Genomic DNA, 89,890 nt, shown 5'->3' with positions numbered 1-89,890 from the left:
CAGCGGTCCCGGCAGGTCGTCAGCGCCCCCCTCACGGTTCCCCCGCCCCGCCGTCCTGAGTGACCAAGACCGCGGAGGGTTTGTTCTTTGCCCCCCCCCCCCCCCCCCCCCGGGTCCGAGCCGATCTCGATCAGCTGGTTCTGCGCGTTGACGTGCGCGACGCGCGGCACGTAGTCGGCCCGCTCGCGCTCGTCGACCTGCTTGAACGACATGATGATGATCAGGTCGCCGACCGAGACGAGCCGGGCGGCCGCGCCGTTGATGCCGATCACGCCGGAGCCGGCCGGACCCTCGATGACGTACGTCACCAGCCGCGCCCCGTTGTCGATGTCGACCACTTGGACCTGCTCGCCCTCGACCAGGTCGGCCGCGTCCATCAGGGTCTTGTCGATCGTGATCGAACCCACGTAGTGCAGGTCAGCCTGGGTCACGGTGGCGCGGTGGATCTTGCCGCCGAGCAGGGTCCGCTGCATGTGTCGTCCTCCTGGGGTGGATGAGGCCCGCGAGGGGGTCGTCGCGGAAGCAAAGTTAGCCTAGCCTAACCTCATCATTGATCCAACGCCCCCTCAGCTAGGAGCCACATAGATGAACCGCCGCCTGGGCGGCTGGCGACGCGCCCTCACCGCCGTCGCCGCCGGTCTGCTCGCCGCCACCACCATCACCGCCTGCGGGTCCGAGGAGGACGGTGCCGCCGCGCCCGCCGCTTCGGGCTCGGCCGCCGCCGCTTTCCCGGTCAGCATCGAGCACAAGTTCGGTTCCACCACGATCGAGAAGCAGCCGGAACGGGTCGTCACCGTCGGCTGGAACGACCAGGACCCGGTGCTGGCGCTCGGCGTGGTCCCGGTGAGCACCCGCGAATGGTTCACCGAGTACCCGACGTACCCGTGGGTCAAGGAGGCGCTGGCCGGCAAGCAGCTGACCACGTTCTCGGCCGAGATCAACTTCGAGGCGATCATCAAGCAGCAGCCGGACCTGATCCTGGCGATCTACGAGACGATCAACAAGGAGACGTACGACAAGCTCTCCCAGATCGCCCCCACGGTGATCCAGTCCAAGGACTACGCGGACGAGCAGACCCCGTGGGACGTGCAGACGCTGACGACCGGCAAGGCGCTGGGCAAGTCGGGCGAGGCGCAGGCGCTGGTGGCCAAGGTGAACGCGAAGATCGACGAGGCCAAGGCGGCGAACCCGCAGTTCGCGGGCAAGACCCTGGTGGTGGACTTCGGCCCGGAGAAGGGACAGCACTGGCTGATCCCGGCCAAGGACCCCCGGCGGGCTCTGTTCGACGCGCTCGGCTTCGCGGCGCAGAGCGAGTCGGAGGACGTCAGCGAGGAGCGGCTGGACCTGCTGGACCGGGACGTGCTCTTCGTGAACGGGGCGACGAAGAAGGACATGCTGGCCTCGCCGGCGTTCAGCCGGTTGAAGGTGGCCAGCGAGGACCGGGTGTTGTACACGTCGTTCTCGACGCCGCTGGGTGGGGCGTTGGCTTACAGCGGGCCCAATGCGTTGCTGTATGCGTTGGAGGTGCTGGTGCCGCAGCTGAAGAACGCTACGGACGGCGACCCGGCGACCAAGGTGGAGGATCTTTCCAACGCCGCTTGACCCCACGGAGATGCGACGGAGAGGGCGTCCGGGCAATCGGTCGCCCTACTCCTTACAATCATATAGCGGGATTGCAGCTATAACGCACCTTGCCAGTTGGCAGATCAAATAGGCCGTCACGGCAATTCACCGCTCACTGCTGGCGCCTCTTGCAACGGCAATGCATATTGAGAGCAGACAATATAAGAGAGCCGTCGCGGCTGTGCGATGATCTCTGCCGCCAATCCTCGAGGGTCGTGACGCCATGCAAGACTCATCGATCGGTATCGCACCGCGCAGCACTACCACGATCAGCCGCATCGCCACGTGGCTGACAATCATCTGCGGAGTCGTGGCCGTCACCCTGCTCGCGGGAGTCGGCGTCGCTGCCGTCCTGGCTCGCCAAGGCGCTACCGAGGAGTGGCGCACCTGGAGCGACGTGGGCCAGACCTTCGGCGCGCTCAGTTCGATCATCAGCAGTCTTGCTCTTCTCGCGGTAGTGATCACCGCCCGTCAGAACAGTGTGGAACTCGCGCGTCAGAGACAGTTCCTGACTCATAACCATGCTGAACTTCGGCGCACGTCACATGCCAACCTCGGCATCCTCCACCAGAATTTGCTGAAGATGAGCATTGACGACGAGGAGCTGGCCGCCGTCTGGCCCGACATTGATTCCGACCTTTCACCAAGTACCAAACGGCAGTTCCTGTACGCCAACTTGATTTTCTCGTTCGAAGTCAGAGCACTACAATCCGAAATCTACACCGAGGCAGGGATCATCAGGATGATGCGCCACCTGTTTTCCAGTCCGGTGATGCGCGCATATTGGCGGGCGACAGCAAAGGGCCGGAAGTATCTCGAACCCGAGGGCGCGGAGTTCTCCTACGCACAGCAGGTAGACAAGATCTGCGCCGAATACGAGGAAGTCATCGCCAGAAACGGTGGCACTCCGCCCGGAAGTTCCTCACGTTTTTCGAAACAGTCGGGCGCGACCGGAGCGGCGTAACGATCAATCGACAGGGATGTCACCCTGTGCGGCGATCAACGTCTCGCGCGTGATCACGACGATGCGCTCGTAGTCGGCCCGGCCGGCGTCCGCTGGCAGCGCGCCCTCGAGCTCCTTGGTCATATCCGTTCCGATCACCGCGAACGAGCCGTCGCTCAGCTCGAAGATGTCGGGGCAGGTGTCGTGGCTGATACTTCCGCGCTCCCGCGGGCTTTTGCCCAACCGTCGAACGAACTCCACCCGTCTGACCTCCTGTGTTTCTCGTGCGCCGATCGCACCTGGAGTAAATACCACAGAAGCCGGCCACGGATATCCGTGAGCGGTTTGAGGCACCTTCGCCGCAACCAACGTCTCCTTGGTGATGACGACGATGCGTTCATCCTGGGCACGAGACGCGTCCGCCGGCAGCAGCGCTTCCAGTTCCGCGGTGCGATCTGTTCCAATCAGGCGAACGAGCCGTCACTCAGCTCGAAGATGTCGGGGCATGTCGCGTTGTTCAAGCTGCCCCGCTAACGCGGACTCTTCCCCAGGCGTCGGACGAACACTGTGGCAACGACATCGACTACAACTTTGTGTAGCTGGCACACAACGGACAGTCGCGTTGTGCCCGACTCAGCGAGTCTCGTCGATGCGCCACTCTTTGCGACGATGAGCCCATGACGGGTGACGCGGTCGTGCAGGAGGTCGGCGGGCGGCCGACAATCTCGTGGTGGCAAGTGCTACGCGTCGTCCTGGTGCTCGGCTGGGTCGCCTGGGCGGCCATCACCTGGTGGGCCGCCCCACGCGAATCCACCCCCGAGCAAGTCCGCGCCGACATAGCCGCGCAGCGCCTCACCTACTACGAGTGGGGCGACGGCTGGAGGAACGACGGCGGTCTCGTCAGTCCCTTCCCCGCCGACCTGCAGCAGTCCGGCGGTCCCGGTCCGATCCTGCTGTGGCACACCACCGACGGCCGCCGTCACCACGCCACCGTGGAGGAGCCGACCGACGGCACCCCTGAAACGACTGCTCTTGACCAGCAGCTTCAGGCGTACGAGACCCGGCGCCCAGCCGACCCGCCTGTCGGGGCAATCCAGGCCGGCCTGCTCATCGCCGGCAGTCTGCTGTTTCTCTGGGCGCTGGTCTCCGCGCCCGACCCGGTCACCGGCACGAAGTGGTTCTGGTTCTGGCTCGTCTCCGGCGTGCCGCTCGGCCTCGGCCTGCTCTGGTGGCTGGCCCGGGAACGCCCGTGGCGACCACAGACCCAGCCCCGCTCCGGACCGCCCGGCCGGGACAACCGCCTCAAGTGGTGGGCCGGGATCGGCGTCTCCATCCTGCTCGGCTTCGCCATCAGCCTCGCCCTGATCGGTCTGCGCAGCCTGCTCGGCGAAGACGTGATTCCCCTCGTCCGGTGAGTCACCCCAGGCGTTCAGCCAGCAGCGGTCCGAGGCGTTCCAGCGTCGCCGGATCGAGCAGTTCCGAGTGCGCAACCGCCAGCGAGTGCACCTCCATGCCACCCAGCAGCGGACGCCAGGACGGCGCCGCCCGGCCGGTGAAGCCCTGTTCGGCCACGGTTGCCTCGACGAAGAAGACCTTGCCCGGGTACGCCGGATACTCCGCCGAAGCCATCAGCCGATCAGCGGCCAGATAGTTCTCGAGCACCGAAGCGATCTGCTCATCCGTCAACGTGGCCACACTCCCCCCAGCCGCACGCACGAAGCCCACCGCGTCAGCCAGAGACAGGTCGGGATCGCTCACGGCGTACCCCATCTCGGTGAGCAGGGCCGCGACCGTCGACGGCACCTCGGCCGTCTCCCGGCGTGCGTCCAGCATGCCGACGAATTCCACCTCGCGGCCGCGCGCGCTCAGCGCGGCCGCCACGCACAACGCCAGCGCCCCACCGAACGACCAGCCCAGCAGCCGCACCGGTCCGGTCGGCTGCCGGGCCGTGATCCGCGAAGCGTGCGCCGCGGCCAGCTCGGTCAGCGGCGACGGCAACGTCCCGCCGGACAACAGCGGACTCTGCAACCCGATCAGCGGGATGTCCGCCGGCAGATACCGCTTCAGCCCGGCGAACTGCCAGCTCAATCCACTCGCCGGAGCCAGGCAGAACAGCGGCGGCCGGTCACCGCCCGCGTGCAGCGTCAGCACCGGATCAAGAGCGTCCCCGGCGGGTGCGTCGTCGGCCAGCAGCCGGGCCACACCCGCGACGGTCGGCGCGGTGAAGAGCCGGGCCACCGGTACGTCCACAGCCAGCTCCCGGCGCAACGCGGTGGCGAGCCGCACCAGCAGCAGAGAGTGCGCCCCGAGCGCGAAGAAGTCGTCGTGGACGCCCACCTCGGAGACGCCCAGCACCTCCGCCACGATCCGGGCGACGGTTGCCTCGGCCCGCGACCGTGGCGACGTACCGGCGGCGGTGACGGCGATGTCCGGCAGCGCGGCCCGGTCCACCTTGCCGTTCGGCGTCAGCGGCAGCGCGTCCAGCACGTGACACACGGCCGGGATCATGTAGCCCGGCAGCGCGTCGTCCCACAGCCCGTTCGGCACCGTGCCGCTGGTCGTCGTGAGATAAGCCACCAGCCGGTCGTCGCGGGCCACCACGACGGCCCGGGTCACGTCCGGGTGCGCCAGCGCGACAGCCTCGATCTCGCCGAGCTCGATCCGGAAGCCACGCACCTTGACCTGGTGGTCGGTCCGGCCCAGATAAACCAACCGGCCATTCCGGTACGCGACCAGGTCACCCGTACGGTAAAGCCGCTCCCCGCCCTCAGCGGCGACGAAGCGGGACGCGGTCAGCGCCGGCCGCCCCAGATAGCCGCGGGTGACCTGGGCCCCGCCGAGGTACAGCTCCCCCACCACGCCCGGCGGCACCGGCTGGAGCCGTTCGTCGAGCACGTGCACCGAGGTCCCGGGCAGCGGGCGCCCGATGGTGCCGTCCCAGTTCGCGTCGACGTCATCGCGGGTGGCCCACACGGTGACCTCGGTCGGGCCGTACAGGTTGACCACCGCCGCCGTCCGCGCGACCAGATCCGCCGCCAGCGAGACCGGCAGGGCCTCGCCACCGACCAGCGCCCGCACTCCGGACAGGTCCACATCGGACGACTCCAGCAATGCCGCCCACAGTGACGGGGTCGCCTGCATCGTGGTGACGCGCTGCTCCCGCAGCAGTGCGGCCAGCAGCAGCGGGTCCCGGACCTGAGCCGGCGAGGCCAGCACGACGGTCCCGCCGGCGAGCAGCGGACCCATCAGCTCCAGCACGGAGATGTCGAAGGACAGCGTGGTGACCGCGAGCAGGCGGTCATCACCCCCCAGCGGTACGGCGGCCAGGAACGTCGCCAGGTCCCGGTGGGTGACGACAACGCCCTTGGGCCGCCCGGTCGAGCCGGAGGTGTAGATGACGTACGCGGCGTGCTCCGGCCGGATCCGCACCGGCGGCGCTGCGGCGGACACCGCCTCGGTCAGCTTGACGGTTGGCACACCGTCGAAAACCGTGTCACCGATGACGGCGGCCGGTCGCGCGTCCTCGACCATGAAAGCGAGTCGGGCGGCCGGGAACGCCGGGTCGAGCGGCAGGTATGCGGCGCCGGCCTTGGCCACGCCGAGCACGGCGACGACCAGGTCGGCCGAGCGGGGCAGATTGATCCCGACGATGCTCTCCGGACCGATCCCCCGCGCCACCAGCAGCGCGGCGACGGCGTCGGAGGCCCGGTCCAGCTCGGCGTAGCTCCAGCTCACCCCGTCGGCAACGAGCGCCTCGCCCTCATGCCGGGCAAGCGCGGCAAACCACGGCCGGTCCGCATCCACGTCGGCGGTCGGACGCTTCGCGCCCACAAGTCCAGCACCCGACGAGGCCAGGCCGGCGGAGGCCGCGGAAGCGGAGGCCACCAGGAAGCCGGTGTCCGACGAGGCGTTCAGGAGGCGCAGCTCCTGCCGGTCGTCGTCGGTCAGCAGGTCGGCCTCGGCGACCAGCTGCGCCGGATCGGCGGCGAAAGCGCCCAGCAGCCGCACCAACCGGTCGAGCAGACGCCGAGCGGTCTCCGGCCGGAACCGGCCCGCGTCGTACTCGCAGGTGACCTCGACCCCGTCGGCGCCGCCGTCGATGAACGTGACGTTCAGGTCGACCTTGGGGTCGGCCGCCACCTCCGGGGCCGGCAGCACCGGCAGCCCGAGCACCTCGCCGCCGTCCGCCGGCCGGTGGAAGTAGCCGATCATCGCCTGGAACAGCGGGTTGCGCCCGGCCGCCCGCGGCGGGTTGACCAGCTCCACGACCTGCTGGAACGGCACCGCCGCGTGCTCGAACGCGGCCAGGTCGGCGGCGCGCACCCGGCGCAGCAGCTCGGCGAAGGTGGGCTCGCCGGACAGGTCGGCGCGCAGCACGACGGTGTTGACGAAGAAGCCGATCAGATCGTCCAGGGCGGCGTCGCCGCGGCCGGAGGTGGGGCTGCCGATCGGCACGTCGGTGCCCGCACCGTGCCGGGAGAGCAGCGCGGCCAGGGTGGCGTGCAGGGCCATGAAGAGGCTGGCCGACTCGGCGCGGGCGATCTCCCGCAACGGATCGATCAGCTCGGCGGGCAGGGTGGCGCGGACCAGACCGGCCGTCCGGCGGCCCGGCCTGCGCGGGGCATCAGTGGGCAGGGTGATCTCGTCCGGCAACCCGCTCAGGGCCGTACGCCAGAAGTCCAGCTCGGCCGGGTCCTCCTGCAGGGACAGTGCGTAGTCGGCGTACTGCACCGGCAGCGGGGTGAAGGCCGGCGCGTGGCTTTCAACGCGGGCGAGGTACGCCGTGCTCAGGTCGCGCAGCAGCGGGCCGTCGGACCACTCGTCCATGGCGATGTGGTGCAGCACCAGCGCCAGCACCGAGCTGTCGCCCTCCTCGTTGACCCCGGCCCGGATCGGCAGGTCGGTGGCCAGGTCGAAGGGCCGGGCGACCAGTTCGTCGACCGGCACGCCGACCAGCACCGGGATGGTGGCGGGCGGGTCGGCGATGTGCTGGGCCGAGCCGGAGATCAGCGTGCGCAGCACCTCGTGCCGGGACACCACGTCGGCCAGGGCGAGCGACAGTGCGGGCACGTCGATCCGGCCGGCCAGGCGCAGCACCAGCGGATAGTTGTAGGCGCTGGAGCCGGGGTCGATCTGGTCGAGCAGCCAGAGCCGCTGCTGCGCCGGGGACAGCGGCAGCACGTCCGGCCGGGTCCGCGCGGCCAGGGCGGCCCGCGCCGGGCCGGCGGTGGCCCGGGCCAGGCGTTCGGGGGTACGGGCATCGAAGAGCACCCGCAGCGACAGGTCCCCGCCGAGCTCGGCGCGGATCCGGCCGAGCAGCCGCAGCGCGGTCAGCGAGTGCCCGCCCGCGTCGAAGAAGTCGTCCTCGACCCCGAACGACGGCAGGCCCAGCACTTCGGCGAAGAGTTCGCACAGCCGGCGCTCCCGGTCGTCGGCGGGCGGCCGGGACTCGGTGGTGACCGGGGTGGGTGCGGGCAGCGCGGCGGTGTCGAGTTTGCCGTTCACGGTCAGCGGCAGCACGTCCACGACGGCGTACAGCGACGGGACCATGTAGGACGGGAGGCGCTCGGCCAGGGCGGCCTTCACCTCGGCCGGGGTAGCCGTGCCGACCAGGTAGGCGTGCAGCGCCCCGTCGCGGGCGAGCACCGCGGACTGCCGGACGCCGGGCACCGCCGAGACAGCCGTCTCCACCTCGCCCAGTTCGATCCGGTAGCCGCGGATCTTCACCTGGTCGTCGGTGCGGCCGAGGAAGTCCAGGTTGCCGTCGGCGCGTTCGCGGACCAGGTCGCCGGTGCGGTAGAGGCGGGTGCCGTCCGGCCCGGCGACGAAGCGGGACGCGGTCAGGCCCGGCTGGTTCAGGTAGCCGCGGGCCAGGCCGGCGCCGGCGATGTAGAGCTCGCCCGCGACGCCGGGCGGGACCGGTCGCAGCCAGGCGTCCAGGACGTGGCCGGTGGTGTTCCAGATCGGCTTCCCGACGGTGGCGGTGACGCTGTCGTCCGTACCCCCGCCCAGGGTGTTGATCGTGTATTCGGTCGGGCCGTAGAGGTTGTAGCCGGCCACGCCCTCGGTGTCGCGCAGGACCGCCCAGAGCTTCTCGGAGACGGCCTCACCGCCGAGCAGCACCAGGCACGGCCGGTGGTCGCCGTCGAGCAGCCCCTCGTCCAGCAGTGCCTGCGCGTACGTCGGGGTCAGGTTGACCACGTCGACCCGGTGGGCCGCGCAGTAGGCGACCAGGGCCCGGCCGTCGCGGCGCAGTTCCTCGTCGGCGACGTGCACGTGGTGGCCCTCGACCAGCCAGAGCAGTTCCTCCCAGGACATGTCGAAGGAGAAGCTGACCGTGTGCGCGATGGTCAGCACCCGGTCGCCGGCCGCCGCCACGGTCGGCGCGAAGATCGCCTCGCGGTGGTTGAGCTGCATGTTCGTCAGCCCCCGGTACGGCGTCACGACCCCCTTCGGCCGCCCGGTGGACCCCGAGGTGTAGATGACGTACGCGGGCCGGTCCAGCCGTCCGGGCGTACCCGGGGCGAAGTCGGCCCGCCACGGCTCGCCGACCTCCTCATAGAGCCCGGCCAGCGACTCCAGCACGACCAGCGGCCGGGCGTCGTCGATCATGTCCTGGCGCCGCTCGGCCGGCAGGTCCAGGTCCAGCGGCAGGTACGCGGCCCCGGCGCGCAGCACCGCGAACAGCGCCACCACCATCTCGATGCCGCGCGGCAGGGCGAGCCCGACGATCGTCTCCGGGCCGGCCCCCAGCGACCGCAGTCCCCGGGCCACGGCACTGACCCGCCCGTCCAGCTCGGCGTAGCTCAGCGTCACGCCGTCGTGGGTCAGCGCGGCCCGGGCCGGGGTGTTCGCGGCCTGCTCGGCGAGCATCTCCGCGATGGTCAGGTCGGGGATCTCCGCGCTGTGCCCGAGCAGGGCCGGCGCACCGGACAGCGGCACGGCGGCCACCGGCGCGTCGGCGTCCAGGGTGTGCAGCACCTCGGCGAACCGGTCGAGCAGGGACCGGGCGTCGGCCTCGGCGACCACGTCGGAGCGGTACTCCAGGCGTACCCGTAGCTGCCGTCCCGGGGTGACCACCCAGGTCAGCGGGTAGTGGGTGGCGTCCACGGCCTCGATGTCGACGATGCCGTGCTCGGTCTCCAGGTCGGTGAACGTGTCGTCGTCGAGGAAGTTCTGCAGCACGTACAGGCTGTCGAAGAGCGGGCCGCGCCCGGCCGCGCGCTGGATGTCGCCCAGGCCCAGGTATTCGTGCGGCATCAGGTCGATGCGCTCGGCCTGCACGCGGCGCAGCACGTCGCGGACCGGCTCGGCGGCGGCGAAGGTGACCCGCTGCGGCACGGTGTTGAGGAAGACGCCGACGACCTCCTCGATGCCGTCGAGTTCGGTCGGGCGCCCGGCGACCGTGGTGCCGAAGGTGGCCTCCGTGCGGCCGGAGGCGTGCCCGAGCACGAGCCCGAGCGCGGTGCTCAGCACGGCGTTGAGGGTGACGCCCGCGGCCCGCGCCTGCTCGGTGAGCCGGGCGGTCTGGGCCTCGGTGAACTGCACGCCGAGGCTGGTCGCGAGCACCGGCTGGGTGCCGGCCGCCGCCGGGTAGAGGATCGTCGGCTCGCCCAGCCGCTCGGTCCAGGCCCGCTCGGACGCCTCGTTGTCCTGCCGGGCCAGCCAGGCCAGGTAGTCGGGGAAACCGGCGCGGGGCCCGGGCACCGGCCGGCCGGCGTACGCGCCGAACAGGTCCCGCAGCACCAGCTCGCGCGACCAGCCGTCCCAGAGCAGCAGGTGGTAGGTGAAGAGCAGCCGGTCCCGTCCGCCGGGCCGCCGCACCACGGTGAGCCGGGCCAGCGGCGGCCGGGCCAGGTCGAACGGCCGGGTCCGGTCGGCCGCCACGACCTCGGCCAGGCCGGCCTCGTCGGTTTCGACGACCGCGATCGTGGCCGGGACGTCGGTGCCGAGGATGGCCACCGGCTGCTCGCGGCCCTCGTCGGTGAAGGCCAGCCGGGTGGCCGGGTGTGCGCGCAGGACCGCCGCGAAGGCCCGTTCCAGGGCGGGCACGTCGATCCTGTAGTTCACGTCGAAGGCGTTCTGGGCCAGGTAGACGTCCGCGTCCCCGGCCAGCTTGGCCTGGAAGAACAGCCCGTCCTGCAACGGCGACAGCGGCCATTCCTGCTGCGCGGCGGCGAGCGAGGCCGCCCAGCCGTCGGCGATCGCCCGGGTGGCGTCCAGGCCGAGACCCTCGTCGGCGTAGGTGAAGACCGCGTGCAGCTCCCGGCCGCGGATCCAGACGTTCACTTCCAACAGGTACGGCGTGACGTCGTCGAGTCGTACCTTGATGTCCTCGTCCGCGGGCGACCAGTCCGTGGTGTCCTCGGTGAAGCGTCCCAGATAGTTGAAGAGCACCTGCGGAGTGCCGAGCCGGGCCAGCGCTGCCGCTGACCGCGGGTTGACGTACCGCAGAAGGCCGAAGCCCAGCCCGTCGCCGGCGGGTTCGGTGGCGGGCAGGCGCACCGGGGAGACGGAGGTGAACCAGCCGACCGTCCGGGACAGGTCGGCATCGCCGAGCGGCTCGCGGCCGTGGCGTTCCAGGTCGACCACGAGATCGGCCTCGGCACCTCGCCACTGGTTGACCGCGGTGTGCAGCGCGGCGAGCAGCTTGCCGGTGACATCGCCGCTGAGCAGGGCCGGGTCCACGGGGATGCGGACCTCGTGGTCGCGGGTCGGGCCGCCCGGAAGCGCTTCCGGTACGAGTTCGCCCCCCGGCGCGAGGGCACGCTGCCAGGCCGGGAACTCGGCCAGGCGAGACGCGCTACCCGCCTCCTCGGTGAGCAGTCGCGCATACGTGCGAAGCGACGTGCCGACCGGGTCGAGGGTGCGTCCCTCGTAGGCCTGGCGCAGGTCCTCGGTGATGATGTGCCAGGAGACGCCGTCCACCACCAAGTGGTGGGCGACCAGCAGCAGACGGCCCTGGGCGTCCGGTCCGCCGTCGAAGAAGACCGCTTCGAGGACCCGCCCGGCGTCCGGGTCGAGCCGGGCGACGGCGTCCTCGGCCGCCTGCTTGATGACGGCGGGGTCGATCCCGTCCACTGTGGTCAGCGTGACTCCGCCGGTCGCGGTGACCTCCTGGGACCAGAGCATCGGTGCCGGGCGGCGCAGCCGCAGGCGCAGCGCGTCGTGTCTTTCCACCACAGCGTCCAGCGCTTGCTGCAGGCGGGCCACGGTCGCGCCGGGCGGGGTGCGCAGCAGATCGGACTGGTGCACGCGGCTGACATCGCCGCCCAGCTCGGCCAACCGGTGCACGATCGGCAGCAGCGCCACCTCACCGACGCCGTCACTCGGCGCGGCCACCGGGGTGTGCTTCGCGTCGGTGGCGGCGAGCGCCGCGGGGGTGCGCTTGACGAACACGTCGCGCGGGGAGATCCGTACGCCGCTGCGCTTGGCCCGGTTCACCAGCTGGATGGCAACGATGCTGTCGCCGCCCAGGGCGAAGAAGTCACCGTCGGCCGGCACCGGCACGCCCAGCACCTCGGCGAACAGCTCCCGCAGCGTGGTGACCGCGGGCGGCTCGTCAGCGGCGGCCGGCACAGCCCGGGTCTCAGCGGCCGGCGCGGGCAGGGCCTCGCGGTCGAGCTTGCCGTTGACGGTCAGCGGCAGCGCGTCCAGCGTCACGAACGCCGCCGGGACCATGTAGTCGGGCAGGGTCGTGGCGAGGTGCGCGCGGATCGCGTCGGCGTCCGGCCGGGTGCCGGCGCGGGCGACCAGATAGGCGACCAGCCGGCCGTCCCGCACGATCACGGTCGCGTCGGAGACGCCGCCCAGCGCGAGCAGCGCCGCGATGATCTCACCCAGCTCGATCCGGTAACCGCGGATCTTCACCTGGTGGTCGGAACGGCCCAGGTAGACCAGCTCGCCGTTCTCCCAGCGGGCCAGGTCACCGGAGCGGTAGAGCCGGCCCGGCCCGAACGGGTTGGCCACGAACCGGGACGCGGTCAGCGCCGGCCGGTCCAGGTAGCCGCGGGCGAGCTGGTCACCGGCCACGTACATCTCGCCGGTCACGCCCTCGGGCACCGGCTGCAGGTACGCGTCCAGCACGTGCACGGTCAGGCCGGGCAGGGCGGTGCCGATGACGCTGGGCCGGCTCACGTCGTCCGGGTGCAGGGCGCGGAACGAGACGTGCACGGTGGTCTCGGTGATGCCGTACATGTTGATCAGCTGGGGGGTGGTGTTGCGGGCGTACCAGGCGACCAGGCGGGACAGGTCCAGCGCCTCGCCGCCGAAGACGACGTAGCGCAGCGGCAGCCGGTCCGGCTCGGCCGCGTCCGCCTCGATCAGCGGGTAGAACGCGGACGGCGTCTGGTTGAGGACCGTGACGCCCTCGTCGCGCAGCAGGGCCCGGAAGCGCTGCGGGTCGCGGGCCACGTCGTGCGGGACGACGACCAGCCGGCCGCCGTACAGCAGCGGGCCCCACAGCTCCCATACGGAGAAGTCGAAGGCGTACGAGTGGAACATCGTCCACACGTCGTCCGGGCCGAAGCTGAAGTGGCGCTCGGCCGCGGCGAACAGCGCCAGCACGTCGCGGTGGGTCACCACGACACCCTTGGGTTTGCCGGTCGAGCCGGAGGTGTAGATGACGTACGCCGCGTTCGCGCCGCTCAGGGCCACCTGCGGGCGGGTGTCCGGGCGGCCCGGCGCGTCGACCGGCACACCGCCGTCGCCGAGCAGGCAGACCGGTGCGGCGTCGCCGAGGATGTACTCCTGCCGGGCGGCCGGGGCGCCCAGGTCCACCGGCACGTAGCAGCCGCCGGCCTTGATCACGGCGAGCAGCGCCACGATCAGGTCGGCGCCCCGGGGCAGGGCGACGGCGACCCGGGACTCCGGGCCGACGCCGCGGGCGATCAGCTCATGGGCCAGCCGGTTCGAGCGGACCTCCAGCTCGGCGTAGGTCAGGGTGCTGTCGCCGGCTGTCACCGCGACGGCGTCCGGGCGGTCCAGGCACAGGTGGAGGGTGGTGTCACGAACCTCGATGGTCTCGCCACCGGTCGCTGCCGCACCCAGGTCCAGGGTGGACACCGGCTGGTCGAGCCCGTCGGTGAACTGGTCCAGGATGCGGTGCACGAGACCCGCCAGCCGTTCCGCGGTCGCCGCCCCGATCGCGACGTCGTACTTGATCTCCAGCGTCAGGTGGTCGCCGGGGAAGGCGACCAGCGACACCGGGTAGTGCGGGGAGTCCGTACCCGTGAAGCCGCGCACGCCGAGGCCCTCGGCGTCGCCGCCCTCGACGGCCGGGAAGTTCTCCACCACCACCATCGAGTCGAACAGCTCCCGCACCCCGGCCAGCCGGTTGAGCTCGGCCAGGCCGACCTGCTGCACGTCGAGCACGTCGGTCTGCTGCTCCTGCAGCCGGCGCAGCACGTCACCCAGCGGCTCGTCCGGACGCCAGGCCATCGGCACCGGCACGGTGTTGATGAGCAGCCCCACGATGGTCTCCACGCCGCTGAGGTCGCCGCCGCGGCCGGAGACCGTGGAGCCGAAGACCACGCGATCGCGGCCGAGCAAGCGGCCGAGCAGCAGACCCCAGGCGCCGTGCACGAGCGTGCTGACGGTGACGCCGTTGGCCCGGGCGACCTCGGCCAGCTCGCGGCTGCGGGCGAAGACGGCGAAGGCGCTGTCGTGGTGCGACACCGTGGTGAGGTCCGGGTACAGGGCGGTCGGCTCCACGCCGGCCAGCGCGGTGGCCCAGGCAGCGCGGGCGGCCTCGCGGTCGCGGGTGACGACGGACTCCACGTGGTCGCGGAAGGTCGCGGCCGGGGCGGGCAGCTCCCGCCCGTGGTACGCCGCCACCACGTCCGAGAACACCAGCGGGTACGACCAGCCGTCGGCCAGGATGTGGTGCATCGTCTCGATCAGCCGGTGCTCGGTGGCGTCGAGCGAGACCAGCGCGTACCGCAGCACCGGGGCCTGGGCCAGGTCGAACGGCTGGGCCAGCTCGGCCGCGGCGATCTCGGCCAGGCGCTCGGGGCTGTCGGCGACGTACTCCCGCCACGGCACCTGCACGTCGGCGGCGATCACCTGCACGATGCGCCCGTCGCGCAGCTCCCGGAACGAGGCCCGCAGCGCGTCGTGGCGGCGGACGGCGGCCTCGACCGCACGGCGCAGGCGGGCCGGGTCGACCGCGCCGGTCAGCTCGGCGATCTGCTGCACCGCGTACGTGTCCACCTCGGCGGTCACCGAGTGGAAGTACATGCCCTCCTGCAACGGCAGCAGCGGCAGCACGTCGGTGGCGCCGGCGAACGCGTCCACGTCGTCCTGGGTCAGCGTGACCAGCGGGAAGTCCGACGGCGTGTGCCCGCTGACGTCGGCGGCGGCCAGCTCGCGCAACGCTGCCATCCACTGCTCGCCCAGGGCGATGACCCGGTCCTCGCCGAGGATGCCGGCCGGCCAGGACAGCGTCGCGGTGAACACGTCGCCGGTGGCGTGCGCGTTGATCTCCAGCGGCATCGCCGGGTTGGCCGGGTCGACGCCCTCGCGCAGCGGCGCGGCGGGACTCCAGTCGCCACCGCCCTCGGCGCCGAAGCGGCCCAGGTAGTTGAAGAGGATCTGCGGCGCCGGGCCGAAGTCCTCGTCGTGCAGCCAGCGCAGGTGGCCGTACCCGATGCCGTCGGCCGGCACCGCCCGCAGCTGCTCCTTGATCGCGCGGGCCGCGGCGGCGACGTCGCCGTCCGGCCCGGGGTCGAGCCGCACCGGGTGGATGGCGGTGAACCAGCCGACCGTGCGGGACAGGTCGAGGTCGCCGGTACGGCCGTGGCCCTCCAGGCTGACCAGCACCGGCGCGTTCCGGCCACGCCAGCGGTTGACCGCGACGGCGAGGCCGGTGAGCAGCACGTCGTTGACGCCGCCGTACAGGGCGGCCGGGACGGTCGACAGCAGCGGGACGGTCACGTCGGCGGGCAGGCTCACCGTGATCGAGCGGACCGTGGCGGCGGTGTCGACGGCCGGGTCCACGGGCCGGTCACCCAGGTCCGGGCCCGGGTCAGCCAGGGTCGCGCGCCAGAAACCGGCCTGATCGGAGTAGTCGGCCCCGGTGGCGGCGAAGGTGCGGAACGACGCACCGACCTCGTCCAGCGCGACCGGCCGGCCGGCCCGGACATCGGCCCAGGCGCGGGCCAGGTCGCCGGTGATGATCCGCCAGGAGACGCCGTCGATGACCAGGTGGTGGATGACCAGCGTCAGCTTGCGGCCGGTCCAGACCGCTTGCAGCATGATCCCGCGGGCGGGGTCCAGCCGCCGGATCGCCTCGTCCTCGTCGGGGGCGAAAAGGTCGCCGGCCCGCAGGCCGGGCGGCGGCACGTGCAGGGTGCCGTCGAAAGTGGCCCGCAGCAGGTCGTGCCGGTCCAGCAGCGCCTGCAGGATGGTCTCCAGCTGCGCGCGGGTCATTGCGGCCGGGGTGTGCCAGGCCATCGACTGGTAGAAGTGGCCCAGCGGGGTCGCCGACTTCACCGTCTCGGCCAGCATCGGGGTCAGCGCGATGTCGCCCAGACCGCTGTCGGTGCGGACCTCCACGGTCGCCGCGGGCAGCGCGGCGGCGAGCGCCCGCACGGTACGGCGGCGGAACACGTCCCGCGGCGTGACGTGCAGCCCGGCCTTGCGGGCCCGGCCGGCGACCGCGATCGAGGAGATGCTGTCGCCGCCGATGGCGAAGAAGTCGTCGTCGATACCGACCTGCGGCAGGCCCAGCACGTCCGCGTAGATGCCGCAGAGCAGGCTCTCCCGCTCGTCGCGCGGGCCCCGGGCAGCCGACATGACCGGGGTGCCCGGGGGCAGCGCGGCGGTGTCGAGCTTGCCGTTCACGGTCAGCGGCAGCACGTCCACGACGGCGTACAGCGACGGGACCATGTAGGACGGCAGGCGTTCGGTGAGCGCGGCCCGGACCTCGGCCGGCTCGACCGGGCCGACCAGGTAGGCGACCAGCTTGCCGTCGCGGGCCAGCACGGCGGCCTGGCGGACGCCCGGTACGGCGGCGACCGCACTCTCCACGTCACCCAGCTCGATCCGGTAACCGCGGATCTTCACCTGGTCGTCGCTGCGGCCGAGGAAGTCCAGGTTGCCGTCGGCGCGTTCGCGGACCAGGTCGCCGGTGCGGTAGAGGCGGCTGCCGTCCGGCCCGGCGACGAAGCGGGACGCGGTCAGGCCGGGTGCGTGCAGGTAGCCCCGGGCCAGGCCGGCGCCGGCGATGTACAGCTCGCCGACCACGCCGGGCGGAACGGGACGCAGCCAGTTGTCCAGCACGTGGCCGCGGGTGTTGAAGATGGGCTTGCCGACCGTGGGGGTGGTGCTGTCGGCCGTACCCGCGCCCAGGGTGTTGATCGTGTATTCGGTGGGGCCGTACAGGTTGTAGCCGGTCGGGCCGTCCGGGTCGCTGAGCCGGGACCAGACCGCCTCGGTGACGGCCTCGCCGCCCAGCAGCACCAGCCACATCCGGTGCCCGTCGAGCAGGCCCTCGGCGAAGAGGTGGTGCGCGTACGTCGGGGTCACGTTGATGACGTCGATCCCGCGCGAGTGGCAGTACGCGACCAGCGCCGTCGCGTCCCGCCGCAGCTCCTCGTCGCAGACGTGCACCTCATGCCCCTCGACCAGCCAGAGCAGCTCCTCCCAGGACATGTCGAAGGAGAAGCTCACCGTGTGCGCGATCCGCAGCCGCTCGACGCCGGCCGCCCGGGCCCGCGCCACGGTCGGGTCGAAGATCTCGGCCCGGTGGTTGAGCTGCATGTTCGTCAGCCCCCGGTACGGCGTGACGACACCCTTGGGCTTGCCGGTGGAACCGGAGGTGTAGATGACGTACGCCGGCCGGTCGAGCCGGTCGCCGGTGAAACCGGGGTGGGTCACCGGTCCCTCGTCGCGGGCCAGGCCGTCCAGCGCGGTCAGGACCAGCAGCGGCCGGGCGTCGTCGATCATCTGCTGGCGCCGCTCGGCCGGCAGGTCCAGATCCAGCGGCAGGTACGCCGCCCCGGCCCGCAGCACGGCGAACAGCGCGACGACCATGTCGACGCCGCGCGGCAGGGCCAGCGCGACGATCTGCTCCGGCCCGGCACCCCGGGCGACCAGCCCACGGGCGACAGCGTCGATCCGGGCGTCCAGCTCGGCGTAGGTGAGCTGCTGCTCGCCCGCTACGAGCGCGACCGCGGCAGGGGTGCGCCGGGCCTGCGCCGCCAGCATCTCCGCGATGGTGATGTCCGGAACATCCTCGTCTCTTCCCCGCAACGAGGAGGCTGCCAACGGGATCGCGCCGGCCGCGACGTCCAGGCCGTCGGCCAGCGTCCGCAGCACGGTGACCAGGTCGTCCACCATGGACCGGGCGGTCGCCGCGGTGATGACGTCCGGGCGGTACTCGAGCTTGATCCGCAGATTCGCGCCCGGGGTGAGGACCCAGGTCAGCGGGTAGTGGGTGGTGTCGGTGTACTCGACGTCGACGATGCCCTGGGCGGCCTCCAGGTCGGCGAAGGTGTCGTCGGCGAGGAAGTTCTGGAGCACGTACAGGGTGTCGAAGAGCTGGTCGTGGCCCGCCGCGCGCTGGATGTCGCCGAGGCCGAGGTACTCGTGCGGGGCCAGGTCGAGCCGGTCCTGCTGGGCCCGGCGGGCCAGCTCGACGACCGGCGTGCCACCGGTGGCGGTGACCCGGGCGGGCACGGTGTTGAGGAACAGCCCGATGACGTTCTCGACGCCGGGCAGGTCGGTCGGGCGCCCGGCGACGGTGGTGCCGAAGGTGACGTCGCCGCGGCCGGTGCGGTGGCCCAGCACCAGGCCCAGGGCAGCGGTGAGCACCGAGTTCAGCGTGACGCCGGCCCGGCGGGCCTGTTCGTTGAGCCGGGTGGTGACGCCGGTGGGCAGCGCGGCCAGGATGCGGTCGGAGAGCACCGGTTCGCGTCCGACGGCCTCCGGCACGACGATGGTCGGCTCGTCCAGCACTGCCTTCCAGGCGGCGGCCGAGGCGGTGGTGTCCTGCGCGGCGATCCAGGCCAGGTAGTCGGGGAAGCCGGGGCCGTCGAGCGGCAGGGCCCCGCGGGTGCCGCGCGAGTCGTACAGGGCGAACAGCTCGCGCAGCACCAGCTCGCGCGACCAGCCGTCCCAGAGCAGGAAGTGGCAGGTCAGCAGCAGCCGGTCGGTGCCGTCCGGCTTGCGGACGACGGTGAGCCGGACCAGCGGGGGCGCGGTCAGGTCGAACGGGCGCTCACGGTCCTCGGCGGCGATCAGCTCGGGGTCGCCGGCGAGCACCGTGACGACCGCGGGCACGCTCGGGCTGACGGTCTGCATCGGGCGTGGATCCCCGATGAAGCTCACCCGCAGCGTCGGATGCCGGTCGAGCAGCGCGGCGAAGGCCAGCTCCAGGGCCGGCACGTCGATGCGCCGGTCCAGGTCGAACACGTTCTGGGCGATGTAGGTGCTGGCACCGTCGGAGAACGTGGCCTGGTAGTAGACGCCCTGCTGCAGCGGCGAGAGCTCCCACACCTCGGCGGCCGGCGCGCTGTCCGGCTCGGTGACCGGCTCCTCGCCGGTGGCGGCGATCGCGGCGGCGGTCCGGGTGCGGAAGATGTCCTGGGTGGCGAGCACGATCCCGTCCCGGGCGAGCAGGTTGACCAGGCGGATGGCCGAGATGCTGTCCCCGCCGGCGGCGAAGAAGTCGTCGTGCACGCCGACGGAGCCGACGCCGAGCACGCTCGCCAGGCGCTCGCAGACCAGGGCCTCGCGCGGCGTGCGCGGCGGGGCGGCCACGGTGGCGGCCGGGTCGGGCAGCGCGCGCCTGTCCCGCTTGCCGTTGGGCAGCAGCGGTACGGCGTCCAGCACGGTCACCGTCGCCGGCACCAGATACCCCGGCAGCTCCTCGCGCAGAGTGGCGAGCAGGCCCTGCGGGTCGAGGTCCTCGCCGACCACATAGGCGTGCAGGCTCTTACGGCGGGCGACCGCGACCGCCTCGCGGACCCCGAGGCGGCGCAGCAGGGCCGCCTCCACCTCGGCCAGCTCCACCCGGTGCCCGTTGACCTTGACCTGGTCGTCGTTGCGCCCCAGGAACTCCACCGTGTCGCCGAGCCAGCGGCCCAGGTCGCCGGTGCGGTAGAGCCGCTCGCCGGGCGTGAACGGGTCGGCCACGAACCGGGCCGCCGTCGCACCGCCCTGGCCACGGTAGCCACGGGCCAGCTGGACACCGCCGACGTACAGCTCACCGACGGCACCCGGGGCGACCGGTTCGAGGGCGGCGTCGAGCAGGTGGATCCGTACCCCGGGCACGGGCCGGCCCAGGGTGACCGGCTCCCCCGCGGTGACCACTCCGGCCAGCACGTCGCCGGTGTTCTCCGAGGCGCCGTAGGAGTTGACGACCGTGGCACCCGGCGAGGCCGCCACCAGCGCGGCGACGGTGTCCGCGTCCAGGGCCTCACCGCTGGTGATCCACCGCTGCAGCCCGCGGACCTGGTCCGGGGCGGTCTCGGCCAGCGCGGCGGCCAGGCTCGGCACGGCGAGCAGCTGCGTCGCGCCGGACTCGGCGACGAGCCGGGCCAGAGCCGCGCCGTCGGCCGCCGCGGTCTCGTCCGCGACGACGACGGTGGCCCCGGCGACCAGCCCGCCGAGCAGTTCGGTGGTGCCGTCGATGAAGCTCATCGAGCTCTTGGCCACCCGCACCTCGCCGTCCCAGGCGTCGCGGGCCCAGGCCAGCCGGTTGGCCAGGCCGGCGTGGGTGCCGACGACGGCCTTGGGCCGGCCGGTGGAGCCCGAGGTGTAGACCACGGACGCGGCGTCATTTCCGTCCAGCGGCACCGCCGGCGCGGCCCCCCGAGCGGTCCGGACCCGGACGGCCGGCAGCTCGTGCGGGGGCAGCGTCCGCGCACTCGGGTCATCGACGAGCACGCAGACCGGTGCCGCGTCCTCGAGCATGAACTCGATGCGGGCGGCCGGATAGCCCGGGTCCACCGGCAGGTACGCGGCCCCGGCGCGCAGCACGCCGAGCAGCGCGACCGGCAGCTCGGCAGTACGCCGGGTGGCGACCGCGACGACGTCACCGCGCCGCACCCCGGCCGCGTGCAGTGCGCCGGCCACCTCGCCCGCACGGGACCACAATTCGGCGTAGGTGAGCTCCACCGCGCCGGCCCGCACGGCGGTCCGGGTGGGATCAACGGCGGCGATCATGTCCGGCACGGTTGCCGTGGCCGGCGCGGGAGCACCCGTCCCGAGAGCCAGCACGGCAGCCCGCTGCACCGCCGACAGCAGGTCGAGGGCGGCGACCGGGCGGGAGGCGTCGGCGGCGATCGCGGTCAGCACGCGGACGTACTGCTCCAGCAGCAGCTCGGCGGTCTCCGGGGCGAGCCGGTGGGTCAGGTCGACGGCGATGGTGTCGCCCGGCTTGACCATCAGCGTCACCGGGTAGTGCGGCGCCTCGACCACGCGCATCCCGGCGATCCGCAGGTCACCGCCGGCGGGTGCGGCGGCGGCCGGGTAGTTCTCGACCACGACCAGGGTGTCGAACAGCTCGGGCAGGCCCAGGCGGCGCTGGATCTCGGCCAGCGCGGTCTGCTCGTGTTCGACCACCTCGCGCTGGCCCGCCGCGAAGCCGCGCAGCACGTCGGCCAGGCTGTCGGCGCCGGTCCAGCGGACCCGGGCGGGCACGGTGTTGATGAGCAGGCCGGCGATCGCGTCGATGCCGGGCAGCTCGACGCCGCGGCCGGACACCGTCGAGCCGAACACCACGTCGGTGCGGCCGGTCACCCGGCCGACGAGCACACCCCAGGCGGCGGCGAGGACGTTGCTGACGGTGATCCCGTACGCGCGGGCGACCGCCTGCACACCGGCACCGTCGACGGTGGCGGAGAGACGGGCGGCGGGGGCATCCGCGCCGGGCGCCAGCAGGGTCGGCTCGTCCACGCCGTCGAGCAGGCGCGCGAAGGCCTCCGGGTCGCCGGTGCCGCGGTGGGCCAGGAAGTCACGGTAGGCGGGAGCGGGCGGCAGGGACTGGCCGGCGTACAGGGCGAGCAGGTCGTTGAGGATCAGCGGGACAGACCAGCCGTCGGCCACGATGTGGTGCACGGTCTGCACCAGCACGTGCCGGTCGGCGGCCACCCGGACCAGGGCGTAACGCATGCCGGGCGGACGGGCCAGGTCGAACGGCTCCGCCCGCTCCGCGGCGGCCACGGTGTCGACGTCATCGGTGACGACCAGCCGCCACCGCAGCTCGGGGCGGGCGCCGACGACGGCCACCACGTCGCCGTCGCCGACCGGGCGGAAGGCGGCGCCCAGGTTCGGGTACCGGTCGAGGAGCTCCCCGGCGGCGCGGCGCAGCCGTTCCCCGTCCAGCGGCCCGTCCAGTTCGATGAGCTGCTGCACCACGTACGGGTCGGCGCCCGGCGAGTAGGTGGCGTGGAAGTACAGCCCGGCCTGCAGCGGGGTCAGCGGCAGCACGTCGGTCACGTCCGCACCGAGCGCGTCCACATCGGCCTGGCTCAGGCTCACCAGCGGGAAGTCCGACGGCGTATGCCCGCTGATGCCGGGGTCAGCGGCGATCGCGGTGAGCAGCTCGACCCAGCGACCGGCGATCTCCTCGGCCCGAGCCCGGGTGAGCACGCCGCCGGCCCAGCTGAAGGTGGCGGAGAGCGCGGTGTCGACGGTGACGGCGTTGACCTCCAGCGCCCGCGGCAACGGCATGCGCGGATCCCGCCGCTCGACCACTTCCTCATCCGCGCCGAACCGGCCCAGGTAGTTGAAGAGCACCTGCGGCTGCACGGCGAGCTCCGGCCGGGGCGCCAGATACCGCAGAGCGCCGTAGGACAGGCCGTTCGCCGGCACCGCCCGCAGCTGCTCCTTGACCGCCTTCACCGCGGCCGTGAGGGAGCGCCCGGTGACGTCCAGCCGGACCGGGAAGAGCGTGGTGAACCAGCCGAAGGTGCGGGACAGGTCCAGGTCGACCACGTCCTCCTCACGGCCGTGCCCCTCCAGCTCCAGCAGCAGCGGCGCGTCCGGGGAGAGCGCCAGCGCCAGGGCGGCCACGAGGGCGTCGTTGACGCCGCCGTGGATGGCCGCGGGCACGGTGCTGAGCAGCCGCTCGGTGACGCCGGTCGGCAGCGTGACGGTCAGCGTCTCCTCGGTGGCCACGGTGTCCCGGGCCGGGTCCAGCGCCCGGCTGCCGAGCAGCGGCACCGGCTCGGCCGCGACCGTCGCCCAGTGCGCCTCGTCGGCACTGAAGTCCACTCCGGACAGAGCCGTGGCCCACTGCCGGTACGAGGTCGGCGCGGGCGCGATCGGCAGCCCGGTCCGCAGATCCTCGGCCAGCACGCGCAACGAGACCCCGTCCACGACGACGTGGTGCACGGCCACGATCAGCTGCCCGGCCTGCTCGTGGAAGGAGAAGGCGACCATCCGGTCGGTGCTCAGCCGCGCGGCGGTCGCGTCCAGGTCCTCGCCGGCCCGGACGACGTCACGGGCGGTGACCGACCCGACCGGGGCGACGGTGAGCACCGCGCCGTCGAGCGAGGCGCGCAGCACGTCGTGCGCGGCGAGCAGCCCGTCCACCAGCTCGTGCAGCTCCGGCAGCGTCAGGCCCTCCGGGGTGCGCAGCGTGACGGCCTGGAAGAAGCCGTCGGTCGCCGAACCCACTTCGTCCAGCCAGGCGACGATGGGCGTCGGCGGGACCGGCCCGGTCGGGTCCACCGAGGTGGTCTCGGGCTCGGCAGCGGACGCGACGACCAGGGCGAGCGCGGCGGGCGTGGGGTTGGCGAACAGGTCCCGGGCGCGCAGCGCGAAGCCGGCCCGGCGAGCCGCGCGGACAGCCCCGATGGCGACGATGCTGTCCCCGCCGAGTGCGAAGAAGTCGTCCTCGGCGCCGACGGTGTCCAGGCCCAGCACGGTGGCGAAGACCTGGCAGAGGGCGGCCTCGGTGGGCGTGCGCGGGGCCCGGGAAGCCGGTCCGGCCAGTACGGGCGCGGGCAGCGCGCGGCGGTCCACCTTGCCGTTGGGCGTCAGCGGGAACGCGTCCAGCAGCACGAACGCGGACGGGACCATGTACTCCGGGAGCCGGTCCGCGCACCAGCCGCGCAGCTCGTCCGGGCTGGTGGGGGTGGTCGTGACGGCGTACCCGACCAGGTGCCGGTCGTGCACGACCACGACGGCCTGGCGCACCGCCGGGTGGGTCGCGACGACCGCCTCGACCTCCTCCAGCTCCAGCCGCATGCCGCGGATCTTGACCTGGTTGTCGGCCCGGCCGACGAACTCCAGGGTGCCGTCACCGTGCCACCGGGCCAGGTCACCGGTGCGGTACATCCGCTCGCCCGCCGCACCGAAAGGGTTGGCGACGAACCGGGCGCCGGTCAGCGCGGGCGCGTTGACGTAGCCGCGGCCGAGCAGGAAGCCGGCGGCGTAGAGCTCGCCGGTGACGCCGACGCCGACCGGGTTCAACTCGTCGTCGAGGACGTAGAGCTGGGTGTGCGGGTTGGGCCGGCCGATCGAGGTGGCGATCCGCTCGGCCGAGTCGCGGTAGATCACGTGCGAGACGCCGATGGTCGCCTCGGCGGGCCCGTAACCGTGGTAGAGCGTGGTGCTGAGCTGGGCGCGGAACCGGTCGAACAGCTCCGGGGTGAGCACCTCGCCGCCGCACCAGACGTGCTTGAGGCCGTCCAGCAGGTGGGTGCCGCGGGCCAGCTGCAGCAGCACGTCCAGCATGGACGAGACCAGGTAGACGAAGGTCACACCCTCGGTGGCGATCAGGTCGAGCAGGTACTGCGGGTCCCGTTCGCCGCCGGGCTCGGCCACCACCACGTAGCCGCCGGAGACCAGCGGGAGCAGGATCTCGTTGACGCTGATGTCGAAGGACAGCGGCGCCTTGAACAGCGAGGCGTCGCCCGGGCCGAAGTGCAGCACGTGCTCGACCTGCCAGCGCAGCCGCTCGGCGATGGCCTCGTGCCGGATCATCGCGCCCTTCGGCGTGCCGGTCGAGCCGGAGGTGAAGATGACGTAGGCCAGTTGACCCGGCGCCACGGGGATCTCCGGGTCCTCGGCCACACCCGGCGGCAGCTCGGTCAGCACAAGCTCGGCCCGGGCCTCGGCCAGCACCTGCTCGCGGCGCTGGGCGGGCCAGGCCGGGTCGACGGGCACGAACGCGCCGCCGGCGGCCATGACCCCGAGGACGGCGATGACCATGTCGGCGGAGCGCGGCATCCCGATGCCGACCACGTCCTCGGCCTGGACGCCCTGCTCGCGCAGGTGCCACGCGACCGCATAGACCCGGCCGCTCAGCTCCCGGTAGGTGAGCCGGGTCTCCCCGGCCACCAGGGCCAGGGCATCGGGGGTACGCCGGGCCTGCGCGGCGAAGTCAGCGACCGCGGTCGAGGTGGTCGCCGGCCGCGTGTGGTTGTTCCACCGCGCGAGAAGCTCCTCGACACCCTGCAGCCCTGCCGTCATCTGATCTCGCCCTCCGATGTGGACGCCCTGCCGGGCGCGCGTCACCGACGCGAGATTAGGTTAGCCTAACCTCTGGCTTCGGTGGGTCGGGGCCGGGTGACGCCGGCCACCAGCAGGTCCAGCAGGGCGGCGAAGGGAATGCCGGCCCGCTGCCAGATCTGCGGGAACTGCGACTCGGCCGTCATGCCCGGGAACGTGTTGACCTCGTTGACCACCGGCTCGCCGGATCCGCCGGCCGGCAGGAAGAAGTCGACGCGCAGCAGACCGCGGCAGCCGAGCGCCCGGAAAGCCTGCACAGCGCGTTCCTGCAGCAGCTTCGTGGTCGCGGCGTCGAGGACAGCGGGGATCTCGAACGCGGCGCCGCCCCGGTACTTGGCGTCGTAGTCGAAGAAGGTCCGTTCCGTCACCGTGATCTCCAGCGGCGGGCCGGCCTCGACCCGGCCGTCGGGGTGCTCCAGGACGGCCACGTCGATCTCCCGCCCGGTGATCGCCCGCTCGGCCAGAACCTTGTCGTCGAAGCCGCGGGCCAGGCGCACGGCGGCCGGGAGGTGGTCCCAGTCGCGGACCTTCGTGACGCCGAGGCTGGACCCGGCGCGGGCCGGCTTGACGAACACCGGCAGCCCGATCCGGCGCAGCTCGGACAGCGGCAGGTCGTCACCGTCGATCGTCACGCTCTCGGCCACGCGCATCCCGTCCGCGGCGAGCAGCTTCTTCGTCACGATCTTGTCCATGCCCGCGGCGCCGGCGAAGACCCCGTTGCCGACGTACGGCACCCCCAGCCACTCCAGCAGGGCCTGAAGCCGGCCGTCCTCGCCGTACGGGCCGTGCAGGGCCGGGAACACCACGTCCTGATCGCGCATCACCCGCAACGCCTCGGGCAGAGCCACGGGCCGGCCGCCGACCTGCCATCGCCCGTCCTGCTCGATGAGGACCTCGGTGACCTCGTACCGGCCGGGGTCGAGGTGGGCCAGGATGCTCGCCGCCGAGCCGCGGGACACCGCATGTTCGCCGTTGCGTCCGCCGTAGACCAGTGCCATCCGGGTTCTCACAGTGCTGCCTCTCCGTACCGGTAGGTCCGTCTCACCCGGGCGCCGATGCCCGTCAAGATCTCGTGGGGGCTGGTGCCGGCCCAGCGGGCCCAGTCCGCGACCGTCGGCGCGGCGCCGGCGGGACCGAAGACGGCCACCGGGTCACCGACCGCCACCGGGAGGTCACCGGCGTCGATCACGCACTGGTCCATGGCGATACGGCCGACGACCGGGCACCTGCGGCCGTGTAGCTCCACCTCGGCCCTTCCCTGCGCCGCGCGGGGCACCCCGTCCGCAAAGCCGAGCGGCAGGAGCGCGAGGGTCGTCGGCCAGCTGGTGACGTGGTCCGGCCCGTACGAGACGCCGGTGCCTCGACCGACCCGCTTGACGTTGACCACGCGCGATCGCAGCGTCATCGCCGGGCGCAGACCGGCCGTTCCAGCGCCGAGCGGATCGATCCCGTAGAGCGCGATCCCGATCCGGCAGAGGTCGTATCGGGCGGCGGGTGCGGTGAGCGCCGCCGCGGAGTTCGCCAGGTGGGTCAGCTCAGGGTCGAGGCCGGCCGCGCGGGCGACCCGTAACGCTTCGTCGAAGGCCGAGACCTGCCGGGCGACGCTCACCGAGCCCGGCGTCTCGGCGTCAGCCAGGTGCGACCACACGCCACGGACCCGCAGGCTGCCCTCCCGCTCGTACTTGCGGGCCCAGCCGGTCAGTTCGGGCCAGTCGTGACCCGCGGCCCCGTTGCGGGAGAGTCCGGTGTCGGCCTTGAGCTGGACCACCGCCCGGACCCCGAGCCGCCGACCGGCCGCAGCCACCGCGTGCAGGTGCGGCACGGTCGAGACGCCGAGATCGACGCGGGCGGCGATCAGCCGGCCGAAGTCCTCGTCCGGGGCGTGCAGCCAGCTCAGGATCGGCGCGGTGAGCCCCGCCGAACGCAGCAACAGCGCCTCGGCCGAGGAGGTCACGCCCAGCCAGCCGGCGCCCGCGGCGACCGCGGCGCGCGCGACCGCAACCGCGCCGTGCCCGAAACCGTCGGCCTTCACCACCGCCATCAGGTCCGTGCCGGCGACCGCCGCCACCCTACGGACATTGGCCGCCACCGCCGCCAGGTCGACGACAGCCTCACCGAGGGAACTCATCGCCGGCGCCACCGCACCACGAGCACGACGGCCACCAGCGCGGCGAGAGCGCTCAGGCTGTAACCGACGAGGTGGCGGTCGCCTCCGCGGGTCGTCTCGGCGATCCAGTCGGCGAGATTGTCGGTCCGCGCGCTGAAGTCCGGCCCCGGGTGGGGGCACCGGGGCCCGCCGCTGACCACGGCCACCAGGACCGCGGTCCCGTCCCGCTGCTGCCGGAAGTACGGCCCGCCGGAGTCGTGCGGGCACGGGCTGGTGTCCGCGCGCGGCGCCTGGCCGGAGGTCTCGATCAGCGAGTCGCTCGTCCGGCCGACGACGAACTGCCCGGTCTGGAGCCGTTGCGCCGGCTCGGAGCCGTCACCGGCGGTCAGGCCGTACCCGGTGAGCCGGACGACCTCGCCCACCGTGGGCGGTGCCGTGCCGACCCGCAGCGGGGTGATGTCGGTGACCGCCGGGTCGATCTCGGCCAGCGCCACGTCGGCGCCCTCGGCCTGGCGTACGGCGACGACCTCGGCCTCGTGCCCCTCCCCGCTGCTCAGGTCCGCGCGCCCGATGGTGGCGGTGGTGCGGTCGGCCACGGTCCGGCTCACCCGGCGCCCGTCGGCCGTACGGAAGCAGTGCCCCGCGGTGACCACCCAGCGGGGCGCGACCAGAGCCCCGGAGCACGAGCTGTCCCGGGTGCCGGGGCCGTCGGTGGGCAGGCCGGTCATGGTCAGCAACACCGTGAACGGGTAGGTGCCGGCGTCCACGTCCTCTCCGTACGCGATGGCGGAAGCCGGCTGTGCGCTCACCGGTGCGGCGGTCAGCGCCACGACGATCAGGACCGCGGTGAGACATCGACGGACAGATCTCATGGGATGCCATGCTGCGTAAGCGCCCGTCCGGCGGACGTCAGCACGGTCCTTATGGAATCTTTATCCCTGCTGTGCCAGCCTGGCGGGCGGTCACGGACGGGCGAGGGGGCGCGGCGTTGCGGGTGCTGGTGGCGGACGACGAGCGGGTGCTCGCCGACATGGTGGCCGAGGGGCTGCGCCGGCTGTCCATGGCCGTCGACGTGGTCTACGACGGCGTCACCGCCTGGGAGAAGCTCGGCGTCAACCGCTACGACGTCGCCGTCCTGGACCGGGACATGCCCGGCAGCACCGGCGACGAGGTGTGCCGGCGGATCGCCGGGGCCGGGCTGGGCACCCGCGTGCTGCTGCTGACCGCCGCCGCCGGGATCCGCGACCGGGTCGAGGGCCTCGGGCTGGGCGCCGACGACTATCTGACCAAGCCGTTCGCGTTCGCCGAGCTGGTCGCGCGGCTGCAGGCACTGTCCCGGCGCTCGACCCCGGCGTTGCCCCCGGTGCTGGAGCAGGCCGGCATCGTCCTGGACGTGACCCGGCACACGGCGGCCCGCGATGGGCTGACCCTGTCACTCTCGCCCAAGGAGTACGCCGTCCTGCACGTGCTCATGCGCGCGGGCGGTCGCGTGGTCAGCGCCGAGGACCTGCTCGAGCAGGCGTGGGACGAGAACGCCGACCCGTTCACCAACACTGTCCGTACCACCGTCATGACCTTGCGCCGCAAGCTCGGCGACCCGCCGGTGATCCACACGGTGCCCAAGGTCGGCTACCGGCTCGCCCCATGAGGTCGCCCTCGCCGGTCCGCCGCATCCTCCTGGTCTGCGGGGTCGCCCTGGTCGCGGCGCAGTTCGCCCCGACGGTCGCCGACCAGGTGCTCACCCTGTCGCGGGAGTTCGGGGTGTCCTGGTGCGGGATGGGCGGGCCGCGGGCCCCCGACGCCGAAGCCTCGTTCTTCTGCGAGCAGGTTTTCCGGCGGCCCAGCGTCGTGACCGGACCCGTCCTGTTCCTGGTCCTCGCCGGCCTGCTGGCGCTGTGTGTCCCGGCGGCACGGTGGTGCCTGCGGCCGGTCCGGGATCTGGTGCCGGTGATCGCGAACGTCGGCCCGCAGAACCTGGGCCACCGGCTGCGCCCCGGCCCCGGCCAGGACGAAGTGGCGCTGCTCGGCCGCGCGATCGACGACATGATGGACCGCATCGCCGTCGGGTACGAGGCCCAGCGCCGGTTCGCCGCCGACGCCTCCCACGAGCTGCGCACCCCGCTCGCGGTGCAGCGGACGCTGATCGAGGTCGGCATGGCCCGGGCCCGCACCGAGGACCAGCTCGAACTGCTGACCGCGCAGCTGCTGGAGACCAACGAACGCAACGAGCAGCTGATCGAGGGCCTGCTGGTCCTGGCCGAGAGCGACCGCGGCCTGCTGTCCCGCACCCCGCTGCGACTGGACCTCATCACCGCGGAGGTGCTGGACGCCCACCGCGCCCGGGCCGCCGAGGCCGGCATCACGATCACCAGCACCCTGCGCCCGCGCCTGGTCCTAGGAGAGCAGGTGCTGCTGGAACGCCTGGTCAGCAACCTGGTGCAGAACGCCGTGAGCTACAACCGCCCGGACGGCACGATCGACGTCCAGGTCGGCGACGACCCGGCCCTGACCGTCACGAACACCGGCGACGACGTCCCGGCCGAGGCGGTGTCCGCCCTGTTCGAACCGTTCCGCCGGCTGTCGGCCGCCCGCATCCACCAGGGCGGCGGCGCGGGCCTCGGGCTGTCGATCGCCCGCTCGATCACCCGGGCCCACGACGGCGTCATCGCGGCCTCGTCCACCGGCCACGACGGCCTGCGGGTCCAGGTCTCGTTCCCCGAGACCGACGGACCCGCCTAGCTCCGCAGGTCAGCGCGACGCCGGAGCCGAGCTGCGCGTCTCCCACGCCGACCACAGCTGCGCATAGCGGCCGCCCGCGGCGACCAGCTCGGCGTGCGGCCCGGACTCCACGATCTCGCCGTGCTCCAGCACGACGACCCGGTCCGCCGACGCCGCCTGGGTGAGCCGGTGCGCCACGATCAGCACCGTCCGTCCCCGCGTCGCCGCCGCCGCGGCCTCTTCCAGCGCCCGGGCCCCCGCGCTACCGGCCTCAGCCGTCGCCTCGTCCAGCACGGCTACCGCGGGGTCCAGCAGCACCAGCCGGGCCAGCGCGAGCTGCTGCGCCTGCGCGGCGGTCAGCTCGTGGCTGCCGTCGCCGACGAGCGTGTCCAAGCCCTCGGGCAGCGCGAGCGCCCAGTGCAGGGCGCCTACGGTTTCCAGCGCGGCTGAGACGTCCTCGACGCTCGCCGAGGGGCGGGCCAGCCGCAGGTCCTCGATGAGCGGTCCGGCGAAGACGTGCGTCTCCTGGCTGATGATCGCCACGGTTTCGCCCGGCAGCTCCGCGACCGGCACCCCGCCGACCCGCGCCACGCCCTCGTCGGGGCGCAGCACACCGGCGGCAATCGATGCCACCGTGGTCTTGCCGGCCCCGGTCGAGCCGACCAGCGCCACCCGTTCCCCCGGCTCCAGCCGCAGGCTGACCTTGCGCAGCACCGGCGTGCGGCCGTCGTAGCTGAAGCTGACGTCGTCCAGGGTCAGTGCCGCGTCGGCCGGCGGGCGGCCTGCGCCGCGTTGCTCGACCGGCATCGTCTCGACCCCGACCAGCCGGGACAGGCTCGCGCCGGCCGCCTGGACCTCGTCGAAGGTGAACAGCAGCGTGGACACCGGGTTGAACAGCCGGTGGAACAGCAGCGCGGCGGCCGAGGCCTGGCCGACGGTCACCGAGCCGTCGCGGACCAGCCAGAAGCCGACCGTCAGGATCGCCGCCAGGCCGAAGAACTCGGCCCGGTTGACCCGGCCGACGAAGCGGGTGAACAGCGTGAAGACGCCGACGTCGATGTCGCGCGCCTTGGCCGACGCGGCGTCGATGTCCGCGAGGTGCCGCTGCTCCAGCCGGTACGCGTGCACGGTCCGCAGCCCCTGCATGCTCTCCACCAGCAGCTGCGACCGCTCGGCGACAGCCTTGCGCTCCGCGGCGTACCGGGGGGCCGAGCGCGGCAGGTACCAGCGCAGCGCGACCACGTAGAACGGCACGGCCACAGCGCCCGCCAGACCCAGCCGCCAGTCGATACCGGCCATGGCCACCAGGCTCAGCACCCCCAGCAGCAGCGCCGAGATCACGTTCGGCAGCACGTCGGAGACGGCCTTGCCGATCGCGGCGATGTCCGCACCGACCCGGGACAGCAGGTCGCCGCGCCCGGCCCGGTCCAGCACCAGAGCCGGCAGCCGCAACGCGGTCGCGACGGTGCTCTCGCGCAGGTCGGCGAGCATCCGGGCACCGAGCCGGCCGATCAGGTACGAGGACAGCCCGATCGCACCCCCGCCGATCAGCGCGGCGGTGACGATGACGACAGAGATCGACACGATCGCCCCCGTACCGGCTCTGTCGCGGACCCGGTCGACGAGCATGCCCAGGGCGTACACGGGGACGATGGAGGCCGCGGCCGCGAGCAGGCCGACCAGCAGCGTCCCGGTCACCTCGGCCCGGCGCCCGCGCAGCTCGGCCCACAGCCAGCCGCGGGTCTGCCGGGCGGTCGCGATGGGCAGGATCTGGGTCATCGCAGCACCAACTGTCGGTAGGTCTCGTCGCTCGCGCCCAGCTCCTCGTGCTCGCCCTCGGCCGCGACCACGCCGTCGCCGAGGACGACGATGCGGTCGGTGGCGGCGAGCAGGGCCGGGCTGCTGGTGATGACGACGGTGGCGAAGCCGGATTCCGGGCCGTGCCGCAGCGCGCGGATGCCCTGGGCGATGGCGTGCTCGGTGACCGCGTCGACGGCGGTGGTCGGGTCGTGCAGCACCAGCACCGGCGGCCGGGCCAGCAGCGCGCGGGCCAGGGCGATCCGCTGGCGCTGGCCGCCGGAGAGGCTGGCGCCGCGTTCGGCGACGAGCGCGTCGAGCCGCTCCGGCTGGGTGTCCAGCACCTCGTCAGCGGCGGCGGCGCTGAGCACGTCGGCCGGGATCTCTCTGTCGGCGTGCACGCCCACGTTGGCGGCGATCGTGCCGGTGAACAGGTCGGTGTGGTGCGGCTCGACCAGCAGCAGCCGGCGCGCGTGGGCGCGCTCGACCTGTTCCAGCGGTGAGCCGCCGAGCAGCACGCTGCCCTGGTAGTCGGCAGGAACGCTGAGCAGCTTGACCAGTGCCTCGGCGTCGCCGGGGCGGCGGGCCACCACGCCGACGAACTCGCCCGGCCGCACGTGCAGGTCGAGGCCGTCGAGCGGCCCGTGCCGTACGCCGGACAGATGCAGGTCGCACGGGTGCTCGGCGGGCCGGTCGGCGCCTTCCGGCAGCACCAGCCCGGCGTCGGTGACCAGTGCGACCCGGTCCGCGGACGCGCGCGCCTCGGCGATCCAGCTCGGCACCACGGCCAGCGTCCCGAACGGTTCGATGAGGAACTGGGCCAGCCCGATCACGGTGATGAACTGCCCGACCGTGATCCGGCCGGTGAGCGCGAACCAGCCCGCCAGGATGGCGATGCCGCAGGCCAGCAGCGTGCTCAGCACGGTCGAGGCGGCCAGGTAGCCGCCCTGGGTGCGCGACGCGCGCAGCGTCGCCGCCAGCGAGCGGCGGCTGACCGCCCGGTAGTTCCCGGCGGCCGCGTCCTGCGCGCCGATGCCGCGCAGCGGCCGCAGCCCGGTGACCAGATCGGTGGCCAGCGAGGTGGCCCGGCCGGCCTGCTCCTGCTGGTCGGCGACGCGCCGGGTGATCAGCGGCGAGCTGATCTGCAGCAGCACCAGCACCACCGGGGTGGCGACCAGGACGACCAGACCCAGCGGTACGGAGATCAGCAGCAGCACCACCGCACTGATCACCGTGGCGACGACGGCACCGACGATCCGGGGCACGTAGTCCAGCAGGTACGACGTGTTGTCGGCGTCGCTCGTGGACACCGTCAGCAGATCCCCGGCCCGCAGGTAGGTACGCACCCCGCGCGGGTGCAGGATCTTCGCCGACACCTCCAGGCGCAGCTGGTGCCCCTCCTCGGCGATGGCGGCCATGAGCTGCCGCGCGCCGAAGCGGTACGCCATGGTCAGCACCGTGAACTGCACGGCGAGCACGCCCACCCAGAGCAGCAGCTGACCGAGGTCGCCCGGCGTGACGGCCCGGTCGATGACCACGCCGATCAGGACCGGGACGAACGTCTCGCAGGCCTGGTGCACCGCGATGAGACCGGTGCCGAGCCACAGCCGCTTGGCGTTACGCGTGGTGGTGCGTAGGAGAATCCGAGCGCCCGATTTGCTCACTGGGCCATGCTGTCGCGCAGCGACTTGGGGCGCAGGTCGGTCCAGTTGGCGTCCACGTAGTCGATGGCCTGCTGCCGCGGCGCGGGCCCGAAGACGCTGCGCCAGCCCGACGGGATCTCCTTGAAGGACGGCCAGAGCGAGTGCTGCTCCTCGTCGTTCACAAGGACGTGGAAGGTGCCGTTCTCGTCGTCGAACGGGTTGCTGGACACGACGTCTCCCCACAGGTCGGCCGAAAAGTAAGGACAGCCTAACCTACGCGCTGGGTCACCTTCGAGCGCGGGATCACCAGCGGCGTACCGGTCTCCGGGTCGTCGATGATCCGGCAGCCCAGCGCGAAGACGTCCTCGACCAGCTCGGCCGTCATGACCTCGCGCGGGTCGCCCTGGGCCACGATCACCCCGGACTTCATCACCACCAGGTGGTCGGCGTACCGGGCGGCCTGGTTGAGGTCGTGCAGCACCGCGACCATCGTCGTGCCCTGCTCGCGGTTGAGCCGCACGCACAGCTCCAGCAGCTCGATCTGGTGGGCGATGTCCAGGAACGTGGTCGGCTCGTCCAGCAGCACGATCGGCGTCTGCTGGGCCAGCACCATGGCCACCCAGACCCGCTGCCGCTGCCCGCCGGACAACGTGTCGACGAGCTCACCGGAGAGGTCGGTCACTCCGGTGGCGGCCATCGCGGCGACCACGGCGGCCTCGTCCTCGGCCGACCACTGCCGGATCAGCTTCTGGTGCGGGAACCGGCCGCGGGCGACCAGCTCGGCAACCGTGATCCCGTCCGGGGCGATCGACGACTGCGGCAGCAACCCGAGCCGGCGGGCCACCTCCTTGGCCGGCCGCGAGTGGATGTCCCGGCCGTCCAGCAGCACCTCGCCGGCGCCGGGCTTGAGCAGCCGGGACAGCGCGCGCAGCAACGTGGACTTGCCGCAGGCGTTGGGCCCGATGATCGCGGTGAACCGGCTTTCCGGCACCGCCAGGTCGAGGTGCTCGCTGATCGTCTTCTTGTCGTAGCCGATGGTGATGTCGCGGGCGGCCAGGCTCATTTCAGGACCCCTGTCGTCGCGCCTGGCGGACCAGCAGCCAGACGAAGTAGATGCCGCCCACCGACACGGTCACGACGCCGACCGGCAGCTGGGTCGGGGCGAAGGCCCGCTGGGCCAGGAAGTCGCTGAGCATCAGCAGGAAGGCGCCCATCGCGGCCGAAGGCAGCAGCGCGATGCCGGGCGTGCGGGTGACGCGCTGGGCGAGCTGCGGGGCGGCCAGCGCCACGAAGGAGATCGGACCGGCGGCCGCTGTCGCGACCGCGGTGAGGGCGACCCCGATGACCAGGTACGCGAGCCGGGTCGGTTCCACCCGTACGCCCAGCGCGGCGGCCGCGTCCTCACCCATCTCCAGCAGGGACAGGCGGGGGCCGTACCCGATCAGGAGCAGGCACAGCACGCCGACGGTGACCGCCACCGGGGTGACCTGCGCCCAGCCCAGGCCGTTGAGGCTGCCCTGCCCCCACATCAGGGCGGCGAAGGCCGCCTGCAGGTCGACCTTGATGATGAACCACTGGTTGACCGAGGCCAGCATGGCGCTGATCGCGATGCCCACGATGATCAGCCGGAAGCCCTGCACGCCCCGCTTGAAGGCGAGCAGATAGACCGCGACGGCGGTGGCCAGCCCACCGGCCAGCGCACCGGCCGCCACCACGTAGTAGCCGTTGCCGAACAGGACGGTCACGAGCAGCACCCCGGTGTACGCGCCCGTGCTGAACCCGATGACGTCCGGGCTGCCCAGCGGGTTGCGGGTCAGCGCCTGGAAGACGGCCCCGGCCAGCCCCAGCGCGGCGCCGATGATCAGTGCGAGCAGCACCCTCGGCAGCCGCCATTCGACGACCACCAGCCGGGCGGCCCGGGTTCCCTCGCCGGACAGCGCCCGCAGTACCTCGGCCGGGGTGAGGGTGAACTCACCGGTGCCCAGGGCCAGCACCCCGAAGGCGAGCGCGGCCAGCACGAGCACCGCACAGACCAGCGCGGGACGCAGCGAGACCCGGGCGGAGGCGTTGCGGTGCGGGCGCAGCACCACCACCTTGCGGCCGAAGTCGACGCTCACAGGCCACTCACCCGGGCCCGGCGGACCCACCAGATTAGGACCGGCGCGCCGATGAAGGCGGTGACCACGCCGACGCGCAACTCACCCGGCCGCACCACGAGCCGGCCCACGATGTCGGCGAGCAGCAGCAGCACCGGACCGCACACCACGGTGTAGACGAAGATCCAGCGCTGGTCCGGGCCGACGACCCAGCGCACCACGTGCGGCACCATCAGCCCGACGAACCCGATCGGCCCGACCGCGGCGGTGGCCGCGCCGGCCAGCAGCATGACCGAGACGGTGGCCAGGATCCGGGTGCGGCCGATCCGGGCGCCGAGGGTACGGGCGAGATCGTCACCGAGCGCCACCGCGTTCAGCGACCGGGCGACGACCAGCGCGAGCACCGTCCCCGCCAGCAGGAACGGCAGGATCGTGGTGGCCACGTCCAGCGGCCGCCCGGCCAGCGAGCCGACGTCCCAGAACCGCAGGTAGTCGAAGGCGCGGGGGCGCACGAGCCGGATGCCGCCGGAGATGCCGTCCATGACCGCGCCCAGGGCGACCCCGGCCAGAGTGAGCCGGATCGGGGTGGCACCGCCGCGCCCGGTGGACCCGAGCAGGTAGACCAGGGTGAGCGCGAACGCGACCCCGGCGAACCCGAACCACATGTACTGCGTGAGGCTGGTCAGGCCGAGCACCCCGACCGCGAACACCACGAACAGCCCGGCGCCGGCGTTGATGCCCAGGATCTGGGTGTCGGCGAGCGGATTGCGGGTGACGGCCTGGATGACCGCGCCGGACAGTCCAAAGGCGACGCCGGCCAGCAGCCCGAGCACCGTGCGGGGCACCCGCAGGTCCCGCACGATCGACTGGTCGTCGGTGTCGGTGAAGTGGAAGAACGCGTCCCAGACGGCGCCCGGGGAGATGGTGCGGGTGCCGAGGGCGAGGCTCAGCAGGCAGACCAGGGCCAGCACGCCGAGACAGATCAGCAGGCCGAGGGTGCGGCGGGCCTGGGTCGCGGCGAGCCCGGCGGCGGCCGGCGCGGCCTTGGGCCCCGGTCGCGTCGCAGCGGCCGTCCGCGTCAGCACCATGCCGCGAAGCTTAGGCTAACCTTCCTTACCCGTCACCATCCGGTCGTCGCCGGCACTGCCGCGGTTGGCGGGTCCACGGCGATCGAGCGCGCCGCGTCGGCACTGCCGCCGGTGGGCGGGGTCCGCGGGCCGGCGATCCAACGCCCCGCGTCGGCACTACCGCGGCAGACGAAAGTGCCCGGCAGTCCCGCGCCGCTTTTGTCGGCCGTCACCAGCGCTCCAGGCGAGCGGACAGCACGGCGAGGGCGGCCATCCCGGCGGTGGAGGTGCGCAGCACGGAATCGCCCAGCCGCACCGGCTGCGCGCCGGCCGCGACGAACGAGCCCAGCTCCTGATCGCTGATCCCGCCCTCGGGCCCGACGACCAGTACGATCTCGCCGGCATCGGGCAGCTTCGCCTGACTGAGCCGGTCGGTGGCCTCCTCGTGCAGCACGAATGCGGCCGCCGCCGCGGAGAGCAGCCCGGAGACCTTCTTGGTGGAGACATCAGGGCTGCCCGAGACCACCGGAAGCCACGGACGCCGAGCCTGCTTGGCGGCCTCCCGGGCGGTGCTGACCCACTTCTCCCGGGCTTTGACGCCCCGGTCGCCGCGCCACTGGGCGACCGATCGGGAAGCGGCCCACGGCACGATCTCGTCGACGCCGATCTCCGTCATGGCCTGCACCGCCAGCTCACCGCGGTCACCCTTGGCGATGCCCTGCACCACCACCAGGCGTGGATCGGGGGCCGCGACAAAATCCCGGCCGGTGACCTCGACGTCGATGCTGCCCCGGCCGACCCCGGTCACCTCGGCGGCCGCTGTCCCGCCCCGGCCGTCCCCGAGCAGCAGCGCCTCACCGACCCGGAGCCGCTGCACGGTGGCGGCATGATGCCCCTCCGCACCGGCGAGCGTGAACCGCTTACCACCGGGCAGGTCGTCAACGAGGAAAAGAGGCGCAGACACCCGCTCACGCTAGCCGAACGCCGCCGGTCCCTCAGTGTCCGTTGAAGGCGTCCCGCATGCGGGAGAAGAATCCGCCCTGCTTGCTCAGCTCGGCGATGTCCTCACCCCGGGTCTTGGCGAAGTCGCGCAGCATCCGCTCCTGGTCGGCGGTCAGCTTGGTCGGCGTCTTGACGTCCAGGTGCACGAACAGCTCACCGCGGCCCTGCCCGCGCAGGTGCGGCACGCCCTTGCCCCGGATGCGCAGCGTCGAGGCCGGCTGGGTGCCCGGCTTGACCTCGATGTTCTCCTCGCTGTCCAGCGTCTTGATGGTCAGCCGGGTGCCGAGCGCGGCGGCCGTCATCGGCAGCGTCACCCGGCAGTGCAGGTCGTCACCCTTGCGGGAGTAGACGTCGTGCGGGCGTTCGTGGATCTCCACGTACAGGTCGCCGGCCGTGCCGCCACCCGGGCCGACCTCGCCCTGCTGGGCCAGGCGGATGCGCATGCCGTCCTCGACGCCGGCCGGGATCTTCACGGTCAGCGAGCGGCGGGTGCGGATCCGGCCGTCGCCGGCGCAGGTCGGGCAGGGCTGCGGGATGACCGTGCCGTGGCCCTGGCAGACCTGGCACGGGCGGGAGGAGACGACCTGACCCAGGAACGTGCGCTGCACCGACTGGACCTCACCGCGGCCACCACAGGTCTCACAGGTGGCCAGGTGGGTGCCGGGTGCGGTGCCCGCGCCGGAGCACTGGGTGCACAGGACCGCGGTGTCGACCGTGATCGGCGCCTCGACGCCGAAGGCCGTCTCGACCAGGTCCAGCTCCAGGCGCAGGATCGCGTCGGCGCCGGGCCGGGTGCGCGGCCGCGGTCCTCGGGAGCCACCGCCGGCGGCCGTGCCGAAGAAGGCATCCATGATGTCCTGGAAACCGACGAACGGGCCCGCCCCACCGGGGCCACCCGGTCCGCCCGCGCCGCCACCGCCCGGGGCCAGCGGGTCACCGCCGAGGTCGACGATCTGCCGCTTCTGGTCGTCCGAGAGCACCTCGTACGCCGCGTTGATGTCCTTGAACTTCTCGTGCGCCTCGGGGTCGGGATTGACGTCCGGGTGGTATTGACGGGCCAGCTTGCGGTAAGCGCGCTTGATCTCGTCGTCGGTGGCTTCCCGGCTGATCCCGAGAATTCCGTAATAGTCCTTGGCCACAGGGGTTCGAGTCCTCATGTCTGCCCAGCGCTGAGCGGTTCCGTCAGTTTTGTGCCAGCAAATCGCCAACGTAGCGTGCCACGGCTCGTACCGTGGCGATGGTGCCGGGGTAATCCATCCGGGTCGGCCCCAGCACGCCGAGCCCACCAACGATCGTCGTGCCGGGTCCGTAACCCGTGCTGACCACCGAGGCCGCCCGCAGGTTGTCGATCTCGTTCTCGTCGCCGATGCGGACCCGGGTGGTGCTCGGCTCCACCTCACCGATGAGCTTGAGGAGGATGACTTCCTCCTCCAGCGCCTCCAGGACCGGCCGCAGCGAGCCCTGGAAGTCCAGCACGCCGCCGCGGGTGAGGTTGGCCGTGCCCGCCAGAGCGAGGCGTTCCTCACTGCGCTCCACCAGTGTCTCCAGCAGCACCGAGGCGACGCAGGCCATCGTGGTGCGCTTCTCCGGGGCGCACTCGTCGACCAGCGTCTGCACCAGCGGCGGGGTGTCGGCCAGCTTCTGCCCGGTGAGCTTGGCGTTGATCACGCGGCGCATGTCGAGCACGTCGTCGCCGGGCATCGGCCCGGGCAGCTCCACCAGGCGCTGCTCGACCCGGCCGGTGTCGGCGATCATCACCAGCATGATCCGGGTGGTGGAGATCGGAACCAGCTCCAGATGGCGCACCGCGGAGCGGGCCAGGCTGGGATACTGCACGACGGCGACCTGGCGGGTGAGCTGCGCGAGCAGGCGCACCGTGCGGTGCACCACGTCGTCGAGGTCGACCGCGCCGACCAGGAAGCGCTCGATGGCCCGGCGCTCGGCCGGGCTCAGTGCCTTGACCCGGGAGAGCCGGTCGACGAAGAGCCGGTAGCCGGCGTCGGTGGGCACCCGGCCGGCACTGGTGTGCGGCTGCCGGATGTAGCCCTCCTCCTCCAGCACGGCCATGTCGTTGCGGACCGTAGCCGGTGAGACGCCCAGCTGGTGCCGCTCGACCAGGGCCTTGCTGCCCACCGGTTCCTGGGTGGCGACGTAGTCCTCGACGATGGCGCGGAGTACTTCGAGCTTGCGGTCGTCGAGACTCATGTCGTACCCCTCCACCTCTCAGCTGGCACTCCGCGAAGTCGAGTGCCAGTCTACGTCGCCCGCGCCCGCCGCGCGATGATCAGCCGTGCGGACCCGGGCCACTTAGCCGACTGTCTATTCTCCGACGTCACCCGGGTGTTGCTCTCGCCACGTTCGACGTGCGGTCCTACCGTGTGCGCATGACTGAACCGCCGCGTCCGCCCGGTGAGGGCAATCCCTCGGATCCCACCGCGCCGCTCAACCCATATCCGGGTAACGATCCGAATCCCGGATCGGCCCCGCCGCCGCCCCCGGCGTACGGCTCCCCGCAGCCGCCGAGCTACGGCACCCCGCCGCAGCAGCCGCCGACCTACGGCACCCCACCGCCCACCTCGGGTGCCGGCGGTTACGGCCCGCCGCCCAGCTCCGGCGCGGGTGGCTACGGCCCGCCGCCCAGCTCCGGCGCGGGCGGTTACGGCCCGCCGCCCGGCTCGGGTGCCGGTGGCTACGGCCCGCCGCCCGGCGGCACCCCGTACGGCGCTCCCGGCGCCTACGGCCAGCAGCCCGGTGGTTACCCGCCGGGTGGCTACGCGCCGGGCAACGACGACAAGACCTGGATCCTGGTCGCCCACTTCGGCGGCGCGGCCGGCGCGTTCCTCGGCGGCGGCTGCTCCGGCTGGATCGCGCCGCTGGTGGCGCTGCTGGCCAAGGGCAACCAGTCCCCGGTCGTGCGGGCCGAGGCGGTCAAGGCGCTGAACTTCCAGATCCTCTGGTCGATCATCGCCATCGTCGGCTGGGTGCTGACCTGCATCGTGATCGGCTTCTTCGTCGGTATCGCGGCCTGGGCGATCGCCACGATCTTCGGCATCGTCGCCGGCGTGAAGGCGAACAACAACGAGCCGTACAACTACCCGATGACGGTCTCGCTCATCAAGTAGCGCTTCGATGGCGCCGGGCCCCGGCCCGGCGCCATCGGCGTCATGGCAGCAGGTCGCGGATCACGGCGTCGGCCAGCAGCCGGCCGCGCAGGGTGAGAACCACCCGCCCGGCCTCGTACGCCGCCGGGTCCAGCAGGCCGTCGGCCAGGGCCCCGGCCGCGCCGGTCAGCCCGGCCGCGTCCAGCGCGGTCAGCGGCAGGCCGGCGCGCAGCCGTACGCGCAACATCACGTCCTCGACGTGGCGGTCCGCATCGGTCAGGATCTCCCGGCCCTGCCCGGGCGACAGACCCGCTTCCACCCGCTTCGCGTACGCGGCCGGGTGCTTGACGTTCCACCAGCGCACCCCGCCGACGTGGCTGTGCGCGCCCGGCCCGAGCCCCCACCAGTCCCCGCCGGACCAGTACAAGAGGTTGTGCCGGCAGCGGGCGTCCGGCGTCGTCGCCCAGTTCGACACCTCGTACCAGGAGAAACCCGCCCCGCCCAGCGCCGCTTCGGCGGCCAGGTAGCGGTCCGCGGCCACGTCGTCCTCCGGGTACGGCAGCTCGCCCCGGCGCATCCGGGCCGCCATCCGCGTCCCGTCCTCCACGATCAGCGAGTACGCGCTGACGTGATCCACCCCCGCGTCGAGCACCGCCGCCAGTGAACGGGCGAAGTCCTCGGGCGTCTCCCCCGGCGTCCCGTAGATCAGATCCAGGTTGACGTGGTCGAAGCCGGCCTCCCGGGCCTCGATCGCCGCCTGCGGCGCCCGCCCGGCGGTGTGCCGGCGCTCCAGGATGCGCAGCACGGCCGGGGCCGCGGACTGCATGCCCAGCGAGATCCGGGTGTAGCCGGCCTTGCGCAGCGCCTGCAGCGACTGCGGGGTGACCGACTCGGGATTGGCCTCGGTGGTGATCTCGGCGTCGGCGGCCAGCCCCCAGGTGCGGTCGATGCCCTCGAGGATCCGGCCCAGGTCGCCCGGGTCGAGCAGGGTCGGCGTGCCGCCGCCGACGAAGACGGTGTCGACGCGCGCGCCGGTGACCGAGGCGGCCAGCTTCAGCTCGGCCAGGACCGCGTCGGCGTAACCCTCCCGGCTGGCGCCCCCGCCCAGCTCGCTGGCCGTGTACGTGTTGAAGTCGCAGTACCCGCACCGGCTGGCGCAGAACGGGACGTGGACGTAGACCCCGAAACCCCGTCCGCCGACGTCGCGCAGGGCACTGTCGGGCAGCGAGCCGTCACTCGGTACGGGCTCGCCCTCGGGCGCTGGACCAGGCATCCGTCAAGTGTGCACGTACACCGTTAGGGTTCCGGCATGGAGTTGGTCCGTACCGTCACCGCAGCCGGGGTGACCACCGTGACGCTGGACAGCCCGGCGAACCGTAATGCGCTCTCCTCGCTGCTCATGCGCGAGCTGCTGGCAGCGCTCGGCGCCGCGCTCACCGACCCGGCGGTCCGGGCGGTGGTGATCTCGCACACCGGCCCGGTCTTCTGCTCGGGGGCCGACCTTAAGGAGACCGCCGAGGCCCGGGAGTCCGGCAAGATCCCGGCCGAACTGCTGGCCGACGTGCTCGCCGCGATCTGGGAGTTCCCGAAGCCGGTGCTGGCCCGGATCGCCGGTCCGGCGCGCGCGGGCGGGCTGGGCCTGATCGCGGCGGCCGACATCGCGGTCTGCGCCCGTACGGCGACGTTCGCGTTCTCCGAGGTACGCCTCGGCGTGATCCCGGCAGTGATCAGTGCCACCGTGCTCCCCCGGCTGGCTCCTCGGGCCGCGGCTGAGCTTTATCTCACGGGCGACGTCTTCGATGGGGCGCGCGCGGCTGAGATCGGGCTGGTCACGGCGGCTGTCGAGGCGGAGGCGCTGGACGCGGCCGTCACCGCGTACACGGAATCTCTGGTCCGGGGTGGCCCGCTGGCCCTGGCCGGCACCAAGCAGTTGCTGCGCCGCCGGCCGGCCGAGACCGTGCGCGCCGACCTGGCCGAGCTGTCGGAGCGCTCGGCCGGCTACTTCCGCTCGGCCGAGGGCCGCGAGGGTGTCGCGGCTTTCCGCGAGAAGCGCCCGGCCTCCTGGGTGCCGGCGACGCAGGAGACGGGCACTCGTTGATTACTCTTGTCCCCCGACGGAGGGAGTGTGCGTGCGGAGAAAGCCGGTAGTCGTGGTCGTTCTGCTCGCGCTCCTCGGCGCCCTCGGCGTGGTCGTGGCCGTCAACTCCGTCGGCGGCAAGATCAAACTGCCGCAGCTCGGCCCGGAATGCATCGTGCGCGCCGACGGCGAGGTCGCCCTCGACCTCGTGCAGATGGCCAACGCGGCCACGATCACCGCCGTCGGCCTGCGGCGCAAGATGCCCGAGCAGGCCGTGGTGATCGCCCTGGCGACCGCGTTCCAGGAGTCCAAGCTGGAAAATCTGGACACCGGCGACCGCGACTCGGTCGGGCTGTTCCAGCAGCGCCCCAGCCAGGGCTGGGGCACGCCGGAGAAGATCCAGGACCCGAGGTACGCGGCGGGCAAGTTCTACTCGGCCCTCAAGAAGGTCAAGGGCTGGCAGAAGATGCGGGTCACCGACGCGGCGCAGAAGGTGCAGCGATCGGCCTATCCGAACGCGTACGAGAAGTGGGCCGACGAGTCCACCGTGCTCGCCAAGGCCCTGACCGGCCGGGCCACCGGTGCGGTCGAGTGCACGGTGAGCGGCGAGCCCGCCCTGCGCGGGGCCACCGCCGCGGCCGCACTGGCCGAGGGCATGCGCCTCGACTGGGGCAAGGGCCTCAACACCATCGAGGCGACCCAGAGCGGCGGCCTGACCGTCGCGGTCAAGGACGTCAATGCCGGCTGGCGGTACGCCCACTGGCTCGTCTCGCACGCCAGCAGCACGGGCGTGGAGCGGGTCCGCTTCGCCGACCGGGAGTGGAACGCGCTCGACGGTAAGTGGCAGCCCGTAACCGGCGGCAAGGGCGCGGGCAACGACACCGTGATCGCCGAGGTCTTCAGCTAGGCGATCAGCCTTCATATTCACGTTTATTCATGCCCCGAAGAGTCACGATCACGATGTTGCCTGGTCATAGCGCTGCGTATACATCGACGTGGACAGACAGCGACCGGACTGGTACTAGTTAGTCGTGCTCCAAGCCATCGAGTGGATCCATCTGGGAGCCGTCGGCGTCGCCGCGATCATCTTCGGGATATGCCGGCACAAGCCCGCCCGGATCGGGCCCTGGCTGCTGCTGACGGCTTCCGTCGTCGCGGTGGCCATCGGCGACATCCTGCACGCCGTGCACGAGTACGCTGCCGCCGACGTCGCCTACCTGGCCATGTTCGCCCTGGTGGCGCTGTCACTGCTGCAGCTGACCCGGGCCGGCGCGATCCTGATGGACCGGGCCCGGGTGATCGACCTGGTGGCCTTCGCCTGCGCGGCGCTGCTGGTGATCTGGGTGTTCCTGATCGGTGGCAGCAGCTGGCTGGGCGCGATAGCACCCGAGGACATGCTCGGCGCCCTGCTGCTGGTCGGCATCTGCGCCCGGCTGATCGTGGCGGTCTGGTTCAACTGGTCGGCGGTGCTGCTGGGCGTCGGAGCGCTGGGCATCCTCGCCAGCGACATCGCCTACCCGCTGGCCCCGAGCCCGTGGACCGAGGCCGGCTACATGCTCCTCTACCTGGCCTGGGGCGGCGCGGCGCTGCACCCCTCGATGGTCCAGCTGACGACTCCCCTGCCACTGCGGCCGAAGCCGTGGCAGGGCCGCTGGGCGACCCTGCTGGGCCTGTCGGTGGCCACGCCGCCGCTGGTGCTGCTCATCGAGGCGCTCCAGGGCGAGGTCCGCGATGGTGTGGTGATCGCGGTGGCGGGCGCGCTGACGGTGGTGCTGGCCTTCACCAGGCTGGCCGACTCGGTGACGCAGAACAGCCAGGCCCTGATCCGCGAACGCGTGCTGCGTGAGGCGAGCGCGGCGCTGGTCGCGGCGGCCGACGAGGCCGCGGTCGACGAGGCGGTCCGCACGGCGGTGACCCAGCTGCTGCCACCGCACGACGTGCAGCGCATCGTCTTCGCCACCGACGACCGCCAGCTCACGTTGCAGGCCCTGCCGGCGGCGGCGACGAGCCCCCGCCCGCGCAGCTGGTGGCTGGACGACGAGAAGAAGCCCGGCACCGGCCCGGCGGACGGCACGCTGGTCTGTCCGCTGTGGCTGGAGCCGCTGGCCGTGGCCCGCCCGAGCGGCGGAGCGCTGGTCCTGTCGGGCCGCAAGGACATGCTGACGGTGAGCCGCGACGCCCTGGAGGTCCTGGCCGGCCAGGCGGCGCTGGCTCTGGACCGGATCTCCCTGGTGGAGGCGGTGGGCCGCCGCGACAGCGACCTCTACCTGCGGGCGGTGATCCGCAACACCGCGGACATCATGCTGGTGATCGACGAGGACCAGCAGATCCGGTACGCGAGCCCGGCGCTGCACGAACTGATCGGCGAGAAGGAACTCCCCCCGTTCGCCACCCTGCCGGATCTGGTGCACCCGGACGACCGGGGCCAGGTCCGCCGAGCCCTCCGCGACCAGGGCGACGGGGTGGTCTACTGCTCTCTGCAACGGGCCGACGAGACCCAGGTGATGGTGGAGGCGACGTACCGGGATCTCCGCGAGGACCGACTGGTCCAGGGCTACGTGGTGACGATGCGCAAGGTGACGAAGCCGCAGGACCCGGTGGAGCAGGTGCCACACCTGGAACACGTGGACGAACTCCCGGCCTGGGTGAACCGCCGCAGCGCACAACACAAGTTCCGCTACTGAACAAGCTCGCTCAGTGACGCGATCCACCGCGTGGCGGGCGGCTCTGCCTCGTCGAGCTCCCGAACCATCGTGACCCCTTGATAGCCGAGCCGGACGGCCGCGGCGACAAGCTCAGGATCGTCATCAACAAAGAGACAGCCGGCCGGCGAAAGCCCGAGCGCATCACTGCCGGCGCGGTACATCCGCGGATCGGGCTTGCGGCACCCGAGAACGGCCGAGATGACCAGGGTGACGAAGAAGTCCCGCAGCTCGAGCCGGCGGAAAAGGTCATCGAGGTCCGGCCAGGCATCCGAGACGACAGCCATCGGCACGCCGTCGGCATGCAGCCGGGCAAGCACGTCCCGGACCTCGGGGTAGGGCTCGACGGGCAGGCCGGCGGCGGGTTCCTCAAGCTCGGAAAGTAGCTCGGGGGTGGGGGCGGCGATGCCGAGGGCTTGGAGGATGGCCCGGTGGTAGTCGGTCCTGTCGGCGGTGCCTGAGGTGCTGTCGAGCAGCGCCTGGCCGGCTGCGAAGGCTGCCGGTAGGGCTGAGTCCGGGATTCCGGGAACATGCCGGGCCAGGACCTGCTCGAAGTCGTACCGGGGGTTCCACCGGCCGCCGACGGGTCCGATGAGTACGCCGCCGGCGTCCAGCAAGAGCCCCCGGACACCCATCGGCCCAACCTAGCGGCCCGGTCGCGGACCGCGCGGCCCGCAATCCAGCGAAGCCCGGCCCGAAAGGCGAGGTCTTCAGTAGAGCGTGGGCTTGGCCCCGGAAGCCCGGGGCTGAGGATGAAGACCGAGATGGAGGGCAGGCCAGCCGGACAATCAAGCCCGGCTGAGAAGGCAAGCCAACTGGGAGCGGGGCCGACCGGAAGCGGGGGCCGGCTGGAAGCGGGGGCCGGCCGAACCGCAGGGCCCGCCGGAAGCGGGGAGCCGGCTGGAAGGGCGGGGCCCGGCTGGAAGCGCGGGGCCCGACTGGAAGGGCAGGGCCCGACTGGAAGCGCGGGGCCCGACTGGAAGCGCGGGGCCCGACTGGAAGGGCAGGGCCCGACTGGAAGCGCGGGGCCCGACTGGAAGCGCGGGGCCCGACTGGAAGCGCGGGGCCCGACTGGAAGCGCGGGGCCCGACTGGAAGCGCGGGGCCCGACTGGAAGGTGAACCCAGGTGGGGGCGACCTCGACTCGGGCATGAGCCCGAGGTTGAGGGCCAAGCCGGGCCGAAGACCAAGTCTTAGTGCGCGCGAAGCGCGCGGAGGGTGCCCAAGCACGGACATGGCAGGGAGCGAAGCGACCGGTCTCGGCGTGAGCGACGATCAGCACCACGCACGGACCTACGACCGGAAATTGCCCTTGATCTGCTGGCTTGTGATCTGCATCGCTCCGAGCTGCACCGCCTCGCCCCCTGCACCGCCTCGCCCCTCTGGCGCTCGCGCTCACTGGTGCGAATCGCTTCCCGGAACTCTCGCCGGCCCCGGCTGGGCGGCTTGCTGAAGGACACGGAAATGCAGGAACGCCGGACCTCGCGGTCCGGCGTTCCTGTGGAGCTTTTCGGTTCAGCCTCAGCTGATCCGTGTTCAGCGGGTGACGCCGCGGCGGCCGCCGATGCCGACGACCAGCGCCACACCGATGGCGGCGAGCAGGACCTGGAACAGCAGCTCGATCCAGTCGATGCCGCCGGTCGAGTCGACGCCGAAGGCCCGGGCGATGACCGTGCCCAGCAGGGCGGCCACGACACCGATGACCATGGTCAGCCAGATCGGGATGTTCTGCTTGCCGGGTACGACCAGGCGGCCGAGGGCGCCGATGATCAGGCCGACGATGAGCGCGGTGATGATGCCGGTGACGGTCATTGAAGGTCTCCTTGGGGGGTAGAACAGTTGTTGCGTTCGTCTGACCCCAGAGTTCCCGACCGGCCGGAAAACCAAACCGCCCTATTTTTTGTTTGTTTTGCTGTCGACCGAGTCGGAGGTCGACAGCGCGGCGATGAAGGCCTCCTGGGGGACCTCGACGCGGCCGACCATCTTCATCCGCTTCTTGCCTTCCTTCTGCTTCTCGAGCAGCTTGCGCTTGCGGCTGATGTCACCGCCATAGCACTTGGCGAGCACGTCCTTGCGGATGGCGCGGATGGTCTCGCGGGCGATGATGCGGCTGCCGATAGCGGCCTGGATGGGGACCTCGAACTGCTGCCGCGGGATGAGTTTCTGCAGCTTGGCCGCGATCGTGACGCCGTAGTTGTAGGCCTTGTCCTTGTGCACGATCGCGCTGAACGCGTCCACCGGCTCGCCGTGCAGCAGGATGTCGACCTTGACCAGCTCCGCCGCCTGCTCGCCCGAGGGCTCGTAGTCCAGCGACGCGTAGCCCTTGGTCTTGGACTTCAGCTGGTCGAAGAAGTCGAAGATGATCTCGCCCAACGGCAGGGTGTAGCGCAGCTCGACCCGTTCGGTGGACAGGTACTCCATGCCGAGCAGCTGGCCGCGGCGGCTCTGGCAGAGCTCCATGACGGCGCCGACGTAGTCGTTGGGGACCAGGACGGTTGCCCGGACCACCGGCTCGTGGATCTCGGCGATCTTGCCGTCCGGGAACTCGCTCGGGTTGGTGACGACGAACTCGGCGGCGTCCTCGGTGAAGACGCGGTAGACCACGTTCGGCGCGGTGGAGATCAGGTCGAGGTTGAACTCGCGTTCGAGCCGCTCACCGATGATCTCCAGGTGCAGCAGGCCGAGGAAGCCGCACCGGAAGCCGAACCCGAGCGCTGTGCTCGTCTCCGGCTCGTAGGTCAGTGAGGCGTCGTTGAGCTGCAGCTTGTCGAGGGCGTCACGCAGCGCCGGGTAGTCCGAGCCGTCGATCGGATACAGGCCGGAGTAGACCATCGGCTTCGGGTCGGAGTAGCCGCCCAGCGGCTCGGTGGCCGGCCGCTGATTGTTCGTGACCGTGTCGCCGACGCGGGACTGACGGACGTCCTTCACGCCGGTGATCATGTAGCCGACCTCGCCCACCCCGAGCGCGCCGGCCTTCTCCATCTCGGGCGAGACGACACCGATCTCCAGCAACTCGTGCACAGTGCCGGTGGACATCATCTTGATCTTGTCGCGGGCCTCGATACGCCCGTCGATGACCCGGACGTAGGTGACCACGCCGCGGTAGACGTCGTAGACCGAGTCGAAGATCATCGCGCGGGCCGGGGCGTCGTGGTTGCCGACCGGCGGCTGGAACTGGCGGACGACCTCGTCGAGCAGGTGCGCGACGCCGACCCCGGTCTTGCCGGAGACCCGCAGCACGTCGTCGGGCTCGCAGCCGATGAGCTTGGCCAGCTCCTCGGCGTACTTCTCCGGCTGCGCGGCCGGGAGGTCGATCTTGTTGAGCACCGGGATGATGTGCAGGTCGTTCTCCATCGCCAGGTACAGGTTGGCGAGGGTCTGCGCCTCGATGCCCTGCGCGGCGTCGACCAGCAGGACCGCGCCCTCACAGGCGGCGAGGCTGCGGGAGACCTCATAGGTGAAGTCCACGTGGCCCGGCGTGTCGATCATGTTGAGCACGGCGGTGTCGCCGGTGCGGTCACCCTCGCGGACGACCCACGGCATGCGCACGGCCTGGCTCTTGATCGTGATGCCACGCTCGCGCTCGATGTCCATCCGGTCGAGATACTGAGCGCGCATCTGCCGCGGGTCGACCACGCCGGTGATCTGCAGCATCCGGTCGGCCAGGGTCGACTTCCCGTGGTCGATGTGCGCGATGATGCAGAAGTTGCGGATCCGACCGGGATCGGTCGCTCCGATGATGTTCACGCCGGGGTCGAGCGGTCCAGGCACGATCGTCCGTTCTCTTCAAGCGGGCTGGCTGCCGATGAACGCACCGGCAACGTCTATCGTCCCACGCCGCGCGGCAAGCCCCGATCACACCCGGTCCAGCGGCCGGTGCGGCCCCGGCGGAAGCTCGACGTGGATCTCGGCGCCGGGCCGTACCGGGCCGCCCCGCAGGACCACGGCCATGACACCCGCCCGCCGGCTGAGCGTGCCGTCGGGCTCCCGCCCGAGTACGCGTTTGAGCAGGCCAGGCCGGTAGTTGTTGATCTGCTGGCAGGGATTGCGCAGCCCGGTGATGACGATCGCCGGACGGGGGTCGGGGGTGCCGTCGGCTCCGGTGTGCCCGCTGTCGTGGTGGGCCGGATGGCGCTCGGTGATCGGCCCGGCGGGCTGCTCGGCGGTCTGCTCGGCGGTCTGCTCGGCCTGGATGCGGGCGGCGAGGGCGGCTACGGCCTCGGCGGTGGGAGCGTCGAGGGTGGCGCGCGCCGCGACAGCCACAACAGCGGCGGCACCGTCCGGCGGACCAGCGAGGTCCGGCTCCGCGGCCCGCGAGTGTTCCGTTCCGCCGGCCGGCGGATGAGCTGGGCCGGCAGGCGAGCCCTCGGCTCCCGAATCCGGCGCGAGAGCGGCATCGGCCCCTGGTGAGCGTTTCGCGACAGGCGCTGGCGCGTGAGCGGCGCCCTGAGCCCGTGAGCGTTCCGCGACAGGCGCTGGCGCGTGAGCGGCGCCCTGAGCCCGTGAGCGTTCCGCGCCCGGCGCGGGGGCCGGCCCGAAGCGCAGGACCGTGCCCACCGGGAGCGCGAGCAGGTCTATGCCGGTCGTGGTGACGTTCTCCCCCAGACCACCGGCCGGGACGTCATAGCCGGCCTGATTCACCTCGTCGTGCAGCTCGGCGCGGATCAGATGCACCTGGCGCAGGTTCGGCTGGTCCGGGTCCACGGCCACCCGGCTGCGGTGCCGGACCGTCAACCCGGCGTGCACATCACCGGCCACACCCAGCCCGGCGATCAGCACGATCTCGTCGCGGACCGGCTTGCTGAACGAGTAAACGTCGTTGCAGCTCACCGACGCGACCGTGCCGCGCATCGACCGTTGCTCCCCCACCGGGGCCGTCTCCTGCTGATGAACGTCCATGAGCCCGATTCTGCCCAAACCCGACCACCCCGTTCGACGTCGTTTCCCGCCCCCTGGGCAGTAGGCGGATCAGTCCGGCGGCTCGAGGAACAGGGCGGACAACCGGGGCAGCCGCTTCTGCATCTCCTCCTCGTTGTCGAAGTCCCACAGCATCGCCGGATCCGGCCGAGTCCTGGGCGTATCGCTCGGCGGGAGCTCGTCCCCGGTGGCCTCCCGATGAGCCGCCTCCGCGATGCCCAGCACTTCCTCGGCCTCGAACACAGCCCCCGTCGAGGCCGCCGCCCGCACCGCCGGCAGATCAGCCAGCGAATCCGGCTCACGAACCGCCCGGGCGACGACATCCCGCCCGTTCGCGATCAGCCAGCCGCGGAAGTTGTCGAAGCCGTCCTCGGAGCACCCACCGTTGATCAGGTAGGCCGCCGCCCAGAGGTCTTCCTTGCCCGAGGCGTTCATCACCTTGTCGAGGTGGCGGCCCCACGCCACGATCTCGGCCGGGTCGCGCCCCACCAGCTCGGCGGTGGCCCGCTTGGCCACCTCGTCGGGCGAGCCCGGCCGGTCGGCGGTAGCCCGGTCGATGACCGCCCAGAAGTCGTCCGTTCTCATGGGCACAGCCTGCCAGCCGGGTACGACAAAACGGGGAGGCAGGATGGGGGCATGCGCGCCGTCACATTGCCCGAGGTCGCTTACGGCGCTACCGCCGTACGTCCGGATTGGGAGGATCTGCCGACGGCCCTGCGGGAAGCGATCAGCTTGCGGCTCGGTTCGCCGGTCGTGGCCGCAGCCGCCGCGGGCGGGGGTTTCACCAGGGCTTTTGCGGCCGTGCTGACGACGGTGACCGGGGATCGGGTCTTCGTCAAGGCCGCGCCGGTGACGGAACCGATCGCCGACTGGTACGCCCGTGAGGCGGCCGTCACAGCCGCGCTGCCAGTAGAGGTGCCGGCCGCACGCCCGCGGTGGACGCTCATAGCTGAGGGGCACTTCGTGCTGTGTCTGGAGGCGATCGCGGGGCACGTCCCGGAGCTGCCGTGGGCGCCCGGTGACCTGAGCGCGGCGCTGGCGGCCTGGCAGGCGTCGGCGGTGGCGTTGAGCCGGCCCGGCCCGGAGCTGCTCGCCCTGGGCATGCCACGGCTCGGCGACATCGTGCGCGACGAGCTGTCGTGGTGGTCCGAGATCGCGGCGGGGCGCGCGCCGCTGCCGCCCACACCGGACTGGGTGCCAGGCCGGCTGGGCGAGCTGGCCGCGCTGGAGCGGGGGCTGCCGGACCTGGTCGCGGGGTCCGGCATGTTGCACGGCGACCTGCGGGTGGACAACGTTCTGCTGGACGCGTACGGCGCAGCGTGGCTCTGCGACTGGACGTGGCCCTGCCTGGGCGCACCGTGGTTCGACACAGTGACGTTGCTGGTCACGGCGTACGCGAGCGCCCTCGACGTGGATGCCGCCCTGGAGCCGTGGCAGCCGCCGGCGGACGGTGTCGACGGCGCCCTGGCCGCGCTCGGCGGATACTGGCTGACCAGCGCGGCCCGCGGGCCCAGCAGCGCCTCGCCGCACAGCCGGCAGCACCAGAAGTTCAGCGGCGAGCAGGCCCTAGCCTGGCTGGCCGAGCGCCGCGGCTGGGTGCCACCGAAGTGAGCCGTGAGCCGGCCGGGCAGCCGAGCGATTTGGGCGGCGCGAAGCGGGCCTGATACATTGGTTCGTCGCGTGTGGTGACGTTGCTGTTTGCTGCGTCGCCACCGTCCGAGTACATCATCCGAACTAGTCAGGACAAGGCTGTCGCGTGGCGAACATCAAGTCCCAGATCAAGCGCAACCGGCAGAACGAGAAGGCCAGGCTGCGCAACAAGTCGGTCAAGTCGTCGCTGAAGACCGTGATCCGCAAGCTGAACGAGGCGAGCGTGTCCGGCAACACCGAGACGGCTACCGCGCTGCTGCGTGACGCCTCGCGTCAGCTCGACAAGGCTGCGAGCAAGGGCGTCATTCACAAGAACCAGGCGGCGAACCGCAAGTCGGCCATCGCCAAGCGGATCGCCTCGCTGTCTGCCTGACCGCAGGCTGGTTCCAGCGTCACACACCTCTGGGCACCGCCGAACCTCCGGGTTCAGCGGTGCCTGAGTTGTTTCCCCAGCCAGGTGACACAGCCAGGCGGCACCAGTGGGAGAGCCGCGCCCGCCTACTCGTAGCGGCGGGCTGCCGACTGTCGTGCGCGCTGCTGGCTGTCGTCGAGGTCCTCGGTCCACTGCCGGGTCACCGGCGGACCGTTCAGCGCGCTCGCGTCCATGGCGGCCGGGGTCCAGCGATCCTCGCCGGGCGGCCCGGAAGCCAGATCTGCGGTGCTTCGCCGGACAACGGCCGGGCGCAGCGCGGGTGACCCACTCTCCGGCGCCGCAGCGCTGACCTGCGCGATCACCGCGGGCGACAGACGCACCGTCGCCGCTCCCGGTGAGGCCGCGGAAGCGCGAACCCCGGCAACCGGTGGCCGGGTGGTCGCGGGACGGATCAGGGAGCCGGCGACCACGTCGTTGAGCTTGACCATGGCCGCGACGGTCAGCGGCAGCGCCAGCACGCCCCACCAGCTGACCAGCTCGGCGAGCGCCAGCAGGATGCCCAACGCGACGGCACCCTCCAGGAACACGAAGCAGAGGAAGCCACCGGGCGCGAGATATTGCAGGCCGAGCATGCGGGCGTAGAGCGGCTGCTGGCGCGCCTCGTCGCGGGACAGCCCGGCCCGGCGTGACCTGGTCATCGGGCGCCACCGGAGTTGCGGGCGGCGGCAACGGCGAAGACGGCGCGCTCGAGTGCGTACCCCCGGTCCTCGGCACCGCCCTTGACCGCCGCGTTGCAATCGGCCGCCGCGCGCATCGCGTCGACCAGGCCCTCCGGCGTCCAGCCGCGGCTGCGCTCCTGGGCCTTCTGGATCTTCCACGCGGGCATGCCGAGCGAGCTGGCCATCTGGTACGGGTTGCCGCGGCCGGCGGAAGCGACCCGGGCGACCGTGCGCACACCGTCGGCGATCGCGTCGGCGATCGGCACCGGGTCGACACCCACGTGCAGGGCCCAGCGCAGCGCCTCGAGCGCACCCGGAACGTCACCGACCATGGCGGCGTCGGCCACCGCGAAGCCACTGACCTCGGCCCGGCCCTTGTAGTAGCGCGAGACGACGGCCGCGCTGATCTTGCCGTCGGTGTCGGCGAGCAGCTGCGAGCAGGCCGCGGCGATCTCCCGCAGGTCGGTGCCGACCGCCGCCAGCAGCGCGGACGCGGCGGCCTCGTCGCACCGGCCACCGTTGCGCCGGAACTCGTCGCGCACGAACGCGATCCGCTCGCGCTCCCCCTTGAGCTTGGCGACGGCGACGACGGTCGCACCGGCGGCCCGCAGCCCGTCGGCGAACGCCTTGCCCTTGGCGCCGCCCACGTGGGAGACGATCAGCGAGACATCGGGGTCCGGATTCTTGGCGTAGGCCAGCAGCGCGGTGACGAGGTCTTTGCGCGCGTCCTGCCCGCTGCGCACGACCAGGACACGGCGCCCGCCGAACAACGACGGGCTGAGCATCTCGGCGACCTCACCGGCGCTGAGCGCACCGGCCTCGTATTCGCGGACGTCCGCGCCGGGCTCGTCGGCTCGCGCGGCAGCGACAGCAGCGGCGATCGCCCGGGCGGCGAGCAGCTCCTCGTCGCCTTGGACGAGCAGCAACGGTGCCGGGGACGCGGTGTTCACGTCGGAAATCTTCGCACGAAGGTCTGACGCTTCCGCACGACTCACTCCTGCGCGCAGCCCGCTGACCAAGGAACGCGAAACCCGACATATCGGTGATCCGCCATGCGGCCACGGCCGTAATGGTTCTCGATCAGGCTGAATGTCTGGCTCGCCGGACGAAGGTGATCCCACCCACATCCGAACCGATCGCCCGGGGTCGAACGGAACGCTCGGCCTAATCCGGGCGTGTCGTTGTGACGGTGGACGGCCGGCCCGGTCGTCAGTGGTCCTTCGGGAGGTCGGCGGACGAGGTCGCCCAGGTCTTGTTCGGGCTGGTCGCCAGCGTGAAGGTGACCGTGCCGCCGGTCTGCACGAACGACTCCGGGAGCCAGGAGCGGCGCAGCGTCGAGCCGTTCAGCTTGACCCCCTGGACGTACGGGTCCGCGGAGTTCGCGTTCACCGTCAGGCGGACGCCGTTGCTGCGGTCGATCACCACGCGGGTGAACACCGGGCTGCCCAGGAGCATCTCCGCCCGGCCGGGAACCTGTGGGAACATGCCGATCGCCGCGAACGCGTACCAGGCGCTCATCGTGCCCAGGTCGTCGTTGCCGGGCAGGCCCGCCGGACCGGTCCCGTACGCGGTGTCGACGATCTGCCGCACAGTCTCCTGGGTCTTCCACGGCTGACCGAGCCCGTTGTACATCCACGGCACATGGATGCCCGGCTCGTTCGTCGGGTCGTAGCGCAACGCGTTGCCGCCGAGCACCGCCCAGTTGCCGTTCTCGTCGTGGAAGAGCCCGTCCAGCCGGGTCGCCGCGGCCGTACGCCCACCCATCAGCGCCGCCAGCCCGGACACGTCCTGCGGCACCATCCATGTGTACGTGGCACTGGACCCCTGCGCGAAGCCCACATCCGTCGACGGCGTGAAGCCGCTCTGCCAGCTGCCGTCCGCCCGCCGAGCCGCCTGGTACCCGACCGCCGGGTTGTACGTGTTCATCCAGTAGTCGCCGCGCGGCCGCAGCTGCCGGTACAGGTCGTTGCGCCCGGCCCGCCGCGCCCACATCGCCAGGGAGAAGTCGGCCAGCGAGTTCTCCAAGGTCTCCGCGGCGCCGCCCCAGCAGTGGCAGATGTCGTTCGCCGCGTACTTCAGCGCCAGGTACGTGTTGAGCGTCGGCCGCTGCCCGAGGCACTGACCGGGGCAACCGGCGTCGGAGAGGGCGTCCGGATTCTGCACGGTGGCCTGCCGGACGAGCGAGTCGAGCGCCGCCCGGGCATCGAAGTTGCGGGCGCCCATGGCGTAATACGTGGCCAGCGTCGGCGCGGCCGGGTCACCGGTCATGACGTGCGTGGGAGCGCCGAGGTGCAGCCAGCGGTCCCAGATGCCGTTGTTCTGGGCGGCGAAGTCCAGCATCGACTGCGCCATGTCCCCGGCCACGTCGGGCCGCAGCAGGGCGAGCAACTGGATCTGCGCCCGGTACTGGTCCCAGCCGGAAAACGTGCCGTACGCCGCCCGCTGACCGGCCCGGATGCTGTGGATCTGCCGGTCGGCACCGAGGTAGCGGCCGTCCAGATCGTTCATCGTCTGCGGTTGCATCAGCGAGTGGTAGACCGCGGTGTAGAAGGCTTTCGTCCGCGCCTCGGTGCCGCCGCCGACCCGGATGCGCTTGAGTTCGGTGTTCCACGCGTCGCGGGTGGCCGCGGCCACGGAGTCGACGGTGGCGGTGGCGGGGACCTCGGCGTCCCGATTCGCGGCGGCGCCGGCCAGGCTCACGTACGAGATGCCGACCCGCATGCGCACCGCCCCGCCGGCGGCCGTGTCGAAGCCCACCCAGCCGCCGGAGCCCTTGCCGGCCCGGTCCGCGCCGGTGAGGTAGCCCTCTCCCCCGGTGGCCGTGGTGCCGCCCGGGGTGACGGTCGCGTTCTGCCAGGTACCGGTCCGGGCGAAGTCACGGTCGAACACCGCGCTGAAGTAGAGCCGGTAGTACGAGCGGCGGTTGGGGTTGGTCGCCCCGCCACCGTTGCCCCGGCGCCCGCAGAAGCCGCCGGTGAGCACCGACCCGGTGACCGTACGGCTGCCGCCGTCGATGGTGATCTCGGCGTCCTCGCTGCCGTTGAGCGAGTTGGACGTGCGGAACAGCAGGTTGGCGGCCGAACCGGTGGGGAAGGTGAAGTCGCTGACGCCGGCCCGGGTGCTGACGGCGAGGTCGGTCCGCACGCCGTTGTCGAGCCCGACGGTGTACCGGCCGGGAGTGGCGGACTCGTTGGCGTGCGTGAACGTCGAGACGTACTGCTGATCACGGGTGTCCGCGGTGGGTGAGGTGGTGACATCCCCCACGTACGGCATGATCGGCACGTCCCCGGCCGCCCCCGGGTTGCAGCCCGCGCCGTTGACGTGGGTCAGGCTGAAGCCACGCACCTTGGTGACGTTGTACTCGTAGCCGTTGGCCGCGCCGGTGCTGGTCTGGTCGCCGTTTGTGCTGGTCGGGCTCCAGGCGATCATGCCGAACGGCCGGGTCGCGCCGGGCCACGTGTTGCCGCCGCGGGTGGTCCCGATGAACGGATCCACATAGCTCGCCGGATCGTCGACCAGCGGCACCACAGCGGGCGCGGCGGCGGCCGCCACGACCGGCGTCAGGGTCACGACCAGGACCGCTCCCACGACCCCGGCGAGCGCTGCACGAACACGAGACGTCGACATACGTGGACCCTACGACGAAGTTGATGATCACCGATGTTCGCCGGCCCGGCCGCCGGGTGAACGCTGCGCGAACCGTCATCCGCGCCGCCCGGCCAGCCACTGCTCGAAGGTCTGCGTGCCCCGCGGGCCGGGACCGGTGGGCAGCAGCCCGCCGCGGGCCATGGGCCCGGGCAGCCACAGCGGCACCACGGCACGCCGGCGGACGACGCCGGCCCGGACCACCCGCCGGGCCATGTCGGCCAGCGACTCCACCCGCGGCCCGGCCAGATCGGGCGCGGCCTTCTGCGGTTCGCCGCGGATCAGCTCGACAAGGGCCTCGGCAACCTCGCGTACGGCGACAGGCTGCACGGTCAGGCGGGGCACCAGGGCGACGGGTCCGGGCATCCGCTCGAGGATCTGCTCGGCGAACTCGTGGAACTGGGTCGCCCGCAGCACGGTCCACGGCACCGAGCCGCCCCGGATGATCTCCTCCTGACGCAGTTTGCCCTGGTAGTAGCCGGTGTGCACGCGGTCGATGCCGACGATGGACAGCGCGACGTGATGCCGTACCCCGGCCCGCGCGGCGGCGTCGAGCAGGTGACGCCCGGCCCGCTCGAAGAAGTCGACCGCCTCGGCGCGCTTCAGCGTCGTCACGTTGCTCACGTCGATGGTGGCGTCGACCCCGGCGAGCGCCGCGTCGAGCCCGGCGCCGGTCACGAGATCGACGCCGGCCGACCGGGCCAGCACCACCGGCTGGTGACCGGCGTCCTTCAGCGCCTGGACGACGTGGCGGCCGGTCAGACCCGTGCCGCCGGCCACTGCGACCTTCATGCTCGTACTCCTTACGTTCGTCGTTGTCATGAGGACGAGGGCGCGCCACCGGACGTGACAGGTCATGGCGGCGGGTCGCCGCGAGCCACGACCGCGAGACCCGAGCCGGTGTTGACGGCGGCGAGGTCACCGCCCCGATCGGTACGCAGGATCCGCGTCCCGCCTCGGCTCAGCCGCGCGAGCAGGGAGGTGTTCGGGTGCCCGTAGACGTTGCCGGCCCCGACCGACACGAGCCCCACGGCCGGGTCGACAGCGTCGAGGAACTCCGGCAACTGGTACGCCGAGCCGTGGTGCGCCACCTTGAGCACGTCGGCGCGTACCGCTGAGGGTCCGAGGTGGTTGAGCAGGGCCTGCTGCTCCTCGGTCTCGGCGTCACCGGGCAGCAGCACCGTGCGGCCGTCGAGCCGGGCCCGCAGCACCAGGGAGTTGTTGTTCGGGTCGGAATTGGTGCCGTGCAACGGCTCGTACGGCCCCAGCACAGTCAGCGCGAGCCCACCCACCGTGTACGACCAGCCCGGCCCCACCGCGAGCATCGGCACACGGGCACCGGCAGCCTGCGCGGCGACGAGGGCACGGCCGCCCGGTGGTTCCGGCCAGTCCGGCGTGATCACGCCCAGGACGGAGCGGTTGCGGAAGACGCCGGCGATCCCGCCGATGTGATCGACGTGGAAGTGACTGACGACGAAGAGCACAACCTGCTGAACGCCGAGCCGCCGCAGGCAATGGTCGACGGGGGTCGGCTCCGGCCCGGCATCCACCACGACTGCTCGGCCGGCCCCGGCGGGCAGCACGATCGCATCGCCCTGGCCGACCGCGCAGGTGACGATCAGCCAGCGCGGCGGCGGCCACCCCGACGCGATCAGCCGTACGGGCAGGGCCCCGAGCATCGCCCCGACCGAGACAACCGCCACCAACCGCCGGATCAACGGCCGCCGTACGGCGATGAGCAGCGCCACCGTGACCACGGCCAGCAGCAGCGCGCCGAGCACCCCACCGGGCCACGGCAGCGCACCGGCGGGCACCCGGGCGCCGTAGGTCGCCACCAGCACCAGCCACCGAGCGGGCCACTGTCCCAGCCAGGCGGCGAACTCGGCACCGACCGGCCAGACGGGCGACAGCACAGCGGCGGAGACCCCGAACAAGGTGGCGGGCGCGATCGCGGGCACCACAAGCAGATTGGCGGGTACGGCGACCAGGCTCACGAAGTTCGAGATTCCGGCGACGACCGGGCCACACGCGACCTGCGCAGCGGCGGGCACTGCCAACGCCTCAGCGGCCAGCAGCGGCCATCCCCGGCGCCGGAGGGCGTCCCGCCACTTCGGCGCGAGCAGCAGCAGGCCGCTGGTCGCCAGCACGGACAGCGCGAAGCCGATGTCGCCCGCGAGTTCCGGGTCGACGACGATCAGCACCGCCACCCCGGCGGCCAGGGCGGGCAAGGCGGCGCGCGGACGCCCGGCGGCCAGCCCGATCAATCCGATCGCTCCCATCGCGGCGGCCCGCACGACGCTGGGTGACGGCCGCGCGAGGATGACAAAGCCGACCAGCGCGACGGCACAGACCAGGGCGGTGAGCAGCGGCCCGGCCCGCGTCCACCGCACTGCGAACAGCACCACCCCGAGGATGATCGCCACGTTCGCGCCGCTGACGGCGTTCAAATGAGTCATGCCGGTCGCGCGGAAGTCCTCCTCCAGCGCGTCGTCGAGCCGGCTCGTGTCGCCGACGACCAGGCCGGGCAGCAGACCGCCGACGTCGTCCGGCAGCGGCGCACAGGCCCGTTGCAGACCGGCACGCAGCGTGCCCGCGGCGCGCTGAGCCCACGACGAACGCCCGTGCAGCAGGGGCGGGTCTTTCACCGACAGGACGGCAGCCCGTAGGTCGCCGCCACGCGGTGCCATCAGCCGGCCTTTGACCGAGGCACGCTGGCCGGGCAGCAGCGGTTGCCAGGCCGGATCGGAGCCCAGCACGAGTGCCCGCACCGAAAGCCGCAGCCGCGACCCGTCCTCAGGAAACACCGAGGTCAGCTCGACCGCGACCAGATAGGTGGCCGGCAGCCCGGGCGACCCCCGCAAGGCCCGCGGATCATCCCGCACCACAAGATCCACTCGTACGGTGGCACCGGCCTCAACAAGCGCAGCAACCGGCCCGGCATCCCGGACACTGACCCGCGCGGCGGTCGCCACGGCCCCACAACCAGCGCCGAGCAAGGCAGCGGCAACCAGCCAGCGCACCGCCCCGCGTCGTGAGTCATCGGAGGCACGCGGTATGCGGTGGATCAGGGCTGTGCCTGCGGCCGCCGCCAGCGTCGCAGCGCCGAGGATGAGACCCCAGCGCGCGGACAGGTAGAGCGAAGCCAGCGCCGCGAGCCACAGCGCAACCGCGAAGCTCGCCAGCCGGAGATCCGGTGCCCGATCCTCTGACGGACGGTTACCGACCACACGCGAGCCTGGGGCGCCAGCCTGGCGGCTCACACGGTCACCAGGTCTTTGAGTTGTTCGTAGCGGGCTGCGCCGATGCCACTCACCTGGCGGAGGTCGCTGACCGCTTTGAAGCCGCCCTGGGCATCGCGGGCTTCCAGGATGCGCTGGGCCAGCACCGGTCCCACACCGGGGAGCGTGTCCAGGTCGGCGAGGGTGGCGGTGTTGAGGTTGATCGGCCCGGCGCCAGGTTGCCCCGGCGCTCCGGGCCCGGCAGCGGCTGTCGGCGCAGCGCCCGGCGGGGGCGTGACGCCGACCATGATGAGTTCACCGTCGGCGACCTTCCGGGCCAGGTTGAGCGGCGCCACGTCGACGCCGGGGCTGGCGCCGCCGGCCGCTTTCAGGGCATCTGCCACCCGGGCACCCGGCGGTAGTTCGACGAGTCCGGGTTTGCGGACCTTGCCACCGACTGCCACGACCACTGCGGCCGGGGCGGACGGCTTGGCGCCTGGTCCGCCCGGAGCGCTGGTCGCTGGTCCGGCTGCATCCGAGTCGTTCGAGAGGGAGGCGTCCGCGGCGGCGGGGTCGATGCCGGGCGGAGCTACCGGATCAACCCGCGGACGGGCCCGCCACGCCAGCAGGGCCGCGATCACGACCACGAGGATCGTCACCGCGGCCAGCGCCTTCACACCGCGTCGGCCGGGATCGAAGGCGCCGAGACGCGAACGCGGAGCGCTGTCGAACGCACCGGCGCCGGTCAGGGGTTCTTCCCCGGGGTGTTCGTCGTCGGCATCGGGCCCGAACAGGGCAGGCGGCCGCAGTGGTTCGGCGGGAGCCCACGGCGGCCGAGTCGCCAGATCTTCGGGGGCGGGGATGGGCGGCGGCGCAGGCGGGCTGGCCGCGGCGACAACAGGACGCGGCTCGTCACGAGGCTGCAGCGTCACGTCATCCGGCCAGCCCGGCAACAGATCGTTCCAGGTGAGCGGTGGCCCACCGGGCACCGGCCAACCACCATCCCCGTTCTCCGACCCGGCCCTCTGCGGAGGCGACGACGAGGCGGCCTGGTGGACCAAGCCCGGCTCTGGATCTTGCGATGAGGGTGGTGGTGGCTCGGGAGGAACAGCGGCAGCGCGATAGAGCGGTTGGTCCGAAGCGCTGGGCTCGGACGAATCCCCGGCAACGGAGGACGCCCCCGAACCAGGAAGCCCGCCGGGCAACCGCCTCGGCGGCGTGGCCCACGGCGACCCGGAAGGCCGCGAAGATCCCACAGACCCTGACGCCGGCCGGCCACGCACCGGCGCCAGGACCGTTCGCAGCCTGGCACTGACTTCCTCGGGATTCCTCGCGTCACGCACCGGCCGAAATTAGGCCTCAGCACCCCTCCGCCGCCCCGCCCCCTGTGGATAAAAAGGGACTGTGGATAACCTCCGGCGACCTCCCCCGCTTTGCTAGACATGGCGCTGTGACAGTTACCGACCTGACCGAGGCCACCGTCCGGCTACGGGCCGCCGGCTGCGTCTTCGCCGAGGATGAGGCTTCCGTGCTCGGCAGCGCCGCCACCGATCCCGCGCATCTCCGCGAGCTCGTCGATCGCCGGGCGCTGGGCGAGCCTTTGGAGCAGGTCGTCGGTTTCGCCGACTTCTGCGGCGTACGGGTCCGGCTGCGCCCCGGCGTCTTCGTGCCCCGCGTCCGCAGTGAGCTGCTCGTGCACACCGCCCTGGCCGAGCTCGGGACGCCCGGCAAGACCGTGGTCGACCTCTGCTGCGGTTCCGGTGCGCTCGGCCTCGCCGTGCGCGAAAAGGCCCCGGCCATCCGCCTGGTCGCCGCCGACAGCGACCCCGTCGCCGTGGCCTGCGCCCTGGACAACCTCGGCGGGGACGTCTTCCAGGGTGACCTCTTCGCGGCCCTGCCCGCGGAGCTGCGCGGTCACGTGGACGTCCTGCTGGCCAACGTTCCCTACGTCGCCACCGAGCACCTGGCCCTGCTTCCCGCCGAGGCCCGCCTGCACGAGCCCCGCACAGCCCTGGACGGTGGCGCGGACGGGCTCGATGTCTTCCGTGCTGTCGTCGCCGGTGCCGCCGGCTGGCTCGCCCCCGGTGGGCTGCTGCTGTCCGAGATCACCGAGGCGCAGACCGAGGCCGCCGTCGCAGCTGTGCGGGCCGCGGGTCTGAGTGCGGGCGTCGTCGACGATGAGGATCTGGAGGCGCGTGCTGTCACCGGTCGGTGGTCGGAACTTCCAGCAGTAACAGCCCTGCGATAAGGTCAGCGGCCGATGCCGGGGGGCATAGCAAGGAGGCACTGCGCGTGGGGTTTTTCCGCAGGGTCGCCCGGGCTCGGCTGGCCAGCCAGGTCATCAGAAGGCTGCGCCGTGCCGGGTTCGCCGACGCCCGATACCACTCGGCGACCTTTTCGGTAAGTTTCACTCCGGACGGTGACGACGTTCCGAGTGTGCTTCAGCTCGACGGACTGCTGGCGCAACGGTCACGGGGACGCCGGCGCCGGGTCGACCGTTTCGTCGCCGGGTTCCTGCGCAATCCCGGCCTCCCCGTGGACTGGCATGCGGCCCGTCCGCTGCTGCGGCCGGTGCTCCGGGGGGTGACCACGCCCTCGGACGTCAGCGCGCCGCTGAGGCGGCCCGCGCTGCCGTTCCTGGCCGAGTTCGTCGTGGTGGACCACCCCGAGACGATGACGTACGTGTCCGTCGACAACGGCTGGGGTGTCGACGCCGACGAGGTGTTCGCGGCCGCACGGGCCAATCTGACCGCGGCGAAGCTGCTGGGCAAGGCCACAGAGCCGGTCGTGGTCCAGTTCATCGACGACGGCGACTCCTACTGGACGTCACATCTGCTGCTCGACGGGTGGCTGGCCGGGCTCGCCGGGCAGGTCGGCGGGGAGCCGGTCGCCTTCGCGCCCGATCGGGGCACGCTGCTGGTCACGGCCGACAACAGTGATCACCTGCCGGGGTTGTTCGCGCAGGCGGAGGCGATCTATCTGGCGTCGCCGCGGGCGATCACCCCGATGGCGTACGTGAGTGACGCCGACGGGCGCACGGTGCCTTACCGGGCGGCGCCGGGCTCACCGTACGAGCTCTGTGTGCGGCGGGCGCAGGGGGTGCTGGCTGCGCGGGAGTACGCCCGCCAGGCGGAGCAGTTGCCGCTGGCGGCGGAGTTGCTGATCGCGGACAACGGTCGCACCCGGGCGTTGTGGCCGCAGGACGGGCCGGCGCTGCTGCCGGTGGCCGACGAGGTGCAGGTCGGCGAGTCCATCCGGCCGTGGCGGGAGGTCGCACCGCACCTGACCGAGGAGGCGCTGACACCCCCGCGCTGGCGCGGCGAGAGCTGGCCCAAGGACCCCGGGCCGGACTGACCCCCGCGAAGACAGCCGGCGCCTGGCGAAAGCCGGCCGTGGGAGGCGGGGCCACGGGGCAAAGGCGGCCCCAGCCACCTCAGACGCGCCGGTGCACGACGACCCCGGCGACTCCCGGCCCGACGTGGGCCGCGACCACCGCCCCGATCTCCGTGATGTAGCAGTCCCGGAGCCGGTCACCCAACCGCATGGTCACCGCGTCGGCCAACGACGCCGCCCGGTCCGCCGCACCCAGGTGGTGCACCGCGATGTCCACCTCCCCCTCACCGGAGGCCTCCACCGTCAGATCCACCAGCCGGGCCAGCGCCCGGCCCGCGGTACGCACCTTGTCGCGCACCACGATCGACCCGTCCACCACGTGCAGGATCGGTTTGACCGACAGAGCCGTCCCCAGCAGCGCCGACGCCGCGCCGATCCGGCCGCCGCGGCGCAGGAACTCCAGGGTGTCCACGTAGAAGAGCGTGCTGACCTGGGCGGAGTGATCGACCGCGGCCTGGCGTACCGCTTCCAGGGTCGCGCCGGTGCCGGCCACCGTGCTGGCGCCCAGGGCAGCGAAGCCCAGGCCCATCGCCGTGGTGCCGCTGTCCACGACCTGGACCAGCGGTCCGACCTCCCCGGCCGCGAGCACGGCGGCGTCGTAGGTGCCGGAGAGCTGCGAGGACAGGTGCACGGAGACGATCCCGTCCGCGCCGGCGTCGAGCAGCCGGCGGTACGCGGCCACGAACTGCTCCGGCGCCGGCCGTGAGGTGCTCACCGTGACCCGCCGCTGGCCCAGCGCACGGGCCACGTCGGCCGGGGAGATCTCGGATCCCTCCAGGCCCTCCTCGCCGTTGATCACGACGGTGAGCGGGACGACGGTGAGATCGTACGTCCCGCTCAGCTCGGACGGCAGGTACGCGGTGGAGTCGGTGACGACCGCGACGGGCATGCGGGCACCGTAGCCGATGGTGGCCTAGTTCGCGCGGAGGGTGGTGACGATGAACGGCGTGCCCTGCTGGCAGGTGGTCATCATGCCCTGCTCGACGCGGCCCGTGACGGTGACCGAGGCACCGGCCTTGGCGGCGGCGCGCTGCGCGGGATCGTTGATGATCAGCAGGTGGTCGTCGAGGAGCAGGCAGTTCGGCTCGACCCCGGCCGCGATCGTGCCGGTGAGCGTGGTGGTGGCGCCGGCCGAGGGCTTCACGGGTGCTGACTCCTCGGTCGGGGCGGGCGGCGCGGATGAGGCCGGTGGCGCGGAGGGCGCCGAAGCCGGCGCACCGGCGGAGTCGCCGTTGGCGCAGCCAGCGAGGGCCAGGGCGACGAGCAGAGGCAGGCTGATGCGTCGGATAGTCATGGTGGTTGGACGCTACCCGCTGCCCCGCCCGTTCCCGGCACCGGAGATCAAACTGGCGGCGGGACGGGACGGTCGCCGAACGGGCCCACGTTGTAGCTGCCGAGCTGCCAGCCGCGTTCCTCGTCGTGGGTGAGCTCCGCCCAGTGGCAGTTCTGCAGGGCCCGCAGCGTGCGCAGCTGCTCGCGGGGCCAGCCGAGCAGGTGCCCGATGCCGGAGCGCGCGGCCGCGCCGTGGGTGGCGACGACGATCGTGCTGTCCGGCGGCACCCGGTCGGCCGCGGCCTGCAGCGCGTCGGCGACGCGCTTGCCGAGGTCGTCCAAGGTCTCCACGTCGCCGCCGATGACGTCGGCGCCGGCCCGCCAGCGGGCGTGCTCCTCCGGGCGGGTCCGGGCGACCTCGGTAATGGTAAGGCCTTGCCACTGGCCGAACGAGCGCTCACGCAGCCGCTCGTCGTAGCTCACCGAGAGGCCGGTCAGGGCGGCCAGCGCCGCCGCGGTGTCCGCGGCGCGGCTCAGGTCGCTGGCGACCAGCGCCGTGGGACGCAGCCGGACCAGCAGCTCGGCGGCGTCGACGGCCTGTTGCCGGCCGAGCTCGTTCAGCGGCACGTCGGTCTGGCCCTGGACGCGGTTGCCCGCGTTCCAGTCCGTGTTGCCGTGCCGCCAGACGATGAGGCGAGTGGTCATGCCGCGCCGGAGGAGGCGTCCGCCTCAGCGAGGTCACGATCCACGAACTCGATGGTCGGGCAGTCCTTCCACAGCTTGTCGAGGGCGTAGAACTCCCGCTCCTCGGCGTGCTGGATGTGGATCACGACATCGATGTAGTCGAGCAGCACCCAGCGGCCCTGTCGCTCACCCTCGCGACGGACAGGCTTGGCCTTCTCGGGCAGATTGAGCAGGGCTTCCTCGATGGCGTCGACGATCGAGCCGACCTGGCGCTCGTTGGCCGCCGAGGCGATGACAAACGCGTCGGTGATGTAGAGCTGGTCGGCGACGTCGATCAGGACGATGTCCTGGGCCTTCTTGTCGGCCGCGGCCTGCGCGGCGGTCAGCGCGAGCTCGCGGGCGCGTTCGGTGACGGGCACCGGTCTCCCCTCGTTCGGTTTCAGAGTTACCAGCCTCTCATACCGGTATGACATCCCTACTCGGATGAATGGCCATAAACCGGACCTTCGGCCCGATAAAGTCCACGCTTTGCGATGTACTGCACCACACCATCGGGTACCAGATACCAGACCGGCTCCCCGTCGGCCACGCGCTGGCGGCAGGCGCTGGACGAGATGGCCATCGCCGGCACCTCGACGAGCGTCACCGTGTCGGCCGGCAGGTGGGCGTCGGAGAGCTCGAAGCCCGGGCGGGTGACCCCGATGAAGTGCGCCAGCGAGAGCATCTCGAGGGCGTCCTTCCAGGAGAGGATCTTGGCGAGCGCGTCCGCGCCGGTGATGAAGAACAGGTCCGCCGAGGCGCCGAAGACGGCGTTCAGGTCGCGCAGGGTGTCGACCGTGTACGTCGGCCCGTCGCGGTCCACGTCGGCCCGGCTGACCTGGAAGCGCGGGTTGGAGGCGGTGGCGATCACCGTCATCAGGTACCGGTCCTCGGCGGGGCTCACCGTGCCCTTCTGCCAGGGCTGCCCGGTCGGGACGAACACCACTTCGTCGAGGTCGAAGCGGCTCTGCACCTCGCTCGCCGCCACCAGGTGACCGTGGTGGATCGGGTCGAACGTGCCGCCCATGATCCCGATTCGTCGCCGCTCCCGCATCCGGCGAATCCTAGATCAGCCGTCGAGGCGCCGCCGAACGGCGGTGAGCAGCGCGGCGGCGGTGAACGGCTTCTCCAGCAGCGCCACCCCCGGTTCCAGCGTGCCCTGCGAGGCCAGCACCGGCTGGGCGTACCCGGACATGTAGAGCACCCGGGTGTCGGGCCGCACGCAGACCAGCCGCTCGGCCAGCTCCTTGCCCAGCATGCCGGGCATCACCACGTCGCTGACCAGCAGGTCGATGGTGCCCTCGTGCACGGCGGCGAGCTCCAGGGCCTGCGCCCCGCCGTCGGCGGTCAGCACGTGGTAGCCCGCCCCCGACAGGATCCGGCCCGCCACGTCGCGCAAAGCGTCCTCGTCCTCGACCACGAGCAGCGTCTCGCCGTGCCCGGCGGTGCCGACGGGTTCGGGCGCGGGCGCGACCGATTCCTCCTCCGACGCGCCGGCCGGCAGCAGGATCGTCACCGTGGTCCCGAGGCCGGGCTCGGAGGTCAGGCTGACGCTGCCGCCGGCCTGGGTGACGATGCCGTAGACGGTCGCCAGGCCCAGCCCGGTGCCCTCGCCGCTGGCCTTGGTGGTGAAGAACGGCTCGAAGGCCCGCTCGATGACCTCGGGAGCCATGCCCTGACCGGAGTCGGAGATCCGCAGGCGTACGTAGTCACCGGGTGCGAGATCGGGATGGTCACCCACCCCCAGGCGCGAGGACGCGGTGTCGATGACCAGATTGCCGCCGGCCGGCATCGCGTCGCGGGCGTTGACCGCCAGGTTGACCAGGAGCTGCTCGATCTGGCCGGGATCGCAGGTGACCGACGGCAGTCCCGGGGCCGGCCGGGTGCTCAGCGTGATGTGCTCGCCGATCGAGGTGCGCAGCATGTCCTCGGTGTCCGCGATGACCGCGTTGAGATCGAGCACCCGGGGGCGTACGACCTCGCGGCGCGCGAACTTGAGCAGCTGATGGGTCAGGTCCGTGCCGCGCTGGCCGGCCCGGATGACCTGCCGGGCGTCGTCGGCGATCGCCTTCAGGTCGGGCGCCGGCGCCTCGGCCTCCTCGATCACGAAGTTGGCGTAGTTCACGATCACGCCGAGCATGTTGTTGAAGTCGTGCGCGATGCCGCCGGCCAGCTGCCCCAGCGCCTCGAGCCGCTGGTTGCGGTGTTCCTGCACCTCACTGCGCTGGCGTTCGGCCTCGGCCTGCAACCGCTGGCGCTCGGTCATGTCCCGGATCACCGCGACCGTGAGGCGGCCCTGCGGCGTCTGCACGCGCGACAGCGACGCCTCGGCGGGGAAGATCGTGCCGTTACGCCGGCGCACCTTGAGGGCCAGCGTGCCCATCAGGCTGGTGCCCGGCCCGCGATCGTCGGCCTCGCGGCGCAGCCCGGCCAGCTCCGGCACCCGCTCGGCGTCGGGCAGCAGCGTGTCGGCGCGCAGACCCACCATCTCGCCGCGGGGCCAGCCGAAGACATCCTCGGCCCGGTCGTTGACCAGGACGATGCGCCCCTCGTCCATCACCAGGATCGCGTCCGGTGCGGCCTGCAGCAGACCACTGGACAGCTCCTCGGACCACTCCACCAGCCCCCACCCCCGTTAAGCCGAGGCTAACGGCTCGAACAGGGGACAACGGGCGGAATCCGCTATCCCCGGGCAACCAGGGCACGCCGGACGTCGTCGTCGCCGTCCGTGACGACCCGCCGCAGGATGGCCGAGAGGTCCGGCGTCGCCAGCAGCTCCGCGGCCAGCTCCCTGGTCCGCGGGCTGACGGCCACCGACGGGTACGCCGCGACGGCCACCCGTTCCCCACTCATCCCGGTCCGCCGCCGCAGCATGCCCGGCATTTCGGCAAAATAACGGGCAACATAGTCGGCCGTCAGGTCGAGCTGCTCCGGCTGCCAGAAGCCGTGCGCGGTGGCCTCCAAGATCCGATTCGAGGCGGACATGTCGTTGACGATCAGATCCCAGGCGCGGGCCTTGGCGTCGGCGTCCGGCAGCGCGGCCCGGCAGCGCGCCGCCTGCTGCTCACCGGTGGCGCTCAGATCGGCCGCCAGCGCCGCCTCGATCTCGTCCGACCCGGCTTCCCCCAGCACGACCAGCCGGTACAGGATGAGCCAGCGCAGGTCGTCGTCGACGGTCACGCCCTCCGGCACGCTCTCGCCGGCGAGCCAGCCGCGCAGCCGGGGCACGTCGGCACTCGCGCCGATCAGGCCGCGCACCGCGGCGAGCTGACGCGAGCTGCCCGGCTCGGCCGCGGCCAGCAGCCGGTCGCTGGCCTGGGCCAGCATCTCCAGGGCGGCGGGCCGGGTCTCCGGGGCCGGATAGCGGTCCACCAGCGTCCGGGTCATCCGCAGCACGTCCTCGACCAGCGCCACCTCCCGCTCGACCGGCAGGGCGGCCAGGACCAGCGTGACCAGCTCGGCGACCGGCCGCTCGCCGTCGACGACGGCGTCGAGCGTCGCTCCCCAGAGCAGCGCCCGGGCCAGCGAGTCGTCCAGCAGGGGCAACATCAGCGGTACGGCGTCAGCCGACGCCTCGTCCAGCCGGATCTTGGCGTACCCGAGGTCGCCGTCGTTGACCAGCAGCAGCTCGGCGACGGGTTCCCCGGTCAGCTCGGGCAGCGGGGTCCGGCCGCCGTCCACCGCCGGATCGAGGTCCACCTCCAGCAGCCGGCGCCGGACCACGGTCCCGTCCGGCCCGCGGTCGTAGAGCCCGACGCCGATCCGGTGCGGCCGCAGGGTCGGATAGTCCTCCGGCGCGGTCTGCACGAGGCTGACGGCCGTGTAGTGGCCGCTCTCGTCCCGCTCGACCTCGGCGCGCAGTGTGTTGACCTGGGCGCGGCGCAGCCAGACGTCGGCCCAGGCGGTCAGATCCCGGCCGGAGGCCTTCGAGAGGGCGGCGAGCAGGTCGGCCAGGGTCGCGTTGCCGTACGCGTGCGCGGCGAAGTGCTCGTTGAGCCCGGCCAGGAACGCCTCGTCACCGACCCAGGCGACGAGCTGGCGCAGCACCGCCGCGCCCTTGGCGTACGAGATGCCGTCGAAGTTGAGCAGGGCCAGCGCGGTGTCGGCGACGTCGCTGGGGGCCACCGGGTGGGTGGACGGGCGCTGGTCGGCGCGCATGCCCCAGGCCTTGCGCTGCATCGCGAACGTCGTCCAGGTGCCGGTGAACGCGGTCGCCTCGGCGGTGATCCGGGTGCCGAGGTACTCGGCGAAGGACTCGTTCAGCCACAGGTCGTCCCACCAGGCCATGGTGACCAGGTCGCCGAACCACTGGTGGGCCATCTCGTGCGCGATGACCATGGCGCGGTGCTCACGCTCGCTGTCGGTGACCGCCGACCGGTGGATGAACTCGTCGCGGAACACCACCAGCCCGGGGTTCTCCATCGCGCCGAAGTTGAACTCGGGGACGAAGGCCTGCTGGTAGTGGCCGAACGGGTAGCGCACCTCGAAGATCTGGTGATAGCGGTCCAGGCACTGCTTGGTGACAGTGAAGATCTCCGCGGCCTGCTCGTCGAGGTGCTCGGCGAGCGCCTGACGGCAGTAGAGGGCCAGCGGGATGCCGTCGTGGGAATCGGTACGGCAGTGGTACGGCCCGGCGATCAGCGACACGAAGTACGTCGACAGCGGCTTGGTGGCGGCGAAGCGGAACCGCCCGCCGTCGGCCGCACCGGCCGGCTCCCCGTTCGCGGCGACGAGCCAGCCGTCGGGGGCGGTCACGGCCAGCGTGAAGGGCGCCTTGAGGTCGGGCTGGTCGAAGCACGGGAAGATCCGCCGGGCGCCGTCCAGGAACATGTGGGCGTACAGGTAGACGCGGCCGTCGGCGGGGTCGGTGAAGCGGTGCAACCCCTCCCCCGTGTTCGAGTACGCCATCAGGGCCTCGACAACCAGCTCGTTCTCCCGCGCCAGGCCGGTCAGCGCGAGCCGCTCCTCGGCGAGCGCGGCGGGGTCCACCGGCGTGCCGTTGAGCGTGGCCGACACCAGCTCGGCCGGCTCCAGCTCGGCGAACGTCGTGGTACCCGGCTCGGCGGTGAAGCGCACCAGCGTCCGGGAGCGGAAGGTGTCACCCTCGGCGGTCAGGTCGAGGTCGATGTCGTACCCGGTGACGGTGAGGGTGGCGGCCCGGGCGGTGGCCTCGGCGCGGGTCAGGCTCGGCATTCGCCCATCATGCCGGTCCGGTGATGACGACGCAGTTCTCCGCCCGGCGGGGCGAGAAACTCGTCACTGCGGCTCAACCGGCAGCCGGGCGCGCCGACGGGAGAAACGTGCGAGGAACAGCTGGGCGGCCCGATGCGGACGGCTTCACGATGGTGGAGGTCATCGTCGCCCTCGCGCTGATCAGCGTGATGATGGCGGCGCTGGGGACGTACTTCGTGTCGTCCATGCGTACCAGCCGCTATCAGGCCCAGGTCCAGACCGCGACACGCCTCGCCCAGAGCGGGATGGAGCAGGCCCGCGGCTTCGGCGGGCCGGCCTTGCTGGTCGGCCGCAAGCAGTGCGGCACCTGCGTGAACGTCAGCGGCTTCGACACACTGGGCTATCTGAGCAGCACCACCCGCTGGGATGCCAAGGTCATCGGGGTCACCCCGACCGTCCCGCTGCCCGACGTGGCCGAGTCCTTCACCGTCGGCAACGTCGTCTACTACCGGTACTGGTTCGTGGGCCGGTGCTGGCAGGCCCTGGCCGGCGGGGTGTGCGGCACGTCCGCCACGCTGCCCGTGGCCATGGTCCGGCTGGTCGTCGGGGTGGCCTGGTTCGGCCCGGAGTGCCGCTGGACGATCTGCATCCGGGCCTCGTCGTCGCTGTTCAGCGCGAACGCCGCCGACCCGGTGTTCGCGCAGTGAGCCCGCTCTGGTGGCGCGCCGACGACCGCGGCTCGCTGCCCATCGCCGTGCTGCTCATCACCATTGGGATGGGCCTCAGCGGCCTGCTCGCCGCCACCGTCAACGCCCAGATCAAGAGCACCCGGTCGACCGTGCACAGCGCGGAGGCGATCGACGCGGCGCAGAGCGGCCTCGACGTCGCGCTGGGCCACATCCGGCTGGCCACCGCGGCCGACGGCTCCGGCGACTTCCGCAAGCTGCCGTGCGGGCCGTTCACCGGCGCGGTCAACAGCGGTACGGACCAGACCTACAGCGTGACGATCGCCTACCTGACCACCGAACCGCCGGCCGGCAACACCGCCTGGGCCCAGGCCAACAAGCTGGCCTGCGCCGGCACTTACCTGGCCGCGGGCTCACCGATCTACGTCCAGCTGTCGTCGGTCGGCAAGGCCCTGAGCACCGGCTCGCCGCGCACGGTCACGGCCACCTACACCCTGCACAGCAAGACCCGGGAGAACGTCGCCGGCGGGCTGATCCACCTGTACGGCCCGCACAACCCCGATCTCTGCTTCGCCGCGCCCGGCCCCAAGCCAATGGCCGGTGACCCGGTCACCATGCAGCTCTGCGACAACAGCGCCGACGCCCAGCAGTTCGCGTACGAGTCGGGCCTGAACCTGGTGCTGGTGTCCTCGCGCACCGACGGCTCCAAGGGCATGTGCCTCGACGCCGCCCCGATCGACCGCCAGCAGGTCCTGTTCCAGCCGTGCGCGGCGACGCCGGTCCCGCGCCAGCAATGGAGCCTCAACGACCGGGCCAACTTCGAGGGCACCACCAACGGCGTGGACCTCAACGGCCAGTGCTTCCACCTGACCTCCCCCGGCACCGTGGGCAGCACCATCGAGCTGCACGCCGAGACCGCCGACCCCGCCGGCACCTCGCAGTACGACCGGGCCTGCTACAGCGACTACACCGACAGCCGCAGCTTCGCGCCGGACGCCGCCGTCGGGACCGGCCGGGCCGGCCCGGGCACCGAGCAGCTGGTCAACTTCCAGCAGTTCGGCCGCTGCCTGGACGTCTCCGGCGACGACGTGAACGCCGGTTTCCTGGTCATCTGGCCGTGCAAGCAGAAGCCCAGCGGCGCCATCCAGTGGAACCAGGTGTGGCACCTGCCGGCCGTGCCCGCCGGCGCCACCAGCGCCACCGGCCGGATCTGGTTGCACAACGACAAGGACAACCAGGACTACTGCCTGACCAGCCCGGGCTCGACCGGCGCCGGGAAATACGTGACGGTCCAGCTCTGCCCGGCCACCATCGGGCCGGCGATGACCTGGACCCGGTACGCGGCCACCGGCGTGTTCGCCACGGCGTACCGGATCGAGTCCACCTATCAGGCACCGAGCGGGCAGACGTGGTGTCTCACCGGCACCGGGAGCACCGACTACTGGCAGGGGCACGGCGATGTCAGCAAGGCCGTGATGGCCACCTGTGACGGCTCGACGCTGCAGAAGTGGAACGCCAGCCCGACGGTGCTCCAGGCGGCGCTGCGCGACATCACCGAGAAGTGACCGCCGCCAGCGACTTCTCGAAACACACGCTGAACGGGTTGCCGACGTACTCGCCGAAGACCGGGATCGGCACGTAGCCCGCCGAGCGGTACAGGCTGATCGCCGCCGGCAGGTAGGTGCCGGTCTCCAGGCGCAGCACCGGCCGGCCGTCGGCCAGCGCCTCCTCCTCCAGCGCCACGATGAGCTGGCGGGCGATGCCCCGGCCGCGGAACGCCGGTCGCACGTACATCCGCTTCAGCTCGGCCACGCCGGGCTCCAGCGGCTGCCACGCCCCGCACGCCACCGCGCGCCCGTGCAGCACGACGACCAGGTACGCCGCGTTGTCGTGCGGCATGTAGACCACGCCGTCGACGCCGCCGTCGGCCTCGCTCAGCTCCTTCTGCTGCGCGATCACCAGGGCGGCCAGTTCGGCGTCGGACGAGGCACGCGATTCGATCAACACGCTGGACACCTTAGAACGGGTCCGTTTCCGCCGGGTTGCGGGGATCTGGCCGAGACCCGGCGGAAAGACCTACTCGTCGTCGCCGAACTCGTCGTCCTCGACCAGCACCGGCTTCGACGCCATCGAGACCGACGACACCGTGCCGTCGGAGGACATGTGCAGCAGCTCGTCGTCGCCGCGGACCCGGCGGGCCCGGCGGGCCGCCAGCCGCGCGGCTGCGCTGGCCCGGGTGTTGGTCTCCTCGAGCCGGATGTCGGTGCCGCGCGGGCCGGAGATGTACTCGCCCGTGTTCGGCTGCCAGTCGAACTCGCGGTCGCCGATCCGGACCGGATCCCCGGCCTTGGCGCCCTGCTTGGCCAGCGCCGCCTCGACGCCGAGGCGGTCGAGCCGGTCACCGAGGTAGCCGATCGCCTCGTCGTTCTCGAAGTTGGTCTGCCGGACCCAGCGCTCGACCTGGGAGCCGCGGACGACGTAGACGCCGTCGCTGTCGACCTCGATGGTGAAGCCCTTCTCGTCGACCGCGCGGGGCCGGACCACGGCCCGGGTCGCCTCGGGAGCCGGCTTGGCCAGCCGGTGCGCCGCCACGGTCTCGGCCAGCGCGAAGATCAGCTCCTTGAGGCCCTCGCGGGTCACCGCGCTGACCTCGTAGACCGGCATGCCGCGGGCCTCGAGCTCGGGGCGCACCATCTCGGCCAGGTCGCGGCCGTCCGGGATGTCGATCTTGTTGAGCACGACCAGCCGCGGCCGCTCCTCCAGCCCCCCGTACGCCGCCAGCTCCGCCTCGATGGCGTCCAGGTCGGCCAGCGGGTCGCGCTCGATCTCGGGTGCGGCGGCGTCCAGCACGTGCACCAGCACCGAGGTGCGCTCGATGTGCCGCAGGAACTCCAGGCCCAGCCCCTTGCCGGTGGCGGCGCCCGGGATCAGGCCCGGGACGTCGGCCACGGTGAAGGTCTGGTCGCCGGCCTGCACGACACCCAGGTTGGGCACCAGCGTGGTGAACGGGTAGTCGGCGATCTTCGGCTTGGCCGCGGACATCACCGAGATCAGCGACGACTTGCCGGCCGACGGGAAGCCGACCAGGCCGACGTCGGCGACGCTCTTGAGCTCCAGCACGACGTCCAGCTGGTCACCGGGCTCGCCCAGCTCGGCGAAGCCGGGGACCTTGCGGCGCGCGTTGGCCAGCGAGGCGTTGCCCCGGCCGCCCCGGCCGCCCCGGGCGACCTCGAAGGTCGTGCCCTCGCCGACCATGTCGGCGAGCACCTCACCGTCGAGGGTCTGCACGACCGTGCCGTCGGGCACCTGCAGGACCAGGTCCCGGCCCTTGGCGCCGTCGCGGTTGGCCCCCATGCCACCGGTGCCGCTGGGCGCCTTGACGTGCGGGTGGAAGTGGAAGTCCAGCAGGGTGTGCTGCTGCGGATCCACGACGAGCGTGATGCCCCCGCCGTGCCCGCCGTCGCCACCGTCGGGACCCCCGAGCGGCTTGAACTTCTCTCTGCGGACGGAGACACAGCCGTGCCCGCCGTCACCTGCCTGCAGGTGCAGCACAACCCGGTCGACGAACGTAGCCACTGTGTTTTCCTACCTCAAACCCGAAAAGTAGAAGACACTGAGTTCTCCTACCTAAACCAGAAAAAGCAAACAGCGGGCCACAGACCCCGTGAGGTCCGCGGCCCGCTGTGACGTGATGCTTACTCAGCCACCGGCACGATGCTGATGGTCTTGCGACCCCGCGTGTGACCGAAGAGCACATTGCCCTTGGCCAGCGCGAACAGCGTGTCGTCGCCACCGCGGCCGACGAGCTCTCCCGGGTGGAACTTCGTGCCCCGCTGGCGGATGATGATCTCGCCGGCGTTGACCAGCTGGCCGCCGAACCGCTTGACGCCCAGCCGCTGGGCGGCGGAGTCGCGGCCGTTGCGGGAGCTGGACGCACCCTTTTTGTGAGCCATGGCTGCCCCTACTTCCCGCTCTTGATGCCGGTCACCTTGACGCGGGTCAGCGGCTGACGGTGCCCCTGGCGCTTGTGGTAACCGGTCTTGTTCTTGAACTTGTGGATCCGGATCTTCGGACCCTTGGTGTGCTCGGCGATCTCGCCGGACACCGTCACGCTGGCAAGCTTGGCCGCATCGGTCACCAGGTTGTCACCGTCGACGAGGAGCACCGCGGCGAGGGTCAGGGCGTCGCCGGGCACACCCGCGAGCTTCTCGACCTCGATCACGTCGCCCTCGGCAACCTTGTACTGCTTGCCGCCGGTCTTGACGATCGCGTACATCGACGCGGACTCCCTGAGACTTACGCAGCGAAAAAGCTGCTGGCGGATGAAACTGGATCCGGCATGCGCCCAGGCTTCCCGAGGGGGATGGACCAGGGCGCGCACGGAACAGGCGCACGAAAATGCGCCGTCAGAAAGACTACTTCATCGAACGCCCCGGACCCAAACCGGGGACCGCTCAGCTCGAACCACAGGCCTTGTCGAGGGTCTCCTGCAGTTTCGTGAGCCGGGCGGCGTCGATCTTCGTGACGTCGCCCTTGAGCGCGGTGACCTGCTTACCCATGTCCGCCAGCGCCGCCTTGAGGGCCGGCTCCGAGGCCAGCTTCGACATGTCCCGCAGCGCGTACGAGTAGTTCTCGACGTCTCGGGTGGTCTTGGCCTTGGCCTTGGCCACCTGGTCGGCGTCCTGCGCCGACTGGGCGTCGATGAGCAGCTTCAGGTCCTGCGCGAAGTTCTTGGCGGCGTCGCCGCCGGTCTTGGCGGCCTGCTGGCAGATCGCCGAGCTGTTGCCCGACAGCGCCGCGTCACCGGACTGCGGCGGGGCGGTGGCCGCGGCCGAGCCGGTGGTGCCGCCGCTGGCCGCCGGCGCCGCAGCACCCGAGGTGGCCGGCGTGGGCGCGGCAGTGGTGGCGGCGGGGTCGTCGGCCGAACAACCGGCGCCGAGCAGAAGAAAAGCGCCGCTCACAGCGGTCGCGCACAGCAGGCGTCGCATCGGGGATCGGTACTCCTCGCAGGTGGGGCTTGGGGGGATCACGAGGGTAGCCGAGATAGATCAGTGTGGCTGCGCCGGGCGGCCCGGGCAGGGAGATCCCCGCCGAGGCCGCCCGGCCACCACGCTTACGGGCGGGTCCGCCGCCGGGTGCCGCCGCGCCGCGAACGACGCCGGCCGCCCGCTCCCGCGCCCACGGGCTCGTCGTCGTCGCCGTCCTCTTCCTCGTCCTCCGCCGCGTCCGGATCGTCCGAGCCGGTCAGCTGGAGCGGCTCGGCCGGATGGGCCGCGCCGTTGGTCCCGGTGTCGTATCGGGAGAGGTCGTAACCACTGATGTCGTAGTCGTCGTCGGAGGCCGTGGTGGCCGCCGGCGCGGTGCGCGCCACGATCCCGGAACCCGCCGCGGCCGTACCGGTGGACTGGCCGGCCGGCAGGCCCGCCGTCTCCGCCGCCGGGTCCTCGGTCGTCCGGTCCTGGCTCGTCCGGTCCTGGGTCGTCCGGTCCTGTGCGCTGGGGACGGGCTCGGCCGCCACCGGCTCCACCGGAGCCGCCTGGGCGTCGGCCGCCGTCTCGGTCGTGACTTGCTCGGTCTCGGCCGGGACCGGCTCGTTGCCGCCGCCCCGCCGGCGCCGCGACTTGGTGCTCGGCTGCTGCGCCGGCGCCTCGGTGCGGGCCGCCGCGGCGACCGCCTTCACCTGGGTCGCCGCGCCCGGGACGCGCTTCTCCGGCACCGGCTCGGTGTGGATGATCAGGCCCCGGCCCTTGCAGTGGTCGCAGGTCTCGGTGAACGCCTCGAGCAGGCCCGCACCGATCCGCTTGCGGGTCATCTGGACCAGGCCCAGCGAGGTGATCTCGGTGACCTGGTGCTTGGTCCGGTCCCGGCCCAGGCACTCGGTCAGCCGGCGCAGCACCAGCTCGCGGTTGCTCTCCAGCACCATGTCGATGAAGTCGATCACCACGATGCCGCCGATGTCGCGCAGCCGCAGCTGACGCACGATCTCCTCGGCCGCCTCGAGGTTGTTACGGGTGACCGTCTCCTCGAGGTTGCCGCCGGCACCGGTGTACTTACCGGTGTTGACGTCGACCACCGTCATCGCCTCGGTGCGGTCGATGACCAGGTGACCGCCCGAGGGCAGGAAGACCTTGCGGTCCAGGCCCTTGAGGATCTGCTCGTCGATGCGCTTGTCGGCGAAGATGTCGGCCGTGCCGGTGTAGCGGTGCAGCCGGTCCAGCAGCTCCGGGGAGACCGACTCGAGGTAGCTCTCCACCTCGCCGTACGCCTGCTCACCCTGGATGACCACCTCGCGGAAGTCCTCGTTGAACAGGTCCCGGACCACCCGGATGACCAGGTCGGGCTCCTCGGACAGCGCCGCCGGAGCGTGCCCCTCGGCCGCCTTGGCCTGGATGTCGTCCCACTGCGCCTGCAGCCGCTTGACGTCGCGGGCCAGCTCGTCCTCGCTGGCGCCCTCGGCGGCGGTGCGCACGATGACCCCGGCGCCGTCCGGCACCAGCTTCTTCAGCACGTCGCGCAGGCGCTTGCGCTCGTTGTCGGGCAGCTTGCGGCTGATCCCGGAGGCGTTGCCGTTCGGCACGTAGACCAGGTGCCGGCCGGAGAGCGCGATGTGGCTGCTCAGCCGGGCGCCCTTGTGCCCGATCGGGTCCTTGGTGACCTGGACCAGCACCGAGTCGCCGGAGCGCAGCGCCTGCTCGATCGAGCGGGCCCGGCCCTCCAGCCCGGTGGCGTCCCAGTTGACCTCACCGGCGTAGAGCACGGCGTTGCGGCCGCGGCCGACGTCGACGAACGCCGCCTCCATGCTCGGCAGCACGTTCTGCACCTTGCCGAGGTAGACGTTGCCGACCATGGTCCCGGACGTGGTGCGCGAGACGTAGTGCTCCACGAGCACGCCGTCCTCGAGCACCGCGATCTGGGTCCGGTCGGGTTTCTGCCGCACGACCATGACCCGGTCGACCGCCTCGCGGCGGGCCAGGAACTCGGACTCGCTCAGGATCGGCGGACGGGTGCGGCGCTGCTCGCGGCCGTCCCGGCGACGCTGACGCTTGGCCTCCAGCCGGGTCGAGCCGGACACTCCCTGCACCTCGTCCGAGCGTTCGCGGGTGCGCGGCTCGCGGACCCGGACGACGGTGTGCACGCCGTCCTCGATGCCCCCGGTCTCGCTGTCCCCGGCGCCCTTGCGACGCCGGCGGCGCCGGCGGCGGGTGACCCCGTCACCGTCCTCGGCGTCCTCCTCGTCCTCGGCCTCGGCGTCCGCGGAACCCTCCGCGCCACCCTCGGCCTCAGCCTCGGCGTCGATGTCGTCGCCCTCGTCGGACGGGCCCTTGCCGCGGCCCCGGCCCCGGCGGCCACGACGACGGCGGCGGCGGCTGTTGCCGTCCTCGTCGAGCTCGTCGTCGGCGCCGTCCTCGATGTCGTCGGCGGTCTCGTCGATCTCTTCCAGCACGGGCTGCTCGACGACGTCGGCGACCTCGACCGGCTCCTCGGCGGCCGCACCACGGCGGCGGCGGCTGCGCATGGCCCGGCGCGGCGCCTCGGCGGGCTCCGGCTCGGTGACCTCGGCGGCGATCGGCTCGTCGGCCACGGTCTCGTCGGTGAGCGGCTCGTCGGCCACGGGCGCGACAACGGGAGCCGCGGCGGCACCACGCCGGGTGCGCCGGGTCGGCGCCGGCTCGGTCTCGGGCTCCGGCGGCATGAACAACACGGCCGGCGGCAGGGCGGCCTTGCGACTCCGGGTGCGGGGCGCGGGCGCTTCCTCGACCAGGTCGTCGTCGAGCGGCAGCACACCGATCACCGGCGCGACCGGCTCCACGACCGGCGGTGCGACGGGGGCGGCCTCGGCGACCGGCTCCTCGTCCGCAGCGGGCTCCACCACGGGCTCGACCGGCTCGGCAGCGGGCACGGCCTTCTTGCGGCGGCTGCGCACGGCCTTCACCGGCGCGACCGGCTCAGCGTCACTGAGCAGGCTCTCGGCCACCGCGGCGGAATCCTCGGCTATCGGCTCGGCCGCGGGGGCGGCAGCGGGCGCCGCCGCCTTGCGACGCCGGCGGGCCGGAGCCGCGGGGGCCTGCTCCACCGCCGCGTCGACGGCACCGGCGGCCTCGTCGGCGGCACCCGGCTCGGCGCCGGGCGCGTCCGCAGCCGGCGCGGCCGCGGGTGTCGCCTTCCGCCTCGGGGCACGCGTACGGCGCGCGGGAGTGGTGCTCTCGGCGGCATCGACGGGAGGAGTTGTGGCTCCGTCCCGTTCACCGCCCTCATTACGCTCGTTATCGAGCATGGGGCGCTCTCCAGTTCTGGCGGCCCCGGGCGCGGGTGAGCGCTGCCACGCAGGGTCGCCGCAAGTTTTTCGGCCCCGACCAGGTCGGACGGGCTGCCGAAGTCTGCCAACGTGGACGCCGACCGAATCGGTCAGAGCCCTCCGATGGTGGCGCCCTCGCGATCCGCTTCCAACGGATCGACGATCTCCCCCTGCGGCGTGAGAGTGCCCTGCGCCAGCCGGGTAACCCGTGCGGGCACCGGCGGCTCCAGGCCAGCCACCACACGCAGGCCGGAAAGGACGTCATCGGGTCGAACGGCCGGAGTGACCTGCCGCACGACAAGGTCGATTATCGCACACGGTGCGACCGCGGCCCCGGAAGGTGCACCAGACTGCTTGGTCACAGCGAAGAAGGTCACTGCGGACCGGGCGTCGAACGACCGCCGGCCCTGCTTGGTCATGCGCTCGACCAGCACTTCCTCGGCCGCCAGGAACGCCGCGACGGCGTCGGCCGCGACCTGCGGCTCGACCCCGGGCAGCTCCAGCAGCCAGCGCGAGGCGTTGATCTGGTCGGCCAGGCTGCCCTCCCGGGCCACCACTGCGTCGAGGATGTCCAGTCCGGGCGAGAGCGCGGCGTCCAGCGCGGCGCGCAGCTCGGCCGGATCGACCTCGGCCTGCAGACCGATCTCCAGATACTCCGCCTCGCTGCCCACGCCGGTGGGCGCCGCGCTCGCGTACGAGATCTTGGGGTGCGGGGTGAAGCCCTGGGAGTAGGCGATCGGGACGGCGGCCCGGCGCAGGGCGCGCTCGAAGGCCCGGGCGAAGTCCCGGTGCGAGGTGAAGCGCAGCGGTCCGCGCTTCGCGTAACGAAGGCGGATCCGCTGCACGACCGGGGCCTGGCCGCCCACCGGCTGGTTCTTGGCGATGGTATTTCTCCTGGTCAGTGCGTATGCGCGGGCGAGCGCAGCCCGTTCGTGGGGGTGAGCGGGAGCAGCTTCTTGCCGGTCGGGCCGATCTGGATCTCGGTGTCCATGGACGGGCAGACGCCGCAGTCGAAGCACGGGGTCCAGCGGCAGTCGTCCTGCTCGAACTCGGTCTTGGAGTCCTGCCAGTCCTGCCAGAGCCAGTCCTTGTCCAGGCCGGAGTCCAGGTGGTCCCAGGGCAGCACCTCGAGCTGCTCGCGCTCGCGGGTGGTGAACCAGTCCAGGTCCACGCCGAAGGCCGGCAGCGTCTCCGCGGCCGCCTCGACCCAGCGGGCGTACGAGAAGTGCTCGCTCCAGCCGTCGAAACGCTGGCCTTTGTCCCAGGCTCGCCGGATCACCGCACCGACGCGGCGGTCGCCGCGCGAGAGCAGTCCCTCGATCAACGACGGCTCGCCGTCGTGGTAGCGGTAGCCGATGGCCCGGCCCAGCGACCGGTCGCTGTTGATCTCCTGCTTGAGCATCCGGAGCCGGTTGTCGATGACCTCCGGCCGTTCCATGGCCGCCCACTGGAACGGGGTGTGCGGCTTGGGCACGAACGCGCCGATGGAGACCGTGCACTTGATGTCCTTGGTGCCGGTCGCGATCCGGCCGGCCCGGATCACCTCGTGCGCCATCCGGCCGATCTGCAGCACGTCGTCATCGGTCTCGGTGGGCAGGCCGCACATGAAGTAGAGCTTCACGCTGCGCCAGCCGTTGGAGTACGCCGTGACGACCGTACGGATCAGGTCCTCCTCGGTCACCATCTTGTTGATGACCTTGCGGATGCGCTCCGAGCCGCCCTCGGGGGCGAAGGTGAGCCCGGTGCGCCGCCCGTTGCGGGACAGCTCCTGGGCCAGGTCGATGTTGAAGGCGTCCACCCGGGTCGAGGGCAGCGACAGCGAGACGTTGGTGTCCGCGTACTGCTCGGCCAGGCCGGAGCACATGTCGCCGATCTCGGAGTGGTCCGCGCTGCTCAGCGACAGCAGGCCGACCTCGGAGAAGCCGGAGAACTCCAGGCCCTCCTTGACCATCTGGCCGACCGTGGTGATCGAGCGCTCGCGCACCGGGCGGGTGATCATGCCGGCCTGGCAGAACCGGCAGCCCCGGGTGCAACCCCGGAAGATCTCCACCGCATATCGCTCGTGCACGGTCTCGGCCAGCGGGACCAGCGGCTTCTTCGGGTACGGCCAGGCGTCGAGGTCCATGGTCGTGCGCTTGTGCACCCGGAACGGCACGTCCGGGCGGTTCGGCACGACCCGCTGGATCCGGCCGTCCGGCAGGTAGTCGACGTCGTAGAAGCGCGGGACGTAGATGCTCTCGGTGCGGGCGAGGCGCAGCAGCAGCTCGTCGCGGCCACCGGGGCAGCCCTCGGCCTTCCACTCCCGGATGATGCCGGTGATCTCGAGCACGGCCTCCTCGCCGTCGCCCAGCACGGCGGCGTCGATGAAGTCGGCGATCGGCTCGGGGTTGAAGCTGGCGTGGCCACCGGCCAGCACGATGGGGTGCTCGACCGTGCGGTGCTGGCTCTCCAGCGGGATGCCCGCCAGGTCGAGGGCCGAGAGCATGTTGGTGTAGCCGAGCTCGGTGGCGAACGAGAGGCCGAGCACGTCGAAGGCGTGCACCGGGCGGTGGGCGTCGACCGTGAACTGCGGGACGCCGGCCTCCTTCATCAGCGCCTCGAGGTCGGGCCAGACCGCGTACGTCCGCTCGGCCAGCACGTCGGGCTGCTCGTTGAGCACCTCGTACAGGATCTGCACGCCCTGGTTGGGCAGGCCCACCTCGTACGCGTCGGGATACATCAGCGCCCACCGGACGGTGGTGGCGTCCCAGTCCTTGACGACGGCGCCGAGCTCGCCGCCCACGTACTGGATCGGCTTGCTGACCCGGGGCAGCAGCTGCTCGAGCTGCGGGAAGACGGAACTTACGCTCATGGGGCCCCAGGGTACGCGGCTCAACCCCCCAATTCGTCCGCGGCCCGGTCCAGATCGGTGGCCAGGAGATCATCCCGGAACGCGCACAGCTGCAGGGTCATCCGCGCCGCGCCGGTCGCGCCGACCACGAGCCGGATCGGGGTGCCCTGCAGGTCGAGGTCGCCGACGAGCGCGTCGAGCAGCCGCACACCGGCGCTGTCCAGGAACGACACCGCCGTGAGGTCGATCACCACAGCGTCGGCCCGGCCGGTCTGGCGGACGATCTCGCGGCCGATCTCCGGGGCGTTGGCGAGATCGATCTCGCCCGCGAGCCGGACCAGGTCCGCCTGACCCAATTTGGCGAAAGTCACCCATTGCTCGGTCATCGTCGTGCTCCCCGGCGGATCCGCCGCATGGTCACCGTGGTCCCGTCGGCGTGGTCGAACGCCACGGTGTCCATCACCTGACGGATGAGCTGCAGGCCGCGGCCCCGCGCGCCACCCGGCTCCGGATCGGCCCACACGCCCCGGTCGGTGATCCGGACGTCGACCGTGTCCGGCGACACCGTGGCGACGACCTCCACCAGGCCCAGCGGGTTGTCCCGGTAGCCGTGCTCTATGGCGTTCGCCACCGCCTCCGAGCAGGCCAGCAGCACAGCCTGGGTGCTCTCGTCGTCGACGGAGTGCGCGACCAGCCAGCCGCGCAGGTCCTTGCGGAGCAGGGCGATCTGCACCGGGTCCGCGCCGATGGTGCGTTCCAGCCGCTGCTCGGTGCCGAGCGCCAGGCACAGCAGGCAGACATCGTCCGCGTGCTCCTGGCCGACGAGCATGTCAGCGATCGACGCGGTCAGCCCGGGCAGCGGCGAGTCCCGCTTGCCGGCGTACGTGCGGGCCAGCAGCTCGAAGCCGGCGTCGATGCGGCGGGTGCGGCGCTCGATGAGGCCGTCGGTGTAGAGCAGCAGCCGGCTGCCTGGCGCCAGCTGCGTCCGGTGCTCGATCCGGGCCTGGCGGGCGGCGCGGGAGCCCAGCGCCCCGGAACGGGCGTCGAGCAGGTAGCGCGGTGGCTCACCGGGCTGGGTGAGCAGCGGCGGCAGGTGGCCGGCGCAGGCGTAGACCATCTCGTTGGCCGACAGGTCGACCTCGGCGTACGCGACCGTGGCCATCCGGGCCGACTCGACCCGTTCGACGAACTGGTCCAGGCGTTCCAGCAGCCGGGCCGGACCGGCCTCGGCCGAGGCCAGCGCGCGGATGGCGCTGCGCAGCTGGCCCATGGTGGTGGCCGCGTCGATGCCGCGGCCGACCACGTCGCCGACGACCACGGCCAGCTTGTCCGGGGTGATCAGGAAGGCGTCGAACCAGTCGCCGCCGACCTCGAGGTCGTGCGCGGCGGCCTGGTAGTGCGTCTCGACCGCGAACCGGGGGTCGGAGGGCGGGTCACCGGCGAGCAGGCTGCGCTGCAGGGTCCGGGCGATGGCCCGTTCCTGCTCGTAGAGGCGGGCGTTCTCCAGGGCCAGCCCGGCCCGGTCGGCCAGGTCCCGCAGGAAGACCGCCTCGGCCGCGGCCGTACGCCGCTCCGGGGCCATCCGCAGCGCCAGCGTGCCGAGCACCCGGCCGTTCGCGACCAGGGGCAGCACCGCGCACTCGGCGTCGAACTCCTTGTCGTCGCTGAACTGCGCCTCGCCGTCGAGCAGCACCTGGGTGATCCGCTCGGCCAGCCGCTGCGGGTCGGGTGCGGGCCCACCGGCCTCGGCAACCAGGCCGGCCGGACCGACCTGGAGCCGGACGGCCGCCCACTCCGCGATCTCGGGAACCGTGCGTTCGACCAGCATGCGGGCCCGTGGCAGGAGCCGCGACTCGACCTCCAGCGCCCGGGTCGTCGCGGCCAGGAACACCGCCAGCGCCTCGCGCCGGCGGGCGTCGTCGTAGAGCCGGGCCCGGTCCAGGGCCTGACCGGCCTGGTGGCCGAGCAGCCGGACCACCCGCAGCTCACTGTCGGTGAGCTCGCGCGGCTCGGCGAAGTCGAACCCGAGCACGCCGAGCACCTCGACGACGGCCGGGTCGGCGGTGGGCGCCGCGGTCAGCGGCAGCAGCACCACCATGGCCCGCTCGGTGCGGCGCATGGTGGCGGCGAGCTCCGGGAAGTGCTCCTGCGCCTCGTCGAGCGAGCCGACCACGTGCAGGTCGCCGCGCCGGGCCACCTCGGCGATCACCCGCGACGACCCGCGGGGGATGTCGTCGCCGGTCAGGGCGGCCGAATCGGTGCCGGCCACCGCCGTGAGCCGGTCGCGGTCCGGGTCGGCCAGCCAGACCGTCGCCGACGCGGCGCCGAAGGCCGGCCCGGGCGCGCGGACGACGGCGTCGGCCACCTCCGCCGCGGTCGGCGCGGCGGCGAGATCGGCCACTATCTGCTGCAGCACGCGGACGCGCCGCTCGGAAGCCTCGGCCGCCCGCCGGGCGGCCAGCAGCTCCTTCTCGTAGCCACGCCGCTCACTGGCGTTGAAGATGGTGGTCCGGATGACTCGCGGCATCCCGTTCGGGTCCCGGCCGAGGCTGGAGTTGACCAGGATCGGCAGCCGCTCACCGTCGGCCCGGATCAGGTCGAAGGCCACCTCGTGGACGTCGTTCTGCATGCTCAGCAGGGGCGCGTAGTGCGTCTCGTGGTAGATCTTGTCGCCCGCGCTGAGCAGATCCCGGAACCGGCGCTGCCCGATCAGCTCGCCGCGGACGTAACCGGTCCAGGCCAGGAACGTCTCGTTGACCTTGACGATCGTGCCGTCGGGCAGCGTCGTCAGATAGCCGCAGGGCGCGTGCTCGTACAGGTCCCCGGGATCCTCTTCCCAGGGGACCCGTAGATCCTGCGTCACGTCCGGCCCACCGCCACCGTTCTCCGTCATCGCTCTACAGAAAGGTCCTGATCGCGGCGATGGTCTCGGCGGGAGCGCTGAGGTTGGGGCAGTGCCCGGTCGCGTTCATGGCCACCAGTGTGCTCCCGGGGATGTTGGTATGCACATAATCGCCGACGAACGCCGGCGCGATGACGTCGTCGGCGCACTGCAGGATCAGCGTGGGGATCCGGACCTGGCCCAGGTCCTTGCGGTTGTCGGACATGAACGTGACGTGCGCGAACTTGCGGGCGATCTCGGGGTCGGTGGCACAGAAGCTGTTGGTCAGCTCCTGGCTCAGCTCGGGCCGGTCGGGATTGCCCATGATGACCGGGGCCATGGCGCTCGACCAGCCCAGATAGTTGCTGTCGAGCGACTCCAGCATGGCCTCGATGTCGCTGTGGTCGAAACCGCCCCGGTAATCGCCGTCGTTGATGTAACGCGGGGACGGGCCGACCAGGACCAGCTTGGCGAAGCGCCCGGGCTCACGGTTGGCGGCGAGCACACCGATCATCGCGCTGACCGAGTGGCCGACGAAGATGACGTCCCGCAGGTCCAGCTCGTGGATGATCTCGAGGATGTCCTCGGCATAGCCGTCCAGGCTGGAGTAGCGCTGGTCGTCGTACGCCCTCAGCTCGGAACGGCCGGCCCCGACGTGGTCGAAGAGCACCACCCGGTGGGTGTCCAGGAACGCGGGTGCGACGGAGCGCCACATGTTCTGGTCGCAGCCGTACCCGTGGGCGAACATCATCGGCTGGGCGTGGGCCCGGCCGGTCATGGTCACCGCGTTCCGCTCGGTCGCCTTCTTCGCACTCACCACCGGGTCACCATACGACTCCGCACCGTCCGGCACATCGCCCCGGGTGTCCGTTCTCGCGTTTGGTCGGCAGCGCCGGCGAGCCACCACGGCCGTCGATCCGCGGCTTCGATCTTCGCCGATGGGTGGCGGCCCGTCTCTAACCTGGCGGAAGACGCCCGGCACCCGGGCCCGGGGCGAGCAGCGGAAGGAGATCGACGGATGGCCGAGCAGCAGCCGGAGAATCCGGCCGCCGGTACCCCGCCGAACACCACCCCCGACCCCACCCGCGTCGAGGGAGCGCCCGGGGCGGCGGAGGAGACCCGAGCGCGGGGCGCGGCGGAGGAGTCCCAAGCGCGCGGCGCGGCGGAGGAGACAAAGGCGCGCGGCTCGGCGGCCGTGCCGCCGCCGGTGCCCAAGCAGGCGTGGTGGTCGCGCCGGCGCACGCAGGCCGGCGCCGACGAGCCGCCGCCCCCGGCCGACCCGTGGGCGGACAGCGAGGACTGGTCCACCACACCCGCGGTCGACCCCTGGGCCGACCAGGACACGCCGTGGCAGGCGGAGATCCCGTTCCCGGAGGCGATGCCCCCGACCCGGGTCGACAGCCCGCTGCCGCCGACCAGGATGCAGGCCCCGCTGGCACCGACCCGCTCGGAGCCACCGCTCCCACCCACCCGCTCAGAAGCGCCGCAGCCGCCGGTCCGCTCGGAGGCGCCGCTGCCGCCTACGCGGGTGCAGCCGCCGGCCGGGAGCCCGTCGGCGAGCAACCCGGTCCCGGCCCAGCCACCTTCGGGTGCGGGAGCAACCCCCACGGCCGGAGATCCACCGCGGCGCCGCCGCTGGGGCCGCAGGAACCGCGCGAACCAGACACCCGAGCCCTCGGCCAACCGCCTCCCCGTCCAGCCCCGCCCCCCGGCCCCGTCCCCCTGGGTCCCACCGGCCCCGTCCGGGCCGGCCCAGCAGCGGCCGGCCCAGCAGCGGCAGATCCCGCAACGAGCCACCCAGCAGCGCCCGATCCAGCAGCGCCCGGCGCCCGGCTGGCCGGGACAGGGCGGTCCGGCCGGCAAGGGCCTGCCGCCCCCGCCCCGGCGCAAACGCCGCTGGCCCCGCCGACTGGCCATGTTCACCCTGATCAGCGCCATCTGCTGCTGCGGCGTACCGGCCTATCTCGCCTGGCCCGCCGCCCAGCAGTATCCGGTCTCGGCGGCCCTGCCCCAGTCGGTGGCCGACCTGGCTCTGCGCGACGACGGCGCCAGCCGGCGGGCCGTCGAAAAGCTCTCCGAGCAGCTGAACGGCACCAACCTGGTCCAGGGCGACGTCTTCGCCGGTGTCTACGCCGACGGCAACGGCAAGCGGGTGACCATGTTCGGCACGACCGGGCTGCGGCTCACCCCCGAGTCCGACGTCGAAGCCGAGATCACCCACCTGAGCACCGAGTACGCGATCAAGGACATCCAGTCCTACGACCTCGGCGAGACCGGCGTGCACGAGCGCTGCGGCGTCGGCCGCTCCGGTGGCAAGGCCGTCGTCGTGTGCGCCTGGGCCGACCACGGCAGTCTCGCCACCGTGCTGCTGACCAGGCGTTCCGTGGAGGAGAGCGCGGATCTCACGGGTGTCCTGCGGAATGCGGTGCTCACCCGCGGGTAAGAAGACGGCATGACCCGCCGCTGGCTGTTCGCGGACCAGCTCGGCCCGCACTTCCTCGACGACCCCGCCCAGCCGGTGCTGCTGGTGGAGTCCAAGGCGGTGTTCCGGCGCCGGGCGTTCCACCGGCAGAAGGCCCACCTGGTGCTGTCCGCGCTGCGGCACCGGGCGGCCGAGCTCGGTGACCAGGCCGTCTTCGTGCGGGCCGAGACCTACGCCGAGGCGGTACGCGACCTCGGCGAGCCACTGAGCGTCTGCCACCCGACCTCCCGCGCGGCCCGCGGGCTGGTCCAGCGGCTCGGTGCCGAGCTGCTACCGCCGCGCGGCTTCGTGACCGCCCCGCCGGAGTTCGTCGCCTGGGCCAACGGCCGGCGCGGTCTGCGGATGGAGGACTTCTACCGCGACACCCGGCGGCGCCTGGGCATCCTGATGGACGGCACCGAGCCGGCCGGCGGCACGTGGAACCTGGACGCGGAGAACCGGGAGCCACCGCCGCGCGGCGTCACCCGGCTCGACGTCGAGGAACCGCCGGAGATCCGCGAGGACGACATCGACGCCGCCGTCCGGGAGGACCTGGACCGCTGGGAGCGCGCCGACGGCATCACCTTCATCGGCCGTGACGGTCCGCGACTGTTCCCGGCCACCCGCGCCGAGGCGGTCGAGCGGCTGCGGCACTTCGTCGGGCACCGGCTGCCGGCGTTCGGGCCGCACGAGGACGCGATGCTGGCCGGGGACCCGTTCCTGGCTCACAGCCGGCTCAGCGCCGCGTTCAACCTGGGCCTGCTGGATCCGCTGGAGGCCGTCGAGCAGGCCGAGGCGGCGTACCGCGGGGGCCGGGCCGGGCTGGCCAGCGTGGAGGGCTTCGTCCGGCAGGTGATCGGCTGGCGCGACTTCGTCTGGCATCTGTACTGGTACTTCGAACCCGGCTACCGGCGCGCCAACGAGCTCGGGGCGAGCAAGCCGGTGCCGCGCTGGTTCGCCGAGCTGGACGCCGACGCCGTCGAGGCCCGGTGCCTGTCGGACGTGCTGACCGGGGTCCGCGACCGCGGCTGGGTGCACCACATCCCCCGGCTGATGGTGCTGGGCAACTACGCGATGCAGCGCGGCTGGCGGCCGGGGGCGATGGCGGACTGGTTCCACCGGGCGTTCGTCGACGGCTACGAGTGGGTGATGACCGCCAACGTGGTCGGCATGAGCCAGTACGCCGACGCCGGCCGGATGAGCACCAAGCCGTACGCGGCCGGCGGCGCGTACATCAACCGGATGAGCGACTACTGCGGCGGCTGTCGTTACGACCCGAAAGTGCGCGTCGGTGACGATGCGTGCCCGTACACGGCGGGTTACTGGGCTTTCCTGGACCGCCACCAGGACCAGTTGGCGAACAACCACCGGATGCGCCGGCCGATGCAGGGCCTGCACCGGCTGACCGACCTGGAGGCACTGGTCGAGCAGGAGCAGGCCCGTGGCTCCCGGGCCCCCTAGGAAGGCTGGCGCGGCGGGGCGTACCTGGGCACGTACTCCTGGCCGGTGAGCTTCTGGATCTCGGCCATGACCTCGTCGGTCAGCGCGCGCAGCGCGGTGCGGTCGTCGCTGCGGCCGACCGTGGGGATCGGCGTGCCGAACTTGATCGTGACCTGGCCCTTGCCGGGGCGGGGGAAGCGCTGCCCGATCGGCTGCACCTTGTCCGTGCCGAGCATGCCGACCGGGATGATCGGCACGCCCGCCGCGACGGCGAGCCGGGCCACACCCGTACGCCCGCGGTAGAGCCGGCCGTCCGGGGAGCGGGTGCCCTCGGGGTAGACCGCGACCATGTCACCGGCCTTGAGCACCGGGATCGCGCCGTCGAAGGCGGTCAGCGCGGCCCGGCCACCGCCGCGCTCGACCTTGATCGCGCCGAGGCCGTGCATCACGAACTTGGTGATGTTGCCGCCGATGCCGCCGCCGCGGAAGTACTCGGCCTTGGCCCAGAACGCGATGTGCCGCGGCACGACGGCGCCGAGGAACAGCTCGTCGGCGACGGACAGGTGGTTGCCGGCGAAGATCGCGCCGCCGGTCCGGGGGATGTTCTCGAGACCTTCGACGTGCGGCCGCCAGCCGAGCGTCATCGCGTGACCGACAGTGACTTTGCCGATCGAGTAGAGCAGCGGCAACGTGTTCCTCCGGGCGGGGACTGCGGGAGATGCGGGGGGCGATGTGAGATTAACGGAAACAGCCCGGAAAACTCCCGTCGAGCGGCCGCTTCCCGGGGGGGGGGGGGGGGGGGGGGGGGGGGGGGGGGGGGGGGGGGGGGGGGGGGGGGGGGGGGGGGGGGGGGGGGGGGGGGGGGGGGGGGGGGG

General features: G+C 72.2%; 61 protein-coding genes and 2 pseudogenes. 17 read left to right on the top strand and 46 right to left on the bottom strand.

From position 1 onward, the window contains the following. Positions 1-80: 80 nt before the first annotated feature. Positions 81-473, bottom strand: a pseudogene (gene panD / locus ACZ6S4_RS41135) (aspartate 1-decarboxylase); the annotation flags it as partial. Between the two features lie 112 nt (positions 474-585). Between panD and ACZ6S4_RS41130 the strand changes: the two are divergent. Further along, the gene (locus ACZ6S4_RS41130) at positions 586-1,602 is read left to right on the top strand and encodes an ABC transporter substrate-binding protein (protein WP_465480091.1); all 1,017 of its coding nucleotides are present in this window, start codon (positions 586-588) and stop codon (positions 1,600-1,602) included. Positions 1,603-1,846: 244 nt separating this feature from the next. Further along, on the top strand, positions 1,847-2,587 hold the full coding sequence (locus ACZ6S4_RS41125) for a DUF6082 family protein (protein WP_465480090.1): 741 nt from the start codon (positions 1,847-1,849) through the stop codon (positions 2,585-2,587). A 3-nt stretch (positions 2,588-2,590) separates the two neighbouring features. Here the strand turns inward: ACZ6S4_RS41125 and ACZ6S4_RS41120 are convergent, their stop codons facing one another. Continuing rightward, positions 2,591-2,827 (bottom strand): hypothetical protein, encoded by a 237-nt coding sequence (locus ACZ6S4_RS41120; RefSeq protein ID WP_465480089.1) that lies wholly within the window; start codon positions 2,825-2,827, stop codon positions 2,591-2,593. A gap of 416 nt (positions 2,828-3,243) precedes the next feature. Here ACZ6S4_RS41120 and ACZ6S4_RS41115 point away from each other — a divergent pair, with 416 nt between their 5' ends. Beyond that, positions 3,244-3,981 carry a hypothetical protein gene (locus ACZ6S4_RS41115; RefSeq protein ID WP_465480088.1) on the top strand — a complete coding sequence of 246 codons (738 nt, stop codon included), beginning with the start codon at positions 3,244-3,246 and terminating at the stop codon, positions 3,979-3,981. A 1-nt stretch (position 3,982) separates the two neighbouring features. On the opposite strand, the gene ACZ6S4_RS41110 is transcribed toward ACZ6S4_RS41115, so the two are convergent. From ACZ6S4_RS41110 to ACZ6S4_RS41095, 4 genes are all read right to left on the bottom strand, one after another. Beyond that, positions 3,983-24,991: an amino acid adenylation domain-containing protein gene (locus ACZ6S4_RS41110; protein ID WP_465480087.1), complete on the bottom strand. Its 21,009-nt coding sequence runs from the start codon at positions 24,989-24,991 to the stop codon at positions 3,983-3,985. 65 nt (positions 24,992-25,056) lie between these two features. Further along, the gene (locus ACZ6S4_RS41105; RefSeq protein ID WP_465480086.1) at positions 25,057-26,040 is read right to left on the bottom strand and encodes a D-alanine--D-alanine ligase family protein; all 984 of its coding nucleotides are present in this window, start codon (positions 26,038-26,040) and stop codon (positions 25,057-25,059) included. Next, entirely contained in the window at positions 26,037-27,158 is a 1,122-nt protein-coding gene (gene alr, locus ACZ6S4_RS41100; RefSeq protein WP_465480085.1) for an alanine racemase, read from the bottom strand. Before alr ends, ACZ6S4_RS41105 begins: the two co-directional genes overlap by 4 nt. Further along, positions 27,155-28,009 (bottom strand): S1 family peptidase, encoded by an 855-nt coding sequence (locus ACZ6S4_RS41095; RefSeq protein ID WP_465480084.1) that lies wholly within the window; start codon positions 28,007-28,009, stop codon positions 27,155-27,157. The genes alr and ACZ6S4_RS41095 overlap by 4 nt, the downstream gene beginning before the upstream one ends. Positions 28,010-28,125: 116 nt before the next feature. Between ACZ6S4_RS41095 and ACZ6S4_RS41090 the strand changes: the two genes are divergently transcribed. Together ACZ6S4_RS41090 and ACZ6S4_RS41085 are read left to right on the top strand one after the other, a co-directional pair. Then, complete coding sequence (locus ACZ6S4_RS41090) at positions 28,126-28,785, top strand: response regulator transcription factor (RefSeq protein ID WP_360818290.1); 660 nt, start codon at positions 28,126-28,128, stop codon at positions 28,783-28,785. Then, positions 28,782-29,876, top strand: coding sequence for a sensor histidine kinase (locus ACZ6S4_RS41085; protein WP_465480083.1), 1,095 nt, complete (start codon positions 28,782-28,784; stop codon positions 29,874-29,876). The genes ACZ6S4_RS41090 and ACZ6S4_RS41085 overlap by 4 nt, the downstream gene beginning before the upstream one ends. A 9-nt stretch (positions 29,877-29,885) precedes the next feature. On the opposite strand, the gene ACZ6S4_RS41080 is transcribed toward ACZ6S4_RS41085, so the two are convergent. From ACZ6S4_RS41080 to hrcA, 9 genes are all read right to left on the bottom strand, one after another. Continuing rightward, positions 29,886-31,634 carry an ABC transporter ATP-binding protein gene (locus tag ACZ6S4_RS41080; protein ID WP_465480082.1) on the bottom strand — a complete coding sequence of 583 codons (1,749 nt, stop codon included), beginning with the start codon at positions 31,632-31,634 and terminating at the stop codon, positions 29,886-29,888. Further along, entirely contained in the window at positions 31,631-33,316 is a 1,686-nt protein-coding gene (locus tag ACZ6S4_RS41075) for an ABC transporter ATP-binding protein (RefSeq protein WP_465480081.1), read from the bottom strand. The genes ACZ6S4_RS41080 and ACZ6S4_RS41075 overlap by 4 nt, the downstream gene beginning before the upstream one ends. Next, positions 33,313-33,525, bottom strand: coding sequence for an MbtH family protein (locus ACZ6S4_RS41070; protein WP_212989933.1), 213 nt, complete (start codon positions 33,523-33,525; stop codon positions 33,313-33,315). Before ACZ6S4_RS41070 ends, ACZ6S4_RS41075 begins: the two co-directional genes overlap by 4 nt. A 38-nt stretch (positions 33,526-33,563) precedes the next feature. Then, a complete protein-coding gene (locus tag ACZ6S4_RS41065; protein ID WP_465480080.1) occupies positions 33,564-34,358 on the bottom strand; it encodes an ABC transporter ATP-binding protein in 795 nt (264 codons plus the stop codon). 1 nt (position 34,359) lies between these two features. Continuing rightward, the gene (locus ACZ6S4_RS41060) at positions 34,360-35,412 is read right to left on the bottom strand and encodes a FecCD family ABC transporter permease (protein WP_465480079.1); all 1,053 of its coding nucleotides are present in this window, start codon (positions 35,410-35,412) and stop codon (positions 34,360-34,362) included. Beyond that, positions 35,409-36,479 (bottom strand): iron chelate uptake ABC transporter family permease subunit, encoded by a 1,071-nt coding sequence (locus tag ACZ6S4_RS41055; RefSeq protein WP_465480078.1) that lies wholly within the window; start codon positions 36,477-36,479, stop codon positions 35,409-35,411. Before ACZ6S4_RS41055 ends, ACZ6S4_RS41060 begins: the two co-directional genes overlap by 4 nt. Before the next feature lie 208 nt (positions 36,480-36,687). Then, positions 36,688-37,422 carry a 16S rRNA (uracil(1498)-N(3))-methyltransferase gene (locus ACZ6S4_RS41050; protein WP_465480077.1) on the bottom strand — a complete coding sequence of 245 codons (735 nt, stop codon included), beginning with the start codon at positions 37,420-37,422 and terminating at the stop codon, positions 36,688-36,690. 31 nt (positions 37,423-37,453) lie between these two features. Next, positions 37,454-38,599: a molecular chaperone DnaJ gene (dnaJ, locus tag ACZ6S4_RS41045; RefSeq protein WP_203770907.1), complete on the bottom strand. Its 1,146-nt coding sequence runs from the start codon at positions 38,597-38,599 to the stop codon at positions 37,454-37,456. Between the two features lie 43 nt (positions 38,600-38,642). Then, the gene (hrcA, locus tag ACZ6S4_RS41040) at positions 38,643-39,665 is read right to left on the bottom strand and encodes a heat-inducible transcriptional repressor HrcA (RefSeq protein ID WP_465480076.1); all 1,023 of its coding nucleotides are present in this window, start codon (positions 39,663-39,665) and stop codon (positions 38,643-38,645) included. A 179-nt stretch (positions 39,666-39,844) separates the two neighbouring features. On the opposite strand from hrcA, the gene ACZ6S4_RS41035 reads away from it, so the two are divergent. Next, complete coding sequence (locus ACZ6S4_RS41035) at positions 39,845-40,582, top strand: DUF4870 domain-containing protein (protein WP_465480075.1); 738 nt, start codon at positions 39,845-39,847, stop codon at positions 40,580-40,582. A 40-nt stretch (positions 40,583-40,622) separates the two neighbouring features. Here ACZ6S4_RS41035 and hemW read toward each other — a convergent pair whose 3' ends face one another. Further along, on the bottom strand, positions 40,623-41,834 hold the full coding sequence (gene hemW, locus ACZ6S4_RS41030) for a radical SAM family heme chaperone HemW (RefSeq protein WP_465480074.1): 1,212 nt from the start codon (positions 41,832-41,834) through the stop codon (positions 40,623-40,625). A 36-nt stretch (positions 41,835-41,870) separates the two neighbouring features. On the opposite strand from hemW, the gene ACZ6S4_RS41025 reads away from it, so the two are divergent. The 3 genes from ACZ6S4_RS41025 to ACZ6S4_RS41015 all read left to right on the top strand — a co-directional run bounded on the left by ACZ6S4_RS41025 (position 41,871) and on the right by ACZ6S4_RS41015 (position 45,322). Continuing rightward, on the top strand, positions 41,871-42,659 hold the full coding sequence (locus ACZ6S4_RS41025) for an enoyl-CoA hydratase-related protein (RefSeq protein WP_465480073.1): 789 nt from the start codon (positions 41,871-41,873) through the stop codon (positions 42,657-42,659). Between the two features lie 25 nt (positions 42,660-42,684). Further along, entirely contained in the window at positions 42,685-43,545 is an 861-nt protein-coding gene (locus ACZ6S4_RS41020) for a hypothetical protein (protein ID WP_465480072.1), read from the top strand. 124 nt (positions 43,546-43,669) lie between these two features. Then, positions 43,670-45,322 carry a PAS domain-containing protein gene (locus tag ACZ6S4_RS41015; RefSeq protein WP_465480071.1) on the top strand — a complete coding sequence of 551 codons (1,653 nt, stop codon included), beginning with the start codon at positions 43,670-43,672 and terminating at the stop codon, positions 45,320-45,322. Here ACZ6S4_RS41015 and ACZ6S4_RS41010 read toward each other — a convergent pair. From ACZ6S4_RS41010 to ACZ6S4_RS40990, 5 genes are all read right to left on the bottom strand, one after another. After that, on the bottom strand, positions 45,316-45,975 hold the full coding sequence (locus tag ACZ6S4_RS41010; protein ID WP_465480070.1) for an HAD family hydrolase: 660 nt from the start codon (positions 45,973-45,975) through the stop codon (positions 45,316-45,318). The genes ACZ6S4_RS41015 and ACZ6S4_RS41010 overlap by 7 nt on opposite strands. Before the next feature lie 900 nt (positions 45,976-46,875). Then, a complete protein-coding gene (locus tag ACZ6S4_RS41005; RefSeq protein WP_465480069.1) occupies positions 46,876-47,151 on the bottom strand; it encodes a GlsB/YeaQ/YmgE family stress response membrane protein in 276 nt (91 codons plus the stop codon). An 81-nt stretch (positions 47,152-47,232) separates the two neighbouring features. Next, on the bottom strand, positions 47,233-49,110 hold the full coding sequence (gene lepA / locus ACZ6S4_RS41000) for a translation elongation factor 4 (RefSeq protein WP_360829047.1): 1,878 nt from the start codon (positions 49,108-49,110) through the stop codon (positions 47,233-47,235). An 84-nt stretch (positions 49,111-49,194) separates the two neighbouring features. After that, the gene (locus tag ACZ6S4_RS40995) at positions 49,195-50,238 is read right to left on the bottom strand and encodes an MOSC domain-containing protein (protein WP_465480068.1); all 1,044 of its coding nucleotides are present in this window, start codon (positions 50,236-50,238) and stop codon (positions 49,195-49,197) included. Between the two features lie 69 nt (positions 50,239-50,307). Next, positions 50,308-50,841 carry a DUF4240 domain-containing protein gene (locus ACZ6S4_RS40990; RefSeq protein ID WP_465480067.1) on the bottom strand — a complete coding sequence of 178 codons (534 nt, stop codon included), beginning with the start codon at positions 50,839-50,841 and terminating at the stop codon, positions 50,308-50,310. Positions 50,842-50,892: 51 nt separating this feature from the next. Here ACZ6S4_RS40990 and ACZ6S4_RS40985 point away from each other — a divergent pair, with 51 nt between their 5' ends. Continuing rightward, positions 50,893-51,867, top strand: a complete 975-nt coding sequence (locus ACZ6S4_RS40985) for a phosphotransferase family protein (protein WP_465480066.1) — start codon at positions 50,893-50,895, stop codon at positions 51,865-51,867. A gap of 145 nt (positions 51,868-52,012) precedes the next feature. After that, the gene (gene rpsT / locus ACZ6S4_RS40980) at positions 52,013-52,279 is read left to right on the top strand and encodes a 30S ribosomal protein S20 (protein ID WP_465480065.1); all 267 of its coding nucleotides are present in this window, start codon (positions 52,013-52,015) and stop codon (positions 52,277-52,279) included. A 284-nt stretch (positions 52,280-52,563) separates the two neighbouring features. Here rpsT and ACZ6S4_RS40975 read toward each other — a convergent pair. From ACZ6S4_RS40975 to ACZ6S4_RS40950, 6 genes and pseudogenes are all read right to left on the bottom strand, one after another. Then, positions 52,564-52,977: pseudogene (locus ACZ6S4_RS40975) on the bottom strand (hypothetical protein); the annotation flags it as partial. Continuing rightward, a complete protein-coding gene (holA, locus tag ACZ6S4_RS40970; protein WP_465480093.1) occupies positions 52,974-53,957 on the bottom strand; it encodes a DNA polymerase III subunit delta in 984 nt (327 codons plus the stop codon). The gene holA and the pseudogene ACZ6S4_RS40975, both read right to left, overlap by 4 nt. A gap of 250 nt (positions 53,958-54,207) precedes the next feature. Beyond that, positions 54,208-56,625 (bottom strand): GH92 family glycosyl hydrolase, encoded by a 2,418-nt coding sequence (locus ACZ6S4_RS40965; protein WP_465480064.1) that lies wholly within the window; start codon positions 56,623-56,625, stop codon positions 54,208-54,210. 75 nt (positions 56,626-56,700) lie between these two features. Further along, entirely contained in the window at positions 56,701-57,435 is a 735-nt protein-coding gene (locus tag ACZ6S4_RS40960; protein WP_465480063.1) for an SDR family oxidoreductase, read from the bottom strand. 62 nt (positions 57,436-57,497) lie between these two features. Further along, the gene (locus tag ACZ6S4_RS40955) at positions 57,498-59,870 is read right to left on the bottom strand and encodes a ComEC/Rec2 family competence protein (protein ID WP_465480062.1); all 2,373 of its coding nucleotides are present in this window, start codon (positions 59,868-59,870) and stop codon (positions 57,498-57,500) included. 29 nt (positions 59,871-59,899) lie between these two features. Further along, positions 59,900-60,724 (bottom strand): ComEA family DNA-binding protein, encoded by an 825-nt coding sequence (locus ACZ6S4_RS40950; protein ID WP_465480092.1) that lies wholly within the window; start codon positions 60,722-60,724, stop codon positions 59,900-59,902. A 587-nt stretch (positions 60,725-61,311) separates the two neighbouring features. On the opposite strand from ACZ6S4_RS40950, the gene ACZ6S4_RS40945 reads away from it, so the two are divergent. Both ACZ6S4_RS40945 and ACZ6S4_RS40940 read left to right on the top strand, forming a co-directional pair. Beyond that, positions 61,312-62,109: a putative protein N(5)-glutamine methyltransferase gene (locus ACZ6S4_RS40945; RefSeq protein WP_465480061.1), complete on the top strand. Its 798-nt coding sequence runs from the start codon at positions 61,312-61,314 to the stop codon at positions 62,107-62,109. Between the two features lie 188 nt (positions 62,110-62,297). Further along, a complete protein-coding gene (locus tag ACZ6S4_RS40940) occupies positions 62,298-63,215 on the top strand; it encodes a DUF1444 domain-containing protein (RefSeq protein WP_465480060.1) in 918 nt (305 codons plus the stop codon). Positions 63,216-63,294: 79 nt separating this feature from the next. Here ACZ6S4_RS40940 and ACZ6S4_RS40935 read toward each other — a convergent pair whose 3' ends face one another. The 7 genes from ACZ6S4_RS40935 to pepN form a co-directional block, all read right to left on the bottom strand. Then, the gene (locus ACZ6S4_RS40935) at positions 63,295-64,143 is read right to left on the bottom strand and encodes a DegV family protein (protein WP_465480059.1); all 849 of its coding nucleotides are present in this window, start codon (positions 64,141-64,143) and stop codon (positions 63,295-63,297) included. Between the two features lie 24 nt (positions 64,144-64,167). Next, positions 64,168-64,548: a hypothetical protein gene (locus ACZ6S4_RS40930; RefSeq protein ID WP_465480058.1), complete on the bottom strand. Its 381-nt coding sequence runs from the start codon at positions 64,546-64,548 to the stop codon at positions 64,168-64,170. Positions 64,549-64,595: 47 nt separating this feature from the next. Continuing rightward, positions 64,596-65,231: a histidine phosphatase family protein gene (locus ACZ6S4_RS40925; RefSeq protein ID WP_465480057.1), complete on the bottom strand. Its 636-nt coding sequence runs from the start codon at positions 65,229-65,231 to the stop codon at positions 64,596-64,598. Next, the gene (gene rsfS / locus ACZ6S4_RS40920) at positions 65,228-65,629 is read right to left on the bottom strand and encodes a ribosome silencing factor (protein WP_203770871.1); all 402 of its coding nucleotides are present in this window, start codon (positions 65,627-65,629) and stop codon (positions 65,228-65,230) included. Before rsfS ends, ACZ6S4_RS40925 begins: the two co-directional genes overlap by 4 nt. A gap of 56 nt (positions 65,630-65,685) precedes the next feature. After that, a complete protein-coding gene (gene nadD, locus ACZ6S4_RS40915; RefSeq protein WP_465480056.1) occupies positions 65,686-66,303 on the bottom strand; it encodes a nicotinate-nucleotide adenylyltransferase in 618 nt (205 codons plus the stop codon). A 15-nt stretch (positions 66,304-66,318) separates the two neighbouring features. Next, positions 66,319-67,869 carry a hybrid sensor histidine kinase/response regulator gene (locus ACZ6S4_RS40910; RefSeq protein WP_465480055.1) on the bottom strand — a complete coding sequence of 517 codons (1,551 nt, stop codon included), beginning with the start codon at positions 67,867-67,869 and terminating at the stop codon, positions 66,319-66,321. A 62-nt stretch (positions 67,870-67,931) separates the two neighbouring features. Further along, the gene (gene pepN / locus ACZ6S4_RS40905; protein WP_465480054.1) at positions 67,932-70,442 is read right to left on the bottom strand and encodes an aminopeptidase N; all 2,511 of its coding nucleotides are present in this window, start codon (positions 70,440-70,442) and stop codon (positions 67,932-67,934) included. Between the two features lie 107 nt (positions 70,443-70,549). Between pepN and ACZ6S4_RS40900 the strand changes: the two genes are divergently transcribed. Together ACZ6S4_RS40900 and ACZ6S4_RS40895 are read left to right on the top strand one after the other, a co-directional pair. Continuing rightward, positions 70,550-71,128, top strand: a complete 579-nt coding sequence (locus tag ACZ6S4_RS40900) for a prepilin-type N-terminal cleavage/methylation domain-containing protein (protein WP_465480053.1) — start codon at positions 70,550-70,552, stop codon at positions 71,126-71,128. Next, positions 71,125-72,672, top strand: coding sequence for an RICIN domain-containing protein (locus tag ACZ6S4_RS40895; RefSeq protein WP_465480052.1), 1,548 nt, complete (start codon positions 71,125-71,127; stop codon positions 72,670-72,672). Before ACZ6S4_RS40900 ends, ACZ6S4_RS40895 begins: the two co-directional genes overlap by 4 nt. Here the strand turns inward: ACZ6S4_RS40895 and ACZ6S4_RS40890 are convergent. The 11 genes from ACZ6S4_RS40890 to ACZ6S4_RS40840 all read right to left on the bottom strand — a co-directional run bounded on the left by ACZ6S4_RS40890 (position 72,659) and on the right by ACZ6S4_RS40840 (position 85,934). Next, on the bottom strand, positions 72,659-73,114 hold the full coding sequence (locus ACZ6S4_RS40890) for a GNAT family N-acetyltransferase (protein ID WP_465480051.1): 456 nt from the start codon (positions 73,112-73,114) through the stop codon (positions 72,659-72,661). The genes ACZ6S4_RS40895 and ACZ6S4_RS40890 overlap by 14 nt on opposite strands. Positions 73,115-73,183: 69 nt before the next feature. Further along, positions 73,184-74,683 (bottom strand): GTPase ObgE, encoded by a 1,500-nt coding sequence (obgE, locus tag ACZ6S4_RS40885; RefSeq protein ID WP_465480050.1) that lies wholly within the window; start codon positions 74,681-74,683, stop codon positions 73,184-73,186. A gap of 119 nt (positions 74,684-74,802) precedes the next feature. Continuing rightward, positions 74,803-75,060, bottom strand: a complete 258-nt coding sequence (rpmA, locus tag ACZ6S4_RS40880) for a 50S ribosomal protein L27 (protein WP_203770859.1) — start codon at positions 75,058-75,060, stop codon at positions 74,803-74,805. A gap of 8 nt (positions 75,061-75,068) precedes the next feature. Then, positions 75,069-75,383 carry a 50S ribosomal protein L21 gene (gene rplU / locus ACZ6S4_RS40875; protein WP_203770857.1) on the bottom strand — a complete coding sequence of 105 codons (315 nt, stop codon included), beginning with the start codon at positions 75,381-75,383 and terminating at the stop codon, positions 75,069-75,071. Between the two features lie 178 nt (positions 75,384-75,561). After that, positions 75,562-76,095 carry a hypothetical protein gene (locus ACZ6S4_RS40870; RefSeq protein WP_465480049.1) on the bottom strand — a complete coding sequence of 178 codons (534 nt, stop codon included), beginning with the start codon at positions 76,093-76,095 and terminating at the stop codon, positions 75,562-75,564. A 125-nt stretch (positions 76,096-76,220) separates the two neighbouring features. Then, positions 76,221-79,382, bottom strand: coding sequence for an Rne/Rng family ribonuclease (locus tag ACZ6S4_RS40865; RefSeq protein ID WP_465480048.1), 3,162 nt, complete (start codon positions 79,380-79,382; stop codon positions 76,221-76,223). A 131-nt stretch (positions 79,383-79,513) separates the two neighbouring features. After that, entirely contained in the window at positions 79,514-80,248 is a 735-nt protein-coding gene (locus ACZ6S4_RS40860; protein WP_360549060.1) for a TIGR03936 family radical SAM-associated protein, read from the bottom strand. 53 nt (positions 80,249-80,301) lie between these two features. Next, positions 80,302-82,254: a TIGR03960 family B12-binding radical SAM protein gene (locus ACZ6S4_RS40855; protein WP_212992755.1), complete on the bottom strand. Its 1,953-nt coding sequence runs from the start codon at positions 82,252-82,254 to the stop codon at positions 80,302-80,304. Positions 82,255-82,274: 20 nt separating this feature from the next. Further along, the gene (locus ACZ6S4_RS40850; RefSeq protein WP_465480047.1) at positions 82,275-82,619 is read right to left on the bottom strand and encodes an STAS domain-containing protein; all 345 of its coding nucleotides are present in this window, start codon (positions 82,617-82,619) and stop codon (positions 82,275-82,277) included. Beyond that, the gene (locus tag ACZ6S4_RS40845) at positions 82,616-85,126 is read right to left on the bottom strand and encodes a SpoIIE family protein phosphatase (protein WP_465480046.1); all 2,511 of its coding nucleotides are present in this window, start codon (positions 85,124-85,126) and stop codon (positions 82,616-82,618) included. Before ACZ6S4_RS40845 ends, ACZ6S4_RS40850 begins: the two co-directional genes overlap by 4 nt. A 4-nt stretch (positions 85,127-85,130) precedes the next feature. Next, positions 85,131-85,934, bottom strand: coding sequence for an alpha/beta fold hydrolase (locus ACZ6S4_RS40840; RefSeq protein WP_465480045.1), 804 nt, complete (start codon positions 85,932-85,934; stop codon positions 85,131-85,133). Positions 85,935-86,132: 198 nt separating this feature from the next. Here ACZ6S4_RS40840 and ACZ6S4_RS40835 point away from each other — a divergent pair, with 198 nt between their 5' ends. Continuing rightward, on the top strand, positions 86,133-87,557 hold the full coding sequence (locus ACZ6S4_RS40835; protein ID WP_465480044.1) for a hypothetical protein: 1,425 nt from the start codon (positions 86,133-86,135) through the stop codon (positions 87,555-87,557). A gap of 9 nt (positions 87,558-87,566) precedes the next feature. Then, positions 87,567-89,036 (top strand): cryptochrome/photolyase family protein, encoded by a 1,470-nt coding sequence (locus ACZ6S4_RS40830; protein ID WP_465480043.1) that lies wholly within the window; start codon positions 87,567-87,569, stop codon positions 89,034-89,036. Here the strand turns inward: ACZ6S4_RS40830 and ACZ6S4_RS40825 are convergent. Continuing rightward, on the bottom strand, positions 89,033-89,704 hold the full coding sequence (locus tag ACZ6S4_RS40825; protein WP_465480042.1) for a lysophospholipid acyltransferase family protein: 672 nt from the start codon (positions 89,702-89,704) through the stop codon (positions 89,033-89,035). The genes ACZ6S4_RS40830 and ACZ6S4_RS40825 overlap by 4 nt on opposite strands. Positions 89,705-89,890 lie beyond the last annotated feature (186 nt).

The sequence above is a fragment of the Actinoplanes sp. NPDC051405 genome (genome assembly GCF_055586185.1).
This window is presented reverse-complemented; position numbering and strand designations above follow the sequence as displayed.

What these genes read in the sequence shown, in the direction of transcription:
- alr (WP_465480085.1), bottom strand. Translation starts at nt 27,158, where the DNA reads ATGAGTTCCCTCGGTGAGGCTGTCGTCGACCTGGCGGCGGTGGCGGCC.
- nadD (WP_465480056.1), bottom strand. Translation starts at nt 66,303, where the DNA reads ATGCGGGAGCGGCGACGAATCGGGATCATGGGCGGCACGTTCGACCCG.
- ACZ6S4_RS40990 (WP_465480067.1), bottom strand. Translation starts at nt 50,841, where the DNA reads ATGAGAACGGACGACTTCTGGGCGGTCATCGACCGGGCTACCGCCGAC.
- ACZ6S4_RS41080 (WP_465480082.1), bottom strand. Translation starts at nt 31,634, where the DNA reads ATGACCCAGATCCTGCCCATCGCGACCGCCCGGCAGACCCGCGGCTGG.
- ACZ6S4_RS40985 (WP_465480066.1), top strand. Translation starts at nt 50,893, where the DNA reads ATGCGCGCCGTCACATTGCCCGAGGTCGCTTACGGCGCTACCGCCGTA.
- ACZ6S4_RS40865 (WP_465480048.1), bottom strand. Translation starts at nt 79,382, where the DNA reads ATGCTCGATAACGAGCGTAATGAGGGCGGTGAACGGGACGGAGCCACA.
- hemW (WP_465480074.1), bottom strand. Translation starts at nt 41,834, where the DNA reads ATGCCTGGTCCAGCGCCCGAGGGCGAGCCCGTACCGAGTGACGGCTCG.
- ACZ6S4_RS40960 (WP_465480063.1), bottom strand. Translation starts at nt 57,435, where the DNA reads ATGAAGGTCGCAGTGGCCGGCGGCACGGGTCTGACCGGCCGCCACGTC.
- ACZ6S4_RS40995 (WP_465480068.1), bottom strand. Translation starts at nt 50,238, where the DNA reads ATGGACGTTCATCAGCAGGAGACGGCCCCGGTGGGGGAGCAACGGTCG.
- hrcA (WP_465480076.1), bottom strand. Translation starts at nt 39,665, where the DNA reads ATGAGTCTCGACGACCGCAAGCTCGAAGTACTCCGCGCCATCGTCGAG.
- ACZ6S4_RS40845 (WP_465480046.1), bottom strand. Translation starts at nt 85,126, where the DNA reads ATGACGGAGAACGGTGGCGGTGGGCCGGACGTGACGCAGGATCTACGG.
- ACZ6S4_RS41055 (WP_465480078.1), bottom strand. Translation starts at nt 36,479, where the DNA reads ATGGTGCTGACGCGGACGGCCGCTGCGACGCGACCGGGGCCCAAGGCC.
- ACZ6S4_RS41035 (WP_465480075.1), top strand. Translation starts at nt 39,845, where the DNA reads ATGACTGAACCGCCGCGTCCGCCCGGTGAGGGCAATCCCTCGGATCCC.
- ACZ6S4_RS40855 (WP_212992755.1), bottom strand. Translation starts at nt 82,254, where the DNA reads ATGAGCGTAAGTTCCGTCTTCCCGCAGCTCGAGCAGCTGCTGCCCCGG.
- ACZ6S4_RS41085 (WP_465480083.1), top strand. Translation starts at nt 28,782, where the DNA reads ATGAGGTCGCCCTCGCCGGTCCGCCGCATCCTCCTGGTCTGCGGGGTC.
- ACZ6S4_RS41110 (WP_465480087.1), bottom strand. Translation starts at nt 24,991, where the DNA reads ATGACGGCAGGGCTGCAGGGTGTCGAGGAGCTTCTCGCGCGGTGGAAC.
- ACZ6S4_RS41130 (WP_465480091.1), top strand. Translation starts at nt 586, where the DNA reads ATGAACCGCCGCCTGGGCGGCTGGCGACGCGCCCTCACCGCCGTCGCC.
- ACZ6S4_RS41025 (WP_465480073.1), top strand. Translation starts at nt 41,871, where the DNA reads ATGGAGTTGGTCCGTACCGTCACCGCAGCCGGGGTGACCACCGTGACG.
- ACZ6S4_RS40930 (WP_465480058.1), bottom strand. Translation starts at nt 64,548, where the DNA reads ATGACTATCCGACGCATCAGCCTGCCTCTGCTCGTCGCCCTGGCCCTC.
- ACZ6S4_RS40925 (WP_465480057.1), bottom strand. Translation starts at nt 65,231, where the DNA reads ATGACCACTCGCCTCATCGTCTGGCGGCACGGCAACACGGACTGGAAC.
- pepN (WP_465480054.1), bottom strand. Translation starts at nt 70,442, where the DNA reads ATGCCGAGCCTGACCCGCGCCGAGGCCACCGCCCGGGCCGCCACCCTC.
- ACZ6S4_RS41005 (WP_465480069.1), bottom strand. Translation starts at nt 47,151, where the DNA reads ATGACCGTCACCGGCATCATCACCGCGCTCATCGTCGGCCTGATCATC.
- ACZ6S4_RS40965 (WP_465480064.1), bottom strand. Translation starts at nt 56,625, where the DNA reads ATGTCGACGTCTCGTGTTCGTGCAGCGCTCGCCGGGGTCGTGGGAGCG.
- rplU (WP_203770857.1), bottom strand. Translation starts at nt 75,383, where the DNA reads ATGTACGCGATCGTCAAGACCGGCGGCAAGCAGTACAAGGTTGCCGAG.
- rpmA (WP_203770859.1), bottom strand. Translation starts at nt 75,060, where the DNA reads ATGGCTCACAAAAAGGGTGCGTCCAGCTCCCGCAACGGCCGCGACTCC.
- ACZ6S4_RS40870 (WP_465480049.1), bottom strand. Translation starts at nt 76,095, where the DNA reads ATGCGACGCCTGCTGTGCGCGACCGCTGTGAGCGGCGCTTTTCTTCTG.
- ACZ6S4_RS40835 (WP_465480044.1), top strand. Translation starts at nt 86,133, where the DNA reads ATGGCCGAGCAGCAGCCGGAGAATCCGGCCGCCGGTACCCCGCCGAAC.
- ACZ6S4_RS40830 (WP_465480043.1), top strand. Translation starts at nt 87,567, where the DNA reads ATGACCCGCCGCTGGCTGTTCGCGGACCAGCTCGGCCCGCACTTCCTC.
- ACZ6S4_RS41095 (WP_465480084.1), bottom strand. Translation starts at nt 28,009, where the DNA reads ATGAGATCTGTCCGTCGATGTCTCACCGCGGTCCTGATCGTCGTGGCG.
- ACZ6S4_RS40935 (WP_465480059.1), bottom strand. Translation starts at nt 64,143, where the DNA reads ATGCCCGTCGCGGTCGTCACCGACTCCACCGCGTACCTGCCGTCCGAG.
- ACZ6S4_RS41010 (WP_465480070.1), bottom strand. Translation starts at nt 45,975, where the DNA reads ATGGGTGTCCGGGGGCTCTTGCTGGACGCCGGCGGCGTACTCATCGGA.
- ACZ6S4_RS41065 (WP_465480080.1), bottom strand. Translation starts at nt 34,358, where the DNA reads ATGAGCCTGGCCGCCCGCGACATCACCATCGGCTACGACAAGAAGACG.
- ACZ6S4_RS41115 (WP_465480088.1), top strand. Translation starts at nt 3,244, where the DNA reads ATGACGGGTGACGCGGTCGTGCAGGAGGTCGGCGGGCGGCCGACAATC.
- ACZ6S4_RS41125 (WP_465480090.1), top strand. Translation starts at nt 1,847, where the DNA reads ATGCAAGACTCATCGATCGGTATCGCACCGCGCAGCACTACCACGATC.
- ACZ6S4_RS40850 (WP_465480047.1), bottom strand. Translation starts at nt 82,619, where the DNA reads ATGACCGAGCAATGGGTGACTTTCGCCAAATTGGGTCAGGCGGACCTG.